General features: G+C 70.2%; 116 protein-coding genes (2 of these 116 only partly in view). 82 read left to right on the top strand and 34 right to left on the bottom strand.

Annotated features, from left to right (window positions below; all coding sequences use genetic code 11):
- The 7 genes from ACQPZP_RS39365 to ACQPZP_RS39335 all read left to right on the top strand — a co-directional run.
- Positions 1-431, top strand: partial view of an MCE family protein gene (locus ACQPZP_RS39365; protein WP_433474711.1) — the 3' end only. 877 nt of this gene lie to the left of the window's left edge; the window shows 431 of its 1,308 coding nt (coding positions 878-1,308); its start codon lies beyond the left edge, outside the window; its stop codon occupies positions 429-431.
- Positions 428-1,741 (top strand): MCE family protein, encoded by a 1,314-nt coding sequence (locus ACQPZP_RS39360; protein ID WP_433474710.1) that lies wholly within the window; start codon positions 428-430, stop codon positions 1,739-1,741. The genes ACQPZP_RS39365 and ACQPZP_RS39360 overlap by 4 nt, the downstream gene beginning before the upstream one ends.
- Positions 1,738-3,210 carry an MCE family protein gene (locus tag ACQPZP_RS39355; protein WP_433474709.1) on the top strand — a complete coding sequence of 491 codons (1,473 nt, stop codon included), beginning with the start codon at positions 1,738-1,740 and terminating at the stop codon, positions 3,208-3,210. The genes ACQPZP_RS39360 and ACQPZP_RS39355 overlap by 4 nt, the downstream gene beginning before the upstream one ends.
- Positions 3,211-3,220: 10 nt before the next feature.
- Entirely contained in the window at positions 3,221-3,709 is a 489-nt protein-coding gene (locus ACQPZP_RS39350; protein WP_433464747.1) for a hypothetical protein, read from the top strand.
- The gene (locus ACQPZP_RS39345) at positions 3,706-4,788 is read left to right on the top strand and encodes a hypothetical protein (protein WP_433474708.1); all 1,083 of its coding nucleotides are present in this window, start codon (positions 3,706-3,708) and stop codon (positions 4,786-4,788) included. The genes ACQPZP_RS39350 and ACQPZP_RS39345 overlap by 4 nt, the downstream gene beginning before the upstream one ends.
- Positions 4,789-5,185: 397 nt before the next feature.
- The gene (rpoB, locus tag ACQPZP_RS39340; protein ID WP_433474707.1) at positions 5,186-8,662 is read left to right on the top strand and encodes a DNA-directed RNA polymerase subunit beta; all 3,477 of its coding nucleotides are present in this window, start codon (positions 5,186-5,188) and stop codon (positions 8,660-8,662) included.
- A gap of 19 nt (positions 8,663-8,681) precedes the next feature.
- Positions 8,682-12,554: a DNA-directed RNA polymerase subunit beta' gene (locus tag ACQPZP_RS39335; RefSeq protein ID WP_433474706.1), complete on the top strand. Its 3,873-nt coding sequence runs from the start codon at positions 8,682-8,684 to the stop codon at positions 12,552-12,554.
- A 101-nt stretch (positions 12,555-12,655) separates the two neighbouring features.
- Here the strand turns inward: ACQPZP_RS39335 and ACQPZP_RS39330 are convergent, their stop codons facing one another.
- Together ACQPZP_RS39330 and ACQPZP_RS39325 are read right to left on the bottom strand one after the other, a co-directional pair.
- Positions 12,656-16,699, bottom strand: a complete 4,044-nt coding sequence (locus ACQPZP_RS39330; RefSeq protein ID WP_433474705.1) for a DUF4132 domain-containing protein — start codon at positions 16,697-16,699, stop codon at positions 12,656-12,658.
- A 301-nt stretch (positions 16,700-17,000) separates the two neighbouring features.
- A complete protein-coding gene (locus ACQPZP_RS39325; RefSeq protein WP_433474704.1) occupies positions 17,001-17,390 on the bottom strand; it encodes an ATP-binding protein in 390 nt (129 codons plus the stop codon).
- Positions 17,391-17,551: 161 nt separating this feature from the next.
- Between ACQPZP_RS39325 and ACQPZP_RS39320 the strand changes: the two genes are divergently transcribed.
- Positions 17,552-18,367: a helix-turn-helix domain-containing protein gene (locus ACQPZP_RS39320; RefSeq protein WP_433474703.1), complete on the top strand. Its 816-nt coding sequence runs from the start codon at positions 17,552-17,554 to the stop codon at positions 18,365-18,367.
- Positions 18,358-18,540, top strand: a complete 183-nt coding sequence (locus ACQPZP_RS39315) for a DUF397 domain-containing protein (RefSeq protein ID WP_433474702.1) — start codon at positions 18,358-18,360, stop codon at positions 18,538-18,540. Before ACQPZP_RS39320 ends, ACQPZP_RS39315 begins: the two co-directional genes overlap by 10 nt.
- Positions 18,541-18,585: 45 nt before the next feature.
- Here the strand turns inward: ACQPZP_RS39315 and ACQPZP_RS39310 are convergent, their stop codons facing one another.
- The 3 genes from ACQPZP_RS39310 to ACQPZP_RS39300 all read right to left on the bottom strand — a co-directional run bounded on the left by ACQPZP_RS39310 (position 18,586) and on the right by ACQPZP_RS39300 (position 20,927).
- Positions 18,586-20,163 (bottom strand): hypothetical protein, encoded by a 1,578-nt coding sequence (locus ACQPZP_RS39310; RefSeq protein ID WP_433474701.1) that lies wholly within the window; start codon positions 20,161-20,163, stop codon positions 18,586-18,588.
- A gap of 63 nt (positions 20,164-20,226) precedes the next feature.
- Positions 20,227-20,487, bottom strand: a complete 261-nt coding sequence (locus ACQPZP_RS39305; RefSeq protein WP_433474700.1) for a DivIVA domain-containing protein — start codon at positions 20,485-20,487, stop codon at positions 20,227-20,229.
- Positions 20,488-20,513: 26 nt separating this feature from the next.
- Entirely contained in the window at positions 20,514-20,927 is a 414-nt protein-coding gene (locus tag ACQPZP_RS39300; protein WP_433474699.1) for a VOC family protein, read from the bottom strand.
- Positions 20,928-21,117: 190 nt separating this feature from the next.
- Here ACQPZP_RS39300 and ACQPZP_RS39295 point away from each other — a divergent pair, with 190 nt between their 5' ends.
- Positions 21,118-22,227 (top strand): epoxide hydrolase family protein, encoded by a 1,110-nt coding sequence (locus ACQPZP_RS39295; RefSeq protein WP_433474698.1) that lies wholly within the window; start codon positions 21,118-21,120, stop codon positions 22,225-22,227.
- 69 nt (positions 22,228-22,296) lie between these two features.
- Here the strand turns inward: ACQPZP_RS39295 and ACQPZP_RS39290 are convergent, their stop codons facing one another.
- Positions 22,297-23,112 (bottom strand): carboxymuconolactone decarboxylase family protein, encoded by an 816-nt coding sequence (locus ACQPZP_RS39290; RefSeq protein WP_433474697.1) that lies wholly within the window; start codon positions 23,110-23,112, stop codon positions 22,297-22,299.
- A gap of 118 nt (positions 23,113-23,230) precedes the next feature.
- Here ACQPZP_RS39290 and ACQPZP_RS39285 point away from each other — a divergent pair, with 118 nt between their 5' ends.
- A complete protein-coding gene (locus ACQPZP_RS39285) occupies positions 23,231-23,842 on the top strand; it encodes a TetR/AcrR family transcriptional regulator (RefSeq protein WP_433474696.1) in 612 nt (203 codons plus the stop codon).
- On the opposite strand, the gene ACQPZP_RS39280 is transcribed toward ACQPZP_RS39285, so the two are convergent.
- The 4 genes from ACQPZP_RS39280 to ACQPZP_RS39265 all read right to left on the bottom strand — a co-directional run bounded on the left by ACQPZP_RS39280 (position 23,831) and on the right by ACQPZP_RS39265 (position 27,658).
- Entirely contained in the window at positions 23,831-24,196 is a 366-nt protein-coding gene (locus ACQPZP_RS39280) for a helix-turn-helix transcriptional regulator (RefSeq protein ID WP_433479749.1), read from the bottom strand. The genes ACQPZP_RS39285 and ACQPZP_RS39280 overlap by 12 nt on opposite strands.
- Before the next feature lie 157 nt (positions 24,197-24,353).
- Entirely contained in the window at positions 24,354-26,738 is a 2,385-nt protein-coding gene (locus tag ACQPZP_RS39275) for an ATP-binding cassette domain-containing protein (protein ID WP_433474695.1), read from the bottom strand.
- 66 nt (positions 26,739-26,804) lie between these two features.
- On the bottom strand, positions 26,805-27,305 hold the full coding sequence (locus tag ACQPZP_RS39270; RefSeq protein WP_433474694.1) for a pyridoxamine 5'-phosphate oxidase family protein: 501 nt from the start codon (positions 27,303-27,305) through the stop codon (positions 26,805-26,807).
- A complete protein-coding gene (locus tag ACQPZP_RS39265; RefSeq protein ID WP_433474693.1) occupies positions 27,302-27,658 on the bottom strand; it encodes a VOC family protein in 357 nt (118 codons plus the stop codon). Before ACQPZP_RS39265 ends, ACQPZP_RS39270 begins: the two co-directional genes overlap by 4 nt.
- 142 nt (positions 27,659-27,800) lie before the next feature.
- On the opposite strand from ACQPZP_RS39265, the gene ACQPZP_RS39260 reads away from it, so the two are divergent.
- Positions 27,801-28,823 (top strand): DNA polymerase IV, encoded by a 1,023-nt coding sequence (locus ACQPZP_RS39260; RefSeq protein ID WP_433474692.1) that lies wholly within the window; start codon positions 27,801-27,803, stop codon positions 28,821-28,823.
- A 111-nt stretch (positions 28,824-28,934) separates the two neighbouring features.
- Positions 28,935-29,177 (top strand): hypothetical protein, encoded by a 243-nt coding sequence (locus tag ACQPZP_RS39255; protein ID WP_433474691.1) that lies wholly within the window; start codon positions 28,935-28,937, stop codon positions 29,175-29,177.
- Between the two features lie 68 nt (positions 29,178-29,245).
- On the opposite strand, the gene ACQPZP_RS39250 is transcribed toward ACQPZP_RS39255, so the two are convergent.
- The 3 genes from ACQPZP_RS39250 to ACQPZP_RS39240 all read right to left on the bottom strand — a co-directional run bounded on the left by ACQPZP_RS39250 (position 29,246) and on the right by ACQPZP_RS39240 (position 31,593).
- On the bottom strand, positions 29,246-30,448 hold the full coding sequence (locus ACQPZP_RS39250) for a CU044_5270 family protein (protein ID WP_433474690.1): 1,203 nt from the start codon (positions 30,446-30,448) through the stop codon (positions 29,246-29,248).
- Positions 30,441-31,016 (bottom strand): RNA polymerase sigma factor, encoded by a 576-nt coding sequence (locus ACQPZP_RS39245; protein WP_433474689.1) that lies wholly within the window; start codon positions 31,014-31,016, stop codon positions 30,441-30,443. The genes ACQPZP_RS39250 and ACQPZP_RS39245 overlap by 8 nt, the downstream gene beginning before the upstream one ends.
- Positions 31,017-31,110: 94 nt before the next feature.
- The gene (locus ACQPZP_RS39240) at positions 31,111-31,593 is read right to left on the bottom strand and encodes an Lrp/AsnC family transcriptional regulator (protein WP_433464723.1); all 483 of its coding nucleotides are present in this window, start codon (positions 31,591-31,593) and stop codon (positions 31,111-31,113) included.
- Positions 31,594-31,627: 34 nt separating this feature from the next.
- Between ACQPZP_RS39240 and ACQPZP_RS39235 the strand changes: the two genes are divergently transcribed.
- From ACQPZP_RS39235 to ACQPZP_RS39070, 34 genes are all read left to right on the top strand, one after another.
- Entirely contained in the window at positions 31,628-32,449 is an 822-nt protein-coding gene (locus ACQPZP_RS39235; RefSeq protein ID WP_433474688.1) for an EamA family transporter, read from the top strand.
- Between the two features lie 177 nt (positions 32,450-32,626).
- Positions 32,627-33,106: a hypothetical protein gene (locus ACQPZP_RS39230; protein ID WP_433474687.1), complete on the top strand. Its 480-nt coding sequence runs from the start codon at positions 32,627-32,629 to the stop codon at positions 33,104-33,106.
- Between the two features lie 189 nt (positions 33,107-33,295).
- Positions 33,296-33,868: a DUF1877 family protein gene (locus ACQPZP_RS39225; RefSeq protein WP_433474686.1), complete on the top strand. Its 573-nt coding sequence runs from the start codon at positions 33,296-33,298 to the stop codon at positions 33,866-33,868.
- A gap of 69 nt (positions 33,869-33,937) precedes the next feature.
- Positions 33,938-34,918: an aldo/keto reductase gene (locus tag ACQPZP_RS39220; protein WP_433474685.1), complete on the top strand. Its 981-nt coding sequence runs from the start codon at positions 33,938-33,940 to the stop codon at positions 34,916-34,918.
- Between the two features lie 242 nt (positions 34,919-35,160).
- Entirely contained in the window at positions 35,161-36,753 is a 1,593-nt protein-coding gene (locus ACQPZP_RS39215; protein WP_433474684.1) for a hypothetical protein, read from the top strand.
- A 526-nt stretch (positions 36,754-37,279) separates the two neighbouring features.
- Positions 37,280-37,654, top strand: a complete 375-nt coding sequence (rpsL, locus tag ACQPZP_RS39210; RefSeq protein ID WP_021597495.1) for a 30S ribosomal protein S12 — start codon at positions 37,280-37,282, stop codon at positions 37,652-37,654.
- Positions 37,654-38,124, top strand: coding sequence for a 30S ribosomal protein S7 (rpsG, locus tag ACQPZP_RS39205; protein ID WP_433464710.1), 471 nt, complete (start codon positions 37,654-37,656; stop codon positions 38,122-38,124). The genes rpsL and rpsG overlap by 1 nt, the downstream gene beginning before the upstream one ends.
- A 40-nt stretch (positions 38,125-38,164) precedes the next feature.
- Positions 38,165-40,276 (top strand): elongation factor G, encoded by a 2,112-nt coding sequence (fusA, locus tag ACQPZP_RS39200; protein WP_433474683.1) that lies wholly within the window; start codon positions 38,165-38,167, stop codon positions 40,274-40,276.
- An 82-nt stretch (positions 40,277-40,358) separates the two neighbouring features.
- Positions 40,359-41,552, top strand: coding sequence for an elongation factor Tu (tuf, locus tag ACQPZP_RS39195; protein ID WP_433464708.1), 1,194 nt, complete (start codon positions 40,359-40,361; stop codon positions 41,550-41,552).
- Positions 41,553-41,661: 109 nt separating this feature from the next.
- A complete protein-coding gene (gene rpsJ, locus ACQPZP_RS39190; RefSeq protein WP_018657599.1) occupies positions 41,662-41,970 on the top strand; it encodes a 30S ribosomal protein S10 in 309 nt (102 codons plus the stop codon).
- A 15-nt stretch (positions 41,971-41,985) separates the two neighbouring features.
- Complete coding sequence (gene rplC / locus ACQPZP_RS39185) at positions 41,986-42,636, top strand: 50S ribosomal protein L3 (RefSeq protein WP_433474682.1); 651 nt, start codon at positions 41,986-41,988, stop codon at positions 42,634-42,636.
- Entirely contained in the window at positions 42,633-43,235 is a 603-nt protein-coding gene (gene rplD / locus ACQPZP_RS39180) for a 50S ribosomal protein L4 (RefSeq protein WP_433464706.1), read from the top strand. Before rplC ends, rplD begins: the two co-directional genes overlap by 4 nt.
- A 12-nt stretch (positions 43,236-43,247) precedes the next feature.
- Entirely contained in the window at positions 43,248-43,547 is a 300-nt protein-coding gene (gene rplW, locus ACQPZP_RS39175; RefSeq protein WP_358448890.1) for a 50S ribosomal protein L23, read from the top strand.
- 37 nt (positions 43,548-43,584) lie between these two features.
- Positions 43,585-44,418, top strand: coding sequence for a 50S ribosomal protein L2 (gene rplB / locus ACQPZP_RS39170; RefSeq protein ID WP_433464705.1), 834 nt, complete (start codon positions 43,585-43,587; stop codon positions 44,416-44,418).
- A gap of 12 nt (positions 44,419-44,430) precedes the next feature.
- Entirely contained in the window at positions 44,431-44,712 is a 282-nt protein-coding gene (gene rpsS, locus ACQPZP_RS39165) for a 30S ribosomal protein S19 (protein WP_067807019.1), read from the top strand.
- Between the two features lie 39 nt (positions 44,713-44,751).
- Positions 44,752-45,138, top strand: coding sequence for a 50S ribosomal protein L22 (rplV, locus tag ACQPZP_RS39160; protein ID WP_433464704.1), 387 nt, complete (start codon positions 44,752-44,754; stop codon positions 45,136-45,138).
- A complete protein-coding gene (rpsC, locus tag ACQPZP_RS39155) occupies positions 45,138-45,995 on the top strand; it encodes a 30S ribosomal protein S3 (RefSeq protein ID WP_433474681.1) in 858 nt (285 codons plus the stop codon). Before rplV ends, rpsC begins: the two co-directional genes overlap by 1 nt.
- Before the next feature lie 7 nt (positions 45,996-46,002).
- On the top strand, positions 46,003-46,422 hold the full coding sequence (rplP, locus tag ACQPZP_RS39150; RefSeq protein ID WP_021596731.1) for a 50S ribosomal protein L16: 420 nt from the start codon (positions 46,003-46,005) through the stop codon (positions 46,420-46,422).
- Positions 46,423-46,498: 76 nt separating this feature from the next.
- Positions 46,499-46,738 carry a 50S ribosomal protein L29 gene (gene rpmC, locus ACQPZP_RS39145; protein ID WP_089314942.1) on the top strand — a complete coding sequence of 80 codons (240 nt, stop codon included), beginning with the start codon at positions 46,499-46,501 and terminating at the stop codon, positions 46,736-46,738.
- A complete protein-coding gene (gene rpsQ / locus ACQPZP_RS39140; protein ID WP_089314941.1) occupies positions 46,735-47,007 on the top strand; it encodes a 30S ribosomal protein S17 in 273 nt (90 codons plus the stop codon). Before rpmC ends, rpsQ begins: the two co-directional genes overlap by 4 nt.
- 101 nt (positions 47,008-47,108) lie before the next feature.
- Positions 47,109-47,477 carry a 50S ribosomal protein L14 gene (rplN, locus tag ACQPZP_RS39135; protein ID WP_067629407.1) on the top strand — a complete coding sequence of 123 codons (369 nt, stop codon included), beginning with the start codon at positions 47,109-47,111 and terminating at the stop codon, positions 47,475-47,477.
- A complete protein-coding gene (rplX, locus tag ACQPZP_RS39130; protein WP_433474680.1) occupies positions 47,477-47,785 on the top strand; it encodes a 50S ribosomal protein L24 in 309 nt (102 codons plus the stop codon). Before rplN ends, rplX begins: the two co-directional genes overlap by 1 nt.
- Before the next feature lie 5 nt (positions 47,786-47,790).
- Entirely contained in the window at positions 47,791-48,366 is a 576-nt protein-coding gene (gene rplE / locus ACQPZP_RS39125) for a 50S ribosomal protein L5 (RefSeq protein WP_433464701.1), read from the top strand.
- 2 nt (positions 48,367-48,368) lie between these two features.
- Positions 48,369-48,554 carry a type Z 30S ribosomal protein S14 gene (locus ACQPZP_RS39120; protein ID WP_067454638.1) on the top strand — a complete coding sequence of 62 codons (186 nt, stop codon included), beginning with the start codon at positions 48,369-48,371 and terminating at the stop codon, positions 48,552-48,554.
- Positions 48,555-48,698: 144 nt separating this feature from the next.
- Positions 48,699-49,097: a 30S ribosomal protein S8 gene (rpsH, locus tag ACQPZP_RS39115; RefSeq protein ID WP_067454634.1), complete on the top strand. Its 399-nt coding sequence runs from the start codon at positions 48,699-48,701 to the stop codon at positions 49,095-49,097.
- Between the two features lie 16 nt (positions 49,098-49,113).
- Entirely contained in the window at positions 49,114-49,650 is a 537-nt protein-coding gene (gene rplF, locus ACQPZP_RS39110; RefSeq protein WP_433474679.1) for a 50S ribosomal protein L6, read from the top strand.
- A 2-nt stretch (positions 49,651-49,652) separates the two neighbouring features.
- Complete coding sequence (rplR, locus tag ACQPZP_RS39105; RefSeq protein WP_433464699.1) at positions 49,653-50,039, top strand: 50S ribosomal protein L18; 387 nt, start codon at positions 49,653-49,655, stop codon at positions 50,037-50,039.
- A gap of 34 nt (positions 50,040-50,073) precedes the next feature.
- The gene (gene rpsE / locus ACQPZP_RS39100; protein WP_433474678.1) at positions 50,074-50,694 is read left to right on the top strand and encodes a 30S ribosomal protein S5; all 621 of its coding nucleotides are present in this window, start codon (positions 50,074-50,076) and stop codon (positions 50,692-50,694) included.
- Positions 50,691-50,873 (top strand): 50S ribosomal protein L30, encoded by a 183-nt coding sequence (gene rpmD, locus ACQPZP_RS39095; RefSeq protein ID WP_176200290.1) that lies wholly within the window; start codon positions 50,691-50,693, stop codon positions 50,871-50,873. Before rpsE ends, rpmD begins: the two co-directional genes overlap by 4 nt.
- Before the next feature lies 1 nt (position 50,874).
- Complete coding sequence (gene rplO / locus ACQPZP_RS39090) at positions 50,875-51,348, top strand: 50S ribosomal protein L15 (protein WP_433474677.1); 474 nt, start codon at positions 50,875-50,877, stop codon at positions 51,346-51,348.
- Positions 51,349-51,580: 232 nt separating this feature from the next.
- A complete protein-coding gene (gene secY / locus ACQPZP_RS39085; RefSeq protein WP_433470148.1) occupies positions 51,581-52,888 on the top strand; it encodes a preprotein translocase subunit SecY in 1,308 nt (435 codons plus the stop codon).
- Entirely contained in the window at positions 52,888-53,538 is a 651-nt protein-coding gene (locus tag ACQPZP_RS39080; protein WP_433474676.1) for an adenylate kinase, read from the top strand. The genes secY and ACQPZP_RS39080 overlap by 1 nt, the downstream gene beginning before the upstream one ends.
- A gap of 9 nt (positions 53,539-53,547) precedes the next feature.
- The gene (gene map / locus ACQPZP_RS39075; protein WP_433474675.1) at positions 53,548-54,387 is read left to right on the top strand and encodes a type I methionyl aminopeptidase; all 840 of its coding nucleotides are present in this window, start codon (positions 53,548-53,550) and stop codon (positions 54,385-54,387) included.
- Positions 54,388-54,401: 14 nt separating this feature from the next.
- On the top strand, positions 54,402-54,848 hold the full coding sequence (locus ACQPZP_RS39070) for a DUF1707 SHOCT-like domain-containing protein (RefSeq protein ID WP_433474674.1): 447 nt from the start codon (positions 54,402-54,404) through the stop codon (positions 54,846-54,848).
- A 33-nt stretch (positions 54,849-54,881) separates the two neighbouring features.
- Here ACQPZP_RS39070 and ACQPZP_RS39065 read toward each other — a convergent pair whose 3' ends face one another.
- Together ACQPZP_RS39065 and ACQPZP_RS39060 are read right to left on the bottom strand one after the other, a co-directional pair.
- On the bottom strand, positions 54,882-55,697 hold the full coding sequence (locus ACQPZP_RS39065) for a phosphodiesterase (protein ID WP_433474673.1): 816 nt from the start codon (positions 55,695-55,697) through the stop codon (positions 54,882-54,884).
- Positions 55,698-55,876: 179 nt separating this feature from the next.
- Positions 55,877-56,431 (bottom strand): hypothetical protein, encoded by a 555-nt coding sequence (locus ACQPZP_RS39060; protein ID WP_433474672.1) that lies wholly within the window; start codon positions 56,429-56,431, stop codon positions 55,877-55,879.
- A gap of 259 nt (positions 56,432-56,690) precedes the next feature.
- Here ACQPZP_RS39060 and infA point away from each other — a divergent pair, with 259 nt between their 5' ends.
- From infA to truA, 8 genes are all read left to right on the top strand, one after another.
- Positions 56,691-56,912, top strand: a complete 222-nt coding sequence (gene infA, locus ACQPZP_RS39055) for a translation initiation factor IF-1 (RefSeq protein ID WP_018657567.1) — start codon at positions 56,691-56,693, stop codon at positions 56,910-56,912.
- A gap of 71 nt (positions 56,913-56,983) precedes the next feature.
- Positions 56,984-57,097, top strand: a complete 114-nt coding sequence (rpmJ, locus tag ACQPZP_RS39050; RefSeq protein WP_021596712.1) for a 50S ribosomal protein L36 — start codon at positions 56,984-56,986, stop codon at positions 57,095-57,097.
- A gap of 196 nt (positions 57,098-57,293) precedes the next feature.
- On the top strand, positions 57,294-57,674 hold the full coding sequence (rpsM, locus tag ACQPZP_RS39045; RefSeq protein WP_433464692.1) for a 30S ribosomal protein S13: 381 nt from the start codon (positions 57,294-57,296) through the stop codon (positions 57,672-57,674).
- A 48-nt stretch (positions 57,675-57,722) separates the two neighbouring features.
- On the top strand, positions 57,723-58,124 hold the full coding sequence (gene rpsK, locus ACQPZP_RS39040) for a 30S ribosomal protein S11 (protein WP_021596710.1): 402 nt from the start codon (positions 57,723-57,725) through the stop codon (positions 58,122-58,124).
- 20 nt (positions 58,125-58,144) lie between these two features.
- The gene (gene rpsD, locus ACQPZP_RS39035; RefSeq protein ID WP_433474671.1) at positions 58,145-58,771 is read left to right on the top strand and encodes a 30S ribosomal protein S4; all 627 of its coding nucleotides are present in this window, start codon (positions 58,145-58,147) and stop codon (positions 58,769-58,771) included.
- 107 nt (positions 58,772-58,878) lie between these two features.
- Positions 58,879-59,892, top strand: coding sequence for a DNA-directed RNA polymerase subunit alpha (locus tag ACQPZP_RS39030; RefSeq protein WP_067454600.1), 1,014 nt, complete (start codon positions 58,879-58,881; stop codon positions 59,890-59,892).
- A gap of 95 nt (positions 59,893-59,987) precedes the next feature.
- Positions 59,988-60,509, top strand: a complete 522-nt coding sequence (rplQ, locus tag ACQPZP_RS39025; RefSeq protein WP_433474670.1) for a 50S ribosomal protein L17 — start codon at positions 59,988-59,990, stop codon at positions 60,507-60,509.
- Positions 60,510-60,718: 209 nt separating this feature from the next.
- Positions 60,719-61,612 (top strand): tRNA pseudouridine(38-40) synthase TruA, encoded by an 894-nt coding sequence (gene truA, locus ACQPZP_RS39020; RefSeq protein ID WP_433474669.1) that lies wholly within the window; start codon positions 60,719-60,721, stop codon positions 61,610-61,612.
- A gap of 4 nt (positions 61,613-61,616) precedes the next feature.
- On the opposite strand, the gene ACQPZP_RS39015 is transcribed toward truA, so the two are convergent.
- The 3 genes from ACQPZP_RS39015 to ACQPZP_RS39005 all read right to left on the bottom strand — a co-directional run bounded on the left by ACQPZP_RS39015 (position 61,617) and on the right by ACQPZP_RS39005 (position 65,167).
- Positions 61,617-63,146 carry a hypothetical protein gene (locus ACQPZP_RS39015; RefSeq protein ID WP_433474668.1) on the bottom strand — a complete coding sequence of 510 codons (1,530 nt, stop codon included), beginning with the start codon at positions 63,144-63,146 and terminating at the stop codon, positions 61,617-61,619.
- Between the two features lie 24 nt (positions 63,147-63,170).
- A complete protein-coding gene (locus tag ACQPZP_RS39010; protein WP_433474667.1) occupies positions 63,171-64,148 on the bottom strand; it encodes a hypothetical protein in 978 nt (325 codons plus the stop codon).
- Positions 64,149-64,417: 269 nt separating this feature from the next.
- Positions 64,418-65,167: a CAP domain-containing protein gene (locus ACQPZP_RS39005; protein ID WP_433474666.1), complete on the bottom strand. Its 750-nt coding sequence runs from the start codon at positions 65,165-65,167 to the stop codon at positions 64,418-64,420.
- A gap of 776 nt (positions 65,168-65,943) precedes the next feature.
- On the opposite strand from ACQPZP_RS39005, the gene rplM reads away from it, so the two are divergent.
- From rplM to glmM, 3 genes are all read left to right on the top strand, one after another.
- A complete protein-coding gene (gene rplM, locus ACQPZP_RS39000) occupies positions 65,944-66,396 on the top strand; it encodes a 50S ribosomal protein L13 (protein ID WP_433474665.1) in 453 nt (150 codons plus the stop codon).
- A gap of 98 nt (positions 66,397-66,494) precedes the next feature.
- Entirely contained in the window at positions 66,495-67,004 is a 510-nt protein-coding gene (gene rpsI / locus ACQPZP_RS38995; RefSeq protein WP_433474664.1) for a 30S ribosomal protein S9, read from the top strand.
- Positions 67,005-67,126: 122 nt separating this feature from the next.
- A complete protein-coding gene (gene glmM, locus ACQPZP_RS38990) occupies positions 67,127-68,470 on the top strand; it encodes a phosphoglucosamine mutase (RefSeq protein WP_433474663.1) in 1,344 nt (447 codons plus the stop codon).
- Here glmM and ACQPZP_RS38985 read toward each other — a convergent pair.
- Complete coding sequence (locus tag ACQPZP_RS38985) at positions 68,467-68,790, bottom strand: hypothetical protein (RefSeq protein ID WP_433474662.1); 324 nt, start codon at positions 68,788-68,790, stop codon at positions 68,467-68,469. The genes glmM and ACQPZP_RS38985 overlap by 4 nt on opposite strands.
- A gap of 19 nt (positions 68,791-68,809) precedes the next feature.
- Entirely contained in the window at positions 68,810-69,499 is a 690-nt protein-coding gene (locus ACQPZP_RS38980; RefSeq protein WP_433474661.1) for an HNH endonuclease family protein, read from the bottom strand.
- Positions 69,500-69,617: 118 nt separating this feature from the next.
- Here ACQPZP_RS38980 and ACQPZP_RS38975 point away from each other — a divergent pair, with 118 nt between their 5' ends.
- The 5 genes from ACQPZP_RS38975 (at position 69,618) to ACQPZP_RS38955 (ending at position 74,207) form a co-directional block, all read left to right on the top strand.
- Positions 69,618-70,574: a DUF389 domain-containing protein gene (locus ACQPZP_RS38975; RefSeq protein ID WP_433474660.1), complete on the top strand. Its 957-nt coding sequence runs from the start codon at positions 69,618-69,620 to the stop codon at positions 70,572-70,574.
- Between the two features lie 84 nt (positions 70,575-70,658).
- The gene (locus tag ACQPZP_RS38970) at positions 70,659-71,603 is read left to right on the top strand and encodes an ABC transporter ATP-binding protein (protein ID WP_433474659.1); all 945 of its coding nucleotides are present in this window, start codon (positions 70,659-70,661) and stop codon (positions 71,601-71,603) included.
- A complete protein-coding gene (locus ACQPZP_RS38965; RefSeq protein WP_433474658.1) occupies positions 71,600-72,478 on the top strand; it encodes an ABC transporter permease in 879 nt (292 codons plus the stop codon). The genes ACQPZP_RS38970 and ACQPZP_RS38965 overlap by 4 nt, the downstream gene beginning before the upstream one ends.
- 104 nt (positions 72,479-72,582) lie before the next feature.
- The gene (locus ACQPZP_RS38960) at positions 72,583-73,494 is read left to right on the top strand and encodes an ABC transporter ATP-binding protein (protein WP_433474657.1); all 912 of its coding nucleotides are present in this window, start codon (positions 72,583-72,585) and stop codon (positions 73,492-73,494) included.
- Positions 73,491-74,207 (top strand): ABC transporter permease, encoded by a 717-nt coding sequence (locus ACQPZP_RS38955; RefSeq protein ID WP_433474656.1) that lies wholly within the window; start codon positions 73,491-73,493, stop codon positions 74,205-74,207. The genes ACQPZP_RS38960 and ACQPZP_RS38955 overlap by 4 nt, the downstream gene beginning before the upstream one ends.
- Here ACQPZP_RS38955 and ACQPZP_RS38950 read toward each other — a convergent pair.
- From ACQPZP_RS38950 to ACQPZP_RS38930, 5 genes are all read right to left on the bottom strand, one after another.
- Complete coding sequence (locus tag ACQPZP_RS38950) at positions 74,204-74,830, bottom strand: response regulator (RefSeq protein ID WP_433474655.1); 627 nt, start codon at positions 74,828-74,830, stop codon at positions 74,204-74,206. The two genes, ACQPZP_RS38955 and ACQPZP_RS38950, sit on opposite strands and share 4 nt — an antisense overlap.
- A 1-nt stretch (position 74,831) precedes the next feature.
- Positions 74,832-76,001, bottom strand: coding sequence for a sensor histidine kinase (locus ACQPZP_RS38945; RefSeq protein WP_433474654.1), 1,170 nt, complete (start codon positions 75,999-76,001; stop codon positions 74,832-74,834).
- Between the two features lie 5 nt (positions 76,002-76,006).
- Entirely contained in the window at positions 76,007-78,163 is a 2,157-nt protein-coding gene (locus ACQPZP_RS38940) for an MMPL family transporter (protein ID WP_433474653.1), read from the bottom strand.
- An 89-nt stretch (positions 78,164-78,252) separates the two neighbouring features.
- Positions 78,253-80,472 carry a DUF4132 domain-containing protein gene (locus ACQPZP_RS38935; protein WP_433474652.1) on the bottom strand — a complete coding sequence of 740 codons (2,220 nt, stop codon included), beginning with the start codon at positions 80,470-80,472 and terminating at the stop codon, positions 78,253-78,255.
- Between the two features lie 3 nt (positions 80,473-80,475).
- Entirely contained in the window at positions 80,476-81,201 is a 726-nt protein-coding gene (locus ACQPZP_RS38930; protein ID WP_433474651.1) for a nucleotidyltransferase family protein, read from the bottom strand.
- Positions 81,202-81,388: 187 nt separating this feature from the next.
- Between ACQPZP_RS38930 and ACQPZP_RS38925 the strand changes: the two genes are divergently transcribed.
- Positions 81,389-82,714, top strand: a complete 1,326-nt coding sequence (locus ACQPZP_RS38925; protein ID WP_433474650.1) for an alkaline phosphatase PhoX — start codon at positions 81,389-81,391, stop codon at positions 82,712-82,714.
- Between the two features lie 3 nt (positions 82,715-82,717).
- Here ACQPZP_RS38925 and coaA read toward each other — a convergent pair whose 3' ends face one another.
- Positions 82,718-83,659: a type I pantothenate kinase gene (gene coaA, locus ACQPZP_RS38920; protein ID WP_433474649.1), complete on the bottom strand. Its 942-nt coding sequence runs from the start codon at positions 83,657-83,659 to the stop codon at positions 82,718-82,720.
- Between the two features lie 122 nt (positions 83,660-83,781).
- On the opposite strand from coaA, the gene glmS reads away from it, so the two are divergent.
- From glmS to ACQPZP_RS38905, 3 genes are all read left to right on the top strand, one after another.
- Positions 83,782-85,626, top strand: a complete 1,845-nt coding sequence (gene glmS, locus ACQPZP_RS38915; RefSeq protein ID WP_433474648.1) for a glutamine--fructose-6-phosphate transaminase (isomerizing) — start codon at positions 83,782-83,784, stop codon at positions 85,624-85,626.
- Positions 85,627-85,714: 88 nt separating this feature from the next.
- Complete coding sequence (locus ACQPZP_RS38910; protein WP_433474647.1) at positions 85,715-86,659, top strand: ABC transporter ATP-binding protein; 945 nt, start codon at positions 85,715-85,717, stop codon at positions 86,657-86,659.
- 71 nt (positions 86,660-86,730) lie between these two features.
- Positions 86,731-87,702 (top strand): ABC transporter permease, encoded by a 972-nt coding sequence (locus ACQPZP_RS38905; RefSeq protein WP_433474646.1) that lies wholly within the window; start codon positions 86,731-86,733, stop codon positions 87,700-87,702.
- 163 nt (positions 87,703-87,865) lie between these two features.
- On the opposite strand, the gene ACQPZP_RS38900 is transcribed toward ACQPZP_RS38905, so the two are convergent.
- The 3 genes from ACQPZP_RS38900 to ACQPZP_RS38890 form a co-directional block, all read right to left on the bottom strand.
- Entirely contained in the window at positions 87,866-88,069 is a 204-nt protein-coding gene (locus ACQPZP_RS38900) for a DUF397 domain-containing protein (protein WP_433474645.1), read from the bottom strand.
- A 263-nt stretch (positions 88,070-88,332) separates the two neighbouring features.
- Positions 88,333-88,554 (bottom strand): DUF397 domain-containing protein, encoded by a 222-nt coding sequence (locus tag ACQPZP_RS38895; RefSeq protein WP_433474644.1) that lies wholly within the window; start codon positions 88,552-88,554, stop codon positions 88,333-88,335.
- Positions 88,555-88,593: 39 nt separating this feature from the next.
- Positions 88,594-89,454 carry a helix-turn-helix domain-containing protein gene (locus tag ACQPZP_RS38890; RefSeq protein WP_433474643.1) on the bottom strand — a complete coding sequence of 287 codons (861 nt, stop codon included), beginning with the start codon at positions 89,452-89,454 and terminating at the stop codon, positions 88,594-88,596.
- Positions 89,455-89,690: 236 nt separating this feature from the next.
- Between ACQPZP_RS38890 and ACQPZP_RS38885 the strand changes: the two genes are divergently transcribed.
- The 8 genes from ACQPZP_RS38885 to tsaD all read left to right on the top strand — a co-directional run bounded on the left by ACQPZP_RS38885 (position 89,691) and on the right by tsaD (position 97,454).
- On the top strand, positions 89,691-91,184 hold the full coding sequence (locus ACQPZP_RS38885) for an NAD(P)H-hydrate dehydratase (RefSeq protein WP_433474642.1): 1,494 nt from the start codon (positions 89,691-89,693) through the stop codon (positions 91,182-91,184).
- 244 nt (positions 91,185-91,428) lie between these two features.
- On the top strand, positions 91,429-92,553 hold the full coding sequence (gene alr / locus ACQPZP_RS38880; protein WP_433474641.1) for an alanine racemase: 1,125 nt from the start codon (positions 91,429-91,431) through the stop codon (positions 92,551-92,553).
- Between the two features lie 11 nt (positions 92,554-92,564).
- On the top strand, positions 92,565-93,641 hold the full coding sequence (locus ACQPZP_RS38875) for an alpha/beta fold hydrolase (RefSeq protein ID WP_433474640.1): 1,077 nt from the start codon (positions 92,565-92,567) through the stop codon (positions 93,639-93,641).
- On the top strand, positions 93,638-94,102 hold the full coding sequence (tsaE, locus tag ACQPZP_RS38870) for a tRNA (adenosine(37)-N6)-threonylcarbamoyltransferase complex ATPase subunit type 1 TsaE (RefSeq protein WP_433474639.1): 465 nt from the start codon (positions 93,638-93,640) through the stop codon (positions 94,100-94,102). Before ACQPZP_RS38875 ends, tsaE begins: the two co-directional genes overlap by 4 nt.
- A 102-nt stretch (positions 94,103-94,204) precedes the next feature.
- A complete protein-coding gene (locus tag ACQPZP_RS38865) occupies positions 94,205-95,188 on the top strand; it encodes a hypothetical protein (RefSeq protein WP_433474638.1) in 984 nt (327 codons plus the stop codon).
- A gap of 36 nt (positions 95,189-95,224) precedes the next feature.
- Positions 95,225-95,905 (top strand): tRNA (adenosine(37)-N6)-threonylcarbamoyltransferase complex dimerization subunit type 1 TsaB, encoded by a 681-nt coding sequence (gene tsaB, locus ACQPZP_RS38860; protein ID WP_433474637.1) that lies wholly within the window; start codon positions 95,225-95,227, stop codon positions 95,903-95,905.
- Between the two features lie 20 nt (positions 95,906-95,925).
- Positions 95,926-96,423, top strand: coding sequence for a ribosomal protein S18-alanine N-acetyltransferase (gene rimI, locus ACQPZP_RS38855; RefSeq protein WP_433479748.1), 498 nt, complete (start codon positions 95,926-95,928; stop codon positions 96,421-96,423).
- Entirely contained in the window at positions 96,420-97,454 is a 1,035-nt protein-coding gene (tsaD, locus tag ACQPZP_RS38850; protein ID WP_433474636.1) for a tRNA (adenosine(37)-N6)-threonylcarbamoyltransferase complex transferase subunit TsaD, read from the top strand. Before rimI ends, tsaD begins: the two co-directional genes overlap by 4 nt.
- A 193-nt stretch (positions 97,455-97,647) precedes the next feature.
- Here tsaD and ACQPZP_RS38845 read toward each other — a convergent pair whose 3' ends face one another.
- From ACQPZP_RS38845 to ACQPZP_RS38835, 3 genes are all read right to left on the bottom strand, one after another.
- Positions 97,648-98,589 (bottom strand): aminoglycoside phosphotransferase family protein, encoded by a 942-nt coding sequence (locus ACQPZP_RS38845; protein ID WP_433474635.1) that lies wholly within the window; start codon positions 98,587-98,589, stop codon positions 97,648-97,650.
- Between the two features lie 187 nt (positions 98,590-98,776).
- Entirely contained in the window at positions 98,777-100,426 is a 1,650-nt protein-coding gene (locus tag ACQPZP_RS38840; RefSeq protein WP_433474634.1) for an apolipoprotein A1/A4/E domain-containing protein, read from the bottom strand.
- A gap of 627 nt (positions 100,427-101,053) precedes the next feature.
- The gene (locus tag ACQPZP_RS38835; protein ID WP_433474633.1) at positions 101,054-102,268 is read right to left on the bottom strand and encodes a class I SAM-dependent methyltransferase; all 1,215 of its coding nucleotides are present in this window, start codon (positions 102,266-102,268) and stop codon (positions 101,054-101,056) included.
- A gap of 271 nt (positions 102,269-102,539) precedes the next feature.
- On the opposite strand from ACQPZP_RS38835, the gene groES reads away from it, so the two are divergent.
- The 4 genes from groES (at position 102,540) to ACQPZP_RS38815 (ending at position 106,260) form a co-directional block, all read left to right on the top strand.
- On the top strand, positions 102,540-102,848 hold the full coding sequence (gene groES / locus ACQPZP_RS38830; protein WP_021594484.1) for a co-chaperone GroES: 309 nt from the start codon (positions 102,540-102,542) through the stop codon (positions 102,846-102,848).
- Positions 102,849-102,935: 87 nt separating this feature from the next.
- Positions 102,936-104,564, top strand: coding sequence for a chaperonin GroEL (groL, locus tag ACQPZP_RS38825; protein WP_433474632.1), 1,629 nt, complete (start codon positions 102,936-102,938; stop codon positions 104,562-104,564).
- Positions 104,565-104,839: 275 nt separating this feature from the next.
- Complete coding sequence (locus tag ACQPZP_RS38820; protein WP_433470146.1) at positions 104,840-105,475, top strand: sigma-70 family RNA polymerase sigma factor; 636 nt, start codon at positions 104,840-104,842, stop codon at positions 105,473-105,475.
- The gene (locus ACQPZP_RS38815; RefSeq protein ID WP_433474631.1) at positions 105,472-106,260 is read left to right on the top strand and encodes a hypothetical protein; all 789 of its coding nucleotides are present in this window, start codon (positions 105,472-105,474) and stop codon (positions 106,258-106,260) included. Before ACQPZP_RS38820 ends, ACQPZP_RS38815 begins: the two co-directional genes overlap by 4 nt.
- Here the strand turns inward: ACQPZP_RS38815 and ACQPZP_RS38810 are convergent.
- The gene (locus tag ACQPZP_RS38810; RefSeq protein ID WP_433464650.1) at positions 106,257-106,643 is read right to left on the bottom strand and encodes a DUF5319 domain-containing protein; all 387 of its coding nucleotides are present in this window, start codon (positions 106,641-106,643) and stop codon (positions 106,257-106,259) included. The two genes, ACQPZP_RS38815 and ACQPZP_RS38810, sit on opposite strands and share 4 nt — an antisense overlap.
- Positions 106,644-106,897: 254 nt before the next feature.
- Here ACQPZP_RS38810 and guaB point away from each other — a divergent pair, with 254 nt between their 5' ends.
- From guaB to glpD, 3 genes are all read left to right on the top strand, one after another.
- Entirely contained in the window at positions 106,898-108,394 is a 1,497-nt protein-coding gene (gene guaB / locus ACQPZP_RS38805; protein WP_433479747.1) for an IMP dehydrogenase, read from the top strand.
- 138 nt (positions 108,395-108,532) lie between these two features.
- A complete protein-coding gene (locus ACQPZP_RS38800) occupies positions 108,533-109,648 on the top strand; it encodes a GuaB3 family IMP dehydrogenase-related protein (RefSeq protein ID WP_433479746.1) in 1,116 nt (371 codons plus the stop codon).
- A gap of 98 nt (positions 109,649-109,746) precedes the next feature.
- Positions 109,747-111,486, top strand: a complete 1,740-nt coding sequence (gene glpD, locus ACQPZP_RS38795; protein ID WP_433474630.1) for a glycerol-3-phosphate dehydrogenase — start codon at positions 109,747-109,749, stop codon at positions 111,484-111,486.
- A gap of 27 nt (positions 111,487-111,513) precedes the next feature.
- On the opposite strand, the gene ACQPZP_RS38790 is transcribed toward glpD, so the two are convergent.
- Positions 111,514-111,694, bottom strand: the final stretch of a protein-coding gene (locus ACQPZP_RS38790; RefSeq protein WP_433474629.1) for a TetR/AcrR family transcriptional regulator. Its footprint extends 512 nt past the window's final position; only the last 181 of its 693 coding nucleotides appear in the window; its start codon lies beyond the right edge, outside the window; it ends in the stop codon at positions 111,514-111,516.

Here is a 111,694-nt window from a genome sequence, read left to right as displayed (position 1 = left end):
AGAAGGGCGCGCTCTCCGAGATCCTCACCGCCGGCCCGCTCGCCGTCAACAACCTGGCCCGCGCCTACGACCCGATCAGCGGCACCATCCACACCCGTGACAACTTCCGCCAGTTCAACAACCTGGCCGACTGGATCTGCTCGCTGGCGTACTCGGTCGGGACGCCCGCCAAGGAGTGCCTCGACTTCATCACGCCGTACAACGGCATCGGCAAGGCGCTGACCGGCTTCAGCCTGGACCTGTCCTGGATCACGGCGCTGACCACGCACTACGACCCGGTGCCGATCCCCCCGGACGCCTACGGCCCGCAGGGCCCGCCCGGCAAGTCCGGCAAGACGAGCACCACGAACAAGACGAACAAGACCGCGACGGCCGGAACGCAGAGCAGGCCGCGGGATCTCACCGCGCTGCTGCCTGGAGGTGGCCGATGAGCAGGACATGGCGCACGCGCCGGCGCGTCCGCCGCGCCCGGCTGTTCGGCGCCGCCGCCCTCGCGGGCGTGACGGCCCTGTCCGGCTGCTCGTTCAACGGCGTGGAGTCGCTGCCGCTGCCCGGCGGCCCCGACCTCGGCTCTGACCCGAAGACCGTGAAGATCGAGTTCGAGAACGTGCTGGACCTCGTCCCGCAGTCCGCGGTCAAGGTCAACGACGTGTCGGTGGGCAAGGTCGAGAAGATCGACCTGGCCGGGGAGCCGGGCACGCGGGGCGGCTGGCACGCCCTGGTCACCGTCAAGTTCCGCGGGGACGTCAAGCTGCCCGACAACGCCGTCGCGACGATCGGCCAGACCAGCCTGCTCGGCGAGAAGTTCGTGCAGCTGGAGCCGCCGCAGAACGAGACCCCGACCGGGCAGCTCGGAAACGACGACCTGATCCCGCTGAACCGCACCTCCCGCGGCACCGAGATCGAAGAGGTGCTGTCGGCGATGTCGCTGCTGCTGAACGGCGGCGGCCTGGAGCAGGTCTCCACGATCAGCCACGAGCTGCAGGCCGCGATGGGCGGCCGCGAGCCGACGATCAGGTCGGTGCTGCAGCGGGTCAACACGTTCGCCGGGACGCTGGACCAGAACCGCGCCGCGATCACCCGGGCGCTGGACAGCATCGACCGGCTGACCGGCAAGCTCTCCGACGAGCGCAAGACGATCCAGGACACGATCGACAAGACGGGCCCCGCGATCGCGGTCCTCAACCGCAACCGCGCCGACCTCACCAAGATGCTGGTCGCGCTGAACAGGCTCAGCCGCACCACCACGTACGTGATCGACCACTCCAAGGCCGACATGCTGGCCAACCTGCGGGACCTCGACGTGATCCTGCGGAACCTCAACAAGGCCGGCTCCGACCTGCCGAAGTCGCTGGAGACGCTGATCACCTTCCCGTTCCCGGCGACGTTCGAGAACGTCATCGCGGGCGACTACGGCAACGTCCGGCTGACCCTGGACCTGGACTTCGAGTCCATCGCGCACAACCTGCTCGGCGGCACCGACCTGGAGGGGCTGCTCGGCAGCGGCAAGCAGATGCGCAGCATGCTGCAGGTGCCGAACGTGACGCTGCCGGACTCGCCGCTCGGCGTGCTGCCGCAGACACCGGGCGGCGGCACCGGGCAGGGCGGGCTGCCGGGCCTGCCCGGCGGCTCCACGCCGACGCCCGGCAAGACACAGGGCACGCAGGGGCGTCCGGGCGCGTTCGCCCCCGGCTACGGTGACGGCGGTCTGCGGACCCTGATGGCGGGGGGCCTCTCGTGATCCTGAAGCGCGGCGTCATCATCCAGCTGATCGCCTTCGCGGTCATCACCGTCGTCGGCGTGGCGATCGTCTCGGTGAACTACATCGGGCTCGGCCGCGGCCTGCTCGGCAAGCAGTACACCACCTACGTCGACCTCACCGACTCCGGCGGCGTGTTCACCAACGCCGAGGTCACCTACCGGGGCATCCCGGTCGGACGGGTCGGGCCCATCGAGCTGACCAAGGACGGCATCCGCGTCAAGCTGCTGATGGAGCGCGGCAAGCGGATCCCGCGCGAGGGCACGAAGGCCGTGGTGGCGAACCGGTCGGCGGTCGGCGAGCAGTACATCGACCTGGAGCCCACCCGGAAGAGCGGGCCCTACCTGGACGAGGGCGACCCGTACACGATCCCCCGGGAACGCACCACGCTGCCCGTGTCCACCGCCGAGCTGCTGCGCAACGTCGACTCGCTCGTCGGCTCGGTGAACACCAAGGACCTGGGCGTCATCGTGGACGAGCTGGACAAGGCGTTCTCCGGCTCCGCCTCGGACCTGCAGTCGATCCTGGACGACACCGACCGGCTGCTGAAGACGGCCAACGAGGCGTACCCCGACACCGAGCGGCTGCTGAACAACAGCGTGACCGTCCTGGACACCCAGCGCGGGCAGGCCGCCAACATCCGGGGCTTCGCCCGGAACCTGAACGAGCTGACGACCTCCCTCCGCAACGACGACCCCGCGCTGCGGAAGACCATCGAGAGCGCGCCCGGCGCGGTGGACGAGACGCACAAGGCCATCAACCAGCTCGCGCCGACGCTGCCCGTCCTCCTGGCGAACCTCACCACCACCGGTCAGGTCATCGCGTCGCGCAAGGCGGGCCTGCGGTCGCTGTTCATCCTCTACCCGGTGACGGTCGCCGGCGCCTTCACCGTCACCCCCGGCGACGGAACCCAGCATCTGGGGCTCGCGCTGAACATCGACGCGCCGCCCGCCTGCACCAAGGGCTACGAGAAGACCAAGCACCGCTGGCCGCAGGACACGTCCCCCAAGAAGCCCCGCCTGGACGCCGGCTGCACGGCTCCCCACAACGCGCCCACGGACGTGCGCGGTGCCCGGAACTTCCCGCGGGATGCCATCGCGCCCTACCCGCAGGTTCCGCCGGGCGCGACGACGGGCGCCGGCTTCCCCGAGGGCGGCGCGTACGGCACCGACGGTGACGGCGGCGCCAAGACGGAGGCCAAGGGCAAGAGCTCCGGCAAGACCTCCGGGAAGGCCGCGGCCGCAGGGGCTCCGACCGGGCAGCTGTCGAACGGCAACCTGTACCTGTCCTATCCGGCGGATTCAGTCGAATTCGCTGGATACGATCCAACGACGGGTGCGGTCTACGGGCCCGATGGCAAGCGTTATGTCATGCCGCGCAGCGCCGGTACTCGCCAGTTGGGAGAGGAATCCTCGTGGAAGTGGCTCCTGCTCGGACCGCTGAGCCAGTGAGGGGGACACGATGAGGCGCAGGCTCCCCATGGTCACCGCGATCGCCCTGAGCGTCGTCGTGGTCGGTCTCGCCATCGCGTCCGGCTGGCTCGGCGTCGTCTCGCTGCGGAACAAGGACGAGGCCGACCAGAAGGCGAAGGCGACCCAGTCGGCGCGGCAGATGGGCGTGAACCTGATGTCGCTCAACTCCGACACCGCCCAGCGCGACCTGGACCGCATCGTGAACGGCACCACCGGTGACTTCAAGAACAAGCTGGCGGGCCAGTCGAAGGCGTTCATGGACCAGGTGACCAAGGCCAAGGCCAAGTCGACCGTCACCGACGTCGACGCCGCGCTGGTCTCCATCGACGGCGACTCCGCCGAGGTGATGGTCTCCCTCACCGGCACCGTCACGAACGACAAGGTGCAGAACGGCACGCCGCAGGGCTACCGGTACCAGATGGACCTCACACGGGTCGACGGCCGCTGGCTCGTTTCCGGACTGGAGGTTGTCCCGTGACGATCAAGTCGGAGGAGCGGGCGGCCCGGGCCGCCGAGCGCGCCGCGCGGGCCGAGGAGCAGGCGGCCAAGGCGGAGGAGGCCGCCGAGGCGGCCCGGCTCGCGGAGGAGGCCGCCGCGAAGGCCAGGGAGGCCGCGCGGCTCGCCCAGATCGCGGCGGACCAGGCCGCGGCCGTGGAGGCCGATTCCGAGGCCGACGAGGCGGATGAGACGGACGGGGCTCCGGACGACGACGCCCCCGAGGCGACCACATCCCTGGAGAAGCCCCGGCGGGGCTCGAAGGCTTCCGAAGACGCGTCCGGCGGCGACGACGCGGCAGAGGACGACTCAGAGGCTCCGGAGGCCGCCTCCGTGGAGACGGAGGCTCCGGAGGACGCCGAAACCGAGTCCGGCGAGTCCGGCAAGGGCGATGCCGACGACGAGGCGAAGGCCGACGACAAGGCGGAGGCCGAGGACCAGGACGACAAGGCCAAGACCGACGAGGACGACGAGGACGACGAGGACGTCAAGCCCGCGAAGGTCAAACGTCTGAGCCTCGGGAAGTCCGCCAAGTCCACCGCCGATGACGACGACAAGCCGCGAGGCCGGTTCCGGTCCGGCGGCATCTCCACGGTCATCACGGTCCTGGTCGTCCTGACGATCGCGCTGGGCGCCGGTACCACCGCGCTGGTGTTCAAGGTCCGCGAGCAGAATGCGACCGAGCAGGCGTCCAAGGAGGCTTCGTACGCAGCGTCCCGCGCGGCCCAGAAGCTGTCGTCGTACGACTACCAGACGCTCGACGCCGACCTGAAGTCCGCGTCCGCGACGACGACGGGCAAGCTGCACACCCAGTACGACAAGCTCGCCCAGGAGCTCAGGACCGTCGCCGTCCAGCAGCAGGCCGTCTCCAACACGACGGTGATGAAGGTCGGCGTGGTGAGCGCGACGCCCGACAAGGTCGTGGCCCTCGTCTACGCCAACCGGTCGTCCGCCACCAAGAACGACAAGCAGCAGCGGCTCCCCGAGCCGCTCCGCATCAAGATGACGATGGTCGAGAAGGACGGCAGGTGGCTCGCCTCGGAGCTCACCGTCCTCTCCTGACCCGCTGATCTCGCCGGATCCGGCGAGAACGATCGAGCGGCCGCCCTCCCGAGGGCGGCCGCTCGACGGCGTTTCACGGCCCTACCCGGCGGTAGGGCGTGGGATCTTAAACTATGGCCTTCCTCACTGCAGGTCAGGGCCCGAAAAGTCCAAGTCCGCTCTTGACTGACAGGCCCTGAGGGGCGATGCTCCATGGCAACGTGATGCATACTGCGGCGCTAGAGTTGCGAGCGGTGTACCAGTCGGCTACACTGCCCCTTTGCGCTGCCCTCTGACTATCCGCGTGTGAGAGCACCCCTGTGACGGTCCGTTTTGGACCACTTTGTGCAGGTCTCGGACGTGGATCGTCTGGCGTGCGTGTCGTCAGTTACGCCGCGAGCCCTCGGAAGGACCACTCTTGGCAGCCTCGCGCAACGCCTCGAATACCGCAACCGGTCCGAACCGCGTCTCCTTCGCGCGCATCAAGGAGCCGCTCGAAGTCCCGGACCTCCTTGCTCTGCAGACCAACTCCGTTGACTGGCTGCTGGGCAACGAGAGGTGGAAGGCCCGGGTCGAGGCGGCCCAGAAGGCCGGAAGTAAGAGCGTCCCGACCCAGTCGGGGCTGGAGGAGATCTTCGAAGAGATCAGTCCCATCGAGGACTTCTCCGGAACCATGTCCCTCTCGTTCCGCGACCACCGGTTCGAGCCGCCCAAGTACTCCGTCGAGGAGTGCAAGGACAAGGACATGACCTACTCCGCCCCGCTGTTCGTCACGGCGGAGTTCATCAACAACACCACCGGAGAGATCAAGAGCCAGACGGTGTTCATGGGCGACTTCCCGCTCATGACCCCGAAGGGCACCTTCATCATCAACGGCACCGAGCGCGTCGTCGTCTCACAGCTGACCCGATCGCCCGGCGTCTACTTCGACCGCGCCCTCGACAAGGCGTCCGACAAGGACATCTACGGCTGCCGGGTCATCCCGAGCCGTGGCGCCTGGCTCGAGTTCGAGATCGACAAGCGCGACAACGTCGGCGTGCGCATCGACCGCAAGCGCAAGCAGCCCGTCACCGTGCTGCTCAAGGCGCTCGGCTGGGACGAGGCGCGCATCCGCGAGCGCTTCGGCTCGTACGAGTCGATCAACGTCACCCTGGAGAAGGACCACACCTCCGGGCAGGACGACGCGCTGCTCGACATCTACCGCAAGCTGCGTCCGGGCGAGCCGCCGACGCGCGAGTCCGCGCAGACGCTTCTGGAGAACCTGTACTTCAACCCGAAGCGCTACGACGTCGCCAAGGTCGGCCGCTACAAGATCAACAAGAAGCTCGGCCTCGACCTGGACATGAAGCAGGGCACCCTGACCGAGGACGACATCGTCTCCACGGTCGAGTACCTCGTCCGGCTGCACGCCGGCGAGGAGGAGGCCACCCTCGGCTCGGTCGCCGTGCCGATCGAGGTCGATGACATCGACCACTTCGGCAACCGGCGCCTGCGCACCGTGGGCGAGCTGATCCAGAACCAGGTCCGGCTGGGCCTGGCCCGGATGGAGCGCGTCGTCCGCGAGCGGATGACCACCCAGGACGTCGAGGCGATCACGCCGCAGACGCTGATCAACATCCGGCCGGTCGTCGCCTCCATCAAGGAGTTCTTCGGCACCAGCCAGCTCTCGCAGTTCATGGACCAGACCAACCCGCTGGCCGGCCTGACGCACAAGCGCCGGCTGAACGCGCTGGGCCCGGGCGGCCTGTCGCGTGAGCGGGCGGGCATGGAGGTCCGCGACGTCCACCCGTCGCACTACGGCCGCATGTGCCCGATCGAGACGCCGGAAGGCCCGAACATCGGCCTGATCGGCTCGCTCGCCGCGTTCGGCCGGGTCAACCCGTTCGGGTTCGTCGAGACGCCGTACCGCAAGGTCACCGACGGTGTGGTCACCGAGCAGATCGACTACCTCACCGCCGACGAGGAGGACCGCTACGTCATCGCGCAGGCCAACTCCCTGCTGAACGACGACGGCACCTTCGTCGACGACCGCATCCTGGTCCGCCGTAAGGGCGGCGAGGTCGAACTGGTCCCCGCTCGCGAGGTCCAGTACATGGACGTCTCGGCGCGGCAGATGACCTCGGTCGCCACCGCGATGATCCCGTTCCTGGAGCACGACGACGCCAACCGCGCGCTGATGGGCTCCAACATGCAGCGCCAGTCCGTCCCGCTGCTGCGCAGCGAGGCGCCGCTGGTCGGCACCGGCATGGAGTACCGTGCCGCGACCGACGCCGGCGACGTCATCACGGCCGAGAAGGCCGGCGTCGTCGAGGAGGTCTCCGCCGACTACGTGACCGTCATGAACGACGACGGCACGCGGACCACCTACCGGGTGTCCAAGTTCAAGCGGTCCAACCAGGGCACCTGCTTCAACCAGAAGCCGATCGTCGACGAGGGCCGCCGGGTCGAGGTCGGCCAGGTCATCGCCGACGGGCCGTGCACCGACGACGGTGAGATGGCGCTCGGCAAGAACCTTCTCGTGGCGTTCATGCCGTGGGAGGGCCACAACTACGAGGACGCCATCATCCTCAGCCAGCGCCTGGTGCAGGACGACGTCCTCTCCTCGATCCACATCGAGGAGCACGAGGTCGACGCCCGCGACACCAAGCTCGGCCCCGAGGAGATCACCCGGGACATCCCGAACGTCTCCGAGGAGGTCCTGGCCGACCTCGACGAGCGCGGCATCATCCGCATCGGCGCGGACGTCGTCCCCGGCGACATCCTGGTCGGCAAGGTCACCCCGAAGGGCGAGACGGAGCTGACCCCCGAGGAGCGGCTGCTGCGCGCGATCTTCGGCGAGAAGGCGCGCGAGGTCCGCGACACCTCGCTGAAGGTGCCGCACGGCGAGCAGGGCAAGGTCATCGGCGTCCGGGTCTTCTCCCGCGACGACGGCGACGAGCTCCCGCCCGGCGTGAACGAGCTGGTCCGGGTGTACGTCGCCCAGAAGCGCAAGATCACCGACGGTGACAAGCTGGCCGGCCGGCACGGCAACAAGGGCGTCATCTCCAAGGTGCTCCCGGTCGAGGACATGCCGTTCCTGGAGGACGGCACCCCGGTCGACATCGTCCTGAACCCGCTGGGCGTCCCCGGGCGCATGAACGTGGGCCAGGTCCTGGAGACCCACCTCGGCTGGGTCGCCTCCCGCGGCTGGAAGGTCGAGGGCGACGACGCCGAGTGGAAGCGGGCCCTGAAGGCGATCGGCGCCGACGAGGCCGACCCCTGGACGAACACCGCGACGCCGGTGTTCGACGGCGCCCGCGAGGACGACGTCACCGGCCTGATCGAGAGCACCCTGCCGAACCGCGACGGCCAGCGCATGGTCGGCCCGGGCGGCAAGGCGCGGATGTTCGACGGCCGCACCGGCGAGCCGTACAAGGACCCGATCTCGGTCGGCTACATCTACATCCTCAAGCTGCTCCACCTGGTCGACGACAAGATCCACGCCCGCTCGACCGGCCCGTACTCCATGATCACCCAGCAGCCGCTCGGCGGTAAGGCCCAGTTCGGCGGCCAGCGCTTCGGTGAGATGGAGGTGTGGGCGCTGGAGGCGTACGGCGCCGCCTACGCCCTCCAGGAGCTGCTGACCATCAAGTCCGACGACGTCCTCGGCCGCGTGAAGGTGTACGAGGCCATCGTCAAGGGCGAGAACATCCCCGAGCCCGGCATTCCCGAGTCCTTCAAGGTGCTCATCAAGGAGATGCAGTCGCTGTGCCTCAACGTCGAGGTGCTCTCCAGCGACGGCATGTCCATCGAGATGCGCGACACCGACGAGGACGTCTTCCGCGCCGCGGAGGAGCTCGGCATCGACCTCTCCCGCCGTCCGAACGAGGGCGCGATGAGCGTCGACGAGGTCTGAGAACTCAAGGGGAAAACAGTTGCTTGACGTCAACTTCTTCGACGAGCTTCGCATCGGTCTGGCGACCGCCGACGACATCCGCCAGTGGTCGCACGGTGAGGTGAAGAAGCCGGAGACGATCAACTACCGGACCCTCAAGCCGGAGAAGGACGGGCTCTTCTGCGAGAAGATCTTCGGCCCGACCCGGGACTGGGAGTGCTACTGCGGCAAGTACAAGCGCGTCCGCTTCAAGGGCATCATCTGTGAGCGCTGCGGCGTCGAGGTGACCCGCGCCAAGGTGCGCCGTGAGCGGATGGGCCACATCGAGCTGGCCGCGCCGGTCACGCACATCTGGTACTTCAAGGGCGTGCCGTCACGCCTCGGCTACCTGCTGGACCTGGCCCCGAAGGATCTGGAAAAGATCATCTACTTCGCGGCCTACATGATCACCAGCGTGGACGCGGAGCGGCGCGACCGCGACCTGCCCACGCTGGAGGCGCACATCTCGGTGGAGCGCCAGCAGATCGAGCAGGCCCGCGACGCGCAGGTCGAGGCCCGCCAGCAGAAGCTGGAGGGCGACCTCGCGGAGCTGGAGGAGGCCGGCGCGAAGGCCGACCAGAAGCGCAAGGTGCGCGACGGCGCCGAGCGGGAGATGAAGCAGCTGCGCGACCGCGCGCAGCGCGAGCTCGACCGTCTCGACGAGGTGTGGAGCCGCTTCAAGAACCTCAAGGTCCAGGACCTGGAGGGCGACGAGCTGCTCTACCGCGAGATGCGCGACCGGTTCGGCAAGTACTTCGAGGGCGGCATGGGCGCCGCGGCCATCCAGGCGCGGCTGCAGAACTTCGACCTCGACGCCGAGGCCGAGAAGCTGCGCGACATCATCCGCACCGGCAAGGGCCAGAAGAAGGCCCGCGCCCTGAAGCGGCTGAAGGTCGTCTCGGCGTTCCTCAACACCCGCAACAGCCCGCTCGGCATGGTGCTGGACTGCATCCCGGTGATCCCGCCGGACCTGCGTCCGATGGTGCAGCTGGACGGCGGCCGCTTCGCGACCTCCGACCTGAACGACCTGTACCGCCGGGTCATCAACCGCAACAACCGGCTCAAGCGCCTGCTCGACCTCGGCGCTCCCGAGATCATCGTCAACAACGAGAAGCGGATGCTGCAGGAGGCCGTCGACGCGCTGTTCGACAACGGCCGCCGCGGCCGCCCGGTCACCGGGCCCGGCAACCGTCCGCTGAAGTCGCTGTCCGACATGCTCAAGGGCAAGCAGGGCCGGTTCCGGCAGAACCTGCTGGGCAAGCGCGTCGACTACTCCGGCCGTTCGGTCATCGTCGTCGGCCCGCAGCTGAAGCTGCACCAGTGCGGCCTGCCCAAGCAGATGGCGCTGGAGCTGTTCAAGCCGTTCGTCATGAAGCGGCTGGTCGACCTCAACCACGCGCAGAACATCAAGTCCGCCAAGCGGATGGTCGAGCGGGCCCGCCCGGTCGTGTGGGACGTGCTGGAAGAGGTCATCACCGAGCACCCGGTGCTGCTGAACCGGGCGCCGACCCTGCACCGCCTGGGCATCCAGGCGTTCGAGCCGCAGCTGGTCGAGGGCAAGGCCATCCAGATCCACCCGCTCGTCTGCACCGCGTTCAACGCGGACTTCGACGGCGACCAGATGGCGGTGCACCTGCCGCTGTCCGCCGAGGCGCAGGCCGAGGCGCGGATCCTGATGCTGTCGACCAACAACATCCTGAAGCCGTCGGACGGCAAGCCCGTCACCATGCCCACCCAGGACATGGTCATCGGCCTGTACTGGCTGACGACGCAGAAGGACGGCGCCGAGGGCGAGGGCCGCGCGTTCGGGTCGGTCGCCGAGGCGATCATGGCCTACGACCGGCACGAGCTGGACCTGCAGGCAAGGATCCAGATCCGGCTGAAGGACATCCCGCCGCCGCGCGGCTGGAAGGCGCCCGAGGGCTACGAGCCCGGCCGGCCGTACCGGCTGGAGACCACGCTCGGCCGCGCGATCTTCAACGAGACGCTGCCGGACGACTTCCCGTTCGTGGACGACGAGATCGGCAAGAAGCAGCTCTCGGCGATCGTCAACGAGCTGGCGGAGACCTACCCGAAGGTCGCCGTCGCCAATGCTCTGGACGCGCTCAAGAGCACCGGGTTCCACTGGGCGACCAGGTCCGGTGTCACGATCGCGATCGACGACGTCATCACGCCGCCCAACAAGCAGGAGATCCTGAGCGGCTACGAGCAGCGCGCCGAGAAGGTGCAGCGGGAGTTCAACCGCGGCCTGATCACCGACGACGAGCGCAAGCAGGAGCTCATCGAGATCTGGAACAAGGCCACCGCGGACGTCGCGGTGGACATGGAGAAGGCGTTCCCGAAGGCCAACCCGATCTGGATGATGATCCAGTCGGGCGCCCGCGGCAACCCGCTGCAGCTCCGCCAGATCGCCGGCATGCGCGGCCTGGTCTCCAACCCGAAGGGCGAGACCATCCCGCGTCCGATCAAGTCGTCGTTCCGCGAGGGCCTGTCGGTCGTCGAGTACTTCATCTCGACGCACGGCGCCCGGAAGGGTCTCGCCGACACCGCGCTGCGCACCGCCGACTCGGGTTACCTGACCCGGCGCCTGGTGGACGTCGCGCAGGACGTCATCGTCCGCGAGGAGGACTGCGGCACCGACCGCACGATCCCGTTCGAGGTGGCCGACAGGCTGGCCGACGGCACGCTGGTCAAGCTGGCCACGTCCGAGACGAGCCTGGTCGGGCGCACCATCGCCGAGGACGTCGTCGTCGACGGGACGCTCATCTTCCCGGCCGACACCGACCTGTCCGACACGGTCGTGACGCGCCTGGTCGAGGCGGGTGTGGAGAAGGTCCGCACCCGCAGCGCCCTGGTCTGCGAGGCCAAGATCGGTGTCTGCGCCGCCTGCTACGGCCGCTCGCTGGCCACCGGCAAGCGGGTGGACGTCGGCGAGGCCGTCGGCATCATCGCCGCGCAGTCCATCGGTGAGCCCGGCACGCAGCTGACGATGCGCACCTTCCACACCGGTGGTGTGGCCGGCGGCGACATCACGCACGGTCTGCCGCGTGTCCAGGAGCTGTTCGAGGCCCGCATCCCGAAGGGTGTGGCCCCGATCAGCGAGGTCGCCGGCCGCGTCAAGATCGACGAGACGGAGAAGGCCCGCAAGGTCGTCGTCGTCCCGGACGACGGTTCCGACGAGATCGCCTACCCGGTGCCGATGCGGTCCCGCCTCCTGGTCAAGGAGGGCGAGGCCGTGGGCGTCGGCCAGCAGCTCATCGCGGGTGCGATCAACCCGCACGAGGTGCTGCGCATCCTCGGTCCCCGCGCCGTGCAGCTCCACCTGGTCCAGGAGGTCCAGGAGGTCTACCGGTCGCAGGGTGTGTCGATCCACGACAAGCACATCGAGATCATCGTCCGCCAGATGCTGAAGCGGGTGAACATCCTCGAGTCGGGCGACACCGAGCTGCTGCCGGGCGACCTGGTCGAGCGTCCGATCTTCGAGGAGACGAACCGGAACGTCGTGGCCGAGGGCGGGGTCCCCGCCGCCGGCCGCCCCGTCCTGATGGGCATCACCAAGGCCTCGCTCGCGACCGAGTCGTGGCTGTCGGCGGCGTCCTTCCAGGAGACGACCCGGGTGCTCACCGAGGCCGCGATGCACGCCAAGAGCGACCCGCTGCTCGGCCTCAAGGAGAACGTCATCATCGGTAAGCTCATCCCGGCCGGTACCGGCATGCCGCAGTACCGCAACGTCCGGGTCGAGCCGACCGAGGAGGCGAAGGCGGCGGTGTACTCCGTCGGCTCCTACGACGACGGCGCCGAGTACGCCTTCGGCCAGGGCTCCGGCGAAGCCGTCCCGCTGGAGGAGTACGACTTCGGTCAGTACAACCGCTGACGTCCCGTCCCGGGACGCCGTGCTCGCGGCGTCCCGGCTCGCGGACACCTGACCGACGACACGCGAGAGGCCCCTTCCACCCGGGAGGGGCCTCTTCGCGTTCAGGGGGTCGTGACCGACTCCAGGTCGGCGAGGATCTCGGACGCGGTCACCTCGTCCAGTTCGGCGAACCGGTGCTGGGAGCCGGTGTCCCAGCGGAGGAAGTCGCCCGGCTCGTCGGCGAGCCAGATCGTCCTGAGGACCTGGTCGTCGTTGGAGTCGCCCCAGCCGACCTGGATGCCGGGGTCGAGCTCGATCACGACGTGGAGGCCGCCGGGGACGGGACGGGAGATCCAGCGTTCGGTGCCGTTGTCCATGGGGGTGCCGCGCCGCCAGCCGCGCCGCTCCAGCCCGACGACCTTGCCCCATCCGGCGGTGCGGTCCTCGAACCGGGCCAGCCTGGCGGTCGCGGTTTCCTCGTCGGTGAGGCGGTGCACTTCGCGTCCGAGCTGCGGGAACGGCTGGATGATCTCGTAGTCGGCGAAGACCTCTGACCAGGCAGAGAGCGCGGTGCCGAGGGTCAGCGGGTGGGCGACTCCGATCTGTGCCGTGTCGGACGGGGTGAGTTCTTCGTCGTCCACGTCGGCGAGGGTGCGGTCCTCGGCGAGCCGGAACGCGGTGGCGGCGGTGCCGGATTCGGCGAGCCACACCAGGCGGCGGACGATGTGCCACATCAGCGGGTGGTCGACCAGCAGGTCGCGGAACTCACGCGGCGTCCACCGGCGGCCAGTCGTCATCGCCAGTTCCAGGCGCCGGACCTGGTTCGGCATGGTCGCCCGAACATCCTTCTTGAACTGCGTGAACGCGGCGTAGGCGGCGGGCGCGAGGTCCGGGTCGTCCTTGGCGCCGGGCTTGGGGAGCGCGGCGCGGCGGCGGCCGGTCTCGTCCGTCACGAACGGCTTGAGCTGCTCGTCGAAGCCCACGACGAAGCGGCGCGGGCCGTAGTCGAGCGTCATGCTTCCGTCTGCGTCCAGGCCGATGCCGGGGACGAGCCGGTCGGCGAGCTGCTCGCCGGTCAGCCCGAGCCGGGCCGCGACCTCCTGGATCTTCTCCCCGGCGCGCTTCTTGATCGCCTTGAACGGGGCCTTGTGGGAGATGCCGTCGAGCAGCATCAGCGAGGTCTCCGTGCCGATCACCGCCAGCACGTCCAGGCCCTTGACCGCCTTGTGGTGCCCGTTCTCGCCGGGCCAGGCGCGGATGACCGGGGCGAGGCGGCGGGCGGCGGTGTCGTCGCCGAGCCAGCCGACCGCCGTCAGCGCCCACGCGTCCTCGGAGCGTTCGCCGAACTGCCGCCACCGCTCGAACAATGCCCAGGCGAACGCGGCCAGCGACTCGGCGTCGCATGCCTTCTTGACGGCGTCCAGGCCGGGGTCGGGGTCGTCCGGCGGAGACATCGCCAGGATCGTCAGGAGGTGCGGGACGACCGTGACCGGCAGGGCGCGCCCGCTGCTCGCCAACCGTATCCGGGGCAGGACGGCGGGGTCGGCGAACGGCCCGACCTCGGGGATCTTTCGCGGGACGAGTTCCTCGGGGTCGCGCTCCAGGAGTACTTCCATGGCGTGGCCGGCCTCGTCCCGCTGCTCGCGGGCCAGCTTGATGACGGTGTCGCGCCCCAGGTCGCGGGCGAGGGAGTGCAGGGCGTACTCGGCCGCGTCGCGTCGCTTGCCGGGCCTGTCGAACGCAGCCGGGAGGAGAAGGCGAACCGCCTGGGGGCCGTGCCTGTTCAGCCATGCCTCCGCGTGCGGGCGTCCCGCCCTGACGCGCAGGAGCCAGTCGGCGACCAGTTCGGCGACGGGTTCGGCCGCGAACGGGACGACGACGTGCCCGCAGGCTCCGGGCCTGCTCCGGGCGCCCTTCACGACGGCGGTGAGCGCGTCCAGCCCGAACCGCTGGGCGAGCCTGGGCACCCACCTTTCAGGCTCCCGATCCGCTCCGTAGTTCTCCTTGGGCGGATACCAGCCCGCGACCAGACGCCGAACCTCCTCGAAGGGGGCGTAGCCGAGCAGCGCCACCTGCTCGTAACTGCGCAGCCTGCCCGCCCCGAAGTCCGCGATCCGCTTGTCCCATGGTCCGGGCACCTTGCCTTCGTGACTCCAGCCGGCCGGAACGGGGAGCCCGTAGGGAGTCCGGGTCTCCCGTTCGTGCTCGCCCTCGTCGTCGGCCCAGACGAGTGTGGGATCCGGGGCTTTCAGGTCCTTGATGACGATCGGTTCCGGCTTCTCCCGCTTTCGCGCCCAGGGCGGGTCGGTCAGGACGCCGGGCAGGTCCGCCGGGTCGGCCTCGGCGGTCTCGCCCAGGCCCGCGATGATCCGTTCGACCGTCCCACGGACGTCCTCGTCGAGCGTGGGCAGCGCGCTCCTGATCACGTCGAGGTTGCCGCGCACATGCGTTTCGAGCAGGTCGTCTTCGGTGGCCAGTTCCCGCGCCGCCCGCAGGGGGAATCGCTTCATCGCGTTCATCAGCTCGCCGCTGACGTGCATGTTGGAGCGTCGCCGGAGCAGCGCGCGGAACGCCTCGTCGGACGGCAGACGGCCGAGCACCTCCAGGAGAGCGTCCCGTCTCCGCGGGGAGTCGAGATGCTCGTCCAGCGCGGGGGCCAGGAGCGGGACGGCGGCCGGGCCGAGACCGTCCGCCAGCGCGTGCAGGTTCTCCGGCGCGTAGCAGTCAGCCGCGGTCAGCGTGGCCCGGTGGCCGAGGAGTTCGAGGTGCGCGGACGACCCCAGGCACCTGAAGAGCACCTCGCGCGGCACTCCGTCCGGATGCTCGCAGAGATCGCTCACCCAGTCGTCCTGCGTAGGGACCAGGTAGGCGGTCAGGAGCCGCTGCCGGGCCGAGCCCCGCCGCTCGGAGAGCCGTTCGACGGCCTCGGCGTACTCCTCCTCGGTCGCGGCGGCCAGCATCGAGCGGACGCGCAGAGCGCCGTCCGGAAGAGCCCGGACGCCGCGCTCACCCGGCTCGACAGGCTTGATGACCTTGCTCCGCCGTCCGTCCCGCATCGGCCCGCTGGCCCGGGCTTCCAGGCCCCACCTGTCGGTGAGCGCGCAGGCGGCGAACACGACGCCGTGCTCGTAAGCCCACGCGTCCACGTAGTCCTGGTTTTCGCGCGACCAGACCGACTCGCCCGCCGTGATCAGCGACAGGACGGCCGCACCGAGCGGATCCGGCTCACCACCGAGATGCGCACGCGCCGCGGAGGCCAGCACCGCCTCGGTGCCCAGGTCGCTCAGGGCTCGTTCGATCTGATCCGCGGCCTCCTCGATGGACCGCGCGACGATCTTGCTCGCCCCCGCGTCCAGCGTGATCTCCGGACCGGGCGCGCCATCGCGCCGCGGGTGGAGCCCACCGCGCCACCGCTCCGGCACGACCAGCACGTCTTCGTCGGGAAGCCGAACAAGATGATCATCCATGCCCGCCGACGCTAACAGCGCCCACCGACACACCGCCGCAATTCCGACCACACCGTCGCGCCCGCTGCAAACCCACCGCTCGCGACGTCGGCGGCCCTGTTCTTCATCACGAATCCGGGCTTCTCGGTGGGTGGCGAGAGATCCGGAAGGGCCCGGCCGCGCGAAACCGCCAGGCGAGGGCATCGTCGGGCGGGCGTATCGCATTTCCTCAGCCCGGACGCAGACGTGCCACAACTGTTCGGCGGACAGGCGTCGGACGTCCCAGAGCAGGGCCGCTGCGTCGGCGGCCGGGGGGTCAGGGGGAGACCCGTCCGGCAGCGGGATGCCGGTGATCGCGGCGAGATCGCCGGCGGGCATGTCGATCAGGGTGGACAGGTCGGCCAGCCTGTCCGGGGTCAGTTCCACCCTGCCCTCTCCGATCACCACGACCGTGACCGCGGACACGTACATGCGGCCGTTGGAGCAGTAGGCAAGAGCCTTGGTCGCGTTGCCCCAATCCAGATTCCGATTCGCGTACAGCATGTTCGCGACCAGGGCCCCGAACCCCGCCTTGTGCGGGTCGAACCATTTCCTCGGCACGTACGGGTCCCGGCGCGGCATCTGCGGCAGTTCTCGCACGGCCTGCGACAGCCGACTGATATCCGACTTTCGGTGGCCGAGCAGCCGTTCCAGAAGCACGCCGAAAGGGGGGAACTTCACCACCTCAGGCTCCGCGTCCGTGGCGGCGAGGGTTCGAAAGAGCCGCACCATCCCGGCGCCGTCCAGCACGAGCGCTGTTGGGATGCGGCTTGACCCTCACGTTACGTGCAAAGCCACCGCTCGCGCCCTCTGCGGCGATGGTGACGCGGAAGCTGAAGGCGAGCACGCCGGGGCCGCGTTGATCCGGCGGGCGGTGTCGACCAACTCACGCCATCTCGGCGACGGGGTACGGGAGTTGCGCTTCTACTTTGGACGCGATTCTTGAGGTGACCTTCGTTCCGCACGCGGCCTGATCCGCGGGTCAGCACTTCGCCCACGTGATCTTCCCGCCCTCCAGCAGCGGCCGCGTCCCCCACTCGACGGCGAGCTGCGACACCATGAACAGCCCTCGCCCGCACGTCGCCGCGTGGTCCTCCGGCTGGACTTCGGGTCGCCCCTCTCCGCTGTCCCACACCTCGATGACGGGACGGCCGTCGCGCTCGTCCCGCACCACCCGGACGACGATCGGCCCTTCCCCGTGCACGAGCGAGTTGGTGACGAGTTCGGAGACGACCACCCGCACATCCGAGTCGTCCGCGATACCCCACTCCCGGAACCACTCGGCGACGAACCGCCGAGCCAACGCCGGCGCCCGATCGGACGGTTCGAGGACGAGCGTCGGCACCCCAGGCGCAACGGCTGTCGGAGGCATCAGGCACCACCTTTGGCTGAGTCGTGGATTCTCGAACACAGTCAGCCACAATGAAAGTACTCTGCGTTACAAAGCCCAGACCATAGGTGGCAAGTCAGGCTCCGTGCGCTCACACCACTTGGGTGTTGGTTGGGCGTCCTTTGCAAGGGAGGATGAACAACATGGCTCCACAGCGGAAGCGCGGGACGGTCTCGCCGACGCTGCTCGCGTTCGGCCGCCGGTTCCGGCGGCTCCGGGAGGCCAAGGGCTGGACGCAGGAGTCCGTGGCACGACGCGCGAACGGCGGCCAAGGCGTAAAACCGCAGTACATCGGCGCCATCGAGAATGGCCGCACCCGCTGTACCCGGGATTTCGCCGAGACGATGGACCACGCGCTGGACGCCAACGGCGAACTGCTCTATCTCTACGACGACCTGGTCAAGGACGCCACATTCCCCACCTGGTTCGACTGGCACACCGTCGAGCCCGAAGCGATCATGCTGGAGTCATACCAGCCTCTCCTGGTGCACGGGCTACTCCAGACTCCGGCCTACGCCTCGGCGATTCTCAAGGGAGACAAGGACGCGGTAGAGGCGCGGATCAACCGTCAGAGCATCCTGACCAGGGAGAACCCGCCGCCTCCGGACTTCTCGCTTCTCCAGGACGAGGTTTCCCTCAACAGGCTGACCGGCAGCCCCGAGATCATGAAGGAACAACTGGAGCATCTGCTTTACATGGCGGAGCGGGGCATAGTGGCCTTGCAGATCGTGCCGAGCCGAGGGGAGCACGTCGGCAACAGCGGTGCGTTCAACGTCGCCACCTTGGCCGACCGGACCGAGATCGCATACGCGGACATGGCGGCGCGTGGGCTCACCATGAGTGACCCAGAGGACATCGCGACCCTCAGCAGAACACTGATGGTCGTCCGATCACTGGCCCTGCCCATGGACCAGTCCCTAGAAATGATTCGTAAGGTGGTAAGGGAAAAATGGACCTGACCAAGGCCGTATGGCGTAAGTCCAGCTACACCACTGCCAATGGCGGTGACTGCGTCGAGTTGACCGCCGTCCCCGGAACAGTTGCCGTCCGCGACAGCAAGGACCCGGAGGGACCGAAGCTGCTGGTGACGCGGCGGGCTTTTGCAGCGCTGCTGTCCGACCTCAAGCGGTAGTCCCGGTTGCAGTCACGCCGCGGCAGAGGCTGCTTGAGACACGGTTCAGTACAGGGCGTCCACGATGCGTCCATCCGCGGTGCCGATGAGGACGCGGCCGTCTTCCGGTATCGCGAGCGATGTCCCGGAGGTGGGCATGCCATGGACGGTCAGCGACCGCCTCCAGCGGGGCCTGCCGTCCGTGGCGCCCAAGGCGACGATCTCGCCCGAGTCCAGCGCCACCAGGACGGTGTCCCCGGCGGCGTCCATCGCCGTGACGACGGCTTCGCATTCGAAGACCCATTCGGGCTCGCCGTCCGCCCGCCGCCGCACCACGAACGCCTCGATCCGCCGGTGCGGACCGGAGCGGGTGACGGCGCCGGCATGGACCAGGGCGCCCGGCAACCGGACGCCGGGCCCGCCGAAGAACCGGGTCCCGCGTCCGGCGTCCCAGTCCAGGGGGAACAGCGGCCGGACCGCGCCGGAAGGCTCCAGGGCCGCGATCCACACGCCGTGCGGTCTGGGCTGGAGAAACAGCAGCTCCGGGCTCCGGCGGACGACGAAGGTCGTGTTGGCGAACTCGTACCCGCCCAGGTCGAGGGGCGCCGACTCCTGCTGATCAGGGGACACCAGGGTGGTGCCGGCCTCGGTGGGGGCGTGCCGGGTGTCCAGCAGCATCACCCAGCTGTCCTGCCTCCCGGTCACCGCGACAGGGGTCTCCGAACCGGCGGGACGCAGGACCTCGCCGTTCTGGAGCGACAGGAGTTCTGCGCCGTTCGGCCGGTACCGCACGCGGTGTCCATCCCAGCCGGGCGCCCACTGGATCTCCACCCATGCCGCCCGCTGGTCCGGCGTGACCACGATCCTCCTGCCACCACCACCGGGCACCGGCGCCACCCACTCCCGTAGACCGGACGGCAGCCACGACTCCAGCCGCACCCCGTCCAGCGCGGCCAGGACCCGGCCGTCGCGCAGCGGCTCCACCGCCCGGACCTGGCGGCGCGGCGTGAAAGCCACGTTCCGGCACGCGGCGCTGAGCGATTCCAGGGTGCGCAATGCCGCCTCCGAAGCGCCTGGAGGCACCGACGGCACGCGTTCTCCGGCCAGCTCGGCCGGGCCGATCGCCTTGGTGGGCAGGGTCCTCCAGTCGTCACGGGCGATGGACGCGGCGAAACCCCAGGTGTCACCCTTGCCGCTCTCATCGTCGGTCGCGGCCAGGACCAGGTCGAGACGGCGTTCGTTCAGCCATCGCGCGGACCGGACCTCCCGCTCCGAGGCGAAGGCGGAGACGGCCTCACCCGAGAGGAGGTCGAGCAGGAGCAACTCGCCTTCGTAGAAGAAGCCGCCGTCGTAGCCTCCGGTGCCGATGGCCGCCAGCGGCAGCACCGGATGGAACGCGATCGTGTTGACCGGCCACCGCGACGGCAGCAGGTACCGGCAGCGCAGGCCGTCCATGCTGTAGACCCCGATGCGGTGGGTGCTCCGCCCGCTGGTGAGGGTGCCGGGCTGCCACCCAGGAGGGCCGACCGCGCCACCGGCGACGACGAGCCCCCGCAACTCGCTGACGGCCGCAACCGACGGAAAACCGATCTCGGCGAAGGGACGGTCGCCGAGAACACGATCGAGGATCAGCGAATCCGGCACGGGCGGCCCTCCGGGATCGGCGAGTCGGACCATCCTCGCGGTTGTTTCAAAACGGCGGCCGGTTCAGGCCTCCGGTGCTTGGAAGAGCGGGGCGATGAAGGCGTCCACTTGGCGGCGGTCGTAGCCGCGCATCACCACGTCGAAGGCGGGACGTTCGATCTCCGCCGGACTCCCGGCGTCCACCAGCTCGGCGATCTTGCGGAGATACGCATCGACCTGGATTCGGTGATAGCCCTTCAACTTCAGGCGGAAAGGCATTGGAGAACCGGATTGGAACGCCTTCAACTGCGCCACCCGCTCGGACCCGAGCTCTTGCCACGTCATGAAGGGAACGTAGCCGGGAGAGGACCCTAGGCGAAATCGGCGGCGGTGATTCCCTTGGGATGTCCGGGTGGCCACTGCACCAGTTCGATCCTGTAGCCGTCGGGGTCTGCGAGCCATGAGACCTGGGGACCGTCCGGGCCGCCGGGACGTTCCACCGGGCCGGGACGCAGCCCCGCCTGCGACAGCGCCTCGACGGTGGCGGCGAGGTCATCGACCTGGACGGGGAGGTGGCTGAACCCGGTGCCGAGATCCACCGGGCCGTCGGCCGGACGGTGGACCAGCTCCAGCGTGACCATCTCCTCCGTCGGAAACTTGAGCATGGCCAGGGTCGTTCCCCCGCCGACGTCCACGCGCCCGACGAGCTCGTACCCGAGCGCGGTGTAGAAGCCGAGGGAGACCGACAGGTCCGTGACCCGATATGCCGGGTGGAGCGTCTTCACCCGACGACCGTAGCTCGGATGCGCATGGGCGACGGTCCGCTCCCACGTGGCGGGTGGCTCCTCTGATGGGTTCTCCGTGTGACAAGCCCGACAAACCGTTGGCACGGCCAATGATTATGCTATCGTTGGCAGCGCCAACGTTGGTCACTCCAATGTTCGGCGGTCGAATCGATCCCATGGAGGTATGGCCATGATCAAGCCGTTCCGCATCGATGTCCCCCAGGCCGACCTCGACGACCTGATCGACCGGCTCTCCCGCACCCGCTGGCCCAACGAGGTCGCCGACGCCGGGTGGGACTACGGCTTCCCGCTGGCGCGGCTCAAGGAGCTGGCCGAACACTGGCGCACCGGCTACGACTGGCGCGAGCACGAGGCCGAGCTCAACGAGCTTCCGCACTTCACGACCGAGATCGAGGGGCAGAACATTCACTTCGTCCATGTCCGGTCTTCTAATCCGGACGCGCTCGCGCTGATCCTCACCCACGGCTGGCCGGGTTCGTTCCTGGAGTTCCTCGACGTGATCGAGCCGCTGTCGCGCGACTTCCACCTGGTGATTCCGTCCATCCCGGGTTACGGCTTCTCCGGACCGACCCACGAGCGCGGCTGGGACGCCGTCCGGATCGCGCGGGCCTGGGCCGAGCTGATGAGCCGTCTCGGGTACGAGCGCTACGGCGCGCAGGGCGGCGACTTCGGCGCGGGCATATCACTGGCGCTCGGCGCGGTGGCGCCCGAGCGGGTCGTCGGGGCGCACGTCAACTACCTGCCGACCCGGCCCGACCCCGACGCCGGCATCCAGCTGTCGGCGACCGATGAAGCCCGGCTGGCCAAGGTCCGGCAGCTGATGGCGAATCGTCCGCCGTACCAGGCGTTGCAGGCCCTCACCCCCCAGACCATCGGCTACGCGCTGACCGACTCGCCGGTCGGCCAGCTGGTCTGGATCGCCGAGCGCTTCGCGCAGTGGACGGACCCCCGCTCGCAGATCAGCGACGATCGGATGCTCACCGACATCTCGCTGTACTGGCTGACCGCCACCGCGGCCTCCTCGGCGCGGCTGCACCACGATGCCGCGCGGGGACGGACCGTGCAGTGCCCGGTTCCGGTCGGCGTTGCGGTGTTCGCGCACGACATCACGCAGTCCGTGCGACCGCTCGCCGAGCGGTTGTACGACATCAGGCACTGGTCGGAGTTCGACCGCGGCGGCCACTTCGCCGCGATGGAGGTGCCAGAGCTGCTCGCCGAGGACGTCCGGGACTTCTTCCTCACCCTCCTCAAGGACGACGACCAGGCCGCCACCCACTAGGCGGGTGTGGGGCGGATCGACAGGGCCGTGGCGTGCGTGCCACGGCCCTTGGGCTCTTTGAGGGTTTGATCAGCCGGTGGTGTCGCGTTCGGTGAAGACCTCGCGGGCGGCGGTCACGCCATTGAGGGCGGCGGGGAATCCGGCATAGACGGCCATCTGGGTGATGGTCTCGATGACTTCCTGGCGCGTGCCGCCGGTGTTCAGCATGCCGTGGATGTGGACGCGCAACTGGGGTGCGACGGTGCCGAGCGCGGTGCAGGCGGCCACGGTGGCCAGTTCCCTGGTCTTCAGGTCCAGGCCGGTGCGCGAGTAGATGTCGCCGAAACTGAACTCGATGATGTAGCGGCCCAGGTCGGGAGCGATGTCCTGCAGGGAGGCGACGACCTGCTCCCCGGCGTGGCCGTCGATGTGCCGCAGTGCTTCCAGGCCGCGGGCGTAGCGGTCCCGGCTCGTCTCGTTCGGCTGGCCCTCGCCGGTGTCGTCCTCGCCGGCGCCGTCGCCGGCTTCGGGATCGGCGGCGAACGCCTGCCGGGCGACGGTCAGGCCGTTGAGGGCGGCGGGGATGCCGGCGTAGACCGATATGTGCATGATCGTCTCGACGATCTCGCGGCGGGTGACGCCGGCCTTGAGCGCGCCGCCGATGTGGAAGCGAAGCTGCGGGGCGGCGGTGCCGAGCGCGCTGAGTGCGGCCACGTTGGCGAGCTGCCGCTGCCGCAGGGTGAGGCCGGGCCGGTTGTAGATGTCGCCGTAGCCGAACTCGACGGTCAGGCGCCCCAGGTCAGGTGCGATGTCGTCCAAGCCGTCGATGACGGCGGTATCGCCGATCTGGGCGAGCAGGGCCAGACCGCGCTCGTAGCGGCTCTCGGCGGTGGAGGTGGAAGACAAGAGGGCCCCCTAGAAGAAGACGTCACGGAACGTTCCGTAACGTTGAAGAAGAGTAGGGCGACCTGCTGCGCCCTGTCAAAACGAAACGTAACGTCACGTTGTGGGGTAGGCTCCGGGCATGTCCGCCGCCACCCGCGTCCCCGATCCCGCCCGCCGCAGCCGGCGCTCGCACCGCGCCATCCTGGACGCGACCTTCGAACTCGTCGCCCGCAAGGGCTACGCCAAGGTGACCATCGAGGGCATCGCGGCCGCGGCCAAGGTCGGCAAGCCCACCATCTACCGCTGGTGGCCCTCCAAGGGGGCACTGGCGCTGGACGCCGTCATCGACCGGATAGGCCACGCCCTGGACTTCCCCGACACCGGCGACATCACCGCCGACCTCGTCCAGCAGATCACCGAGGTCGTCACGCTGTTCTCCAGCGACGTCGGCGTCCTGCTGCGCGGCGTGATCGCCGAAGGGCAGAGCGACCCGGACGTCGCCGCCGCCGTGCGCGACCGCTTCATCGAACCGCGCATCCGCGCCTGCCGGCAGCGCCTGGACACCGCCGTCACCGCCGGGCAGTTGCGCGCCGGCGTCTCCACCCGCTCCATGGTCGAGTCGCTTTACGGCGCGGTCTACTACCGGCTCCTGCTCGGCACGGACGCCCTCACCGCCGCGGACGTCCCCGCGATGGTCGACAACGTGATCATCGGCCTGGGAACGGGCGGCGGGCGGCCGTCACCCCGTTGACGGAGCCCGGTTCCTGAGCGGTCTGGTCGCCTGTTTGGCCAGGCACGACGGGATTCCCGCCGTCGTGTTCGCCGCCTCGGTCCGGTAGGCGCTCGGCGGCATCCCGACCAGTTCGGTGAAGCGGGTGCTGAAGGTGCCGAGGGACGAGCAGCCGACCGCGAAGCAGACGTCGGTGACGCTGAGGTCGCCCCGGCGCAGCAGCGCCATCGCGCGTTCGATGCGCCGGGTCATCAGGTACGAATACGGCGATTCGCCGTAGGCGCGGCGGAACTCGCGGCTGAGGTGCCCCGCCGACATGTGCACGCCGCGGGCGAGCGCCTCGACGTCCAGGGGCTGCGTGTACTCCCGGTCCATCCGGTCGCGGACGCGGCGCAGCAGCGCGAGGAGGCGGAGGCGCTCCGGGGGCACGGGCTCCCCGGGCGCGTGGTGGTCGGCTTGCACGTCTGTATTGTCCCGAGTCGACTCCCGGCTCGTCCACTCCGGGCCCCGCGGAGTGGACGAGCCGAGCCGGTCAGGCGCCGACGTAGGCCGCGAGGTGCTCGCCGGTGAGGGTGGAGCGGGCGGCGACGAGATCGGCGGGGGTGCCCTCGAAGACGACCCGGCCGCCGTCGTGGCCGGCGCCGGGGCCGAGGTCGATGATCCAGTCGGCGTGCGCCATGACGGCCTGGTGGTGCTCGATGACGATGACCGACTTGCCGGAGTCGACGAGCCGGTCGAGCAGGCCGAGCAGCTGTTCGACGTCCGCGAGGTGGAGCCCGGTGGTCGGCTCGTCGAGGATGTAGACGCCGCCCTTCTCCGCCATGCGGGTGGCGAGCTTGAGCCGCTGCCGCTCTCCTCCGGACAGCGTGGTGAGCGGCTGGCCGAGGTGCAGGTAGGCGAGCCCGACATCGGAGAGCCGGTCGAGGATCTTGTGGGCGGCCGGCGTGCGCGCCTCGCCGTCCTGGAAGAACTCCTCGGCCTCGGCGACCGACATCGCGAGCACCTCGGCGATGTTCCGGCCGCCCAGCGTGTACTCCAGCACCGACGCCTGGAACCGCTTGCCCTCGCACTCCTCGCAGGTGGACTCGACGGTGGCCATGACGCCGAGCTCGGTGAAGATGACTCCGGCGCCGTTGCAGGCGGGGCAGGCGCCCTCGGAGTTGGCGCTGAACAACGCCGGCTTCACGCCGTTGGCCTTCGCGAACGCCTTGCGGATCGGGTCGAGGAGGCCGGTGTAGGTCGCCGGGTTGCTGCGCCGCGAACCGCGGATCGCGCCCTGGTCGACCACCACCACGCCGTCGCGGCCGGCGACCGAACCGTGGATCAGCGAGCTCTTGCCGGAACCGGCCACGCCGGTGACCACGCAGAGCACCCCGAGCGGGATGTCGACGTCCACGTCCTGGAGGTTGTGCGTCGACGCGCCCCGGATCTCCAGTGCACCCGAGGACGAACGCACCGAATCCTTGAGGGCCGCCTTGTCGTCGAGATGGCGGCCGGTGGTGGTGTCACTTTCGCGCAGCCCTTCCACGGTGCCCTCGAAGCAGACGGTGCCGCCCCCGGAGCCTGCGCCGGGGCCGAGGTCGACGACGTGGTCGGCGATGGCGATCGCCTCGGGCTTGTGCTCCACCACCAGCACGGTGTTGCCCTTGTCCCGCAGCCGCAGCAGCAGGTCGTTCATCCGCTCGATGTCGTGCGGGTGCAGGCCGATCGTGGGCTCGTCGAAGACGTAGGTGACGTCGGTCAGCGACGACCCGAGGTGGCGGATCATCTTGGTGCGCTGCGCCTCGCCGCCGGACAGGGTGCCCGCGGGACGGTCGAGCGAGAGGTAGCCCAGCCCGATCTCCGCGAACGAGTCGAGCAGGTGCTGCAGCCCGGTGAGCAGCGGGGCCACCGACGGCTCGTCCAGGCCCCGGACCCAGCCGGCCAGGTCGCTGATCTGCATCGCGCAGACGTCGGCGATGCTCTTCCCCTTGATCTTCGACGACCGGGCCTCGGGGCCGAGCCGGGTGCCGTCGCACTCGGGACAGGTCGTGAACGTCACCGCGCGCTCGACGAACGCCCGGATGTGCGGCTGCAGCGCGTCGACGTCCTTGGCCAGGAACGACTTCTGGATCTTCGGGATCAGCCCCTCGTAGGTCAGGTTGATGCCCTCAACCTTGATCTTGGTCGGCTCCTTGTAGAGGAGGTCGTGCAGTTCCTTCTTGGTGTACTTGCTGATCGGCTTGTCGGGGTCGAAGAAGCCGGAGCCGCGGTAGATGCGGCCGTACCAGCCGTCCATGCTGTAGCCGGGGATCGTCAGGGCGCCCTCGTTGAGCGACCTGGCGTCGTCGTACAGCGCGGACAGGTCGAAGTCGGTGACCGAGCCCATGCCCTCGCAGCGCGGGCACATGCCGCCCAGCCGGTTGAAGGTCGCCTTCTCGGCCTTGGTCTTGCCGCCCCGCTCGACCGTGATCGCACCGCTGGCCTTCACCGACGGGACGTTGAACGAGTACGCGTTGGGCGAGCCGATGTGCGGCTGCCCGAGCCGGCTGAAAAGGATGCGCAGCATCGCGTTGGCGTCGGTGGCGGTGCCGACGGTGGAGCGGGGGTTGGCGCCCATCCGCTCCTGGTCGACGATGATCGCGGTCGTCAACCCGTCGAGGAAGTCGACCTCGGGCCGCGCCAGCGTCGGCATGAACCCCTGCACGAAGGCGCTGTAGGTCTCGTTGATCAGCCGCTGCGACTCCGCCGCGATCGTGGCGAACACCAGCGAGCTCTTGCCCGAGCCGGAGACGCCGGTGAACGCCGTCAGCCGCCGCTTGGGGATCTCGACGCTGACGTCCTTGAGGTTGTTCACCCGCGCCCCGTGCACGCGGATCAGATCGTGGGTGTCTGCTGCGTGCGGCGCAGGCGGCTGCGCCTCCGTGCTCGTGGCCATGCTCTTCATGTCTCCATCCGTTAAGCGGTGCCGCCTGCGCGGTCTCCGCGGCGCGCCCGGCCGACGTCAGACTAGCCAGCGGCCGTCGCGCATCAGGTCCCGGCCGGTCAGCTCGTTCTCCTCGCGCCACGCCTGGACGCGCCGCGGGGTGATCCGGAACCAGCGGTACGGCGTGGCCAGGGTGCGCGGGTCGAAGCCGGTGCGCTCGGCGAACCGGTCGCCCCGCTCCCGCGGCAGCGCGTCGATCTCCAGCACCTCGACTTCGCCCTCGATCACGGACACGTCGCGGGTGGGGCCGAGTGCCAGGCGAACCGTCCGTTTTTCCGGGGGGTGTGGGGGGTCGTCCCCCCACAGGAGACCGGCCTGGGGTGCGGTGAGGTTCCTGCCGGTCGGGCTGTCCGCCGGCGTGGCCAGCAGCAGCGCCTCGCCGTCCCACAGGAAGGACAGCGGCACCAGATACGGCGCACCGTCCGCCGAGGCACTGGCCACCCACACATCGACGTCGTGGGCGAGCCGGTGCTCGGTGTCGCGCCGCCGCTCGGCACGGGAGCGGGGTGCGGCGCTCATCGGTCCTGGAGCAGTCCGAGGACGTTGCCGTCGGGGTCGGTGACGGTGGCCACCAGGCGGCCGCCGCCGACGTCGTGCGCGGGCTCCTTCACCTTGGCGCCCGCGGCGGTCACCTCGGCCAGCTTCGCCTCGATGTCCGGCACGTGCCAGTAGGCGACCGGCGAGGCCATGCCCTGCGGCCCTCCGTTCGGCACCAGCCCGATGTGCTGGCCTTCGGCCTCGAAGCCGACGTAGTAGGACTCGTCCGTCTGCGGCGGGACGCCGAGCAGGGCGGCGTACACCGGCTTGGCGGCCGCCAGGTCGGACACGGGGTGCAGCACGGTCTTGATTCCCTGGGTGGAAGAACCGGTCATGATCACTCCTGAGGTCGTGGGTCTCATCGAACCCGCCGTTTCTTCCGATCACGCTAATTGCGGCCCGGTGACCTGCGCTTCTCGATTCCTGACCGGTTCGGTCATCGGGGTTGGCCCGAGTCGGCCGAGGGGACAATGGGGTGTGGCTCGGTGGGTCCTGCACGTCGATCTGGACCAGTTCATCGCCGCCGTCGAGGTGCTGCGCCGCCCGGAACTGCGCGGGCGGCCGGTCGTCGTCGGCGGTGACGGCGATCCGGCCAAGCGCGGCGTGGTCAGCACCGCCTCGTACGAGGCCCGCGCCTACGGCGTGCACTCCGGGCTGCCGCTTCGCACGGCGGTGCGGCGATGCCCGGACGCGGTGTTCCTGCCCGTGGACAGGGACCGCTACGAGGCCGTCTCGCACCAGGTCATGCAGACGCTGAAGGGTTTCGGCCTCGTGGTCGAGGTGCTCGGCTGGGACGAGGCGTTCCTGGCCGTCGACGGCGACGACCCCGAGGCGGTGGCCGAGGAGATCCGTGACCGGGTGCGGGCGGCGACGGGACTCGAATGCTCGGTGGGCATCGGGCGGAACAAACTCCAGGCGAAGCTGGCGACCGGCTTCGGCAAACCGGCCGGGGTCTTCCGGATCACGGGAGAGACGTGGTTCGAGGTGCTCGGCGACCGGCCGGCCGACGCGCTCTGGGGCGTCGGGGCCAAGACGGCCAAGCGGCTGAGAAGGCTGGGCATCGCCACGGTCGGCGAACTCGCGGCGGCCGATCCGGGCGCCCTCGCCGAGGAGATGGGGCCGACGATCGGCCCGTGGCTGGTGCTGCTCGCCCAGGGCCGGGACGACTCGCCGGTGAGCGACGCGCCGTACGTCCCCCGGTCGTGCGGGCGCGAGACCACGTACCAGCATGATCTGGACGACTGGGAGGACGTCCGCCGCGAAGTCTCCCGGCTGGCGCGATGGGTCGCCGGCGACGTCGCCGACGACGGCAGGGACGTAGCCCGCGTCATCGTCAAGGTCCGGTACGCGCCGTTCATCACCCAGACCCACGGCCGGACGCTCACCGCGCCGACGATCGAGCCCGACCGGATCGAGGAGGCCGCCCTCGCCGCTCTCGACGGTTTCACCGGCCGCCGCCCGGTGCGCCTCGTCGGGGTCCGCGCCGAGTTCGCGCGGTGAACGCTTGACCTGCCTCTATAGCTGCTTTTTACCTATTTGTCGGGTTTTGGGGTGTTGGGGGCCGGGGAGGTACGCCGTCGTTGCCAGATGTAGCGACGGGGGAGAGAGCACATGAAGAGGGTCATGACCGGGGCACTGATCGCCGCAGTCGTCGGGATCGGGGGAGCGGGCGCCGCGGCGGCCGCCGAGCCGTCCCACGACCAGAACACGCGCCAGGACTGCCGCACCTACTCCAGCGTCACCAAGTGCGGCCAGGTCCAGCTCGACGAGAAGCAGCGCGCGTGCGTGACCTCGGCGGTCCAGCAGGGCATGACCGAGCGCCGCGCCACCGTGGAGTGCTCCGCCTTCGGGTAGAGCCCGCCGCGATCACGAAGGGGCCCGATCCCATTCGGATCGGGCCCCTTCGCGTGCTGACCGGCGGCTCAGCGCGGGGGCTGGGCGTTGGTCCATTCGGTGATCTGGAACGCCTGGTAGGAGGCCAGCTCGCCGGGCTTGTGGAACCGGTCGGGCATGTTCTTCGCCTCCAGCCGGCGGGGCTTGCCGTCGTCCCCCGTGGGGAGCGGCCGGCTGCCGTGCGGCGGTGTCGCCACGAGATCCCGGATGGCCAGCAGGGTCCCGGTGGCGGGGTCGACGACGAACTGACGACGGTAGGTGCCGAGCTGCTTGGGCGCGGTGAACAGGCCGAGGGGCGTGGTGGTCTTCAGCGGCAGCGAGATCACCGTCCCGGTGCGGCCGAGCGGGTCGGTCGTCGGGCCTTCGGCCCTGATGCCGGGCTGGGCCGCGAGCATCCGGTACACGGCCGCGCGCACCGCGGGCGGCGCGGGCGCGGTGGACAGCAGCGTCCCGGCCACGTCGGTCAGAGCCCTCATGCGCTCCTGCCCCCGCAGGGCACGGATCGGTTCCGCCTTCTCACCGTCCCGGGAGACGGCGTGCCAATGGCCCTTGAGACCCAGCAGGACCTTCTCCAGCTCCTCCGGCCGCGTGGGAAGCTCGGCGATCTGTGCCGGTGTCATGCCGTAGTACCGGTCGTCGGACGGCATCCAGTTCCGGCCTCCCTCCCCATAGGCCGACATGTCCAGGAACACCGTCCCCACGGCGCCCTCAGGGTCGGGAACCGGGACCATCTTGGGGGAACCGGCCGCCTCCCACTTCCGCTTGTCCTGGGCGGTGACCGGGACGTCGGCCAGTTCGACGTGGGAGCTGCGGCCCTTGCCGTCCGGGCCGATCCACGTCTCGTTCCCCTGCCTGGAGTCGACCATGTAGTGGTCCGCGGCGCTCTTGCCGACCGCGTAGATGTCGCCCATCACGGTCTTGGTATGCCAGTAGCGTCCGCTCGGTGCCTTCTGCGCGTTGGTCGCGGCGACCAGCAGCGCGTTGCCGGGCGCGATGGTCTTCTCTCCGCCCGGCGCGGGGGACGAGCCGTCACCCGGCCGCAGCGCGATGACGCCGACCGTCCCGGCGGCGACGGCCGCGGCCGTCGCCGCCGCCAGCAGCGGAACCTTGAAACCGCGCCGAGGGCGTGCCGGGACGCCGGTCCGCCAGTTGGTGCGCAGTGCCAGCCGGTCCGGGTTCTCCTGCTCGGCCAGCCCGGTCCTCATCTGCCGCAGCGCGTCGAGTTCATCCATGGGTCTTCTCCTGAGGGAGGGCCTTGCGGAGCTTGTTCCGGGCCCGGTGGATCTTGGCCTTCACGGTGCCGAGCGGCAGATCGAGCGTCGCCGCGATCTCGGCGTAGGACATTTCGGCCCAGGCGAGCAGCAGGACGGCGTCGCGTTCCTGCGCGCTCAGCGAGGCGAGCGCCTTCGCCAGCGCCGGCCCGAGCGCGGCGGCCGCCGCGCGGTCGCCGGCCACGTCGGCGACACTGTCCTCGGCCGGGTCCACTCCGGTCCGGGCGAACGCCTGGTACATGCGCGTCTCCTGCCGGTGGTGCCTGGCGATCAGTTTCGCGGCGATGCCCCACAGCCAGGCGCCGAACTCCCGGCGTCCGTCGAACCTCGCCCGCTGCCGGAACGCGGTGGCGAACGCCTCCGACACGAGGTCGTCGGCGAGGGGCGGCCCGAGCCGCCGTTTGACATAGGCGTGCAGCCGCGGCGCGTGGCGGCGGAACAGCTCACCGAAGGCTTCGGGGTCGTCCAGCGACGCGGCGACGATCTTCGAATCGTCCAGTTCGTCGCCGGCATGGCTCACCGCGCCCATGGGCGTCTTTTCATGGAGCCGATCTCCGTGGGTAGAGGATGCGGACACTCCCTCTATCCCGAAGCCCGCTCCCCGGTTGCGCGGACGTCCGGGGTCAGTCCAGCGGGAGAGGACGGCGGGGGACGGGTGCCGACTGGAGGATCGAGGTCGTCGTGCGGGCGTAGGGGGTGAAGCGGTCCAGGATCGGTTCCAGCTCCTCGACCGCGCGCAGGTGGGCGAGGAAGAAGAAGCAGTCGTCGCCCGTGATGCGGTGGCACTCGGTGATCTGCGGGATCTCGTCGGCGATCTTGGGGATGCGGCTCAGCTCGCGGGGGCTCGGGCTGACCCGGACGAGGATCGTGATCGGGAAGCCCAGCGCGACCGGGTCGACGGTGGCGTGGTAGCCGGTGATGACGCCGGTGTCCTCCAGCCGCTGGACGCGCTCGGCGACGGCCGGCGCGGAGAGCGCGACACGGCGGCCCAGCTCGGCGAGCGACGCGCGGCCGTCCCGCTGCAGCTCGGTGAGGATCCTGAGGTCGATCGCGTCGAGCGGCTTGGGTTCGTAGGCGCGGCCCGGTCGGCCCCTTCGGTTCGCCATTCCTCCAACCTACGAAGCGGCCGACGATACGGCCATGTCGTTTCCGCCTTGGACGTACTTCGTCGGCAGCGCCGTCTTCCACTACCTCGGCCCTTCCTTCGCAGTGCTCCTGTTCTCCCGTGTCGGCCCCCTGGGAGTGGCGGGAATCCGGATATGGAGCGCCGTCCTGGTGTTCGCGCTCTGGCGCCGGCCATGGAGGACGTTCGACCGCGACGGATGGCGGACGATCGTGGTCTGGGGCGCCGTGCTCGCCGCCATGAACTCGTGCTTCTATATGGCGATCGCGAGGTTGCCCTTGGCGACGGTGGCGGCGATCGAGTTCCTGCCCGTCGTCGGCCTGGCCGCCCTGGGAGCGCGAACCGGACGCAACCTCGTGGCATTGGCGGCGGCCGTCGCAGGCGTCTATGTACTGACGGACGTACGGCTTGAAGGCGAGCCGCTGGGGTTCGTCTTCGCGTTCGCCAACGCGGCACTGTTCGCGCTGTACGTGGTGGTCGCCCACAGGGCCGCACAGTCGGACGCCGGGGGAATCGACGGGCTCGCCATGGCGATGGTCGCCGCGACCGTGTTCGTCCTTCCTATCGGTGGCATCCAGGCCGTCCCCGTGCTGGACGATCCAGCCGTGCTCGCCGCGGGCATCGGCGTGGGCATCACGTCGTCCGTCATCCCCTACGTGTGCGACCAATTGGCCATGGCGCGGCTCAGCCGGGCGACGTACGCGCTGATGGTGTCCCTGCTGCCGGCGACGGCGACCGTGACCGGGCTGGTGGTCCTGCGACAGGTTCCGACGGCGGCGGAACTCGCCGGGGTCGGGCTGGTGATCGTCGGCGTCGCGACGCACCGCGCAGAACGCTGAGAGGAACAGGAACAGGAACGGCTCGGTACGACGAGAGGGCTCAGCCGGCGTCCGCCGTCGGGCATGCGTTGGTGATGCTTTGGTGGACGGTAGGCCTTGAAGATGACAACCAAAACTGGACGACGCCGGCCAGGCCACTGGTCCGCGGCGTCGCTCCCTGCAGTCAGGAGAGTCCTGATGGCTGATGGCAATCAGAGCGAGCCGTCCATTCGCCTCACCCGTGCCCGTGTCGCCCTCTTGGAGGTCTTTCTCGCGGACCCCCGGGCGGAGCGTTACGGCACGGAGTTGACCGAGCTCACCGGAGTCGTCACCGGAACGCTGTACCCGATCCTGAACGGGTGGGCGGACATCGGGTGGCTCCGGTTCCGGACCGAAGACGGTGCGCATCCCGGACGGCCGCCCCGCCGTTACTTCCAGATGACCCGGGACGGAGAACAGCAGGCGCGGAGGCTGCTCGCCGCCCGGCGACCAAGGCGCCGGCAGGGGAGTCGCGACCTCACCCGCGATGATCTGATGAAGATCGTCGATGATGCGCTGCAGCGAACGCTGCAGCACCTCGGCGTCACCGTTCAGGTCACGCACCAGCCCCTGGAACCGGGCAGCGAACCGGCCGCGCCCGGTGCACACCGGTTCCTGGTGACAACCACCATCGAGTGATCCGCGGCGACCCCCATGGCGGTCGCCGCCCATGCCCCTCCCGCATCGGAGGGGCACCCTGCAACGAAGGCCCCCGGCGCGCCGGGGGCCTTCACCACGTTGCTGGAGCCGTGATCTCGGATGCTCTCCGCGTGTGAGACTGGCCGACGCGGATGACGGCGGCAGAGTCGGAGGGGCATGGGTTACTGGATGAGTTTGAGCCGGTATGACGGCGGCGAGGTCGCGGCCGTGCTCGACCATCCGCACGGTTTGCGCGCCGGCCTCAGGCGGCTGTGGGACGTCTGGGACGACCTGCCCATCGGCCTCGGATACGACCCGTCCGGTTCCCTGCGCAAACTGGAGGAGGTGGACACGCACCGGGCCTGGGACGCCCTGCACGTCCTCGTGACGGGCCACCCGAACGAGGACTACGAGAACGTCTCCGGAGATCCGCCCGCCTGCGATGTGGTGATGGGCGGCCTCGTCATGAACGAAACCGGGGAAGGGTCCCTGATGCACGTCCCGCGCCTCCTGCGGCCCGACCGGGTGCGCGCTGTGGACGGTTTCCTACGCGGCATGGACCGCGACGCCCTGATCCGTGAGCGTCACGCGTATCTGAAGGAGATCCAGCCCTACTCGTTCGAGGGCTGGGGACGGCTGCTGAGCGGCGAGGCATGGGACATGGTGGAACACGGCGTCCTCGCGAAGGTCTTCGACACCGTCCGGGAGTTCTACGCCCGCGCCACCGCCGGAGGCAACGCCGTCATCAAAGAGATCGGCTAGGCCGGACGTCCTCCTCTTGGTGACCGCCGGGGCCGGGGTGCACCGTGGAGGACGTTGAGAGGAGAGGTCATGGAACAGGTACGGCTCGGCACGACGGGAACGCGGGTCTCGCAGATCTGCCTCGGGATGATGAGCTACGGCGACCCCGGCATGCGGCCGTGGGCCTTGGACGAGGACGCGGCGGAGCCGATCGTCCGGCGGGCCGTGGAAGGCGGCGTGACGTTCTTCGACACCGCCGACATGTACTCCCGGGGCGTCAGCGAGCAGATCACCGGGAGCCTCCTGGCGAAGCTCTTCCAACGGCGGGACGACTACGTCCTGGCGACCAAGGTGTGCCTCCCCATGGGGGACGGCCCTAACGACAAGGGCCTGTCGCGCAAGCACGTGATGGCCGGCATCGACGCCTCGCTTCGACGGCTCGGCACCGACTATGTGGACCTCTACCAGATCCACAGGTGGGACTACGGGACACCCATCGAAGAGACCATGGAGGCTCTGCACGACGTCGTGAAGGCGGGCAAGGTCAGATACATCGGCGCTTCCAGCATGTACGCGTGGCAGTTCGCCAAGGCCCAGCACGTCGCCGAGACACACGGCTGGACGAAGTTCGTCACGATGCAGAACCACTACAACCTCATCTATAGGGAAGAGGAGCGGGAGATGATCCCGCTGTGCGCCGATCAGGGAGTGGGCCTCATCCCGTGGAGCCCGCTCGCCCGGGGGATGCTCGCCGGCAACCGGGAGAGGGGCGGGGAGCGCAGGACCTCCCGGTCCCAGAACGACGCCTACGGCGACAGCCTGTACGTGGAGTCCGACTTCGACGTCGTCGACGCCGTCCGCGAGGTCGCGTCGGAGCGGGGCGTCCCGGCGGCTCAGGTCGCGCTCGCGTGGCTGCTCGCCAATCCGGCCGTGACCGCGCCGATCGTGGGAGCGACGAAGCTCACCCACATCGACGACGCGATCGCCGCGGCGAGCCTCCGGCTGGACGAGAAGGAGATCGAGCGGATGCAGGCCCCGTACCGGCCGCACCCGGTCATCGGGCACTCCTGATCCCACCTGCGGAAGTCGCCCCCGGGCCGGAACGGTCCGGGGGCATTCCACGTCTATCAGGGGTGGTGATTTGCGATACCACGGGCGATCGGGGCAGGCTGGGTGCGAGAACGCCCACGCATGGCAAGACCGCCACGTGGGGACATGGGTGACAAGGTTCGGAGGCCGCGTTATGCGCCGCGCGCCTCCGGGCTTCCGGGAGCTGAGGAGCCCCGGGACGACGGCGCTGAAGGAGCCCGACGATGACCGAGAACGACGGCACGCAGGGACCGCAGCGGCCGTTGCCGGAGGACGAGGGGCAGCCCAGGCCGCCGGAGGGGCAGGAGCCCCCCGCCCGGCCGCTGGGAGACCGCACCGTGGTGTTCGGGGCTCCGCAGCTGGGTGGCCAGACCGGAGCGCCGCCCGAGCGGCCTCGTGAGGAAGAGCGGCCGGCACCGCCTCCGCCCACGATGGTCGAGCAGCCGATGCAGCAGTTCGGCGAGCAGCCTCCCGCTCCGCCCCAGCAGCCGTATGGCGGTCCGCCGGAACAGCAGCCCCAGTACGGGCAGCCGCCCGCCGGCCAGATGCCCTACGGCACGCCTCCCGGACCGGGCGGGTTCCCGCCCCCGCAGGAGCCGCAGCAGTACGCCCCGCCGGGCGAGCAGCAGCCCTACGAGCAGCCCCAGTATGAGCAGCCCCAGTATGAGCAGCCCCAGTACGGGCAGCCGCAGTACGGGCAGCAGCCCGAGCCGCAGCAGTACGGCCAGCAGCCTCCGCAGCAGCAGAGCGGGTACCCGCAGCAGCCGGCGCACGGCGCGCCCCAGGAACCGCAGCAGTTCGGCCAGCCCCCGTTCGGGGGGCCGCCCGGTGAGCAGGCGCCGCCCGGGCAGCCGCAGGAGTCCGGGACCGACCGCACGATGATCGTCCCTGGTCCTACCGCCGAGACCGAGCAGCCGCAGCGGCCCGTGGTGGACGACCAGGCGACGCTGCACTGGTCGCCCGGCACCGACATCCCGGTCGCCACCGGACCCGAGCGCAGGCAGGAGCCGCCGGCCGAGCCCTGGCAGGCGCCGACCCCGCCGTCCACGCCCGAGCCGTGGTCGCCGGAGTCGTCCCAGCCCGGCGGTGCCCAGCCCGGGCAGGGCCAGGCCGACCACGAGCGGACGATGATGGTGCCGCCGCCCGACTCGGGCTTCGGCGCCGGCTCGCAGCCGCCCGGCTCGTCGGTGGACGACCTGTACCGTCCGCCCGGCGAGAGCGGTGCCGAGGAGCCCCGTCCGACCGAGGCGTTCGATCCGTCCGCCGGGTCGCAGGGCCGGCACGCCGCCGAGTCCCCGGGAATGGCCGAGCACACCCGGCTCGACATCGGCCAGCAGCAGTGGGGCCAGCAGCCGCAGCAGCAGTTCGGCCAGCAGCAGGGCTTCGGCCAGCCGGAACAGCAGCAGGGCTTCGGCCAGCAGTACGGCGGCCAGCAGGGCGAGCAGCAGCAGTTCGGCGGCCAGCCGGAACAGCAGTTCGGTCAGCCCGGCGAACAGCAGCAGCAGTTCGGTCAGCAGCCGTACGGTCAGCAGCAGGACTTCGGGCAGCAGGGCCAGCAGGGCCAGCAGGGCTACGGCCAGCAGGGGCAGCAGGGCCAGCAGTTCGGCCAGCCCGGAGAGCAGCAGCAGTTCGGCCAGCAGGGGCAGTACGGCCAGGCCGGCCAGCCGGCGCAGTACGGCCAGCAGGGGCAGTACGGTCAGCAGCCCGCCTACGGCGGTGACGAGGGCAAGGGCAACAAGAACACCCTCTGGCTCGTCATCGGCGCGGTCGCGATCGTGGTGATCCTGGTCGTCGTGGTGGTCGCGTTCGTCCTCTAGCAGGCGAGGCCGCGAACGCCGGTCACCGGCGTAAAAGCTGGGCCACGTCTTCCCCAACGGCGGGGATGTGGGTCACAATGCCGACGGGTGTACCGCTCGGAGCCGAGTCTCCGGGCCGGGAACATCCGTCGGCATTTCGCCGTTTTTGACCATGGGAAGTCGGCTTCCCGCCGCCCGCGGGCTTGCGCCGGAGGGGGCGCGCACGGTAGTGCGCGCGCCACTTTGCACTTTGGCCCGGCGGTCGGTAACCTCTTCACTTGTGCCCGCTGTAGGCGGGCCGCTATGCGTGCGCGTCGGCGTGGCCTGGTGGTCGGCCCCAGCGCCGCATCTACTCCCCGGCTTGATTCGGCCCTGGTATGGGCCGGGCGGTCTGTGTCGGTTTCGAGCGGTTGTATTTCCGTGAGGCGGCGACACGCCCGACCGCGGGGGTCGGAGAGGTCGGGAAACCGGCAGGTCACAGCCTCGCCTGAGGTGGTGATTGCAGCAAAAAGACTTACCGGCTCGGTACGAGGAAGACGGAGACGCGGTGCCCACGATCCAGCAGCTGGTCCGAAAGGGCCGCCAGGACAAGGTGACCAAGAACAAGACGCCCGCGCTCAAGGGCAGCCCCCAGCGCCGGGGAGTCTGCACGCGCGTCTACACGACGACGCCCAAGAAGCCGAACTCCGCGCTTCGCAAGGTCGCACGTGTCCGGCTGACCAGCGGGATCGAGGTCACTGCCTACATCCCCGGCGTCGGCCACAACCTGCAGGAGCACTCGATCGTGCTCGTGCGCGGCGGTCGTGTTAAGGACCTCCCCGGCGTTCGGTACAAGATCATTCGCGGCTCCCTCGACACCCAGGGCGTCCGGAACCGCAAGCAAGGGCGCAGCCACTACGGCGCGAAGAAGGAGAAGAGCTGATGCCGCGCAAGGGCCCCGCTGGCAAGCGCCAGCTGATCGCTGACCCGGTGTACAACTCGCCGCTGGTCACCGCGCTCATCAACAAGATTCTCCTGGACGGCAAGCGCTCGATCGCGCAGAGCATCGTGTACGACGCCCTCGAGGGCGCCCGCGACAAGACCGGCAACGACCCGGTCGTCACGCTGAAGCGCGCGCTCGACAACGTCAAGCCCACCCTGGAGGTCCGCAGCCGCCGCGTCGGTGGCGCGACCTACCAGGTCCCGGTCGAGGTGCGGCCGGCCCGCAGCACCACGCTCGCCCTGCGGTGGCTGGTGGTGTACGCCCGGCAGCGCCGCGAGAAGACCATGACCGAGCGGCTGATGAACGAGCTGCTCGACGCCAGCAACGGCCTCGGCGCGTCTGTGAAGAAGCGCGAGGACACGCACAAGATGGCGGAGTCCAACAAGGCCTTCGCCCACTACCGCTGGTAACCCCGGCGAACTGCAACGACGAGACGCAGCGAGGACGACAGTGGCTACCAAAACCGGTGTAGACCTGGCCAAGGTCCGCAACATCGGGATCATGGCCCATATCGACGCGGGCAAGACCACGACGACCGAGCGGATCCTGTACTACACGGGCATCAGCTACAAGATCGGCGAGGTTCACGACGGCGCCGCCACCATGGACTGGATGGAGCAGGAGCAGGAGCGGGGGATCACCATCACCTCCGCCGCCACCACCTGCGAATGGCCCGTCGACGACGTCAAGCACACCATCAACATCATCGACACCCCCGGGCACGTCGACTTCACCATCGAGGTGGAGCGCAACCTGCGGGTGCTCGACGGTGCGGTCGCGGTGTTCGACGGCGTCGCCGGCGTTGAACCCCAGTCCGAGACCGTGTGGCGCCAGGCCGACCGCTACGGCGTTCCCCGCATGTGCTTCGTCAACAAGCTCGACCGGGTCGGCGCGGAGTTCCACCGCTGCGTCGACATGATCGAGAACCGCCTCAACGCGACCCCTCTCGTCCTGCAGCTGCCGATCGGCGCCGAGTCCGACTTCAAGGGCGTCATCGACCTGGTGAACATGAAGGCCCTCCTCTGGAACGAGGAGGCCAAGCTCGGCGAGATGTACGACACGCTCGACATCCCCGAGTCGCACCTGGAGACGGCGCGGGAGTGGCACGACAAGCTGGTCGAGACGCTCGCCGAGAACGACGACGAGATCATGGAGCTGTACCTGGAGGGCAACGAGCCCACCGTGGAGCAGCTGCACGACGGCATCCGGCGCGCGACGATCGCCGCGAAGCTCACCCCGGTGACGTGCGGCACGGCCTTCAAGAACAAGGGCGTGCAGCCGCTGCTGGACGCGATCGTCCGCTACCTGCCCTCGCCGCTGGACGTGGAGGCCATCGAGGGCCACGCCGTCCGCGACGAGGAGAAGGTCCTCATCCGCAAGCCGAGCGAGGACGAGCCGTTCTCCGCGCTCGCCTTCAAGATCGCCAGCGACCCGCACCTGGGCAAGCTCACCTTCGTGCGCGTCTACTCCGGCGTCCTGGAGTCCGGCGCGAACGTGATGAACTCCGTCAAGGAGCGCAAGGAGCGCATCGGCAAGATCTACCGGATGCACGCCAACAAGCGCACCGAGATCGAGCGCGCGGGCGCCGGTGACATCGTCGCGGTGATGGGTCTCAAGCAGACCACCACCGGCGAGACGCTGTGCGACGACAAGAACCCGATCGTGCTGGAGTCGATGAACTTCCCGGCGCCGGTCATCCACGTCGCGATCGAGCCGAAGACGAAGGCCGACCAGCAGAAGCTGGGCACCGCGATCCAGCGGCTCGCCGAGGAGGACCCGTCCTTCCAGGTCCGCACGGACGAGGACACCGGCCAGACCGTCATCTCCGGCATGGGCGAGCTCCACCTGGAGATCCTCGTCGACCGGATGAAGCGCGAGTTCAAGGTCGACGCCAACGTCGGCAAGCCCCAGGTCGCCTACCGCGAGACGATCAGCCGCAAGGTCCAGAAGGTCGAGTACACCCACAAGAAGCAGACGGGTGGCTCCGGCCAGTTCGGCCGCGTGATCATCGACCTGGAGCCGCTCGGCGGCGGGTCCGACGGCTACGAGTTCGAGAACAAGGTCACCGGCGGCCGCATCCCGCGGGAGTACATCCCGTCGGTGGACGCGGGCTGCCAGGAGGCCGCCGAGTTCGGTGTCCTCGCCGGCTACCCGATGGTGGGCGTCAAGGTCACCCTCCAGGACGGCGCCTACCACGAGGTCGACTCCTCGGAGATGGCGTTCAAGGTCGCCGGTTCCATGGCGTTCAAGGAGGCCGCCCGCAAGGCGTCCCCGACGCTGCTGGAGCCGATGATGTCCGTCGAGGTCACCACGCCCGAGGACAACATGGGCGATGTGATCGGCGACCTCAACAGCCGCCGCGGTCAGGTCCAGTCCATGGACGAGCGGCACGGCATGCGCGTCATCAAGGCGCTCGTGCCCCTGTCCGAGATGTTCGGCTACGTGGGTGATCTGCGCAGCAAGACCCAGGGCCGGGCTGTCTTCACCATGCAGTTCGACTCCTACGCCGAGGTTCCGGGGAACGTCGCGCAGGAGATCATCGCCAAGGCGCGGGGCGAGTAAGCACCGGGCCTGCCCACAGATCACCAGGACGTACATCGAAGCGGTCGTCTAGACGGCCGAGGATCGCAACAAGGAGCAACCAGTGGCGAAGGCCAAGTTCGAGCGGACGAAGCCGCACGTGAACATCGGCACCATTGGACACATCGACCACGGTAAGACCACCCTTACCGCGGCGATCACCAAGGTGCTCCACGACAAGTACCCGGACCTCAACCCCTTCACGCCGTTCGAGGACATCGACAAGGCGCCGGAGGAGCGCGAGCGCGGCATCACCATCTCCATCGCGCACGTCGAGTACCAGACCGAGGCCCGGCACTACGCGCACGTGGACTGCCCCGGTCACGCGGACTACATCAAGAACATGATCACCGGTGCCGCGCAGATGGACGGCGCCATCCTGGTGGTCGCCGCCACCGACGGCCCGATGCCGCAGACCAAGGAGCACGTGCTCCTGGCCCGCCAGGTCGGCGTCCCCTACATCGTCGTCGCGCTGAACAAGTGCGACATGGTGGACGACGAGGAGATCCTGGAGCTCGTCGAGCTCGAGGTCCGCGAGCTGCTGTCCGAGTACGAGTTCCCGGGCGACGACGTCCCGGTCGTGCGCGTGTCCGCGTTCCAGGCCCTGCAGGGCGACGAGAAGTGGTCCGAGTCGATCGTCGAGCTCATGGCCGCCGTCGACGAGAACGTGCCGGAGCCGGTGCGCGACACCGAGAAGCCGTTCCTGATGCCGATCGAGGACGTCTTCTCGATCACCGGCCGCGGCACCGTCGTGACCGGCCGCATCGAGCGCGGTGTCGTGAACGTCAACGAGACCGTCGACATCATCGGCATCAAGCCGGAGTCCACCTCGACCACCGTCACCGGCGTCGAGATGTTCCGCAAGCTCCTCGACCAGGGCCAGGCGGGCGACAACGTCGGCCTGCTCCTGCGCGGCATCAAGCGCGAGGAGGTCGAGCGCGGCCAGTGTGTCATCAAGCCGGGCACGAACACCCCGCACACCGAGTTCGAGGCGCAGGTCTACATCCTGTCCAAGGACGAGGGCGGCCGGCACACGCCGTTCTTCAACAACTACCGTCCGCAGTTCTACTTCCGGACCACGGACGTCACCGGCGTGGTGAACCTCCCCGAGGGCACCGAGATGGTCATGCCGGGCGACAACACCGAGATGCGCGTCGACCTGATCCAGCCCGTCGCCATGGAGGAGGGCCTCAAGTTCGCCATCCGTGAGGGTGGCCGGACGGTCGGCGCCGGTCGCGTCACCAAGGTCATCAAGTAACACCCTCTCGTGCGCGGCGGCCCGGCCGCCGGAGCCCCGGCAACCGGGCCGCCGCGTCACGACCACTGAAGTAAACAGCGGCACTACAGCAAAGGACACCGAGGCCACCATGGCGGGACAGAAGATCCGCATCCGGCTCAAGGCCTACGACCACGAGGTCATCGACACCTCCGCGAAGAAGATCGTTGAGACGGTGACGCGGACGGGCGCCAAGGTCGCGGGCCCGGTGCCGCTGCCGACCGAGAAGAACGTGTACTGCGTCATCCGCTCGCCGCACAAGTACAAGGACAGCCGCGAGCACTTCGAGATGCGCACGCACAAGCGGTTGATCGACATCATCGACCCGACGCCCAAGACGGTCGACTCGCTGATGCGGCTCGACCTTCCGGCCGGCGTTGACATCGAGATCAAGCTCTAAGGGACGCACCGAGAGATGAGTACGCAGAGGAAGGGCGTCCTGGGCGAGAAGCTCGGCATGACCCAGGTCTTCGACGATGAGGGCCGGATCGTTCCGGTGACCGTCGTCCAGGCCGGGCCGTGTGTCGTGACCCAGCTCCGCACCCAGGAGACGGACGGCTACACCGCCGTCCAGATCGGGTACGGGCAGATCGACCCGCGCAAGGTGAACAAGCCGCGCACGGGTCACTTCGAGAAGGCCGGCGTGACGCCGCGCCGTTATCTCGTCGAACTGCGGGCCGACGACACCACCGAGTACGAACTCGGCCAGGAGATCACCGCCAGCGTCTTCGAAGCCGGCCAGAAGATCGACGTGACCGGCACGAGTAAGGGCAAGGGCACCGCCGGTGTCATGAAGCGCCACGGGTTCAAGGGCCTCGGCGCCTCGCACGGCACCCAGCGCAAGCACCGCTCGCCGGGTTCCATCGGCGGCTGCGCGACCCCCGGTCGCGTCTTCAAGGGCCTCCGCATGGCGGGACGGCACGGCAACGCCCGGACCACCGTGCAGAACCTGACCGTCCACGCCATCGACGCGGAGAAGAACCTGCTGCTCATCAAGGGCGCGGTTCCCGGTCCCAACGGCGGCGTGGTGCTGGTCCGCGACGCAGTGAAGGGGACGGGCAAGTGACCGCCAAGCTCGACATCGACCTGCCCGCCGAGGTCTTCGACGCGAAGACCAGCGTGCCGCTGATCCACCAGGTCGTGGTGGCGCAGCTGGCCGCGGCGCGCCAGGGCACGCACGCCACCAAGACCCGGGGCGACGTCTCCGGCGGCGGCAAGAAGCCGTACCGGCAGAAGGGCACCGGCCGCGCCCGCCAGGGCTCGACCCGCGCGCCCCAGTTCGCCGGCGGTGGCACCGTGCACGGCCCGCAGCCGCGGGACTACTCGCAGAAGACGCCCAAGAAGATGAAGGCCGCCGCGCTGCGCGGCGCCCTGTCCGACCGGGCCCGGTTCGGCCGGGTGCACGTGGTCGACGGTCTCATCGAGGGCGACACCCCGAAGACGAAGACGGCGCTCAAGGCGCTGCGCGAGGTCACCGAGGCCAAGCGCGTCCTGCTGGTCCTGGACCGCGAGGACGAGCTGACCTGGAAGAGCCTGCGCAACGAGCCGAGCGTGCACGTTCTCGTCTCTGACCAGCTCAACACCTACGACGTGCTGGTGAACGACGACGTCGTCTTCACGAAGACGGCGTACGACGAGTTCATCTCGCGCGCGGCGAAGAAGTAAGGAGGGTCGCACATGAACAAGATCGCCGACCCCCGCGACATCATCATCGCGCCGGTCGTCTCGGAGAAGAGCTACGGGCTGCTGGACGAGAACAAGTACACGTTCGTCGTCCGCCCGGACGCCAACAAGACGCAGATCAAGCAGGCCGTCGAGTCGGTGTTCGGCGTCAAGGTGACGAACGTGAACACGCTCAACCGGCAGGGCAAGCGCAAGCGCACCCGGTTCGGCTACGGCAAGCGCAAGGACACCAAGCGCGCCATCGTCAGCCTGGCCGAGGGCGAGCGGATCGACATCTTCGGCGGCCCGGCCTAGGCCGGCGCCGGAGCAGATTAAGGGATGAACGAAAAAGATGGGCATCCGTAACTACAAGCCGACGACTCCGGGTCGTCGCGGCTCCAGCGTGGCCGACTTCGTCGAGGTCACCCGCCGCGAGCCGGAGAAGTCGCTGCTGCGTCCGCTCCCCAAGAAGGGCGGCCGCAACAACCACGGCCGCATCACGACCCGGCACCAGGGCGGCGGGCACAAGCGCGCCTACCGCGTGATCGACTTCCGCCGCCACGACAAGGACGGCGTGCCGGCCAAGGTCGCGCACATCGAGTACGACCCGAACCGCACCGCGCGGATCGCACTGCTGCACTACGTGGACGGCGAGAAGCGCTACATCCTCGCCCCGCGCGGCCTCAAGCAGGGCGACCGGGTGGAGAACGGCGCGGGCGCGGACATCAAGCCGGGCAACTGCCTGCCGCTGCGCAACATCCCGACCGGTACGGTCATCCACGCCATCGAGCTCCGCCCCGGCGGCGGCGCCAAGATCGCCCGCAGCGCGGGCGCGGGCGTCCAGCTGCTGGCCAAGGAGGGCAAGTACGCCACGCTGCGCATGCCCTCCGGCGAGATGCGGATGGTGGACGTGCGCTGCCGCGCGACGGTCGGCGAGGTCGGCAACGCCGAGCAGTCGAACATCAACTGGGGCAAGGCCGGCCGGATGCGGTGGAAGGGCAAGCGCCCGACCGTCCGCGGTGTGGCCATGAACCCGATCGACCACCCGCACGGTGGTGGTGAGGGCAAGACCTCCGGTGGCCGGCACCCGGTGAACCCGGCCGGTAAGAAGGAAGGCCGCACTCGCCAGGCGAACAAGTCGAGCGACCGGCTGATCGTCCGTCGTCGCAGCAAGAAGAAGCGGTAGGAGTCGCTCGTCATGCCACGTAGCCTTAAGAAGGGCCCGTTCGTGGACGACCACCTGATGAAGAAGGTGGACGTGCAGAACGAGAAGGGCACCAAGAACGTCATCAAGACGTGGTCGCGGCGCTCCATGATCGTGCCGGACATGATCGGTCACACGATCGCCGTGCACGACGGCCGCAAGCACGTCCCGGTGTTCATCACCGACGCCATGGTGGGGCACAAGCTCGGCGAGTTCGCGCCGACGCGCACGTTCCGCAGCCACGTCAAGGAAGACCGCCGCAGCCGTCGCGGCTAGCAGGCAGAGCAGTACGCACGTAGGAGAGAGGGAACAGCGATGGAAGCCAGGGCCCAGGCGCGGTTCATCCGCGTCACGCCCAGGAAGGCCCGCCGCGTGGTGGACCTCATCCGCGGCCTGCCTGCCGCGGAGGCTCAGGCGGTGCTGCGGTTCGCCCCCCAGGCTGCGAGTGAGCCGGTGGGCAAGGTGCTGGCGAGTGCCATCGCCAACGCCGAGCACAACTTCAAGCTCGACTCGGACACGCTCGTCGTGAGCCGTGCGTGGGTGGACGAGGGGCCGACGCTGAAGCGTTTCCGCCCCCGCGCCCAGGGCCGGGCCTACCGCATCAACAAGCGCACGAGCCACATCACGGTGGTCGTGGAGTCGCGGGACGAGGCGTCCAGCGGGGCGTCCGGCGGCGGTAAGAAGACGAGGAGGGCCCGGTAGTGGGTCAGAAGATCAACCCGCACGGGTTCCGGCTCGGCATCACCACCGACCACAAGTCCGTGTGGTTCGCCGACAAGCTCTACAAGGACTACGTCAAGGAAGACGTCCAGATCCGGCGCATGCTGCAGAAGGGCATGGACCGGGCGGGCATCTCCAAGGTGGAGATCGAGCGGACCCGTGACCGTGTCGAGGTCAACATCCACACGGCCCGGCCGGGCATCGTCATCGGCCGCCGCGGCGCGGAGGCCGAGCGTCTCCGCGGCGACCTGGAGAAGCTGACCGGCAAGCAGGTCCGGCTGAACATCCTCGAGGTGAAGAACCCCGAGATCGACGCGCAGCTCGTCGCGCAGGGCGTGGCCGAGCAGCTGTCCAGCCGGGTCGCGTTCCGCCGCGCCATGCGCAAGGCGATCCAGTCGGCGATGAAGTCGGGCGCCAAGGGCATCAAGGTGCAGTGCGGCGGCCGCCTCGGCGGCGCCGAGATGTCGCGGTCGGAGTTCTACCGCGAGGGCCAGGTCCCGCTGCACACGCTGCGCGCCGACATCGACTACGGGTTCTACGAGGCCCGGACGACGTTCGGCCGCATCGGCGTCAAGGTGTGGATCTACAAGGGCGAGGCCGCGGCGACGCGCGCCGAGCGCGAGCAGAAGGCCGCGCAGCAGCGCGCCACCGGTGGCGGCGGCGGTGGCCGTGAGCGCCGCGGTGGCGACCGCCGTGGCGGCGGCCGCGGCGGCCGTGGCGGCCGCGGCGGCGCCGGTGCCGGCGAGCGCGGCGGCCGTGGCGGCGAGCAGAAGCAGCAGCAGGGTTCCGAGCAGCCGGCGCAGGCCGCCGAGTCTGCTCCGCAGGGTGAGGGGAGCTGAGTAACCGATGCTGATCCCTCGCAAGGTCAAGCACCGCAAGCAGCACCACCCGAAGCGCCGCGGCATGGCCAAGGGCGGCACGAGGGTGACGTTCGGCGAGTACGGCATCCAGGCCGTCGAGGCCGCGTACGTGACGAACCGGCAGATCGAGGCCGCTCGTATCGCGATGACCCGCCACATCAAGCGCGGCGGCAAGGTCTGGATCAACATCTTCCCGGACCGTCCGCTGACCAAGAAGCCCGCCGAGACCCGCATGGGTTCCGGTAAGGGCTCGGTCGAGTGGTGGGTGGCCAACGTCAAGCCGGGCCGCGTGCTGTTCGAGATCTCCTACCCGAACGAGCAGATCGCCCGTGAGGCCCTGACGCGCGCGATCCACAAGCTCCCGATGAAGTGCAAGATCGTGAAGCGCGAAGTTGGTGAGAGCTGATGTTCAAGCTCCACAAGCTCCCGATGCTGTGCACATTGACCTGCAAGACCGTCAAGCGAGAGGTGGGTGAGTCCTGATGGCCAAGGGTCTTACCGCCGACGACCTGCGGACCGAGCCCGAGGACGTCCTGGTCACCAAGCTCAAGGAGGCCAAGGAGGAGCTGTTCAACCTCCGCTTCCAGGCCGCGACCGGCCAGCTTGAAAGCCACGGGCGGCTGCGCACCGTGAAGCGCGAGATCGCCCGCATCTACACCGTGATGCGGGAGCGCGAGCTCGGCATCGTCACGGTCGAGGACGCCGCGGAGGGCAACGAATGACCGAGCAGCAGACCGAGCAGCGGAGCAGCCGCAAGATCCTTGAGGGTCTCGTGGTCAGCGACAAGATGGACAAGACCGTGGTCGTGTCCGTCGAGGACCGCGTCAAGCACCCGAAGTACCACAAGGTGATCCGCCGCACGAAGAACTACAAGGCGCACGACGAGGCCAACGAGTGTGGCGTCGGCGACCGCGTCCGTCTCATGGAGACCCGCCCGCTGTCGGCCACCAAGCGGTGGCGCGTGGTGGAGATCCTCGAGAAGGCCAAGTAGGGCCGCGGGACGGAGTCCCGCAAATGTAAACAGTCTGGTTCCACCAGGCTCGGCGCCGACGAAGGAGGCGTCGAGAACCGGTGTGACGAACAGGAGTTGACGTGATCCAGCAGGAGTCGCGACTCAAGGTCGCCGACAACACGGGTGCGAAGGAGATCCTTTGCATCCGGGTTCTCGGCGGCTCGGGTCGGCGCTACGCGGGAGTCGGCGACATCATCGTCGCGACGGTGAAGGACGCCCTTCCCGGCGCGGGCGTGAAGAAGGGTGACGTCGTCAAGGCGGTCGTCGTGCGCACCCGCAAGGAGCGCCGGCGCCCGGACGGCTCCTACATCCGCTTCGACGAGAACGCCGCCGTCCTGATCCGGGACGGCGGCGACCCCCGCGGCACCCGTATCTTCGGCCCCGTGGGCCGTGAACTGCGCGAGAAGAAGTTCATGCGCATCATCTCGCTCGCGCCGGAGGTGCTCTGATGAAGATCCGCAAGGGCGACGAGGTCGTCGTCATCGCCGGCAAGGACAAGGGCGCGACGGGCAAGGTCCTGCGCACCGACCCGCGCGCCGAGCGCGTCGTCGTCGAGGGCGTCAACCTCATCACCAAGAACATCAAGGCCGACCAGCAGCGTGCCGGCAAGGAGAGCGGTCGCGTCACGGTCGAGGCGCCGCTGCACGTCAGCAACGTCGCGATCGTCGAGGACGGCAAGCCGGTACGGGTCGGTTACCGCATCAACGAGGACGGCACGAAGGTTCGGATCTCGCGCCGTAGCGGTAAGGAGATCTGAGACCGATGACCGAGACCGCCACCGAGCGTCCCGTGCCGCAGCCGCGGCTCAAGCTGCGCTACCGCGAGGAGATCGCGGGGCAGATGCGCGAGCAGTTCGGCTACGCCAACGTCATGCAGATCCCCACGCTGACCAAGATCGTGGTCAACATGGGAGTCGGCGACGCGGCCAAGGACGCCAAGCTGATCGAGGGCGCGATCCGCGACCTGTCGGTCATCACCGGCCAGAAGCCGGCGGTGAACCGGGCCCGCAAGTCCATCGCGCAGTTCAAGCTGCGCGAGGGCATGCCGATCGGCGCGCACGCCACGCTGCGCGGCGACCGCATGTGGGAGTTCCTGGACCGGCTGCTGTCGACGGCGCTGCCCCGCATCCGTGACTTCCGCGGCCTGTCGCCGAAGCAGTTCGACGGCAACGGCAACTACACCTTCGGGCTGACCGAGCAGGTCATGTTCCACGAGGTCGACCCGGACAAGATCGACCGGACCCGTGGCATGGACATCACGGTCGTGACGACCGCGAAGACCGACGACGAGGGCCGGGCGCTGCTCAAGCTCCTGGGCTTCCCCTTCAAGGAGAACTGAGCATGGCGAAGAAGTCGCTGATCGCCAAGGCCGGGCGGAAGCCCAAGTTCGGCGTGCGCGCGTACACTCGGTGCTCGCGCTGCGGCCGTCCGCGCTCCGTCTACCGGAAGTTCGGCCTGTGCCGCGTGTGCTTCCGGGAGATGGCCCACCGCGGCGAGCTGCCCGGCATCACGAAGTCCAGCTGGTGACCGCCTCCCCGGAGTCCGCTCCGGGGAGCGGGGCACCCGCCTGTAATGACCAACCGGGCGCCTGAGAGGGCGTCCACGACCGCGCCAAAGGTCCACGGGCCGCATCAACCCGAGGAAACCGTGGCGAGGGAGGGCCAGTAGGCCATGACGATGACCGACCCGATCGCAGACATGCTGACGCGTCTGCGTAACGCGAATTCGGCGTACCACGACCAGGTGGCGATGCCGTACTCGAAGATCAAGGCGCACATCGCCGAGATCCTCCAGCAGGAGGGCTACATCTCGGGCTGGAGTGTGGAGGACGCCGAGGTCGGCAAGAAGCTCAACATCGAGCTGAAGTTCGGCCCGACCCGCGAGCGTTCGATCGCCGGCATCAAGCGCGTCTCGAAGCCGGGTCTGCGTGTGTACGCGAAGAAGGACAACCTGCCGAAGGTCCTGGGCGGGCTGGGCGTCGCGATCATCTCGACGTCCTCCGGCCTGATGACGGACCGCCAGGCGGGCAAGCGCGGAGTGGGCGGGGAAGTCCTCGCCTACGTCTGGTGAGGGGAGGGCACTAACAATGTCTCGTATCGGACGTCTCCCCATCACCGTGCCCAGCGGTGTCGAGGTGAGGCTCGACGGCCGCGAGGTCACCGTCAAGGGGCCGAAGGGCACGCTGTCGCACACCGTCGTCGAGCCCATCGAGGTCAGCCAGGAGGACGGCAGGATCGTCGTCACCCGGCCGAACGACATCAACAAGGTGCGCGGGCTGCACGGGCTCACCCGGACGCTGATCAACAACATGGTCGTCGGCGTCACGGACGGCTACAAGAAGACCCTGGTCATCCAGGGCGTCGGCTACCGTGTGGTGGCGAAGGGCAAGAACGTGGAGTTCTCGCTCGGCTACAGCCACCCGATCCCGTTCGAAGCCCCTGAGGGCATCACCTTCACGGTGGAGAGGCCGACGCAGCTCACCGTCGAGGGCATCGACAAGCAGCTCGTCGGTGAGATCGCCGCCCGCATCCGCAAGCTGCGCAAGCCCGACCCGTACAAGGGCAAGGGCGTGCGCTACGAGGGCGAGCAGATCCGCCGCAAGGTCGGAAAGGCTGGTAAGTAGTCATGGCAGGCACCAAGACCCTGGCCGGCAAGGCCACGTCGGCGCGGGCCAAGTCCCGCAAGCGCCGGCACCTGCGGGTCCGGAAGAAGGTCGTGGGCAGCGCCGCGCGGCCTCGCCTGGTCGTGACCCGCTCCACCCGGCACGTGTTCGTCCAGGTCATCGACGACGACAAGGGCCACACGGTGGCCAGCGCGTCGACGATGGAGGCGGACCTGCGCGCCGACTCCGGCGACAAGACGGCCAAGTCCCGCAAGGTCGGCGAGCTCGTCGCCGAGCGGGCCAAGCAGGCCGGTGTCCACGCGGTCGTGTTCGACCGCGGCGGCAACAAGTACCACGGCCGCATCGCCGCGGTCGCGGACGGTGCGCGCGAGGGGGGCCTGGAGCTGTAATGGCCCTTTACAAGGTGAACGAGAGGAACCACTGATGGCAGCGCAGAGGCGTGGTGGCGGTCAGGGTGGCGACCGTCGCGACCGCCGTGACGACCGCCGCGGTGGCGCCGACAAGGGCCAGTCGTACATCGAGAAGGTCGTGGCGATCAACCGTGTCGCCAAGGTCGTCAAGGGCGGGCGTCGTTTCAGCTTCACCGCCCTGGTGATCGTCGGTGACGGCAACGGGACGGTCGGCGTCGGCTACGGCAAGGCCAAGGAGGTGCCCGCGGCGATCGCCAAGGGCGTCGAGGAGGCCAAGAAGCACTTCTTCAAGGTGCCGCGGATCCAGGGCACCATCCCGCACCTGGTGCAGGCGCGGGACGCGGCGGGCGAGGTCCTGCTGCGTCCGGCCAGCCCCGGTACCGGCGTGATCGCCGGTGGCCCGGTGCGCGCGGTGCTGGAGTGCGCCGGCATCCACGACGTGCTGAGCAAGTCGCTCGGCAGCGACAACGCGATCAACATCGTGCACGCGACGATCGCGGGCCTGAAGGCGCTGAAGCGTCCCGAGGAGATCGCGGCCAAGCGCGGCCTGCCGATCGAGGACGTCGCGCCGGCGGCCATGCTGCGGGCCCGTGCCGCGGGCAGCGAGCCCAGGGCGGAGGCTCAGACGTCATGACCAACCTGAAGATCACGCAGACCAAGTCCGTGATCAGTGAGAAGCAGAACCAGCGTGACACGCTGCGCACCCTCGGCCTGAAGAAGATCGGGCAGAGCGTGGTCCGCGAGGACCGCCCCGAGGTGCTCGGCATGATCCGGACGGTGGCGCACCTGGTCGCCGTCGAGGAGGTCGACTGACATGGCGGCTGATCTCGGCAAGGACACCGAGGGCACCCCGCTGAAGGTGCACGACCTGCGTCCGGCCCCCGGCGCCCGCAAGGCCAAGACCCGCAAGGGCCGCGGCGAGGCGTCCAAGGGCAAGACCGCGGGCCGCGGCACCAAGGGCACCAAGGCCCGCAGCACCGTGCCCGTGGGTTTCGAGGGCGGCCAGATGCCGCTGATCCGCCGGGTGCCGAAGCTCAAGGGCTTCAAGAACCCGAACCGGGTCGAGTTCCAGGTCGTGAACCTGGACAAGCTCGCCGCGCTCTACCCCGAGGGCGGCGAGGTCACGGCGGAGGACCTGGCGGCCAAGGGCGCGGTGCGCCGCGGCCGTCCGGTCAAGGTCCTCGGCACGGGCGACATCTCCGTCGCGGTTCAGGTGAAGGTGCACGCCTTCTCCGGTGCCGCGAAGGAGAAGATCGCCGCGGCCGGCGGAACCACCGACGAGCTGTAAGAAGGAACTCTTCCGATGCCGGGGCCGTTCTCGCCTAGTGCCCGGGGCCGCGAGGCCGCCGGGACGGGCGGGACGGCCCCGACGTCGTCTGCTGTTAGAGTCACACGGGCGAAGGTGAACGCGTGAGATTCCACACTCCGGCCTCTCAGCGGATATCCTCCGCCCGACCTCATGGACCTGTAGTAACCGGCCCCTCGGTGGCCATGAACCCGCCAGTCGCGCAGGAGGAATGGTGCTGACCGCGTTCGCTCGGGCTTTCCGTACGCCTGACCTGCGTAAAAAGATCTTCTTCACGTTGTTCATGATCGTGGTGTTCCGGATCGGCTCGATCCTGCCCACGCCCAACGTGAACGTGAAGGTGCTGAAGGAAACCGCCGACGCGGCCAAGAACAGCGGCGGCGCCAGCGGCCAGCTCTACGGGCTCGTCGACCTGTTCAGCGGCGGTGCGCTGCTGAAGCTGTCGGTGTTCGCGCTGGGCATCATGCCGTACATCACGGCGAGCATCATCTTGCAGCTGCTGACGGTGGTGATCCCGCGGCTGGAGGCCCTCAAGAAGGAGGGCCAGGCCGGCACCACCAAGATCACCCAGTACACCCGTTACCTGACGGTGGGGCTGGCGATCCTGCAGGCGACCGGCATCGTGGCGATGGCGAGCACCGGTCAGCTGTTCCAGGGCGTGTCCGGCGGTGAAGACATCCTGTACAAGACGGGCATCTTCCCGATCATCGTGATGGTGATCTGCATGGTGGCGGGCACGACCGTCATCATGTGGCTGGGCGAGCTGGTCACCGACCGCGGCATCGGCAACGGCATGTCGATCCTGATCTTCACCCAGGTGGTGGCGGTCTTCCCGGCCCAGTTCTGGAGCATCTACAAGGCCAAGAACGGCTTCGTCTTCGCGGTCGTGATCCTCGTCGGCCTGGCGATCATGGCCGGCGTCGTGTTCGTCGAGCAGGCGCAGCGGCGCATCCCCGTCCAGTACGCGAAGCGGATGGTGGGCCGGCGCATGTACGGCGGGACGTCGACGTACATCCCGCTGAAGGTGAACCAGGCCGGCATCATCCCGATCATCTTCGCGTCGTCGCTGCTCTACCTGCCGGTGCTGGCGACCCAGCTGTGGCCCAACACCAAGTGGCTGCAGAAGGTCCAGCCGTACCTCCAGCAGGACAATGCCTGGCACATGGGCGTCTTCTTCGTCTTCATCATCTTCTTCACGTACTTCTATGTGGCGATCACGTTCAACCCCACTGAAGTCGCCGACAACATGAAGAAGTATGGTGGATTCATCCCAGGTATCCGTCCTGGCCGGCCGACCGCCGAATACCTCGACTTCGTGCTGACCCGGATCACCACACCCGGTGCGCTCTACCTGGGGCTCGTGTCCCTCGTCCCGATGGTCGCCTTCGCACTCATGCAGGCGAGCCAGGACTTCCCGTTCGGCGGCACGAGCATTCTCATCGTCGTCGGCGTCGGACTGGATACCGTGAAGCAGATCGAGAGTCAGCTCCAGCAGCGCAACTACGAGGGCTTCCTCCAGTAGTGCGTATCGTCCTGGTGGGCCCCCCGGGAGCGGGCAAGGGGACGCAGGCCCAGTTCATCGCATCTCATCTGTCGGTCCCGAAGATATCGACAGGTGACATCTTCCGCGCGAACGTGAGCGGCGGCACCGAGCTCGGCCGGAAGGCCAAGCAGTACATGGACCGCGGCGACCTCGTCCCCGACGAGGTCACGATCGCGATGGTCCGCGACCGGATCGGCGAGGACGACGCCCGCGACGGGTTCCTGCTGGACGGGTTCCCGCGCAACGTCCCGCAGGCGGAGACGCTGAAGAAGATCCTCGCCGAGTGGGACAACCGCCTCGACATCGTGCTGGAGCTGGTCGTCGACGAGGACGAGGTCGTCCGGCGGCTGTCGGGCCGGCGCACCTGCGACAGGTGCGGGCGGATCTGGCACGTCGACTTCGACGACAAGCAGGACGACATCTGCGACGACTGCGGCGGTCACCTCTTCCAGCGCGACGACGACAAGGAAGAGGTCGTCATGCACCGCCTGGAGGTGTACAAGCACGACACGGCCCCGCTGGTGCAGTTCTATGCCGACGAGAACATCCTCGTCGGCATCGACGCGACGGGCCCGGTCGAAGAGGTCACCAAGCGCGCCCTGACCGCGCTGCGCCCGCTGGAGAAGTGAGCAGGCCCGATGTTCAAACGGCGTAGGCTCGCGATCCAGGTGAAGACCGCGGAGCAGATCGAGCTGATGCGCGCGGCGGGGCTGCTCGTCGGCCGGACGCTGGAGCTGCTGCGCGAGGCCGTCAAACCGGGGATCACCACCCTGGACCTGGACACGCTCGCCGAGCGGCACATCCGCGACAACGGCGGCGTCCCGTCGTTCAAGGGCTACCACGGCTTCACCGGGACGATCTGCGCGTCCGTCAACGAGGAGATCGTGCACGGCATCCCGCGGGCCGGGAAGGTGCTGCGGGACGGCGACGTCATCTCCATCGACTGCGGCGCGATCGTGGCGGGCTGGCACGGCGACGCGGCCGTCACCGTCCCCGTCGGGGAGATCACCGACGAGGAGCGCCGGCTGCTGGAGGTCACCGAGGCGTCCCTGTGGCACGGTCTGGCGGCCGGGACGGCCGGCGCCCGCCTCACGGACATGTCGCACGCGATCGAGGCTCACATCCGCTCTCAGGGCCCCTACGGCATCGTCGAGGGCTACGGCGGGCACGGCATCGGGACCGAGATGCACATGGACCCGCTGATCCCGAACCACGGGGCGCCCGGGCACGGGCCCGTCCTGGAGCCGGGGATGTGCTTCGCGGTGGAGCCCATGGTGAACCTCGGCACGAAGGACACCCTCGAACTGGACGACGGCTGGACGGTCGTGACGACCGACGGGCGGACCTCGGCGCATTTCGAGCACACGTTCGCGGTCACCGCGGACGGCCCCCGCGTCCTGACGGCGATCGACGAGGGCCGGGAATGGTTCGCGAAGCTCGCGCCGCCACCGCAGAATGGGAGTGACAGCTCGTCCTGAGGAGCGGAGGAACGATGGCGCCGAACCCTGACATCCGGGCGTCGGACGCCGACCGCGACCGGGTGGCCGCGAGCCTGCGGGAGCACTGCGCCGAGGGCCGGATCACGATGGACGAGCTGGACGAGCGGCTCGAATCGGTGTACGGGGCGAAGACGCTCGGGCAGCTCCAGGAGATCACCTCGGACCTGCCGGAGGAGGACCTCTACCAGCTGCCCGTCCCGGCGTCGCAGGCCAAGAGCACCGCTTCCCCCGCCAAGCCCATGCCGGGCGACCTCGAACCGCAGCGGATGCGGGCGATGTGGGGCGCCTGGGCGACGGTCAGCATGATCAACTTCACCGTCTGGCTGATCATCCTTGTCACGTCGGGCGCGGTGTACCCGTGGTGGATCTGGGTGGCGGGCCCGTGGGGCGCGATCCTGCTGATGCGCACGGTCTTCGGCGGCCGGCCGGGCCGCGGCTGACCGCTCACCGGCGGGGGGCGGCCCGCGGGCGGCTCACTCCACGTCCATCAGCGGGCGGTAGTTCCCGGTCGGCGCGAAGTGGGTGGTGGCGGTGCCGTCCTCGCCGACGAGGTGGAGGGCGAACCCGGCAGGCTCCCCGGTGACGGCGGCGCGTCCCCGCTTGGTGAGGTCGAGGAACAGCTGCCGGTAGGTGCTCGGGCAGGTGGTGCTGACCGTCCCCGCCAGCGACCCGACCGACGCCCGGTGGACGTGCCCGGAGATGATCCGCACGACCTGCGGATGCCGTGAGATCACCGACGCGAACCCGGCGGGGTCGACGAACCGCAGGTCGTCGATGAACCGCATGCCGATGGGGTAGGGCGGGTGATGCGTCGCGATGATCGTGGGGGTGCCGGGCGCCGCGCCGAGCGTCGCGTCCAGCCAGGCGAGCCGCTCCTCGCTCATGTGCCCGTGCGAGTGCCCGTCCACGGTGGTGTCGCAGCAGACGAGCCGGACGCCCGCCACGTCGACGGCGTACTGCAGGGGCGCCCCCGGGCCGGTCCCGGTGGCCGCGACCGCCGGATGGTCGGCGAACGCCTTCCGCATCTCGTCGCGGTCGTCGTGGTTGCCGCACATGGGGTGGACGGCCATCGGCAGCGGCGACAGCAGCGCGTGCAGCCGGGCGTACTCGGAGGGGCGCCCGCCGTCGGCGAGGTCGCCGGTGAGGACGACGGCGTCGGGTCGCGCGGGCAGCGACAGCAGGCTCGACACGGCGGCGCGCAGGGCGCGGACCGGCCCGGAGCCGTCGTCCACCTCGCCGTCGCGTCCGGCCGCCAGGTGGATGTCGCTCAGCTGCGCGATGATCGCCATCGATCCCCTCCCCCTTGCCCAAGCACATCACGGACCCACGCTCAGGGCACCCCCAGGCCCGGCATCTGGACGATCTTCGCCTCCTCCGCCCGCACTGTCGACTTCACCCCATCAAAGACGACATTACGGGCGCATTACCCACGCTTTCGGGTCGCGCCGTCCGGTCGGCGAGGCGTTCCTCAGGCGACCTGGATGACCAGCGACAGGGCCGAGGTGACCTCTTCCGGCGCGGGGGCCACGTCCGGGACGACGTCGCGAAGGGCGAGCCAGCCGTTGATGGCCTGGACGGTCGGCTTGGCCTCGACCAGCTGCGGGTCGTGGAGGTCGTACCAGGCGGCGACCTTGGACCAGCGCCACAGCCGGTGTCCGGCGGTGGACATCTCCGAGGACGGGAAGCCGGTCGCGCCGCGGGCCCCGGTGATCGCGTGCCGGACGGAGTCGAGGGAGCGCCCGACGCGTTCGGCGATGTCGCGGATCGTCAGCAGCGGGTCGGCCTCCACCTGCAGGACGTGCAGGCCGGGCGCGCTCTCCTCGACATGGCGGACCACCTCCATGATCGCCGCGGCGAGGGTGGGACCCGGCCAGGAGCAGGAGGCGTTGCCGGGGCGCTCCGCGTGCTCAGGCTCGCTGATGATCGACACCGTGACCGCGCCGTGCGTGCGGTCGAACAGCGGATCCAGCTCGTCCTCGTAGAGGGGACGGCTGAGGATCAGCGCGAAGTCATAGCTCGGCATGCTGATCCTCCTCGGACGTCTCTCTCCTGGAAAGGTACAACGCGCACGCGATGTATGCTTAGCTCGGGAGGAGTCTCCGGACCCGTATCATGCGTTGATTTCGCATTGGAAGGCCGGTTGACGTAGACTCCCTTGTCGGTCCGTCGACGGCCGCCCGATTCCCCTTCATGACGCTTCCGCGTCGCGTGCGGGTTGCGGCCGATTCTCCTCTGGAGAGCCGGGCCGCGTCCAATGAGCCGACCAGCGAAGCGCGGAGGACATGCCCAAGAAAGAAGGGGCCATCGAGATCGAGGGCACCGTGATCGAGTCGCTGCCCAACGCCATGTTCCGGGTGGAGCTCGACAACGGGCACAAGGTGCTCGCCCACATCAGCGGCAAGATGCGGATGCACTACATCCGGATCCTGCCGGACGACCGCGTCGTTGTGGAGCTGAGCCCCTACGACCTCACGCGCGGTCGGATCGTCTACCGCTACAAGTAAACCCAATCCCACTGGGGTTGCCTTCCCCGTGCGTGGCGGCGCGGGGGTGACCCTGATCCCTAGGAGACCCAGTGAAGGTCAAGCCGAGCGTCAAGAAGATCTGCAACAAGTGCCGCGTCATCCGCCGGCACGGCCGGGTCATGGTGATCTGCTCCGACCCGCGCCACAAGCAGCGTCAGGGCTGACGCTCACAACCGAGCAAACGCATCGCAGCCTTCACACAGGTCGCCGTACGGGTTTCGGTCCACTGGATCGGGCCGTACGGCACCGTCGTGTGGAGGAGCACCCCCGGACCTTCGGAGGCCGGGGCCGCCACCCGGGCAGGGTGTGTGCGGAGGCGGTGCGTCCATACCTCCGGACGAATGAAGGGAACTGCCCACGATGGCACGCCTCCTCGGCGTCGACCTCCCGCGCGACAAGCGCCTCGAGGTCGCTCTCACCTACATCTTCGGCATCGGCCGGACGCGCGCGCTGGAGACCCTCGCGGGCACCGGCGTCAGCGGCGACCTGCGGGTGCACCAGCTCGGCGACGACGAGCTGGTGCAGCTCCGCGACTGGATCGAGGCGAACTACAAGATCGAGGGTGATCTTCGCCGCGAGGTCCAGGCGGACATCCGCCGCAAGATCGAGATCGGGTGCTACCAGGGCATCCGGCACCGCCGCGGGCTTCCGGTGCACGGTCAGCGCACGCAGACCAACGCGCGCACCCGCAAGGGCAAGAAGAAGACCGTGGCCGGCAAGAAGAAGGCCGGCAAGAAGTAGTCCGGAGTCGGTCCTCCGGATCGATGACCTCAAGAGTAGAGAGAGCAGATGCCTCCTAAGAGCCGTGTCGGCGCCAAGAAGGTGCGCCGCAAGGAAAAGAAGAACGTCGCTCACGGGCACGCCCACATCAAGAGCACGTTCAACAACACGATCGTTTCGATCACCGACCCCAACGGCAACGTGATCTCCTGGGCCTCCTCGGGCCACGTCGGCTTCAAGGGCTCGCGCAAGTCCACCCCGTTCGCCGCGCAGCAGGCCGCCGAGGCGGCCGCCCGCCGCGCGATGGAGCACGGCATGCGCAAGGTCGACGTCTTCGTGAAGGGCCCGGGCTCGGGCCGCGAGACCGCCATCCGGTCGCTGCAGGCGACCGGCCTCGAGGTGGGCTCGATCCAGGACGTCACGCCCGTTCCGCACAACGGCTGCCGCCCGCCGAAGCGTCGCCGGGTCTGAGGCAGGGGAGATCTAGAACAATGGCTCGTTACACCGGTGCGGACTGCAAGCTCTGCCGCCGCGAGAAGATGAAGCTGTTCCTCAAGGGCAGCAAGTGCGAGGGCCCGAAGTGCCCGATCGAGATCCGGCCCTACCCGCCGGGTGAGCACGGTCGCGGCCGGCCCAAGGAGACCGAGTACCTGCTGCAGCTTCGTGAGAAGCAGAAGGCGCGGCGCATCTACGGCGTGCTGGAGCGGCAGTTCCACAACTACTACGTCGAGGCGAACCGCCAGCAGGGCAAGACGGGCGACAACCTGCTCACGCTGCTGGAGCGCCGGCTCGACAACGTCGTCTACCGGGGCGGCTTCGCCAAGTCCCGCGACATGGCCCGCCAGCTCATCCGGCACGGCCACATCCGGGTCAACGGCAGGAAGGTCAACATCCCGTCGGCCCTCGTGACCGAGGCCGACATCATCGACGTCAAGCCCAAGTCGATGGAGATGACGCCGTTCCAGGTCGCCAAGGCCGAGGTCGGCGACCGTCAGGTCCCGGCGTGGCTCGGGGTGGACGGCGAGAAGATGCGGATCCTCGTGCACTCGCTGCCCGTCCGGCAGCAGATCGACGCTCCCGTTCAGGAGCAGCTGATCGTCGAGCTCTACTCCAAGTAGGGGCTCACGTCGTTTCGCCGGGGTCCCCGGGTGGGATCCCGGCGGAACGGGGAACATTCACGAACGCGGTCGTCAAATAGCGGGCACCGCGGAAAGAAGGCACCACCATGCTCATCGCTCAGCGTCCGACTCTCACCGAAGAGCAGGTCGACGAGTACCGGTCCCGGTTCACCATCGAGCCGCTGGAGCCGGGCTTCGGCTACACGATCGGCAACTCGCTGCGTCGTACCCTGCTCTCCTCGATCCCCGGTGCGGCCGTCACCAGCATCCGCATCGAGGGCGTCCTGCACGAGTTCTCCACCGTGCCCGGGGTCAAGGAAGACGTCACCGACATCATCCTGAACCTCAAGGAGCTCGTCGTCTCGTCCGAGCACGACGAGCCCGTGGTCATGTACCTGCGCAAGCAGGGCCCGGGCGAGGTGACCGCGGCCGACATCGCGCCGCCGGCGGGCGTCGAGGTCCACAACCCCGACCTGCACATCGCCACCCTGAACAACAAGGCCAAGCTGGAGATGGAGCTGACGGTCGAGCGCGGCCGCGGCTACGTCTCCGCCGCGCAGAACAAGCAGCCGGGCCAGGAGATCGGCCGGATCCCGATCGACTCCATCTACTCGCCCGTGCTCAAGGTCACCTACAAGGTCGAGGCCACCCGAGTCGAGCAGCGCACCGACTTCGACCGCCTCATCCTGGACGTGGAGACCAAGCAGGCGATGCTGCCGCGCGACGCGGTCGCCTCCGCGGGCAAGACCCTCGTCGAGCTGTTCGGGCTGGCCCGGGAGCTCAACGTCGAGGCCGAGGGCATCGACATGGGCCCGTCCCCGACGGACGCCGCGCTCGCCGCGGACCTGGCCCTGCCGATCGAGGAGCTGAACCTCACCGTCCGCTCCTACAACTGCCTGAAGCGCGAGGGCATCCACTCCGTGGGCGAGCTCGTCGCCCGCAGCGAGCAGGACCTGCTCGACATCCGCAACTTCGGCGCCAAGTCGATCGAAGAGGTCAAGCAGAAGCTCAACGACATGGGCCTGTCGCTGAAGGACTCCCCGCCCGGGTTCGACCCGAGCGCGGCGGCCGACAACTACGGCGACGACGACCAGGGCTACGCCGAGACCGAGCAGTACTAGAAACCCGATTCCGGCGGCCGGGGGCACCGTTCCCCGGCCGTCCGGAACCAGCTGACACCGGTACCTGATACGGCCGGTGCAGGAAGGAAAGAGTCATGCCCCAGCCCACCAAGGGCGCCCGCCTCGGCGGCAGCGCTGCGCACCAGAAGCTGATCCTGGCGAACCTGGCCACGTCGCTGTTCGAGCACGGCCGCATCACCACCACCGAGGCCAAGGCCCGGCGGGTGCGTCCGCTGGCGGAGAAGCTGATCACCAAGGCGAAGAAGGGCGACCTGCACAACCGCCGCCTGGTGGCCAGGACGATCCGCGACAAGAGCGTCCTGCACGAGCTCTTCACCGAGATCGCGCCGCGCTTCGAGAACCGTCCCGGCGGCTACACCCGCATCACCAAGATCGGGCCGCGTAAGGGCGACAACGCCCCGATGGCCGTGATCGAGCTGGTGCAGGAGCAGCTGGCCGCCTCCACCGCCAAGGCCGCCCCGGAGCCCAAGGTCGCCGAGGAGGACCTGCCCGCCGAGGGCGATGTCACCCTCAGCAAGGCCGACGCCGACGAGCCCGAGGCCGCCGAGGCGAAGGACGAGGCCGCGGACGCCGAGGACGAGGGCGGCAAGAAGTAGTTCACCGCGTGACCTAGGCGAGCGTTTGCTCGACATTCGTGAGGGCCCGCCGTTTCGATCGAGACGGCGGGCCCGAACTTTGCCAGACTTGATTCCATGGTCAGGTCAGGCGGGCGACGATTCAGCGGGGAGCGTGTCAGGGGAGTGCCCGATGAGCGCGGGACATCGGGGGGAACGGACGCACGGTGCAGAGGGACGATACGGCTGACATGACCGCTCTGGTACGACTCCGGCTCGACATCGGATACGACGGGTCGGACTTCGCGGGCTGGGCGAGACAGCCGAACCAGCGGACCGTCCAGGGCGTCATCGAGGACGCGCTGGCACGCATGCTGCGCCTGGACCCGCCCCCCATGCTCACCGTCGCCGGCCGCACCGACGCCGGCGTGCACGCCCGCGGGCAGGTCGCCCACCTGGTGGTGCCCGTCGCCGCCTACTCGGCGATCAACGGGACGATGCCGCGCCGCCTCGCAGGGCTGCTGCCGCCGGACGTCCGGGTGTGGCGCGTCTCGGTCGCGCCGGAGGGGTTCGACGCGCGGTTCTCCGCGCTGTCCCGCCGCTACGTGTACCGGGTGTGCGACAACCCGGTCGGGGTGGAGCCGCTGCGCCGCCATGACGTGCTGTGGCATCCTCGCCCGCTGAACCTGGACCGGATGAACGACGCCGCGCGGAGGCTGGTGGGGGAGAACGACTTCGCCGCGTACTGCCGGAAGCGGGAGGGCGCGACGACGATCCGGGAACTGCTGCGCTACGAGTGGGCTCGCGACGACCGCGACCCGCACCTGGCCTGCGCGACCGTGGAGGCCGACGCCTTCTGCCATTCGATGGTCAGGGCGCTCGTCGGCGCCCTGCTGATGGTCGGGGACGGGCGGCGCGAGGTGGAGTGGCCCGCCGAGGTGCTCGCCGCCCGCGTCCGCGACTCGGGCGTGAACGTCGCGCCCGCGCACGGCCTGTCGCTGGAGGAGATCCGCTACCCCGGCGACGACAGCCTGGCCAGGCGCGCGCAGGAGACCCGCCGCGTCCGCACGCTGAACGCCACCGCCGCGGCCGCCGCGGAGCAGCCGGCATCGTCCGGCGGCGCGGCGCCTCAGCAGGGCACGTGAGGGTTCAGCCCCGGGCGCGCGCCACGATCGGGCGCAGGTCGTAGTCGAGGAACAGCTGGGCCGCCTTCTTGATGACCGGATCCCCGGGCTTGGCCTTCCTGCCGTTCGCCCACTGCACGTAGGCGTAGGCCACGTACCGGCCGCGGACGGTCGCCGCCGCGTAGCCGCCGGCCCGGTCGATGTCCGGTGAGCGCTTGCCCGCCATGCCGCGGAACCACTCGTACTCGGCGGGGTCGCCCGCCTTGCTCACGGCGATCGCCGCCCTCTTGGTCGGCATCACGGCGATCCCGGACGTGACGGCGAGCTTGCTCTCCGGGTCGATGTAGGTGGCGCGGACGATCTTGCGGCACTTCTCGCGCTGGAGGGCGGTGAGCATGGAGCCGCGGGCCGCGTACGCGACGTCGCGGTTGAGGGACCAGCGGTCCCGGGTGTAGGTGCGCCCGCCGAGCTGGAGGGTCGCGGCGGGGAAGACGTCGTGGAACCCCAGGTCGGCGGTGTCGGACTTCTCGTTGCTGATGTCCACGGGCCTGGACGTCGCGGACGGTGTGGCGGCCGGCGTCGACTGCGACACCGCCGGAGGCTCGGCCGCCTTGCGGTCGCCGGCATCGTTGCCCGAACCCGTCTCGCCGATGAGGAACAGGGCGGCGGCCGCGGCGAGGATGAGCGCGGCGCCGCCGCCGATCAGCACGACCCGCTGCTTGTTCGCGCCGTGGCCCGGGCCGTCCTGCCGGGGACGTCCGGGCGGCGGCGGGGTGTCGACCGGGACGCCGCCCTCGGCGTGGTAGATCGGTGTGATGACCGGCGGCTGCCCGTCGACCACCGTGTCGTCGGCGGCCGGCTCGGTCTGCGGGAACGGGCCGCTGCCGGTGGGCGGGACGACGCCGGGCGGCAGGATCGCGTCCGGGACGAGCACCGGTGCGAGCGTGGACGACTCGTCCTCCGCCTGCCTGGCCTTCTCGAACGCCGAAAGCGGCGTGGGGGCGTCCTCCACGGCCTCGGTCGCCGCGGCCTCGGCCACCACGGGGTCGTCCACGACGGTCTTGTCCGGGGCGTCGCCGGCCGGGTCGTCCTCCTGTGCCGCCTCGTCCGCCGCCGGGATGGGCTGGAAGCCGTCCGGATCGGTGTCGTCGGTCGAGAGCGGGCGCTGGACGATCGGCTCGGCGGGAACGGCCCGGCGGGAGTCGACGCTGGGGACGCCCTTCCCTGCGACCAGGGTCCCGGGCGGAGGGAGGGTGACCACGGGGACGACCTCGCCGGCCTCGGCCTCGGGCTCGGCTTCGAGTTCGGCCTCGGCCTCGGCCAGAAGGTCGGAGACGGGTGCGATGGCGTCCGCCTCGTCCTCCATCACGGGCGCGGACAGGAACTCCGGCTCGCGCGGGGGCTCGTCGGCCGGGCGGGCGGTGCCCGCGGATTCCGCGGCCCACCAGGGGGCCTCCAGGCCGAAGGCGGGGAGCTTGAGGGAGGCGGACTCGGCCGCCGGCGATTCGCCGGTGGCCTGGTCGGTGGTCTCCCGGGCGTCTTCAGGTCCAGACATAAGCAGTGAGGGTATTCATACAGGTCACTTTTGGAGGGGCTTGCCTTCGGTTTCCCTGTAGTGCAAGGCCAGCGCCAGGTTGCTGCCCTTGACCATCTGCGTTCCGAAGACCCGGACGGCCGCATGGTACTTGCTGGAAATCTTCTTTCCGTCCGGCCGCTGTACCCACGTCATGATGACGTAGTGGCCGCGCACCTGCGAGGTGCCGAGCGCCTCGCCCTTGCCGTTGGTCTTGGAGACGCCCTTGCCGGGCAGCGCCTGGAGGAACGCGTCCTTGGCGCCCGCGGCCTTGACGGCCTTCTTGGCCGCCGCCTCGTTCTGCAGGTTGAACACGCCGACCGTGCCGATGAGGGAGCCGGTGCTGAGCGCGTAGGTGGCCCGCAGGGCCTGGGTGCAGCGGCCCTTCTTGAGCGCCTTCTCCAGGCTCGTGCCGCCGACGACGTCGGCGCAGCTCTTCTTCGCGTTGACGGCGGTCCGCACGTACTTCTGGCGGCCCGACTTGAACTTCCCCTTGCCGAAGACCTCCTTGAGCGTCAGCGGCGTGGGGTCGGTGGTGCGGCTCTGCAGCTTCACCGGCGCCAGCACGGGCTTCGTCGGGCTCGGTGTCGGCTTGGGCTGGGTGGACGCCGCCTGGTCCGGTGTCTTCTTCGGCTTGGAGTCGCCCTTCAGCATCGACGACAGCCCGACGCCGCCGCCGATGAGGAGGATCCCGGCGACCGCCGCGCCCCCGATGATCAGCGGGAGGTTGCGGCGCCGTCCGTGCGGTGTCGGCCCGCCGGAGGGCCCGCCGGACGGGCCGGGCGGCATGCCCTCGTAGGAGCCGTAGGCGTCCTCGCCGGGCGCGTCGCCCGGGGCGGGCTCGGCGCCCCACGCCGGTGGCTGCTCGGACCAGGTGGCGGTCTGCTCGCCCGGTCCTCCGGGCCCCCCACCGGCGAACGCGTCCCTGCCGAACGGCTCCCCGCCCAGTGGTTCCTGACCGAACGCCTCCTGGCCGGACGGCATCGCACCGGGCCCCTCGTCGCGTGGTGCGAAGGGGGCTTCGTCGTTGTCGTGGCCGTACGGTGGCGCTTCGGCTCCGGGTCCGTACGGCGCGTGCGGCGACTGCCGGGGAGGCCAGTCGCCGGGTCTGCCTTGATCGCCCGGGTAACCCATGCGTTGGACCTTACCGTTCCTCGTTCAGGGCTCTGGACCTTCGAGACACCCACCATGACATGGGGGCGAACCGGACGCCGGTGATTTGCGGAAGGTCATGTCCCCTGAGTGAGACGGGGTCATTTCCAGCCGAAGTCCTGCGTCCACAACGGGCCGCCGGGCCCCGAGGCCATCCCGACGCCGATGGCGCGCAGGCCGCAGTTCAGGATGTTGGCCCGGTGGCCCGGGCTGTTCATCCAGCCCTTCACGACGGCCGAGGCGGTCGGGTAGCCCTTGGCGATGTTCTCCGCGCCGGGGCTGCTGTACCCGGCGTCCTCCATCCGCTTCCACGGGCTGTCGCCGTTGCGGGACGTGTGGTCGAAGTAGTCGTTGGCCGCCATGTCCGCGGAGTGCTTGCGGGCCGCGACGACGAGCCGCTGGTCGATGCGCAGCGCCTTGCACCCGTTCTTGGCGCGCTCGGCGTTGGTCAGCGACACGACGGCCGCCTCGGTACTGGTCGATCCGCCGGTGTCGCCCGTGGTGCCGCCCCCGCTCGACGGAGGCTCGTCCGATCCGGACGGACTGCCGGACTTCGACGGCTCGGCCGAGGTGCTCTTCGGCGGGTGGATCGCCTTCAGCGGCGGCGTCGGCTCCTCCGACGGCGGCGCGGGGGAGGCCGTGGGGCTGCTCTTGCCGCCGCCCGTGCCCGTCGGGGAATCCGTGCCGGTCCCCTCCACCGGGTCGCTCTGCGGCCCGGGCGGGATCTCGGCGGACGGGCTCCGCTCCGGTGCGGACGCGGAGGTCTTCTCCGACCGGAGTCCGGGCAGGATGAGGCGGTCGATCGCGACGCCGAACCCGATGGCGAGGCCGGACGCGGTGACGACGGCCACGATCCCGGTGGCGCTCCTGCCCCGGGACCGCTTGCGTCCCGGCGGGCCGCCGTTCCCGGACGAGCCGCCGGACGTGCGGCGCCGCCGCGGCGGCGGAGCGGAGCGGGCACGCGACGGACCGCTGGCGACGAGCTCGTCACGGTACGGAGGCGTCCCGTCGCGTGCGGGGACGTCGCGGGGCGCGGGGCCGCTCTGCCCGGCATGGCCGGGCCGGCGGCGTCCGGCTGGATCACCTGGTCTGCGGGGAGTGGACAGCGGGGGCTCCCGGGTGCGGGCCGGCGTGAGCCGGCGTGGACCGGTCGCCCGGCACCATATCCCGATATGACCCCGGGTTACTAAGATCCCCCAAGAAAGATCAATATCGCTACATTCTGTGATCGACGGGCCGCCGACCGTCTCCTTTTCTGGTGCGGATACCGGAATGCCGCATGGCCGGGGATGCGGCCGAGGGTGTCATCGCGGCTTGTTTTGACCCGTACACGCACGGCCGAGTATCCTGCGTGTTTGTTGTGTGCGTTGACGCCTGCCCGCGCGGGCGGCAGTGACGCGACGACGTGCCGGTGTGTCCCGAGCAAGCGCCTTTCGCGGTGTCGTACGGGCCCCGGCCTCCCGGAGCGCCAGGTCGGACTTAGGTCTCTGATCGGCGCGAGCAGGATCGAAACCGCTGAGAGGTGGCGCTCGCCCACGATGGGGGAGCGAGGATCGACACCGCTGACAGGTAGCGTTCGCCCGCCAGGGGGACCGCTGAGAGTCGACAGAAACGAAGGCTTACGACCGTGCGCACGTACACCCCTAAGCCCGCTGACGTCCAGCGTCAGTGGTACGTCATCGACGCGACCGATGTCGTGCTGGGCCGTCTCGCCAGTCAGGTCGCGCAGTTGCTTCGGGGTAAGCACAAGCCGATCTACGCGCCGCATCTGGACACCGGTGACTTCGTCGTCATCGTGAACGCCGACAAGGTGTCGCTGTCCGGCAACAAGGCGGAGCGGAAGAAGGCGTACCGGCACTCCGGTTACCCCGGTGGCCTGCGCTCGGTGACCTACACCGACCTGCTGGCCAAGCACCCCGAGCGGGCCGTCGAGAAGGCGATCAAGGGCATGCTGCCCAAGAACTCCCTCGGCCGGAAGATGTTCGGCAAGGTGAAGGTCTACGCCGGGCCCGACCACCCGCACCAGGCGCAGAAGCCGGTCCCGTTCGAGATCACCCAGATCAGCCAGATCAAGAAGTGACACCCCGCGCACGAGCCGATCGTGCGCACCACCATGAGGCCGCCGGGGCACCCGCAGGACGGGCCCGCCGCCCTGGCTAGAACACCCCAAGGAGAACCGTGGACGACACCACCGGCGCCGAGCAGGCCGCCGAAGCCGAGTCGTACGAGGACGCGCCGTCCGAGTACAGCACCGAGACCCCCGAGGCCGCGGGCGAGGGCTACCTCGGCCAGCCGGTCGCGACCGGCCCCGCCGCCGGAACCGGCCGCCGCAAGCAGGCCATCGCGCGGGTCCGCATCGTCCCCGGCACCGGCCAGTGGAAGATCAACGGCCGCACGCTGGACCAGTACTTCCCGAACAAGGTGCACCAGCAGATCGTGAACGAGCCGTTCGTGCTGCTGGGCCTGGAGGGCCAGTTCGACGTGCTCGCGCGCGTGAACGGCGGCGGCACCACCGGCCAGGCCGGTGCGCTGCGCCTCGGCATCTCCCGCGCGCTGCAGTTCGCGAACATCGAGCACCGCCCGGCACTGAAGAAGGCCGGCTTCCTCACCCGCGACGCGCGGGTGCCGGAGCGCAAGAAGGCCGGTCTCAAGAAGGCCCGCAAGGCTCCGCAGTACAGCAAGCGTTGATCGACGGTACGAGCCGTCGCACCCCGTGGCTTCTCCGCGCCCGGCCAGCATGGCCGGCGCACCCGGGTGCGGCGGCTCGTCCGCTTTTCCGGGGTGACCCCTCTTCGACCGGGAGTTGAACTGTGGCTCGTCTGTTCGGGACCGACGGCGTGCGCGGGCTCGCCAACCGCGACCTCACCGCCGCGCTCGCCATGGACCTGTCCGTCGCGGCGGCGCGGGTGCTGGGCGAGCGGGGCGCGTTCAAGGGGCACCGGCCGGTGGCGGTGGTCGGCCGCGATCCCCGGGCGTCCGGCGAGTTCCTGGAGGCGGCCGTCGTGGCCGGCCTCGCGAGCTCCGGGGTGGACGTGCTGCGCCTCGGCGTCCTGCCGACCCCCGCGGTCGCGCACCTGACCCACGAGCTGGACGCCGACCTCGGCGTGATGCTGTCGGCGTCGCACAACCCGGCCCCCGACAACGGCATCAAGTTCTTCGACCGCAGCGGCCACAAGCTCGCCGACGAGATCGAGGACCGGATCGAGGCCCGGCTCGGCGAAGTGTGGGACCCGCCGACCGGCGCCGGCGTCGGCCGCGTCCGGGAGGCGCACGGCGCGGTCGAGCAGTACGTGGCGCACCTGCTGTCGACCGTCCCGGTGTCGCTGGACGGGCTGCGCGTCGTGGTCGACTGCGCGAACGGCGCGTCCAGCGACGTGGCGCCGGAGGCGCTGCGCCGCGCCGGCGCCGAGGTCTTCACGATCGGGACGGCCCCGGACGGCCTGAACATCAACTCCGGCTGCGGTTCCACGCACCTGGAGGCGCTGCAGAAGGCCGTCAGGGAGCACGGCGCGGACGTGGGCATCGCGAACGACGGCGACGCCGACCGCTGCCTGGCCGTGACCGCGACCGGCGAGGTCGTGGACGGCGACCAGATCATGGCGATCCTGGCCCTGGACCTGCGCGAGTCGGGCGCGCTCGCCGCCGACACCGTCGTGGCGACCGTGATGTCGAACCTCGGGTTCAAGCTGGCCATGCGGGAGGCCGGGATCACCGTGGTGGAGACCGCGGTCGGCGACCGGTACGTCCTGGAGGCGATGAAGGAGGGCGGCTTCGGCTTCGGCGGCGAGCAGTCCGGGCACGTGATCATGCTGGACCACGCCACCACCGGCGACGGCGTCCTCACCGGCCTGCACCTGCTCGCCGCGATGGTCCGCCGCGGCCGCCCGCTGGACGAGCTGACGAAGGTGATGACCCGGCTGCCGCAGGTGCTCATCAACGTCAAGGACGTCGACAAGGACCGCGCGAAGACCTCGCCGGAACTGGCCGAGGCCGTCGCCGCCGCCGAGGAGGGGCTCGGCGACACCGGGCGCGTCCTGATCCGGCCCAGCGGCACCGAGCCGATGGTCCGCGTGATGGTGGAGGCCGCCTCCGAGGACCAGGCCCGGTCGGTGGCCGAGCACCTCGCCGGCGTGGTGCGCTCGGCGCTCGGCTAACGCTCGTCGATCTCCAGGCGGCCGACCTTCAGGTGCTTGATCTCGACGGTCCCCGCCTCCAGATGGGCGATGACCGCCCGCTTCACGACGAGCTTGCCGATCGCGACCGCGCCGACGGCGAGCGCGCCGACCGCCATCGACCCGAGCGCCAGCGAGCCGAGCCCGTTGCCGAGCCGCAGCGTGAGACCGGTCGCGGACGCGCCGGTCACCTCGGCGCCGGTGGCCCGCGCCCCGACGCCCCGCTCCGTCCGCACCCGCACCCGCTCGTCCGTGGCGTCGTCCGCGCCCTCGATGCCCTTACCGCCTGATTCGCTGCTCATCCGACGAGCATACGAGGCGTCAGCACCGCCCGAGGAAGTTCTGGAGGGCGTCGTGGTCGGGGCGGGTGACCGGGAGCGAGTACTTCTCGGCCACCGCGATGTACTTGATCGCGTAGACGCACTGGAAGCCCTTCTGCGGTTTCCATTCGCCGGGGCCGGAGTCGCTCTTCTGCTGGTTCGGCACGCCCCAGACGGCGAGCAGGTTGTCGCGGTCGTTGGCGAACTGCTCGCGCCTGTCCTCGCTCCACCTGGACGCCCCCATCCGCCAGGCGAGCGCGAGGGGGTAGACGTGGTCGATCTGCACTTTGGCGGCGTCCTTCTTCGCGAAGGTGATCTCCTTGCCGCTGTAGGGGTCGTCCAGGTGGCCGGCCAGGACGATGCAGCGGCCCTTCTTCTCGACCTTCGTCAGGTCCCGGGCGAGGACGTCGTTGCGCTGGTCGCAGCCGTTGTGATCGGTGTCCTTCCAGCGGGTGCCGAACTTGTCGCGCTTGTAGCCGTCGCCGTCGCCCTCCGAGGCGAGGCGCAGGCTCGTTAGGTCCTTGCGGGCCCGGGCCTCCGCTCCGGGCGCGGGCTTGGTGCCCGACGACGGAGATCCCGTCTCCGAGAGCCCCGCGCTTCCCTCGCAGCCCGCCGTGACCAGCGGGACGGCGACCGCGAGCGCCGCCGCGGCCGTCCGTACCGCGGTCACCGGCACCGGCGTCCGTGCCATGCCCTCACCGCCCTGGGGTTATCTGTCGATTTTTGCCACCATGCAGGCAAATAACCGATCAAAGCGTAGGACTGGCTTCCGCGCTACGGCGCCCCGCCGTTTAGGGCACGATTGGCCCGTGCTGCATCTCAGAGCGATCGTCCCGGCGGACCACACGGACGAGGTGTGCGCCGTTCTCGCCGACTGCGCCGGGGCCACCAACGTGGTCGTCCTCGAAGGCGCCGCGCGTGCCCCGAGCGGCGACCTCGTGACCGCCGACATCGCCCGCGAGGCCGCGAACGAGGTACTGGACGCGCTCCGCGCGCTCGGCGTCGACCGGGACGGCTCCATCGCGCTCGACAAGGTCGACCTGACGCTGTCGCAGCGCGCCGATCTCGCCAAGGAGCTGGCGCCCGGCCACGGCGACGACGCCGTCGTCTGGGAGGAGCTGGACCGGCAGGTCGCCGAGGGGACGGCACTGACCTGGTCGTTCGTCGCGTTCCTCGCGCTCGCCACGCAGCTGGCCGGGATCGCCGCGCTGATCGACTCGCCGGTGCTGGTGGTCGGCGCGATGGTCCTCGGGCCGGAGTTCGGCGCCGTGGCGGCGATCTGCTACGGCCTCGTGCGGCTGCAGCCGGGCCGGATCGCCGAGGCGGTGCGGGCGCTGCTGGTCGGGTTCGCCGTGGCGATCGTGATCACCTATGTGTGCGCGCTGGTCAGCCGGTGGATCGGCGTGATCGAGCTGGACCGGCTGCCGGCCGAGCGGCCTCTCACCGCGTTCATCTACAGCCCGGACCGCTGGTCGTTCATCGTCGCGCTGCTCGCCGGCGCGGCCGGGGTCCTGTCGCTCACCGCGGGCAAGTCGTCGGCGCTGGTCGGGGTCTTCATCTCCGTCACCACCGTGCCCGCCGCCGGCAACCTCGCGGTCGCGATGGCGCTCCGGCACGGCAGCGAGATCACCGGCTCGCTGCTCCAGCTCGCCGTCAACTTCGCCGGGATGATCATCGCGGGGTCGCTGACGCTGCTCGTCCAGCGGGCGCTGTGGTCGGCCGTGCTGCGGCGGCGGAGCGGAAGGTCGGCCGTTCGGCGAACTTAGGTCGATCCGGCATCGGACCAAAGGCTGCCCCTCATCGCCCTTCAGGGTGACGTGCGGCACGTCGCCGGGGACTAGGTTCGAAGTATGCCGATCATCGCCACCCAGGGCCTGACGATGAGGTTCCCCCGGGTGACCGCCCTGGACGACCTCTCCGTGGCCGTCGAACCCGGAGTCGTCGGGCTGGTCGGCGCCAACGGCGCCGGCAAGTCGACGCTCATCAAGATCCTGCTCGGGCTGCTGCCGCCGACGTCCGGCACCGCGACCGTGCTGGGCCTCGACATCGCGCGCGAGGGCCTGCGGATCCGGGAGAGCGTCGGGTTCATGCCCGAGTACGAGTGCCTGCCCCCGGACGTGTCCGCGACCGAGTTCGTCGTGCACATGGCCCGGATGTGCGGGCTGCCGCCGACCGCGGCCCGAGAACGCGCGGCCGACACGCTCCGGCACGTCGGCCTGTACGAGGAGCGGTACCGCCCCATCGGCGGCTACTCCACCGGCATGCGGCAGCGGGTGAAGCTGGCGCAGGCCCTCGTCCACGACCCGAAGCTCGTCTTCCTGGACGAACCCACCAACGGCCTGGACCCGGCCGGGCGCGACGAGATGCTCGACCTGATCCGCCGGATCGGCGCCGAGTTCGGGATCAGCGTCCTCGTCACGTCCCACCTGCTGGGCGAGCTGGAGCGGGTCTGCGACCACGTCGTCATCATCGACGGCGGCAAGCTGCTGCGCTCGCAGGCGGTCGAGGCGTACACGGCCGAGAGCGGCGTCCTCACCGTCGAGGTGGACGAGGGGCGCGACAACCTCGGGCAGCACCTCTACGACCAGGGCGTGTCCGTCCATCCGGAGGGCCGGTTCCTCGTCGTCGACATCGCGGGCGAGCAGACCTACGACCTGATCCGCGACGGCGTCGCCGATCTCGGGCTGCGGCTCATCCGGCTGGAGCAGCGCCGCCACCACATCGAAGAGGTCTTCCAGACGCCGGCCGCGCCGCAGCCGCCCACCGGAACAGTCCAGCAGGGGGCGCCCCGATGAGCACGAGCACGATCCACGACATCGGCTACCGCCACTACGACGGCCGCCGCAACGGCCGCGCGTACGTGCTGCGGTCGCTGTACGTCCACAACCTGCGCGCCGCCTACGGCCTCGGCCGTCCGGCGCGCGCCAAGGTGATGCCGTTCCTGCTGGCGGCGATCATGCTGCTGCCGGCCGCCGGGTCGGTCGCGGCGTTCGCGTTCAGCAAGCAGGAGGACGCGCTGTTCCGCTACTCCTCCTACGTCGTCATCATGCAGGTCATCGTGGCGATCTTCCTGGCGACGCAGGCGCCGGTGCTGGCCTCGCGGGAGGTGCGCTTCCACGTCATCCCGCTGTACTTCTCGCGACCGGTCGGCCATCTCGACTTCGTGCTGGCCAAGGGCGCCGCGATGGCGACCGCGCTGTTCGCGCTGATGGCGGTGCCCGTCACCGTCCTGTACGTCGGCGGTCTGATCGCCAAGATGCCGGACCCGGGCGAGCAGGTGCTCAAGTACCTGGGCGCCCTGGTCGGCTGCGTGCTGTTCGCGCTCGTGCTGGCCGCGATCGGGATGGTGGTCGCGGCGTTCACCCCGCGGCGCGGCTTCGGGGTCGCGGCCGTCATCGCCGTTTACATGATCAGCGCCGCGTTCGTCGGGGCCGTCCAGGGGATCGCCGAGGCGCAGACGAACTTCACCCTCCAGGGCTGGGCGGGGCTGTTCACGCCGTTCAACCTGGTGGACATCGTCCAGGTCAGGCTGCTGGGCGCGCAGACGTCCTCGCCCGGGGTGCCGTCCGGGATCGCCGGCGGCGCCGTCGCGCTGGCGTTGTGCGCCGTCATCGTCCTCGGCTCGATCGCGGTGCTGTACCGCAGGTTCCGGAAGGCGGGCCTCTCATGAGTGAGCGGAGCGAGACGGGGGGTGTGGGGGGTCGTCCCCCCTCGGGGGGCAAGAGTGAGCGGAGCGAGACGGGGGGTGTGGGGGGTCGTCCCCCCACAGGGAGCATGAGCGAGTTGGTGTTGGACAACGTGTCCCGCTGGTACGGGAACGTCGTCGCGGTCAACGGCGTGTCGATGAAGGTGGGGCCGGGCGTCACCGGGCTTCTCGGCCCGAACGGCGCCGGCAAGTCGACGCTGATCCACATGATGGGCGGGTTCCTGGCGCCGTCGTCGGGCTCGGTCACCCTGGACGGGACGCCGATCTGGCGGAATCCGGGCATCTACCGCAGCCTGGGTCTCGTCCCGGAGCGCGAGTCGGCGTACGACTTCCTCACCGGCGAGCAGTTCATCCTCGCGATGGCCAAGCTGCACAAGCTGCCCGACCCGGGCGCCGCCGCCCGCCGCGCCATCGGCCTGGTGGAGATGGACTACGCGGCCGGACGCTCGATCGGCAACTACTCCAAGGGCATGAAGCAGCGCATCAAGATGGCGTCGGCCCTGGTGCACGACCCGCCGGTGCTGCTGCTGGACGAGCCGTTCAACGGCATGGACCCGAGGCAGCGCCTCCAGCTGATGGACCTCATCCAGCGGATGGCCGCCGAGGGCCGCACGATCCTGTTCTCCTCGCACATCCTGGAGGAGGTCGAGCGGCTCGCCAGCCACATCGAGGTGATCGTGGCGGGCCGGCACGCCGCGTCCGGCGACTTCCGCAAGATCCGGCGGCTGATGACCGACCGGCCGCACATCTTCCTGGTCCGCTCGTCCGACGACCGCCGGCTCGCCGCCGCGATCATCGCGGACGGCTCGGCCCGCAGCGTCCAGCTCACCGACAAGGGCCTGCAGATCGAGGCGGTCGACTTCCAGCGCTTCACCTGGCTGCTTCCGCAGGTCTCGCGGGACGCCGGGGTGCGGCTCTGGGAGGTCTCCCCGGCGGACGAGTCCCTCGAAAGCGTCTTCTCCTATCTGGTGGCCCGATGAACGGCACAATCGCGATGATCACGTTCCGGGCGATGCTCGGCCGCAAGCGCGCGCTGCTCCTGCTGGTGCTGCCGCTGCTCCTGCTGGTCCTGGCGGTCGCCCTGCGCGTGACCGGCAACGACGACCTGGACATCTCGGCGAACGTCCTGCAGAAGTTCGGCCTGGCGACGCTGCTGCCGCTGCTCGCGCTGATCGCCGGCACCGGCGTGATCGGGCCGGAGATCGACGACGGCCAGATCATGTACGTGCTGACCAAGCCGATCCCGCGCGAGGTGATCGTGCTGACGAAGCTGGCCGTGGCGATCGTGCTGGTGACGGTCTTCGCGGTGGTCCCGACGCTGCTGGCGGGCCTCGTCCTGACCGGGACGACCGCGCAGATGACGCCGGCGTTCACGGTCGGGGTCCTGGCCGGCGGCGTCGCCTACAGCGCGGTGTTCGTCGCCCTCGCGGTCGCCAGCCGCAACGCCGTCACCATCGGCCTGCTGTACGCGCTGGTGTGGGAGACGCTGCTGGGCAGCTTCGCGCCGGGCGCGAAGTCGGCGTCCATCCAGCAGTGGTCCCTGTCGGTCATCGACGCGCTCACCGGAGCCTCGCCGGTCAAGTCGACGGTCGACCTCCCGCTGGCCATCGGCCTGCTGGTCACGGTCACGCTCATCGGGGCGTTCCTGGCCACCTTCCGGCTCCGCTCGCTCCCGGTCGCCAGCGCCGACTAGCGGGGCAGGAGGCCGCGGTCCATGGCGACGACGACGGCGTGGGTGCGGTCGCTGACGTCCAGCTTGGCGAAGACGCGGAGGAGGTGCGTCTTGACGGTCGCCTCGGCGATGACGAGCCGCCGGCCGATCTCGGCGTTGGACAGGCCGTCGGCGACCGCCCGCAGCACGTCGATCTCCCGGGCGGTCAGCGCGGCCTGCTCGGGGCGGCGCATCCGGGCGACGAGCTTCTCCGCGACGCGCGGGGCGAGGACGGTCTCGCCCCGCGCCGCCGCGTGGATGGCGTCCACGAGCTGGTCGCGCGTGGTGTCCTTGAGCAGGTAGCCGATGGCGCCGGCCTCGATCGCGCGCTCGATCTCGGTGTCGGTGTCGTAGGTGGTGAGGATGAGGACGCGGGTCCCGGTCGGGCCGATCCGGGCGGTGGCGGCGACGCCGTCCAGCACGGGCATCCGCAGGTCGAGCAGCGCGACGTCGGGCCGGAGCCGCTCGGCGAGGGCCACCGCCTCGCGGCCGTCGCCCGCCTCGCCGACGATCTCGATGGTGGGTTCGGCGGCAAGCAGCGCGACGACGCCGGCGCGCATGACCGTGTGGTCGTCCACCACGATGATCCTGAGTTTCCCGTTCATGTCATGCCTTCGCGGGGATCATGGCGAGGATCCGGGTCCCGTCGCCGGGGGAGCTGGTCACGGTGAGCTCGCCGCCCAGCTCGGCGAGGCGGCGGCGCATGCCGTCCAGGCCGAAGCCGCGGGACTCCACCACGACGAAGCCGCGCCCGTCGTCGGTGATCTCCAGTTCCACGCCGTGCGGATGCCGTTCGAGGACGACCCCGACCGTGGACGCGGCGGCGTGCTTGCGGACGTTCGCGAGCGACTCCTGCGTGCAGCGCAGCAGTGCGATCCGGGTCGTCTGGTCGCAGTCGACGTCCGGCAGGTCGGCGGTGACGGTGAGCCCGGTGTCCTCGGCGAACCGGTCGAGGGTGCGGCGCAGCGTCCGGGCCACGGACCCGGGGGCGACCTCGCCCTGCGACGCCGCCCCGACGAGGACGCGCGCCTCGGCGAGGTTCTCCCGCGCGGTCTGCTCGATCGAGACGAGCTGCTGGGCGCTTCTGCCCGGATCGGCGCCGAGGCCGTTCCGGGCCGCCTCCGCCAGGACGACGATGGACGCGAACCCCTGCGCGAGCGTGTCGTGGATCTCCCGGGCTAGCCGTTCGCGCTCGTCGGTGGCGCCCTGCCGGCGCTGCGCCTCGGCGAGCCGCCGCTCGGCGTCGGCGAGGTCCGCGGCGAGGAGGCGGGCGCGTTCGTCGTGCCGCCCGACGACCCGGTGCATCCACAGCCCGAACAGGATCCCGGCCGCGGCCCCGACGACCGCGGCGATGGAGTTGCCGCTGAGGTGCTCCCCGCCCGGGGCCGTCCGGGCCGCGTCGGCGGCGACCGTGGCCGCGGTGGCGGCGCCGCTGAGGACGACCGCGCGCCGCGGGCTTCCGGCGAGGATCCAGAAGTGCGGCAGCGAGACGATGAGCAGGGACGCGGCGCCGTCCATCAGGTAGGAGACGGCGCCGATCCCCGCGATGAGCGCGCCCAGGAACGTGTTGCGGCGGAGCGCCGGGTTCCCGGGGAACGTTCCCGTGATCGGGTAGCAGAGCCCGAGCATGGACAGCAGCGCCATCGTGGCCGACCTGGTGGACTCCGGCTGGTCCCACACCGCGATCGCGGGCGGGACCAGCCCGAACAGCACCCAGGCGCCGGCGTACCACCTGCGGAGCGCCCGTTCCTGGGGCCGTTCGCCGGGCTGCGTCACGCTGATCAGCCTACGTTCTGCAGCACCGGCCCCGCCGCGTCGTCCGTGGTCCGCCGGATGCTCCGCGACGGCCACCAGCACCGGTCGCCGAGCAGCAGCATCAGCGCGGGCAGGATCATGATGCGGATGACGGCGGCGTCCAGCAGCACGGCCACCGCCAGCGCGAAGCCCATCTGCTTCAGCTCGATGACGTGGACGAAGACGAAGCTGGTGAACACCGTCACCATCACGAACGCGGCGCTGGTCACCACGCTCGCCGAGCCGCCGACCCCGTCCAGCACGGCCTGCCGCGTGGGGACGCCGCCCAGCGCCGCCTCCCGGATCCGGCTGATGACGAACACCTGGTAGTCCATCGACAGCCCGAACAGGATCACGAACAGGAACAGCGGGACGCGGGAGCCGATCGACCCGGTGGAGGTGAAGTCGAGCAGGCCCTCCGCCCACGTCCCCTGGAACACCAGGGTGAGGACGCCGAGCGCGGCGCCCGCCGACAGCATGTTCAGCACCACGCCGATCAGCCCGAGGACCACCGACCGGAACGCCCAGACGGTCATCCCGAACGTCACCAGCAGCAGCGCGCCGATGATGAACGGCAGCTTGCTCTTCTGATGGTCGGGGTAGTCGGCGTAGCGGGCCACGTCGCCGGTCACCGCGGTCTCGACGCCGAGCTTGCCGACCGTCGCGGGCACGTACTCGCCGCGGACATGGTCCAGGGAGCGCTGTGCCTCGTCGGTGCTGACGTGGTGCGGCACCGCGAGTTCGAGCAGGCTGATCCGCCGGTCAGCCGAGGTGCGCAGTTCCGAGGTCCCGGCGAGCAGCGGGTCGCCCTGGGCCCGCTGCGCCAGGTCGCGCAAGGCGGCCTGCACCTCGTCCGCGCGGTCGGCGTCCGCCTTGACGACGACCTGGTGCATCGACTTCAGCTCGGGGAACGCCGCGTTCAGCCGGTCATAGACCTGCATCGCGGGGATCTGCCGGGGGTGGCTGTCGCGGCCCATGTCGGTCAGGTTGAAGTTCAGCAGCGGCGCGGCCAGCGCCAGCATCGCCACCACCGAGACGGCCAACGTCGCCGCCGGGTGCTTGCCGGTGGGGCGCAGCATCGCCTTCGTGATCCGTCCGCCGCCGGTCCGCGGCGCCTTCGGGGTCCGGCCGCGGCGGGCCGCCCGCCGCTCTGCCCAGCCGCCGAGCTTCGCCAGCACGGCGGGCAGGACGGTCAGCGAGCTGACGACCGCGACCAGCGTGACGACGATCGCGGCGGTGGCGATCGAGGAGAAGATCACGTCGTCGGCCAGGTACAGCGTCGCGCTCGACACGGCGACCGCGAGCCCGGACATCACGACCGAACGCCCGGACGTCGCCGCGGCGATCTCCACCGTCGCCCGCGCGTTCAGCCGGCCGCCCGAACGGGCCCGTTCCTCCCGTTCCCGCTTGAGGTAGAAGAGCGTGTAGTCGACGCCGACCGCCATGCCGATCAGCAGGATCACGCTGGCGCCGATGCCGGCGTCCGGGAACACGTGCGAGGCGAGCATCGACAGGCCGATCGCCGCCGCGATCGAGGTGAGCGCGAGCACCACCGGCACGACCGCCACCGCGAACGACCCGAACACCACCAGCAGCGTGAGCAGCGTGATCGGCAGGGCGATGACCTCGGTGCGGGCGAGGTCGTCGTCGCGGAGCTCGTCGACGCCCTTGCTGATGGACGGGCTGCCCGTCTCCTCCACCTTCACGTCCGGATGGGCCGCCTGCACGGCGGCCGTCTGCGCCATCAACGGCTCGACGTGGTCCGTGCCCTGGAGTTCGGAGCCCTTCAGGGTCACGTCCACGCGCAGCGCCGTGCCGTCCTTCGACCGCACCGGCGCGGACACCGACTCGACCTCAGGGAGCCGTTTCATCCGCGCGGCGGCGTCCTGCGCCGCCGCGCCGGCCGCGGCCCCGCCGCCGGTGATCAGGACATGCTCGACGGGCTTCTGCTGCAGCCCGCCCTCGGCGGCCATCGCCTCGGCCCGGCCGGCCTCGCCGATCCGGAAGTCCTCGGTCGTGGCGGCGTGCCCGCCGACCGCGATCCCGGCGCCGAGGCACAGGACGACGAACAGGAACCAGGCGGCGATCCCGCGCCAGGGGTGCCCGGCGCTCCACCGGGCCATGCGTACGGTGAGATTCGTCATGCGAGAAATGCTCGCCGCGAGCCCCTGTCCGGCATGAGCCTCGACCGGTTGAACCTGCCGTCCACCGATCGGTGGACCCCGGCCGCCCGTCAGCCGGTGACGCGGGTCAGCTCGGCGATGACCTCGGACGCGGTGACCTGGTCGAGCGCGCCGAAGGGGAGAGCCTTCCCGGAGTACCGGCCCGTCATGAGCATGACGTACTGGATCGTCTGCTCCGCGTACTCTTCGGGGTCCATGACGCGGATGCCCGGCTCGAAGGCGACCATCACGTGCCGGTCGTCCGGCGTCATGAGGTTCACCTGGCGGCGGAACCCGCCGGTCTCCTTCTCGCCGAGATCCCAGCCCCGGGACGTCATGCCGAGGAACCTGCCGAAGTGGGCGGTGCACCCCTCGAAGCGCGTCAGCCGCTCCGCGTCGCGTTCGCCGTCCGCGAGCGCGTGCGCGGGCCGTCCGAGCTGCGGGAACGGCTGGAGGATCTCGTAGTCGGAGAGGACGGGCGCCCAGGCCGCCACGGCGTCCGCGCCGAGCAGGACCGGGTGCGGCAGGGTCACGCGGGCGTCCGGCGGCAGGGTGAACTCGTCGTCGTGGACGTCGGCGAGGGACCGGTCCTCGGCGACCCGGAACGTTGCCTCGCCGGCGGACCACACCAGGCGGCGCGCGATGTGGCACATCAGCGGGTGGCCGACGAAGATGGCGCGGAACTCCTCCGGCGTCCAGGAACGCCCCGTGACCATCGCCCTTTCCAGGCGTTTGATCTGGTCGGCGGCGACCGTCCGGGCCTCCTTCTTGAGGTCGGCGAACCGCTTGTAGGCGACGGGCGCGAGGGTGTCGTCGTCCTTGACGCCCGGCTTGGGCAGCGTCTTGCGGGGCTTGCCGTCCTCGTCGGTCACGAACGGCTTGAGCTGCTCGTCGAAGCCGACCACGAACCGGCGCGGGCCGTAGTCGAGCGCCATCGAGCCCTCGGCGTCCAGCCCGAGGTCGGGCACGAGCCGGTCGGCGAGCTGCTCGGAGGTGAGCCCGCGTTCCTTGGCGATGCGGTCGAGACCCGCCTGCGCGTTCCGCCGGATCCTCGCCGGGTCCTGCGCCTTGCGCGCGAGCTGGTGCAGATGGCGCAGCGCGGAGTCGGTGCCGAGGCGGGTGAACAGGTTCAGCGCGCTCGCCCCTCCCGTCTCCCACACGCGCGCCTTCGACCACCGGGCGACGATCGGGGCGAGGCGGTCGGCGTTGCGATCGTCGCTCATATGGAGCAGGGCGTGCTGGACGCCGGGCGAGGCCCACAGTTTCGGGTGCCGGTCGGCCTGGTACAGCGCCCAGACGAACTCGGCCAGCGAGGCGGGGTCCAGGTGCTCGGCGACCTGGGGGACGGCCGGATACGGCTTCCACACGTCCGAGATGGACAGCATCGTGATGAAGTGCCGGGTCGCGGAGGCGGGCAGCGCCCGCTCCCGTCCTCGCATCAGGATCCGCGGCAGCCGATTGGGATCCCATCCCTCCGGGACGTCCGGCAGCGGGTCGGGATACTGGTCGAGCGGGTCGGTGCGCAGCGCGGAGATCGCCTCCACGGCCTCGTCACCGTAGCACCGGGCCGCCTCCACGAGGATCTCGTCGCCGTGCCGCTCGGCGACGTGCCGCAGTACCGCCTCCGCGAGCTCCCGTTTCGGACCGGGCTTGCGCAGCGCGTCCGGGATCGTCAGCCGGACCGCGTCCACCCCGTGCAGGGCGTACCAGGACTCCTGGTCGTCGTTGCCCAGGTACGAGGAGGAAGGGGCGAAGTCCTTGATCATGGCTTGGGTGACGGCGTGGTCCAGGAACGGGACGAGCGGGTAGACGGTCCACTTCTTTTTCTTCGCCTGGTGCATGACCAGCGGATACGCGGCCATTCCGTGGCGTGCCACCGCGCCGCGGTCGGCGCCCAGGTTCCAGAATTTGACGAAGGGATCCCAGTAGCGCTCGTCGGCGAGCAGCTTCTCACCCAGCTCCAGGGGGGCCTGCATGACCAGCCCGACGAACAGGGTCTCGAACCGCTTCTTGTCCCGTTTCAGCAGTTCCAGGGCGCCGTCTCCGGCGAAGAGTTCGGCGATCTCGGCCCAGTCGGTGTCCTGGGGCATGCGTTCGCCGTACTTGTACGGGCGGTCAAGCCAATCCTCCCGCTGGCCGGGAGCCCAGCGGATGACGGTCGGATCCTTGATCGCCTTCAGCTTGAGGACGGCGGGTTCGGCGGTCTTCCCGGCCCCGGCCCACGGCGGCTCGACCAGCAGGCGGGGGAGGGCGCTCTCGGGGGCGTCTTCGATGTGGGGGGTCTCGGTCATCACTCAGGCCTGGCTCAGTTCCTTCGCGGCTTCCTTGAGGTCCTTGGCGGTGTCGATGGCACGCCAGTAGGCGCCCTGAGGGATCGGATATCCCGCCAAGCGGCGCTCCCTGGCCAGTTGCGGGAACGTCGTGCGCTCGTGGTCCCCCTCGTCCGGGAGGAGCTCGGCGAAGTCCGGGGCGAAGACGTAAAGGCCCGCGTTGATCTGGTACGGCGACGGAGGGGCCTCGATGAAGTCCAGTATGTGGCCGAATTCATTGGTCTCCACCGCGCCCCACGGCATGTTGGGCCGGGCCAGGGCCAGCGTGGCCGTCGCGCCTCGTTCCATGTGGAACGCCGCCATCTCCCGCAGGGAGAACCGCGTCCAGATGTCGCCGTTGGCGGCGTACCACGGCTGGTCAGGATGCGGCAGCGCCTTCGCCGCGTACTTGAGGCCGCCACCGCGCCCCAGCGGCTCGTGCTCGACGACCGTGCTGGTCTTCATGGGCAGGTCGGCGCCGGCGAGCCACTCCTGGAGGACCTCGGCCAGGTGCCCGCAGGACACCACCACGTCCGTGACCCCCTCCGACGCCAGCCACTCCAGCTGGTGACCGATGATCGGCGTCCCGGTTCCGGGAATCTCCACCATCGGTTTGGGGCGGTCGTCGGTGTAGGGGCGCAGACGTGAGCCCTGGCCCCCGGCCAGGATGACCGCCTGGGTCACCTGACCGGCACGGTGGGAAGTCGTCATGGCGGTAAGGATAGGGGCCGGACCCCGTGGCCGCCGGTGGCGAACGTGTTCGGTGGTGCTGTGGAGGTGTGCCGTATCCCCTGGGGGCCGGCCGTGTTAGAACGGCCTGGGAGGGCTTTGATCGTTCCAACCAGGGAGTGTGCCAATGTCAGTCTCGCGCCGTCAGCTCCTGGCAAGGTCCGGTGCGGTGGGAGCGGGGATCGCGTTCACCGGTTCCGTCGAGCAGCTGTTCGCGGGGGCCGCGGCCGCCGCGCCGACCGGCGGCCGGGACGGGTACGGGCCGCTCGTGCCCGATCCGGAGGGGCTGCTGGACCTGCCCCGCGGGTTCCGCTACACCGTGCTTTCGCGTGAGGGCGAGCCGCTGCGGTCGGGGGAGGGGGCGGTGCCGAGCCACTTTGACGGCATGGCGGCGTTCCCCGGACGGGGACGGACGTGGCTCGTCCGCAACCACGAGAACCGGCCGGACGCGGAGCACCGGGTGCCGCCGGTCGAGGGCGTCACGTACGACCCGGGCGGCCTCGGCGGCTGCACCGCACTGGAGGTCGGCCAAGGGGGGCGCGTCCACACCGAGCGGGTCGCGATCGCCGGGACGGCCGTCAACTGCGCGGGCGGCCCGACCCCATGGCACACCTGGCTGACCTGCGAGGAGACCGAGGACAAGGCCGGCACCGGGAACTACACCGAGGACCACGGGTTCATCTTCGAGGTCGACCCGTACCGGCGGGGGCGGACGGTCCCCGAGCCGCTCACCGCGATGGGACGGTTCGCGCACGAGGCGATCGCCGTCGACCCGCGCGACGGGACCGTGTACGAGACCGAGGACGCGTTCGAGAAGCCGTTCGGGCTGTTCTACCGGTTCCTGCCGAAGAAGCCGGAGGGCGGGTTCGGCAGCCTGCGGGCCGGCGGACGGCTTGAGGCGCTGTGCGTCCCGGACGTCCCGGACCTCTCGGTCGTGCAGGAGCCCGGCACCGTGTTCGACCGCGTCGAGTGGAAGCGCGTGCCCGACCCGCTGGCGAAGGAGACGCCGATCCGGTTCCAGGACTTCGGGTCCGGCGGCATCACGCACGCGCAGAAGCTGGAGGGCTGCTACTGGGGCGGCGACCGCGTCTACTTCGTGTCGAGCTTCGCGAAGACGGCGGACGGGTCGCGGGCCGGCCACTTCGGGCAGGTGTGGTCGTACGAGCCGCGCCACCGCCGGCTCACCCTGGTGATCGTGTTCGGCCCGGACACCGACGTCCAGAAGCCGGGCGAGTCGCCCGACAACATCTGCCTGGCGCCGCAGGGCGGGCTGATGGTGTGCGAGGACGGGAACGGCGCCCAGCACGTGTTCGGCGTGTCCCGCCGCCGCACGGTGTACCCGATGGCCCGGAACCGGCAGAACATCGGCACCGACAGCGAGCCCGCATGGGGCGAGTTCGCCGGCGTCACGTTCGCCCCGGACAAGCGGACGATGTTCGTCAACGTCTACGAACCGGGCACCACCTTCGCCGTCACCGGCCCCTGGGGCCACTGACGATCAAATTCTACGCAGCCGCACGCGCTGGACGGCGTGTTCGCGGTCCTTGTGGAGGACGAGGGTGGCGCGGGCGCGGGTCGGCAGGATGTTGGAGACGAGGTTGATCTCGTTGACGTCCCGCCACACGCGCTGCGCGAACGCGGCGGTCTCGTCCTCGTCCAGTTCGTGCGCGTACTTGTGGAAGTAGGAGCGCGGGTCGGTGAACGCGGTGCGGCGCAGCGCGAAGAGCCGGTCGACGTACCACTGCCGGATGTCCTCGACCCGCGCATCCACATAGATGGAGAAGTCGAAGAAGTCGGACACGCCGAGGGTGCCGGGCGGCGGCGCCTGAAGCACGTTCAGACCCTCGACGATCAGGATGTCGGGGCGCCGGACGGTCTGCGCCGCGTCCGGGACGATGTCGTACTCCAGGTGCGAGTAGACGGGGATCGACGCCTCCTCCGCGCCCGCCTTGATCGCGGAGACGAACCGGACGAGGGCGCGCCGGTCGTAGGACTCCGGGAACCCCTTCCGGTCCATGATCCCGCGCTCGGACAGCACGGCGTTCGGGTGGAGGAAGCTGTCGGTCGTGACCAGTTCCACACTCGGATGCTCGGGCCAGCGGGCGAGCAGGGTCCGCAGCAGCCGGGACGTCGTGGACTTGCCGACCGCGACGCTGCCCGCCACGCCGATGATGAACGGGGTGGGCCGCACCGCGCCGCCGAGGAAGCCGCTGACGGTGTCGCGGAGCCGGCCGTCCGACTGGAAGAACAGGGTGAGCAGCCGGGACAGCGGCAGGTACACCTCCTCGACCTCGGTGATGTCGATCGGGTCCCGCAGGCCGCGCAGGGCGTCCAGCTCACCCGGCGTCAGCGGCAGCGGGGTGTTCTCGCGCAGGCCGCGCCAGGCGTCACGGGAGAGTTCCACGTAAGGGCTCGGCACGCTGTCCCATCCGCTCGTCATGGCTGAACATTAACCGGGCTGATCAGCCGGTCACCGGGTTTTCACCGCTCGTACACGCTAGCGCCGCCCGCTACGCCGCCTGCAGGTAGGCCGCGCGCAGGACACCGAATAGAGTTGCCGCCATGTGCGGAATCGTGGGGTACGTAGGCGGGCGGCCGGCGCTCGACGTCGTCGTCGATGGGCTGGCACGGCTGGAGTACCGCGGCTACGACTCGGCCGGGGTGGCCGTGGTGGCCGACGGGAAGCTGGCGACGGCCAAGCGCGCGGGCAAGCTCGTGAACCTGCGCGGCGCCCTGGCGGAGGAGCCCCCGCCCGCCGGGACGGTCGGCATGGGGCACACCCGGTGGGCGACGCACGGCGCGCCGAACGACCGGAACGCGCACCCGCACGTCGACTGCAGCGGCTCCGTCGCGGTGATCCACAACGGGATCATCGAGAACTTCGCCGAGCTGCGGGCCGAGCTGGAGGAGGCCGGGCACGGGCTCGCCTCCGACACCGACACCGAGGCCGTCGCGCACCTGCTGGAGGACGAGCTCAAGGGCGGCGGCGACCTCGCGGACGCGATGCGCCGCGTCTGCCGCCGGCTGGAGGGCGCGTTCACGCTGGTCGCCGTGCACACCGGCACCCCGGACCTCGTCGTCGGGGCGCGCCGCAACTCGCCGCTGGTCGTCGGCGTCGGGGACGGCGAGAACTTCCTCGCCAGCGATGTCGCCGCGTTCATCGCGCACACCCGGGACGCGATCGAGCTGGGCCAGGACCAGATCGTCGAGCTGCGCGCCGGCGGGGTCGCGGTCACCGACTTCGACGGCCGTCCCGCCGAGGTGAAGGAGTACCACGTCGACTGGGACGTGTCGGCCGCGGAGAAGGGCGGCTACGACTACTTCATGCTCAAGGAGATCGCCGAGCAGCCGCGCGCCGTCGCCGACACCCTGCTCGGCCGGATCGGCACCGACGGGCGGCTGCACCTGGACGAGATGCGCATCCCCGACCAGGAGCTCCGCGAGGTCGACAAGATCATCATCGTGGCGTGCGGCACCTCCTACCACGCCGGCCTGATCGCCAAATACGCGATCGAGCACTGGGCCGGGCTGCCCTGCGAGGTCGAGCTGGCCAGCGAGTTCCGCTACCGCGACCCGATCCTGTCCCCGGCGACGCTGGTCATCGCGATCTCCCAGTCGGGCGAGACGATGGACGCGCTGATGGCCGTCCGGCACGCCCGGGAGCAGAAGGCCAAGCTGCTCGGCATCTGCAACGTCAACGGCTCCACGCTGCCGCGCGAGTGCGACGGCGTCCTCTACACGCACGCCGGGCCGGAGATCGCGGTCGCGTCCACGAAGGCGTTCCTCACCCAGCTCGTCGCCGTCTACCTCATCGCCCTCTACATCGCGCAGGTGCGCGGCACCAAGTGGGGGGACGAGGTGTTCGCCATGGTGCAGCTCCTTGAGCGGATGCCGGAGAAGGTGGAGAAGGTCCTGGAGACCATGGAGCCGGTCCGCGAGCTGGCCCGGTCGCTCGCCGGTGAGCGGTGCGTGCTCTTCCTCGGCCGCCACGTGGGCTTCCCTGTCGCGCTGGAGGGCGCGCTGAAGCTCAAGGAGCTCGCGTACATGCACGCCGAAGGCTTCGCCGCCGGCGAGCTGAAGCACGGCCCGATCGCGCTGATCGAGAAGGACCTGCCGGTCGTGGTCGTCGTGCCGCCGCGGGCGCGGGACGTCCTGCACGACAAGATCGTGTCGAACATCCAGGAGATCCGGGCCCGGGGCGCCCGGACGATCGTGATCGCCGAGGAGGGCGACGCGTCGGTCGAGCCGTACGCGGACACGCTGATCAGCGTCCCGGCCGTCCCGACGCTGCTGCAGCCGCTGGTCACGACGGTCCCGCTGCAGGTGTTCGCCTGCGAGCTGGCCACCGCGAAGGGCCACGACGTCGACCAGCCGCGCAACCTCGCCAAGTCCGTCACCGTCGAATAGCCGTCGTTCAGCCGTCGTTTCCGGAACCGCAGGGCGGCGGCCCGCGTCACACCGAGATCGAGATCGAACCGGTCTCCGGAGGTGACGGGTGGCAGGAGACGGCGGCCTGGGCATCGAGGCGCGCGGGGTGACGCGGTGCTTCGGCCCGGTGCAGGCGCTGCGCGGCCTCGACATCACCGTCCCGTACGGGCAGGTCACAGCGCTCGTCGGGGCCAACGGCGCGGGCAAGACGACGCTGCTGCTGATCCTCGCCACGCTGCTCGCCCCCGACTCCGGCACGGTGCGGATCGCGGGGCATGACGCACTGACCCGTCCCGCCGAGGCCCGCGACGCGCTCGGCTGGATGCCGGACACGTTCGGCGTCTACGACCAGCTCACCGTGGACGAGTACCTGGCGTTCTTCGCCGACGCCTACGGGCTGCCGAAGCAGGAGCGCCCGCGCCGGCTCAGGGCGCTGCTCAGCCTCGTCCACCTGGAGGACCATCTCGGGCAGCCCGTCCACGCCCTGTCCCGCGGGCAGAAGCAGCGGCTCGGGCTGGCGCGTGCCCTCGTGCACCGGCCGCGCGTCCTCCTGCTGGACGAGCCCGCGTCCGGACTCGACCCGCGCTCCCGCATCGAGCTGCGCGACCTGCTGCGCTCCCTGGCCGCGGACGGGGTGGCCGTCCTCGTGTCCAGCCACATCCTCAGCGAGCTGGAGGAGATCGCCGACAGGGTCGTCCTGGTCGACCACGGCCGGACGGCCGGCGACCACGCGATGTCGGAGATCGCGGGCGCCACGGCACGCGTCCCGTGGCGGATCCGCTCCCTCGACCCGGAACTGCTGGCCGCGGCGCTCGCCCGGCTGACCGAGGACCTGCCGTGGGTGCGGGTGGCCGACCTGCCGGGAGGCACCGAGGTCGGTCCGCTCACCGAGGCGGAGGCCGCCGGGCTGCTGGCCGGACTCGTCGCCGCCGACGTGCCCGTCACCGGCCTCGCCCCCGCCGGCAGCGCCCTGGAGGCGGCCTACCTGGCGATGACCGAGAACCGGAGATGACCGAGAACCGGAGATGACCGAGACCGGAGACGACCGAGACCGGAGACGACCGAGACCGGAGGTGACCGGCCATGACCGCGCGCGGGATCGGCCTGGTGGCAAGGCAGGAGATCAGGACCCGGCTGCGGACCGGCCGCTGGAAGGTGCTGCTCGGCGCCTGGTTCCTGATCGTCAACGGGCTCGGACTGCTGTTCCGGCTCGCGCTGGAGGCCGGCGAGACCTCGTCCTACGGCGAACCCGGGATCCCGATGTTCGGCGGTGTGCTCCTCGGGGTACTGGTGCTGATCCTGCTCGTCACGCCCGCGCTCAGCGGGCAGTCGATCAACGGTGACCGGGAGCGGGGGACGCTCGCCACGCTGCAGGTCACCCGGCTCACCCCGGGCGAGATCGCGCTCGGCAAGCTCGCCGCCGCGTGGGGGACGGGCCTGGTCGCGCTGCTCCTCACGTTGCCGAGCCTGCTCCTGCCGGTCGTCGAGGGCGCCATCGGCGTGGGGCGGGCGCTGGTCGTCCTCGTCGTGACCGCCCTGCTCATGGGCGTGGTCTGCGCCGTCTCGCAGGCCTGGTCGGCGCTGCTGGCCCGCAGCGTCACCTCGATCCTCATGTCGTACCTGACGGTGTTCGCCCTGCTCGCCGGGACGCCGCTGCTGTTCGCCCTGGCGACGCCTATGACGGCCGAGCGCCACAACGACGGGGACGCGTACTACAACGAGGAGCACACCGAGCGCATCTGGTGGCTGCTGGCCCCGAACCCGGTCGTCGTGCTCGCCGACGCGGCACCGCGCCTGCACGGGAAAAGGATCATCGTCGGCGACCAGGTGATCACGCGTACTCCCTCGGACGACCCGCTCGGCGAGCTCAGCCGCAGCGTGCGCGACGTCCGTGAGGGCGACGACGGCTTCGAGGACGGCTCGTCGGAAGGGGGCGCCGTCTGGCCTTGGGGCCTGGCCTTCGATCTGGCCCTCGCGGCGGGCGCCGTCGCCATCACGGCCACCCGCCTCCGCACACCCCTTTACAAGGTCCCCAAGGGCGTCCGGGTGGCCTGAAAAAGCGCGTCGTCCTGATCACCTGGTCAAAATACGCGCGGAGTGGACGCCGCCGACACGAAAATATCCAGCGGGCAATGGAATAACGGACGTCCTCTGCCGTCGAATGTAATTCTCCGTCGCGTTTGAAATTCTCAATCAGGTGTAACTTGCAGGGACACTTTCAAGGACGGTCGAAACGACCGTCCTTGACTCCGTCGGTGAACGTGCGCCATTCGCCGGGCTGGAACGACAGGATCGTCACCGGGTCCTCGGTGGCCCGCACGGATATGGCGTCGCGGCCGAGCCGTGCCACCTCTACGCAGCCGTTGCTCGCGCATCGGGTGCTCTTTCTCCATCGGGCGGGCGGTGTCCCACGGAAACTCATTACGGCTCCCTGCATCGAAAGTTGCATCGGGCCCGCGGCGGCGCTGCCGGTGCTCAATGCACACGGTAACAAGATCACGAAAAACGCCTGATCACGTCCGGGCAGGGCGGTACCCGTGTGACAGGCGTGTCGAGGTAGGTCCAGAGTTTCACGTGAGGGGGCTACGAGCCGGGTCAGCGGTGGACCCGGCCCGCGCTGCGTGGCCCCCGCGCCGCCCTCGCCGAGGCCGGCGGACGGGGGCTCAGCGGTGCGTCACCGCCGTCTCATCGGCCCAGATCGAATTCGCCCTTCTTGGCTCGTCCGAGGAAGTCCAGCCATTCTCCCCGAGAGAACGACAGGACCGGGCTCTGCGTACCGTGCTTGGCGTCCCGCGCCCCGATGAAAGGGGACGAACCGGCCAGTGCGGCGATTTCGACGCACGTGTTGCTCGCCCCGCAGTGGGCGCTTCTCCTCCATTGCGGAGCAGGAGTGGCGAAAGGGGACACTCGGTGCCTTTCACAAGGATTGAGCCCCTTAGCGGACCGTCACCATGTGTCCTTGGCCTCGGCGATGCGACGCCGCGATTCCGTGGCGTCCAGCGCCTGGCCGGCCAGGCTTGAATAGGCGAGCCTGTACATATAGGTAACAGCCTCATCCGCGAAGTGGCTGATTGTCAGGGATTCGGTGTGCACGATATCAGGAAATACGATGTCATGCACCGGTGAGAATTCCAGGAGGATAAACGATTCGGCCAACACCGAGTGTGCGATGTCCAAGGGCAGGATCTGCACGGTCACGTTCGGCCGCTCGGTCATCTGACACAGATGTTCGAGCTGCTCGCGCATGACCTTCCGGTCGCCGATCCGGCGCTGCAGAACCGCCTCGTCGATAACCGCCGACAGTTCCAGCGGATCGGCCCCGTCCAGCAGTTCGCGGCGCCGCATTCGCACGTCCAGCCGACGTTCCAGTTCCTGTGGAGGCAGGGTCGCCAGGTCGCTCCAGCCACCGATCACATTCCGTGCGTAGTTCTCCGTCTGCAGCAGCCCCGGAAAGACGGTGCTGCCCCATTCCCTGGCCGCGGTGGCCTCGGACTCCAGTGCGATGAAGTCCGCGAGCGGGCTCGGCAGGTCGCGGTAGTCCTCCCACCATCCCCGTTGGGCGGCGTCGTGCGCCAGGGAGATCAGGTCCTCGTGCCGCGTGCCGTCGATCTCGTACAGGTCGAGCAGCCGCCGCACGTCGCCGATCTTCGCGCCGGTCCGCGCGTTCTCGATCCGGCTGACCTTGGCGGTGGACCAGGTGAGCCGTTCGGCGACCTCGTCTCCGGTGAGACCCCTGCGTTCGCGCAGTCTCCGGAGCTCGGCGGCCAGCCGCCGCTGCCGGACGGAGGGACCACGGGAAGTGCTCATTGCTCGGGCCTCTCCAGTCCCGGCGGACTGATCTGGGCGCATTCTGCCGCACCGGGGGGCCGGGGCGCGAATACATCGGACCGGATGAGGAAGATTCTACGGCTGAAGATTCTTTTGCGCACATGACACCGAAAGTTGCAGCGCAAGGTACGAATGGCACGGGGTGGCCGGGACGCGAGGTTGCGGAGCGCTTCCTCGTGGCACCCTAAGTGTGTGATCGACACGGGGAGCCGCGGATGAGGTACGCGCACGAGGTCGGCAAGGTCCGGGCCGCGGAGCGGGCCCTCATGGACCGGCTCCCGGACGGCGCCCTGATGCAGCGCGCCGCCGCCGGGCTGGCGTCGGTCTGCGCACGCGTCCTGCCCGCCGTGTACGGGTCCCGCGTCGTCCTGCTCGTCGGCGGCGGGGACAACGGCGGCGACGCGCTCTACGCCGGGGCCCGGCTCGCCCGGCGCGGCGCCCGCGTCCAGGTCGTCCAGGCCGGTTCCAAGATCCACTCGGCCGGGCTGGCGGACCTGCGCGCCGCCGGCGGCCGGCTCCTCGGCGGCGGCGAGGAGGCCGCGATCGCCGGCGCCGACCTGATCATCGACGGGCTGACCGGCATCGGCGGGACGGGCGGCCTCCGCGAACCCCACGCCCGGTACGCCGCGCTCGCCTCCGAGTCCCCCGGACTGGTCGTGGCCTGCGACGTCCCGAGCGGCGTGGACGCGAGCACCGGACGCGTCGAGGGTGCCGCCGTGCACGCCGACGTCACCGTCACGTTCGGCACGCACAAGCCCGGCCTCCTCATCGACCCGGGCGCCTCCTGCTGCGGCGTGGTCGAACTGGTCGACATCGGGCTCGGGCCCCACCTGCCCGACCCGGACATCGTCGCGGCCCGCCCGGCGGACGTCCAGCCGCCCGACCCCGGCCCCGAGTCCGACAAGTACCGCCGCGGCGTCGTCGGCATCCTCGCCGGCGGAGACGAGTTCACCGGCGCGGCCGTCCTCAGCACCGGCGGCGCCGTACACGGCGGCGCCGGAATGGTCCGGTTCGCCTCGGTCGCCCGTCCGGTCGAGCTGGTCCGGCAGCGCTGGCCCGAGGTCGTCACCACGGTCATCGAGCCCGGCCGCCACGACGGCAAGGTCCTGGAGCGCGTCGGACGCGTCCAGTCCTGGGTCGCCGGCCCCGGCCTCGGCACCGGCGACGCCGCCGAATCGCTACTGGAGGCCGTCCTCACCACCGACCTGCCGGTCCTGGTGGACGCCGACGGTCTCACGGTCCTGTCCCGCCGCCGCGACCTGCTGCGCCGCGCCGCGCCGACCGTCCTCACCCCGCACGCGGGCGAACTGTCCCGCCTCATCGCCGCCACCCGCGAGGACATCGAGGCCGCGCGCCTCGACCACGTCCGCCGAGCCGCCGCCGAACTCTCCGCGACCGTCCTCCTCAAGGGCTCCACGACACTCGTCGCCGAAGAGGACCGCCCCGTCCGCGTCAACCCGACCGGCACCCCCCGACTGGCCACCGCAGGCACAGGCGACGTCCTGTCCGGCCTGATCGGCGCCTTCCTCGCCGGAGGCATGCCCGCCATGGACGCGGCCGCCGCCGGCGCCTACCTGCACGGCCTCGCCGCCCGCCTCGCCTCCGCCCCCACCCCCGGCCCAGAGTCCCCCATCAGCGCCACCGACGTGATCCAAGCCCTCCCCGCCGCCTTCAGAACCCTTTCTCAGCCCACACCCCCAGCGGGGTGAACCGCAGCGCCACGTCACAGACCCGCACGGTCACGGTGACCTCAGCCGTGGCGTGAGGATCGACCGGCTCGTGACGGGGGTTCCAGGGGGTCGCCTCCCTGGGGCAACACTGAACCTGGGGGCGGGCGATTGCGTCTTATCGGGCGAGGAGCGCTCAGGGAGCGCTCATTGGGTGGGGCATCCTGGCCGTGAGCTGGGCGAGGGTGCTCCGGGCATGGCCGTGGGGGCGGCACACTTGTTGGTCATGAGGGTTCCTGCGGAGGCACGGGTCGAGCTCGGCGCCATCGGCCACAACATCGGAGTGCTGCGCGAGCACGCGCGGGGTGCCGAGGTGATGGCCATGGTGAAGGCCGAGGCGTACGGGCACGGGCTGGTGGAGGCGGCACGGGCCGCGCTCGACGGCGGCGCGTCCTGGCTGGGCGTCGCGAAGCTCGCGGAGGCGCTGCGGCTGCGGGACGCGGGCCTCACCGTCCGGACACTGGTCTGCGTGGGCGTTCCCGGCGAGCCGTACCACGAGGCCGTCGCGCGGGACGTCGACCTGACCGTGGGGGCGGTCTGGCTGCTGGACGAGGTGGTCCGGGCGGCGGAGCAGGCGGGACGTCCGGCGCGGGTTCATCTCAAGGCCGACACGGGCATGTCGCGCGGCGGTGCGCGGGGCGACGACTGGGACGCGCTCGTCGCCGCGGCGCTGAAGGCAGAGGCGGCGGGGCACGTGCGGGTGGCCGGGGTCATGTCGCACTTCGCCTGCGCGGACGAGCCGGGGCATCCGTCGATCGCGGCGCAGGTCGGCGCGTTCACCGAGATGATGGCGCACGCGGAGAAGGCGGGGGCGCGGTTCGAGGTGCGGCACCTGGCGAACTCGGCGGCCGCCCTGACGCTGCCCGAGGCGCGGTTCGATCTCGTCCGGCCCGGGATCGCCACCTACGGGCTGACGCCGGTGCCGTCGCTCGGGACGTTCGGGCTGCGTCCCGCGATGACTCTCGTGGCGGACGCGGCGCTGGTCAAGCGGGTTCCGGCGGGCAGCGGAGTGTCGTACGGTCACACCTACCACACCGAGCGGGAGACGACCCTGGCCGTGGTGCCCGCGGGATACGGCGACGGGATCCCCAGGCACGGGTCCAACGTCCTGGAGGTCCTCGCGGCCGGACGTCGCAGGACGATCGCCGGGCGGGTCTGCATGGACCAGTTCGTCATCGACCTCGGCGACGACCCGCTCTCGGCGGGAGACGAGATCATTCTCTTCGGCCCGGGCGACCGGGGCGAGCCGACCGCGCAGGAGTGGGCGGACGCACTGGGAACGATCTCCTATGAGATCGTCACCCGCATCGGGTCCCGGGTACCGAGGGCGTACCCGGGAGGGGCGCTGTAGGGGGCGCGTGCATGGACAGCAAGAGCAAGCGCAGGATCGGCATCGCCGGCGCCGTCGCGGGCGTGGGCGCGGCGGGCGTCGGCGCGGCCGTCGGGCTGCGGCACTTCGCCGTCGGCCGGGTGCGGCTGCGGCCCGACCCGGACGCCGGAGAGCCGTTCGGCGAGTTGCGCGGCCGGGAGACGACCGTCCTGGCGGACGACGGCGTCCCGCTCCACGTCGAGGTGGACGGCCCCGAGGACGCCGACCTCACCGTGGTCTTCTGCCACGGCTACACCCTCAACCAGGACGCGTGGCACTACCAGCGCCGTGACCTGCAGGGTTCGCTGCGGATGGTGTTCTGGGACCAGCGCAGCCACGGCCGCTCGGGACGCAGCGAGCCCGCGCACGCGACGATCGAGCAGACCGGCGACGACCTGCGCGCGGTGCTGGAGGCGACCGTCCGCCCGGAGAGCCCGGTCGTCCTCGTGGGGCACTCCATGGGCGGGATGTCGATCATGGCGCTGGCGGACCGGCATCGCGAGCTGTTCGGCGCGCGGGTCATCGGCGTCGCGCTGGTGAACACGTCCTGCGGCGACATGGCGGAGATGACGCTGGGGCTTCCGCTGGTGCTGGCGAAGGCCGTCCGGCCGCTCGCCCCCCGGACGCTGCGCGGCCTCGGCCGCCGGGCCGAGCTGGTCGAGAAGGCCCGCGGGCTGGGCGCCGACCTGGCGTTCGTCGTCACGCGGAAGATGGCGTTCGCCGACAAGTACGTGAGCCCGTCCGTGGTGGACTTCCTGGAGCAGATGATCAGGGCGACGCCGATCGACGTGATCGCGGAGTTCTATCCGGCGCTGATCGGCCACGACAAGACCGGCTGCCTGGACGTCCTCGGCGAGGTGCCGACGCTGGTGCTGGCCGGCGGGCGGGACCGGCTGACCCCGGCCGCGCACGCCCGGCGCATCGCGGAGGCGCTGCCGGACGCTGAGCTGGTAGAGGTGGAGGAGGCCGGGCATGTGCTGCCGCTGGAGTACCCGGGCGTGGTGACCGGCGGCCTGCGCAGGCTGATCGACCGGGTCCGTCCGGAGTACGAAGAGGAGCGCACCGCGTGAACGCCGTCACCGTCCCGACCGCGGAGGACATGCGAGAGCTGGGCGTGCGCCTGGCCGGCCTGCTCGGCGCGGGCGACCTGCTCGTGCTGACGGGGCATCTCGGCGCGGGCAAGACGACGCTCACGCAGGGCATCGGCGAGGGCCTGAAGGTGCGAGGCCCGATCACCTCGCCGACGTTCGTCATCGCGCGGGTGCATCCGTCCCTTGCGGGCGGGCCCTCCCTGGTGCATGTCGACGCATATCGGCTGGGCGGATTCGCGGAGCTGGACGACCTTGATCTCGACGCGTCCGTCGCGGAATCGGTAACGATCGTGGAATGGGGAGAAGGGCTCGCGGAGGGCCTTGCCGAGGACCGGCTGGAAATGATCATTTCGCGCGGGGACGGCCCGGGCGAGGAACGCGAAGTAAGGATCGTCGGGGTCGGTCGTCGCTGGTCCGACCTGGAACTCGGCCCCGGATGACAGGGCTTCGGTAAACCTTCTTCTTTACGGCTTCATGTCGTACTCTTTGCCGGAACGAACCACACCTTCGCGACATATCGATTTCCTCGGGAGTGGGAACCGGTGAGTGGTAGCCATCGCAGCGGTAGTCACCGCGACGGTTACGGCGGTTCGGGCGGTGGCCAGGGATCAAGCGGCGGTTACCGGCCGGACGGCGGTGGATACGGGCCGGCCGGCGACGAGCACGAGCGGTACTCGTCCGGCCGATCGGGTAGTGGCCCCTACCAGAGGGAGACCGGCCCTTACGAGACCGGCAGTGGCGGCTACCGTACGGAGAGTGGCGGCTACCGTACCGAGAGCGGCGGATACCGGAGCGGCAGCGGCGGTTACCGCACCGGCAGCCACCGGATCGTGCAGGAACGCCGCGCCGGCCGGCGCTGGGCCGTCCTCCTGGGCGGCGCGGTCGCGGGCATCGGCGTCTGCGTGCTCGCCGCGTTCGTCATCCTGAGCGGCGTCGGCGCGAGCGGGGACAAGGGCACCGGCCAGGTCGTCGGCAGCGGTGCCACCGAGGACTCGCCGACGTCCAAGGGCGAGCGCACCGCCGTCCCCGACTCGTGCACGATCGTCGGCGCGGACCTGATCGGCAGCCTGGCGCCGGACTCCGAGCGCAACGAGGCCGACAACTACCAGGGCGACGACCAGCAGAACCAGTGCGTCTGGGGTGCCTACGCGGGCGACCGCAAGCGGCAGCTCACCCTTGAGCTCCGCGCGATCGCGGGCGGCGCCGACCAGTCGCCCACGGCCGCCGCCCGCAAGACGCTCGCGTCGGAGCAGGCCGCGGACGAGTCCGGCAAGGCGCTGCTGGCCGGCCAGGAGCTCAAGGACAAGATCCGCCTCACCGGCGTCGGGGACGAGGGCTACATCGTCTACAGCGTCGACGACAAGCAGGGCTCCGGTGAGGCCGTCGGCAACGTCCGGCTCGGCAACGTCCTCGTCACCGTCCACTACTCGGGCTCCGACAAGGGCGACCCGCTGAAGTCCAAGGACGCCACGGGCGGCGCCACCGAGGTCGCCAAGGCCGTGGTGGCTGCGCTGAACCAGGGCTGAGCCATCCCGGGCCCATGACCGGTAGGCTTACAACCCGTGCTGGTCTTGGCTTTCGACACCGCGACCGCCGCGATCACCGTGGCGCTGTACGAGTGGACTCCGGGGGAGAGCGCCGTGCCCCGCGGCTTGGCCGAGGCGGTCGACAGGCGACGGCACACGGAGCTGCTCACCCCGTCCATCGCGGGGGTGATGGCGGAGGCCGGAGCCGCCCCCGACGACCTCAGCGCGATCGCGGTCGGCGTCGGACCGGGTCCCTACACGGGTCTCCGCGTCGGCCTGGTCACGGCACGCGCGATGGGGGAGGCGCTCAGCGTCCCGGTGCACGGTGTCTGCACCCTGGACATCATCGCGTGGGCCACCGGTAGGGACGAGCCGTTCGCCGTCGCCACGGACGCCCGTCGCAAGGAGGTCTACTGGGCGCGGTACGACTCGGCCCGCGCGCGCGCCACCGAGCCCGCCGTGGGACCGGCCTCCGACGTCCTGGCAGGCGCGCCCCATGGCCTGCCCGTCGTCGGTGAAGGCGCCGCCCTCTACCACGACGTCCTCGGCGGTTCCGAGTTCGAGCCGCTGTTGCCCACCGCCGGCGCGCTGGCCGAACTCGTCATCGCGCGGCTGGCGGGCCTGAAGGGGCCGGACCTGCTGCCCCCGGAGCCCCTCTACCTGCGCCGCCCGGACGCGAAGGAGCCGGGCCCGCGCAAGAAGGTGACGCCGGCGTGAGCGACGTGGTCCTGCGGCCCATGACGAACGCCGACCTGCCGGTGATCCACCGGCTGGACCGGCTGCTGTTCCCCGACAACGCCTGGAGCGAGGAGATGCTCGCCGGGGAACTCGCCGACCAGCCCCGCACCCGGCACTACGTCGTCGCGGAGACGTCCGGCGGCGAGATCGTCGGCTACGCGGGGCTCGCCGCGGCGGGCGGGCAGGCCGACGTGCAGACCATCGGGGTGCGCGCGGACCGGCGCAAGGGCGGTATCGGCGCCGCGCTGCTGACCGCCCTGCTGGACGAGGCCGTCCGCCGGAACAGTGAGGCGGTGTTCCTGGAGGTACGCGCCGACAACGACGCCGCGCACCGCCTCTACGAGCGGTTCGGCTTCGACCGGGTCGGCATCCGCAAGCGCTACTACCAGCCTTCGGACGTGGACGCGATCGTCATGTGCCGCAAGCTCCGCGACCGTCCGCCCATGGGCTTCACCAGGCCGGAGGGCGCGGACGGGGAGAAGAGGAGACTCACGTGATTCCGGACGAGCCGCTGGTGCTCGGCATCGAGACGTCCTGCGACGAGACCGGGGTCGGGATCGTGCGGGGGCACACGCTGCTGGCGGACGCGATCGCCTCCAGCGTGGACCAGCACGCCCGGTTCGGCGGCGTCGTGCCGGAGGTCGCGTCCCGCGCGCATCTGGAGGCGATGGCGCCGACCGTGGAGCGCGCGCTGGCGGACGCCGGCGTGAGGTTCACCGACGTGGACGCGTTCGCGGTGACCGCCGGCCCCGGCCTGCCGGGCGCGCTGATGGTCGGCGTCGCCGCCGCGAAGGCGTACGCGCTGTCGCTGGGCAAGCCGCTGTACGGCGTCAACCACCTGGCCGCGCACGTGTGCGTCGACCAGCTCGAACACGGCCCGCTGCCGAAGCCGTGCGTGGCGATGCTGGTGTCGGGCGGCCACTCGTCGCTGCTGCTGGTGCCGGACGTGGCGGACGACGTCCGGTCCCTCGGCAGCACCGTGGACGATGCGGCGGGCGAGGCGTTCGACAAGGTCGCGCGGGTCCTCGACCTCGGTTTCCCGGGCGGCCCGGTCATCGACCGCATGGCCCGCGACGGCGACCCGGCCGCGATCGCGTTCCCGCGCGGTAAGTACAACGACGGCACCTACGACTTCTCGTTCTCCGGTCTGAAGACGGCCGTGGCCCGCTGGGTGGAGGCGAAGGAGCGCGCGGGCGAGCCGGTCCCGGTCGCGGACGTGGCGGCGTCGTTCCAGGAGGCCGTCGTGGACGTCCTCACCCAGAAGGCGCTGAAGGTCTGCAAGGACAACGGCGTCCACGACCTGCTGATCGGCGGCGGCGTCGCGGCCAACTCGCGGCTGCGCGCCCTGGCCGCGGAACGCTGCGAGGCGGCGGGCGTGCGGCTGCGCGTCCCGCGCCCGAAGCTGTGCACCGACAACGGCGCCATGGTCGCCGCCCTGGGCTCCGAACTGGTCGCGTCAGGCATCGCCCCATCAGACCTGGAGTTGCCCGCAGACTCCAGCCTCCCTATAGAGGCAATAACCCTCTAACCCGCGAGGGCCAAACCCCCCACAAACACGGGCCGGGCGGCCGGAGGGCGCTCTGGCGCCCGGAGGTCGCACGGCCCGCCGAGCCGGGCGACCGCAGCGCCACGACTCAAACCCGCACGGTCACAGCGACCAGCACCGTGGCATGAGGATCGACCGGCTCGTGACGGGGGTTCCAGGGGGTCGCCCCCCTGGGCTAGCACTCAGCTAGGAGGTTGCTCAGGTAGTCCTCGTAGAGGGGGACCTGGGCTTCGTCCATGGGGCGGTCGTCTTCTTCGGGGAGCAGGTCGAGGAGGCTTCGGACGTCCCAGTAGGGGTCGTGGAGGTGGCCGCCGGAGACCTGGTCGAAGGTGGACAGGAAGCGGTCGGCGACGGGCCGGCCGTAGCGGAGGGCCAGGCCGCGGCGCATGCGGGCGATGTCGACGGCGATGGGGCCGGACGAGGCGTCCGACCAGTCGACGACGCCGGTGAGCTTGCCGTAGGACCACAGCGTGTTGTCGGCGTGGTAGTCGCGGTGGATGAAGCGGGCGGGCGCCTCGGGGGCGGGGCGGGCGGCGACCTCGAAGGCGCGTTCCCAGAGGCCGGGGCGGAGCGCGTGCTTCGGCGGGAGCCGCACGTCGAGCCGGTTGTGCGGGACGTACGGGGGCATCGTGGACGCGCCGTTCAGCGCGTGCACCGACAGCAGCGCGGCGGCCAGCTGGATGAGGTATTCGGGCAGGTCGTCGGGCGAGGGGCGCGGCGGGTGGCCCTTCAGCCGGGAGATGAGCAGGGCGGGGACGTCGCAGTAGGCGCCCGCGGGGTCGGCGGCGACCAGGGAGGGTGTGGGGATCTCGCAGCCGGCGAGCAGCGCCAGCGCGGCGATCTCGCGCTCGGGGGAGAACTCGGTGTCGCCGTAGGAGCGGCGCGCGGGGACGGTGTGGTGGGACGTCCAGCGGCGCAGCACGAGGCGGTGCGCCTCGCCGGAGCGGCTTTCGACGAGGAGGGCGTGGTTGGCGTGTGCGGCGCCGCCGGCGAGAGGCCGCACCATGCGGACCTCCGCGCCCTTGCCGAGGCACTCCTCCACCCAGCGCAGGGTGGTGTGCCCGGGCGGGGCGCCGGTCGGCAGGCAGGGAGCCGGTGTGTGGGTCACCTGATCCATGAAAACGGATTCCGAAGGGTATTGGGAGTGATTTTGCGAAGACGGAACGTAACAAAATGCACGTCATCGGGGTGGCGTGCAAAAGCACCTTCGGTCGTCCCGGTGTATTGCCGGACAAACGCCTCAGATTCTGTGGGGTATTCAAATGCGGCCGGGTGGGGCCCGCGCCAGGCCCCACCCGGTCGGGTCAGTCCTTCGCCTCGCGGCGGGGACGCAGTAGCGCCTCGGCCAGGGCGAGCATTGTCTCCTCAAGAGTGGACAACCGCTTCAGCACGTCCTCGTGCACCGCGTTGACCTGCTTGGAGACATCGTCATGGACGCCGTCCATCTTGCGGCCGACCTCGTCCTCGACGTGGGAGAAACGCTTGGCGAACTCGGCCTGCGCGGCGTCGGCGCGCCGTCCGGCCTCGTCCTGCATGTTCTCCACGCGTCGCGCGAATTCGGCGTGGACACCGCCGACCTGGCGGGCGACGTCCTCCTGCATGTTGCCGACCTGCTTGGCGACGTCCTCGTGAATGGTGCCGACCTGCCGCGTGACGTCCTCGTGGATGTCGCCGATCCGCTTGCCGAAGTCGTCGTGGACGCCGCTGACCTGGCGTGCCACCTCGTTGTGCACGGACTCGACCTGCTTGGTGACGTCGGAGTGCACCGACTCGACGCGGCGCGACACGATGTCGACCTGCGTGGTGAATTCCTCCAGTGCGACGTCGACCCGCTTGGTGACCTCCTCGTGGATGTTCTCGATGCGCTTGCGGACGTCGTCGTGCACGTCCTCGAACCGGCGGGAGAACTCGTCCATGCGCTTGGCGACGTCGCTGTAGGCCGTCTCGGCGATCTGCGACATGGTCGCCTTGACCTCGTCGCGGTCCGGCCTGGCGCGCAGCTCCTCGATCAGCGGGTCGACCGCCTCGGCGAGGTGCTTCTCCAGCGCGTCGAACCGGTCGCCGTACTCGGCCGCCGGACGCTGCGCGAGCTCGTTCAGCAGCCGGTGCAGCTCGGCGATCTCCAGCGTGGCGGGCAGCCGGCTGATCCGCTCGCCGACCCCGTCGATGCGGCCGTCGATGCCCTCGAACCGGCCGTCCAGGCCGTCCAGCTTGCCGGACAGCCCTTCGAGGCGGCCGTCCACGCCGTCCAGCCGCCCGTCCAGGCCGTCGAGCCGGCCGCCGACGCCCTCGACCCGGCCGTTGACCGCCTCAAGACCCTGCTCCATCCGCTCGGCCATCTCGCCGAGCGCCTGGTCGACCCGTGCCGTGACCCCGTTGATCGAATGCTCCAGCCGCTCCGACCGGTGACCGAGCTCCGCCAGCGACTTGTCGAGCCGGTTGAAGCGGACGGACGCGGCCTCCATGCTGCCCTGGAGCTTGTCCAGCCGCTTGGTCATCTCGTCCATGCGCTGCGACGCCTGGTGCGTGGCGTCGGTGATCTGCTGCGCGGAGTCGAGGACGGCCTGGATGCGGGTCAGTCCCTCGTCGACGTTCTCGGCGACGACGCCGACGTCGGCCCACAGCGCGGGCAGTTCGGCGACGGGCTTGACCCGCTCGCCGAACGCCTCGATGTGCTCGGCCAGTCCTTCGGCCCATTCCGGGGGCTTGCCGGACAGTTCGTCGACCTGCCCGCGGACGCTCTCGATCTGCCCGGTCAGCCCGGTGAGCTCCCGCTCACGGACCTCGCGGAGCAGCCACTCCATGCCTTCCAGCCGCTGGCGAATCTCGTCCAGGACCTGACCCTGTGAGCGCTGTTCATAGACGTGGTCCTGCGCCGCACGGGCGAGCAACTCCCGCATCCGATCCGAGACCGGTTGACCCCCCGTCTGCAGGAAGTTGTGATTCGTTTCCACCCGATGCTCCTTCGTGTGCCGGCGCGACGAAATGACGCACGGCAAATGAATCTCTGAGGTGGCCACTGTAGTGCGTGTTGAGCGCCGCTAAAACGGGTAGCAGAGAAGATTGTGAGTTCTGCGGAATGCGCCTGTTATCCGGCTGGCGTGGATAGCAGGGAATCGCCGGACGCATTGTGATTTCCGCGCTTTGCGGCTATTGCCGCGATCATGGGGTTGGGTGCCGTGGGCGCACGGGATCGGGGGCGGCCGTGCCCGGCGTTCTGTCCGTACATCTCGTCCAACATCGGCAGTTCCCGCACCGGCCGGTGGGTACGGCCCGGCGACGCGTGTGCCGGGGAGGTGATGCCGCGCCGCGGGTTCCGGGCAATTTCGGGAGGCTTTAAGGGGCGCCGGAGTCCCGGCCGCTGAACCCGCCTTGGTGTTTCCGGTCATGTTGATCGCGGCGCGCCGATTCCCGTGCCGCGTCGCGCCCTTGCCGGGCGCCCGCAATCGCTGGTGAACGCAATGCCGGAAAACGCCGATGATTTGCACCGCCGTGGCGCGTCGCCCGGCCCCCCTTTGTGATGCCCCGCCGAGTGGAAGATCTTTGGGCAGGTTGCCGGCCGGCCGCTCCCCCCGGGCGGGTCAGACCGCCGGGACCGGGCGGGTGAGCAGCGCGACCGGATCGCGTCCGACACGCGTCACCACCAGGGTCAGCTCGTTCGCGCCGCGTCCCGGGCGGCGTCCGCCGAAGCCGAGATCGCGGCGGAGCCGGTCGACGTCGACGGCGGAGCCGCGTTTCTTGACCGTCAGCACACCGACCTCGCGGCGGCGCAGCTCCGCGCGCAGCCGCTTGACCGAGAACGGCATCACGTCCTCTATCTCGTAGGCGGCGGCGAACGGTGTCGGGCGCAGCTCATCCGATGTGATGTAGGCGATGTGCGGGTCCGCCAAGCCGCCGTCGACCAGCCCTGCGACCTCGCCGACCAGATGGGCGCGGATCACGGCTCCGTCTGGCTCGTACAGGTAGCGGCCCCATGCACGCACGTCCGGGACGTCCAGCCCTCGCGGAGTCAGCGTCCACACCTGGGGATCGGCGTCGGACGAGAGCAGAGTGGCCCGCCGATCCACGTCGCCGGCGAGGTCGCCGAGCCACAGAGCGGCTTCCTTCACGTCGCCGTTGACCGACACCCATTCGGCCTCCGCGTGGGCCGGGACGGCCTCATGAGGGATGCCAGGTGCGACCTTCACGCATGCGGCGGGCACCCGGTGGGCCATGTCGAGGACGACATCGAGCGGCGGCTCGTACGAACGAGGGTCGAAGACCCGGCCTCGCGCTGTACGGCGTCCGGGATCGGCGAAGACCGCATCGAAGCCTGACGGGTCCGCCTCGGTCGCATCACCCACCCGGACGGCGGCGTTCAATCCGAAAGCGGTCACGTTGGCCCGCGCCACCTCGACCGTCAGTGGGTCGAGGTCCACGCCCTCCCCGGAGAGCCCCGCGCGCGCTCGGGCGATGAGGTCGGCCCCTATGCCGCACCCCAGTTCCAGCACACGCGCGCCAGGCAGGCGGTCCGCGAACCGTCCCGCACGGTAGGCCGCCACACTCGCCCGGGTCGCCTGCTCCAGCCCCGCTGGGGTGAAGTACATACGGTCGGCGTCCGCGCCGAACTTGACCCGCGCCCGCTGCCGCAACCGCACCTGCGTGAGCGCCGCCGAAACCAGCGCGGGATCATGCCTCTTGCGTAGCCGGGACGACGTCGCCAGCAGATTGTCCTCGCTCACGTCCGCGCCGGAGGCCTCGTCGAGAACCGCCTGGCCGGAGGTAGTGAGAAGACTCTGTAGCGACGCGATGTCCATAGGCCGACATCCTCCCCGTCCAGAGGGACGCGGAGTGCAGCCTTGGGTGGGCTGAGGTTCACTGGTGGTGCGTCCGTGTTCGTGTTGACGGGTCAACGGGCACGGAATAGTCTCCATGACTGGCACTCTCCTAGCGAGAGTGCCAACACAGCGACGAAGGTCGGTCTGGCACCCGCGACGGCAGGCCGGTCCAGGGTCGCCTCTTCTGTCACATGTGCTGGCCGGTCACTCCGTGGCCGAGCCGAGGACCAATCGAAGGGGAGGTCAGATCGTGACGACCGCCACCAAGGTTGTTCTCAAGCCGCTTGAGGACCGCATCGTCGTCCAGCCGCTTGAGGCCGAGACCACCACCGCGTCGGGCCTGGTGATCCCGGACACCGCCAAGGAGAAGCCCCAGGAGGGCACCGTCCTTGCCGTTGGCCCGGGTCGCGTCGACGACAAGGGCGAGCGCGTCCCCGTCGACGTCAAGGTCGGCGAGGTCGTGCTCTACAGCAAGTACGGCGGCACCGAGGTCAAGTACAACAACGAGGAGTACCTCGTTCTCTCGGCCCGCGACGTGCTCGCGGTCATCGAGAAGTAAATCACCGAGATCGTGATGCACCCGCCCCGGTCGGCGCCGCCTTCGGCGGGCCAGCCGGGGCGGATCGCGTGAAAGAGGAGTATCCGCATGGCGAAGATCCTGGAGTTCGAGGAGGACGCTCGCCGGGCTCTTGAGCGCGGCGTCAACGCTCTCGCGGACGCCGTCAAGGTGACGATCGGCCCGCGCGGCCGCAACGTCGTCATCGACAAGAAGTTCGGCGCGCCGACGATCACCAACGACGGCGTCACCATCGCCCGCGAGGTGGAGCTGGAGGACCCCTACGAGAACCTCGGGGCCCAGCTCGCCAAGGAAGTGGCGACCAAGACCAACGACATCGCGGGCGACGGCACCACCACGGCGACCGTCCTCGCGCAGGCGCTGGTCCGCGAGGGCACCCGCAACGTGGCGGCCGGCGCGTCGCCGCTCGCCCTCAAGCGCGGCATCGACGCGGCCGCCCAGTACGTCTCCGACCAGCTGCTGAAGTCGGCCCGCGAGGTCGAGGAGAAGGGCGAGATCGCGCACGTCGCGACCATCTCCGCGCAGGACCCGCAGATCGGCGAGCTGATCGCCGAGGCGTTCGAGAAGGTCGGCAAGGACGGCGTCATCACCGTCGAGGAGGCCCACACCATGGGCCTGGAGCTGGAGTTCACCGAGGGCCTCCAGTTCGACAAGGGCTACCTGTCGCCGCACATGGTCACCGACCACGAGCGCATGGAGGCCGTCCTGGAGGACGCCTACGTGCTCATCGTGGACGGCAAGATCTCCAACGTGCAGGAGTTCCTGCCGCTGGCCGAGAAGGTCGCGCAGACCAAGAAGCCGCTGCTCGTGGTGGCCGAGGACGTCGAGGGCGAGGCCCTGGCGCTGCTCGTCGCCAACAAGATCCGCGGCACCTTCCTGTCGGTCGCGGTCAAGGCGCCCGGCTTCGGCGACCGCCGCAAGGCGATGCTCGGCGACATGGCCACCCTCACCGGCGGCCAGGTCGTCAGCGACGCCATCGGCCTCAAGCTCGACTCCATCGGGCTGGAGGACCTCGGCCGCGCCCGCCGGATCACGGTCACCAAGGACGCCACCACCATCGTCGACGGTGAGGGCTCCGCGGACGAGATCAACGCCCGGGTCAACCAGATCAAGGTCGAGATCGAGAACAGCGACTCCGACTGGGACCGGGAGAAGCTGCAGGAGCGCCTGGCCAAGCTGGCCGGCGGTGTCTGCGTGCTGCGCGTCGGCGCCGCCACCGAGGTGGAGCTGAAGGAGAAGAAGCACCGCCTGGAGGACGCCATCTCGGCGACCCGCGCGGCGATCGAGGAGGGCATCGTGTCCGGCGGCGGCAGCGCGCTGGTGCACGTCGCCAAGGAGGGCTTCGACACCCTCGGCCTGTCCGGCGACGAGGCCACCGGCGCCGAGGCGGTCCGCCGCGCGCTGCCGGAGCCGCTCCGCTGGATCTCCGAGAACGCCGGCCAGGAGGGCTACGTCGTCGTCTCCAAGGTGCAGGCCCTGCAGTCCGGCCACGGCTTCAACGCCGCGACGAACGAGTACGGCGACCTGATCGCCCAGGGCGTCATCGACCCGGTGAAGGTCACGCGTTCGGCGGTCACCAACGCCGCCTCCATCGCGGGCATGCTGCTCACCACCGAGGCGCTCGTGGTCGACAAGCCGGAGGAGCCCGAGGAGGCCGCCGGCGGCGGTCACGGGCACGGCCACGGGCACGGCCACTGAGATCGGCCTCCCGGACGGTCCTCCGTCCGGAGCGCGTCGGCGAGACCCCCGTCCATCCGGGCGGGGGTCTCGCCCGTTTCGGAGATCCCGGCTCCCGTGAAGACTCGTGCCCGCCGGGCAGATTTCACGACATCTGGCATCATTGCGATCACGCTGCGTAGTATTCGCAGGGTCATTCCCGCACTGTGACCATTCCGTTGTAGAGGACAGTGGAGACACGCCCGGGGGTGCTGGGCATCATGCTTGACGTGACCGAGGGATGCTACGCCGGGACCATGACCGCGCGCGCTGCCGAACCCTCGGGAGGACCGGCGCCTCCACCGGCCCGCGCGCTGCGCGCGGCGGACGCGGGCGACGGCGACCTCAAGGAGCTGACGAACCGCGCCGTGCAGGGCGATCCGGGCGCCATCGAGGGGCTCATCGCCGAGGTCCGCCCCATGATCGTCCGGTACTGCCGGGCCCGGCTCGGACGGGTCTCGGGGCAGTACCACATCGCCGACGACGTGGCCCAGGAGGTCTGCATCGCCGTCCTGTCGGCCCTGCCCCGCTACCGGGACATGGGCCGTCCGTTCGCGTCGTTCGTCTTCGGCATCGCCGCGCACAAGATCGCGGACGCGCTGCGCAGCGCGGTCCGCGCGGCGGTGCCCACCGAGGACCTGCCGGACGGCCCGGACGACCGTCCGGGGCCCGAGGAGACGGTGGTGCGCTACATCGAGGCGCAGCGCGCCCGCGACCTGCTCACCCGGCTGCCCGAGCACCAGCGCGAACTGGTGCTGCTGCGCGTCGTCGCGGGCCTGTCGGCGGAGGAGACCGGTAACGTGCTGGGCATGTCCGCGGGGGCGGTACGCGTCGCGCAGCACCGGGCGCTCGCCCGGCTCCGCGCGATGGCCAGAGAGGAGTCGATCGCTTGACGGAGCGAGGCCCCCTCACCGGCCTGCAGGGCGCCCCGAATCCGGCCGAGCCTTCGCATCCCGGCGACTCCCCTCCCGGCGACTCCCCGGCGCCGGCCACGGGCCTTCCGGCCGATCTCGGCGCGGTGCGCCGCACGGACGAGCTCATCGAGTCGCTGGCGCGGCGCGCCGCCGGTTCCGCGGCCCGTCCTGAGACCGGCCGCCCCCGCCTCCCCGACCCTGGGCGCGCCGACGACCGCGACCCGGCCGTACGGCTGCTGGGCGCACTGATCACCGACGTGGACGACCAGGACCCCGGTCCCGAGACCGCCCCGCCCCCGCCGTCCGGCCCTCGCCGCCGCGGGCCGCGCACCATCGTCGCCCTGGGAGTGGCCGGTGCCGTCCTCGCCAGCAGCGGCGTCGCGGCGGCGGGCGGCGGCGTCGCCGACCGCACCGCCGCCTCCCCGGCGCCGAGCACGTCCGGCGTGTCGGACGACGCGGACCGGGCCACCGCGGACACGGACGCGGACCTTCGCGGCCGTAAGCGGTCTCCCGTCCGCCCGGCGCCGGAACCCGGGGGCCCCACGGCGCGCAAGCAGTCCGGCTCCCCTGACCCCGGGCGCATCAAGCGTCGTCTGGAACGCGCGATCCCGCGCCGTCCCGAAAGGGACCCCGCTCCGGCGGTGAACTCCGCCCCTTCCACAAGACCCGACACCGCCCGCGAGGACGACGCCCGCAGTCGCCTGGACGACCTGCGCCGGGAAGCGCGGAAACGCGCCCTCGGCGACCAGCCCCCCGGCGGCTAGTTCTCGTCGCGGCCCTCTTCGCTGTCGATCACGCCGTCGACGTAGCCGCGGGCGTACTCCCAGCTCACGTAGTCGACGGGGTCGGGGGAGAGGGCGGGCTCGTGCACGCGGGGGAGGCCCTGGTCCAGCAGGTGGCGCAGGTTGCCGTGCAGCAGGTCCCAGTCGATGTAGTGGAGCTTGCCGCAGTCGCCGCAGTCGACGGTGAGGCCGCGCACTCCGAGCGGCTCCAGCAGTGCACGGAAGACCTCCAGGTCGGCGAGGTCGGCCAGCACGTCCTCCCGCTCCGTCACGCTGAGCGGAGCGGTGTCGTCCGGGTCGCCGAGCGCCGCCGCCGGATCCTCCGGATCCCCGGCGAAGGGGTCGAGCGGTGCGTCGTCGTGCACACCCCCACGCTACTGCGGGACGCCCCGGCAGGTGCACCCCCGGTCTCCTCCTTGCGCGAATCCGTGCGCGAACATTCACGCGGCGTGCGCGGAAGCCGGGAATGTACAGGACCGTTCTGCTTGTTGCGAGGTGTCATCAAGACCACGTCCCCGCCGTGCGCAAGAGCCCGTCCGGCCGTGGGCCCAGCCCCTACCATGGGAACAGGGTCCACGTGACCTGGCCCGATGCCCGCCACCACCACGGGAAGGTTGTCATGATCCCCGCCGCCGAGCCCGACAAGTTCCTTCCGCAGGGCCTGACCTTCGACGACGTGCTCCTGCTGCCGGGCTACTCCGACCTGCAGCCCGGCGAGGCCGACACCACGACCCGGCTCACCCGCGACATCTCGCTGCGGATCCCGCTCGTCTCGGCGGCGATGGACACCGTCACCGAGTCCCGGACGGCGATCGCGATGGCGCGGCAGGGCGGCATCGGCGTCCTGCACCGCAACATGTCGATCGAGGAGCAGGCCGAGGAGGCCGATCGGGTCAAGCGGTCCGAGTCCGGGATGATCACCAACCCGGTCACCTGCCTCCCGGACGCGACCCTCGCCGACGTCGAGGAGCTCTGCGCCCGCTACCGCATCTCGGGCGTGCCGGTCACCGACGTGCGGGGCGTGCTGGTCGGCATCGTGACGAACCGCGACATGCGCTTCGAGTCGGACCTGACCCGTCCGGTGCGCGAGGTCATGACGCCGATGCCCCTGATCACCGCGCCGGTGGGCGTGTCGCGGGACGACGCGTTCCGGCTGCTGGCGGGCAACAAGGTGGAGAAGCTCCCGATCGTGGACGCCGACGGCCGGCTCAACGGCCTGATCACCACCAAGGACTTCACCAAGAGCGAGCAGTACCCCGACTCCACCAAGGACGCGGACGGCCGGCTGCTCGTCGCCGCGGCCGTCGGCGTCGGCGACGACGCCATCCGCCGCGCCCGGGCCCTCATCGAGGCCGGCACCGACGTGATCATCGTGGACACGGCGCACGGGCACTCCAAGGGCGTGGCCGACACGATCGCCGCGGTCAAGGGGAACTCGTCCGTCCAGGTCGTCGGCGGCAACGTCGCCACCTACGCGGGCGCGAAGGTCCTGGTGGACGCCGGCGCCGACGCGATCAAGGTCGGCGTCGGACCGGGCTCGATCTGCACCACCCGCATCGTCGCCGGCGTCGGCGTCCCGCAGATCACCGCGATCTTCGAGTCGGCGCGCGCGGCGAAGGAGGCCGGGGTCCCGGTGATCGGGGACGGCGGCCTGCAGTACTCCGGCGACATCGCCAAGGCCCTGGTCGCGGGTGCCGACACGGTGATGCTCGGCAGCCTCCTCGCCGGCATCGAGGAGTCCCCGGGCGAGCTGATCTTCGTCCACGGCAAGCAGTACAAGTCGTACCGCGGCATGGGCTCGCTCGGCGCGATGCGCAACCGCGAGCGCGGTGCCTCCTTCTCCAAGGACCGCTACGCGCAGGCCGACGTCACCGCCGAGGAGAAGCTGATCCCCGAGGGCGTCGAGGGCCAGGTCCCCTACCGCGGTCCGCTCGCCAACGTCGCGCACCAGCTCGTCGGCGGTCTGCACCAGTCCATGTGGTACGCGGGCACCCGCACCATTCCCGAGCTGCAGGAACGCGGCCAGCTCATGCGCATCAGCGCCGCCGGCCTCCGCGAAAGCCACCCGCACGACATCCAGATGACGGTCGAGGCCCCCAACTACCAGGGCCGCTGACCGCCGCCCTCTCCCGTCGCGCCGGTCGTGCCGCCGCGGGTCACGTCCCCGTGGGGGCTGACGTAAGCTCTTCGGGGCTTGTTACCGCCGCCTGCGGGAACACCGATCACGTGGAAGAAGGGCGCAGTGGCTGCTGAGGTGGAGATCGGCCGTGGCAAGAGCGGCCGCCGGGCGTACGCCTTCGACGACATCGGCATCGTGCCGTCCCGCCGGACGCGCGATCCCGAGGAGGTCAGCGTCGCCTGGCAGATCGACGCCTACCGTTTCGAGATGCCGCTGGTCGTCGCCCCGATGGACAGCGTCGTCAGCCCCGCCACCGCGATCGCCGTCGGACGGCTCGGCGGCCTCGCCGTCCTCGACCTCGAAGGGCTGTGGACGCGGTACGAGAACCCCGAGCCGCTGCTCGCCGAGATCGCCTCGCTGGACGACGTCCGCGCCACCCAGCGGCTCCAGGAGATCTACTCCGAGCCGATCAGGGAGGAGCTGATCGGCCGCCGGATCGAGGAGGTCCGCGAGGCGGGGGTGACGGTCGCGGCGGCGCTGTCGCCGCAGCGCACCGCCCAGTTCCACAAGGCCGTCATCGACGCGGGCGTCGACCTGTTCGTGATCCGCGGGACGACCGTTTCGGCCGAGCACGTGTCGGGACGGGCCGAGCCGCTGAACCTCAAGCAGTTCATCTACGACCTCGACGTCCCCGTCATCGTCGGCGGCTGCTCCACCTACACGGCCGCGCTGCACCTGATGCGCACCGGGGCGGCCGGCGTGCTGGTCGGGTTCGGCGGCGGCTCCGGGCACACGACCCGGACCGTCCTCGGCGTGGCGGTGCCGATGGCCACCGCGGTCGCGGACGTCGCCGCCGCCCGCCGCGACTACATGGACGAGTCCGGCGGCCGCTACGTGCATGTGATCGCCGACGGCGGCATGGTGAACAGCGGCGACATCGCCAAGGCGTTCGCCTGCGGGTCCGACGCCGTGATGGTCGGCTCCCCGTTCGCCCGTTCCACCGAGGCGCCCGGGCGCGGCTACCACTGGGGCAGCGAGGCGCACCACGGCGATGTTCCGCGCGGCACCCGCCTGGAGCTCGGGACGATCGGGACGATGGAGCAGATCCTGCACGGGCCGTCCCATGTCGCGGACGGCTCCATGAACCTCATCGGGGCGCTGCGCCGCGCGATGGCGACCTCCGGCTACACGGAGTTGAAGGAGTTCCAGCGGGTACAGGTCGTGGTGGCCCCCCGCCGGTCCACCGACTGAGAGCGAACCCACTACGAATCGGTCGTTTCCAGGGTGGACCCGTCCCTACTCTTGGGTAGGAACCGTTCGGAAACCGAACCGCTGTGGGGGGATGCGCGATGACGGGATCACCGGTGACCGGCCTTGGAAGCTCCCGGCTGGGTCCGGCGGAGCGAGCGGTGGCGCTCGACCGCATGGCCCGCGAGGAGTTCGACGTGGTCGTCGTCGGCGGCGGCATCGTGGGCGCCGGGGCGGCGCTCGACGCGGCCACCCGGGGACTGTCGGTCGCGGTGGTCGAGGCGCGCGACTTCGCGTCGGGGACGTCGTCCCGCTCGTCCAAGCTGATCCACGGCGGGCTGCGGTACCTGGAGCAGTACAACTTCGACCTGGTCCGGGAGGCGCTGACCGAACGGAGCCTGCTGCTGCAGCAGATCGCGCCGCACCTGGTGCGGCCCGTCCCGTTCCTGCTGCCGACGACGCACCACGTGTGGGAGCGCGCGTACTTCGGCGCCGGCGTGGCGCTCTACGACCTGCTCTCGCTCCAGATGGGGAGCACCCGGGGCGTCCCGCACCACCGGCACCTGACCCGGCGCGGCGCGCTGCGGCTCGCGCCGTCCCTCCGCAAGGACTCCTTCACCGGCGCGATCCAGTACTGGGACGCGCAGGTCGACGACGCCCGGTACGTCATGACGGTGCTGCGGACGGCCGCGGAGTACGGAGCCCAGATCGCGTCCCGCACCCAGTGCCTCGGCTTCCTGCGCGAGGGCGAGCGGGTCACCGGGCTGCGCATCCGCGACCTGGAGGGCAACACGACCAGCGAGGTCCGCGCGAAGCAGGTCGTCAACGCCACCGGCGTGTGGACGGACGACATCCAGGAACTCGTCGGCGGACGCGGGCAGATCCACGTGAAGGCGTCCAAGGGCATCCACCTCGTCGTGCCGAAGGACCGCATCCACTCCTCGACCGGGATCATCCTGCGCACCGAGAAGTCGGTGCTGTTCGTCATCCCGTGGGGACGCCATTGGATCATCGGGACGACCGACACCGCCTGGGATCTCGACAGGGCCCACCCGGCGGCGTCCAAGGCCGACATCGACTACATCCTGGATCACGTCAACGCCGTCCTCAACACCCCGCTCACCCACGACGACGTGGAGGGCGTCTACGCGGGCCTGCGCCCGCTGCTCACCGGCGAGACCGAGGAGACCTCCAAGCTCTCCCGTGAGCACGTCGTCGCGCACCCCGTTCCGGGCCTGGTCCTGGTGGCGGGCGGCAAGTACACCACGTACCGCGTGATGGCCAAGGACGCCATCGACGCCGTCGCCCACGGCCTCGACGGCAAGGTCGCGGAATCGTGCACCGACCGCATCCCGCTCGTCGGCGGCGACGGCTTCCAGGCGATGTGGAACGCCCGCCACCGCCTCGCCGCCCGCTCCGGCCTGCACGTCGCCCGCATCGAGCACCTCCTCCGCCGCTACGGGACGCTCCTGGACGACCTGCTCGAACTGGTCTCCGACAAGCCCGACCTCGCCAAGCCGCTGGGCGGCGCCGACGACTACCTCCGCGCCGAGGTCGTCTACGCCGCCACCCACGAGGGTGCCCGTCACCTCAACGACGTCCTCGCCCGCCGCACCCGCATCTCCATCGAGACGTGGGACCGCGGCGTCGGGGTCGCCCAGGAGGCCGCCGACCTTCTCGCCCCCGTCCTCGGCTGGTCCAAGAAGCAGCGCGACCGCGAGATCGAGTACTACCGCAAGCGCGTCGAGGCCGAACGCGCCTCCCAGACCCAGGAAGACGACCAGGAGGCCGACGCCCACCGCCGGGGCGCCCCGGACATCGTCCCCACCGCCACTCCGTAACGCCGCCGGCCCCGCCTCGGGGCGGGGTCAGGGTTCGCGGCGTCGCATCAGGGTCTTGCCGGTTCTGTAGAGGTCGGCGGGGACTCGGGCGGGGTCCAGGAGGTGCTGGAAGGCGACGCCGAAGTCGAGGGCCATGGTGAGGGTGGCCCGGTCGCCGGGTGCCAGCCCGTCGGGTGCCGGGTCGCCGGGTGCCGGGTCGTCGTCGGCG

Source organism: Spirillospora sp. CA-142024, from assembly GCF_050942325.1.
GTDB lineage: Bacteria > Actinomycetota > Actinomycetes > Streptosporangiales > Streptosporangiaceae > Spirillospora.
The sequence above is the reverse complement of the archived record's forward strand: the minus strand, read 5'-3'. Positions and strand labels throughout refer to the sequence as shown.

Bases quoted from the DNA above. Each gene is read 5' to 3' on its own strand.
- ACQPZP_RS39215 (WP_433474684.1), top strand. From the start codon at position 35,161: ATGACCGAGAACGACGGCACGCAGGGACCGCAGCGGCCGTTGCCGGAG.
- ACQPZP_RS39350 (WP_433464747.1), top strand. From the start codon at position 3,221: ATGAGGCGCAGGCTCCCCATGGTCACCGCGATCGCCCTGAGCGTCGTC.
- rplP (WP_021596731.1), top strand. From the start codon at position 46,003: ATGCTGATCCCTCGCAAGGTCAAGCACCGCAAGCAGCACCACCCGAAG.
- glmS (WP_433474648.1), top strand. From the start codon at position 83,782: ATGTGCGGAATCGTGGGGTACGTAGGCGGGCGGCCGGCGCTCGACGTC.
- rpsQ (WP_089314941.1), top strand. From the start codon at position 46,735: ATGACCGAGCAGCAGACCGAGCAGCGGAGCAGCCGCAAGATCCTTGAG.
- ACQPZP_RS38905 (WP_433474646.1), top strand. From the start codon at position 86,731: ATGACCGCGCGCGGGATCGGCCTGGTGGCAAGGCAGGAGATCAGGACC.
- ACQPZP_RS39265 (WP_433474693.1), bottom strand. From the start codon at position 27,658: ATGACCGGTTCTTCCACCCAGGGAATCAAGACCGTGCTGCACCCCGTG.
- ACQPZP_RS39275 (WP_433474695.1), bottom strand. From the start codon at position 26,738: ATGGCCACGAGCACGGAGGCGCAGCCGCCTGCGCCGCACGCAGCAGAC.
- rplE (WP_433464701.1), top strand. From the start codon at position 47,791: ATGACCGAGACCGCCACCGAGCGTCCCGTGCCGCAGCCGCGGCTCAAG.
- ACQPZP_RS39320 (WP_433474703.1), top strand. From the start codon at position 17,552: ATGGCTCCACAGCGGAAGCGCGGGACGGTCTCGCCGACGCTGCTCGCG.
- ACQPZP_RS39360 (WP_433474710.1), top strand. From the start codon at position 428: ATGAGCAGGACATGGCGCACGCGCCGGCGCGTCCGCCGCGCCCGGCTG.
- ACQPZP_RS39240 (WP_433464723.1), bottom strand. From the start codon at position 31,593: ATGGCGAACCGAAGGGGCCGACCGGGCCGCGCCTACGAACCCAAGCCG.
- glpD (WP_433474630.1), top strand. From the start codon at position 109,747: ATGACGGGATCACCGGTGACCGGCCTTGGAAGCTCCCGGCTGGGTCCG.
- ACQPZP_RS39060 (WP_433474672.1), bottom strand. From the start codon at position 56,431: ATGCCGAGCTATGACTTCGCGCTGATCCTCAGCCGTCCCCTCTACGAG.
- ACQPZP_RS39280 (WP_433479749.1), bottom strand. From the start codon at position 24,196: ATGGACCGGGAGTACACGCAGCCCCTGGACGTCGAGGCGCTCGCCCGC.
- rplQ (WP_433474670.1), top strand. From the start codon at position 59,988: ATGCCCCAGCCCACCAAGGGCGCCCGCCTCGGCGGCAGCGCTGCGCAC.
- ACQPZP_RS39120 (WP_067454638.1), top strand. From the start codon at position 48,369: ATGGCGAAGAAGTCGCTGATCGCCAAGGCCGGGCGGAAGCCCAAGTTC.
- infA (WP_018657567.1), top strand. From the start codon at position 56,691: ATGCCCAAGAAAGAAGGGGCCATCGAGATCGAGGGCACCGTGATCGAG.
- ACQPZP_RS38970 (WP_433474659.1), top strand. From the start codon at position 70,659: ATGCCGATCATCGCCACCCAGGGCCTGACGATGAGGTTCCCCCGGGTG.
- rplO (WP_433474677.1), top strand. From the start codon at position 50,875: ATGGCGGCTGATCTCGGCAAGGACACCGAGGGCACCCCGCTGAAGGTG.
- truA (WP_433474669.1), top strand. From the start codon at position 60,719: ATGACCGCTCTGGTACGACTCCGGCTCGACATCGGATACGACGGGTCG.
- ACQPZP_RS39270 (WP_433474694.1), bottom strand. From the start codon at position 27,305: ATGAGCGCCGCACCCCGCTCCCGTGCCGAGCGGCGGCGCGACACCGAG.
- rplR (WP_433464699.1), top strand. From the start codon at position 49,653: ATGGCAGGCACCAAGACCCTGGCCGGCAAGGCCACGTCGGCGCGGGCC.
- guaB (WP_433479747.1), top strand. From the start codon at position 106,898: ATGATCCCCGCCGCCGAGCCCGACAAGTTCCTTCCGCAGGGCCTGACC.
- ACQPZP_RS39225 (WP_433474686.1), top strand. From the start codon at position 33,296: ATGAGTTTGAGCCGGTATGACGGCGGCGAGGTCGCGGCCGTGCTCGAC.
- ACQPZP_RS38845 (WP_433474635.1), bottom strand. From the start codon at position 98,589: ATGGATCAGGTGACCCACACACCGGCTCCCTGCCTGCCGACCGGCGCC.
- groL (WP_433474632.1), top strand. From the start codon at position 102,936: ATGGCGAAGATCCTGGAGTTCGAGGAGGACGCTCGCCGGGCTCTTGAG.
- ACQPZP_RS39010 (WP_433474667.1), bottom strand. From the start codon at position 64,148: ATGCCGTCCGGCCAGGAGGCGTTCGGTCAGGAACCACTGGGCGGGGAG.
- rplV (WP_433464704.1), top strand. From the start codon at position 44,752: ATGGAAGCCAGGGCCCAGGCGCGGTTCATCCGCGTCACGCCCAGGAAG.
- rpsK (WP_021596710.1), top strand. From the start codon at position 57,723: ATGCCTCCTAAGAGCCGTGTCGGCGCCAAGAAGGTGCGCCGCAAGGAA.
- rpsE (WP_433474678.1), top strand. From the start codon at position 50,074: ATGGCAGCGCAGAGGCGTGGTGGCGGTCAGGGTGGCGACCGTCGCGAC.
- ACQPZP_RS38950 (WP_433474655.1), bottom strand. From the start codon at position 74,830: ATGAACGGGAAACTCAGGATCATCGTGGTGGACGACCACACGGTCATG.
- ACQPZP_RS39245 (WP_433474689.1), bottom strand. From the start codon at position 31,016: ATGGGCGCGGTGAGCCATGCCGGCGACGAACTGGACGATTCGAAGATC.
- rplC (WP_433474682.1), top strand. From the start codon at position 41,986: ATGAGTACGCAGAGGAAGGGCGTCCTGGGCGAGAAGCTCGGCATGACC.
- rpmC (WP_089314942.1), top strand. From the start codon at position 46,499: ATGGCCAAGGGTCTTACCGCCGACGACCTGCGGACCGAGCCCGAGGAC.
- coaA (WP_433474649.1), bottom strand. From the start codon at position 83,659: ATGACGAGCGGATGGGACAGCGTGCCGAGCCCTTACGTGGAACTCTCC.
- ACQPZP_RS38875 (WP_433474640.1), top strand. From the start codon at position 92,565: ATGGACAGCAAGAGCAAGCGCAGGATCGGCATCGCCGGCGCCGTCGCG.
- alr (WP_433474641.1), top strand. From the start codon at position 91,429: ATGAGGGTTCCTGCGGAGGCACGGGTCGAGCTCGGCGCCATCGGCCAC.
- rpsJ (WP_018657599.1), top strand. From the start codon at position 41,662: ATGGCGGGACAGAAGATCCGCATCCGGCTCAAGGCCTACGACCACGAG.
- ACQPZP_RS38930 (WP_433474651.1), bottom strand. From the start codon at position 81,201: ATGACGACTTCCCACCGTGCCGGTCAGGTGACCCAGGCGGTCATCCTG.
- rpsS (WP_067807019.1), top strand. From the start codon at position 44,431: ATGCCACGTAGCCTTAAGAAGGGCCCGTTCGTGGACGACCACCTGATG.
- rpsM (WP_433464692.1), top strand. From the start codon at position 57,294: ATGGCACGCCTCCTCGGCGTCGACCTCCCGCGCGACAAGCGCCTCGAG.
- ACQPZP_RS38965 (WP_433474658.1), top strand. From the start codon at position 71,600: ATGAGCACGAGCACGATCCACGACATCGGCTACCGCCACTACGACGGC.
- rplF (WP_433474679.1), top strand. From the start codon at position 49,114: ATGTCTCGTATCGGACGTCTCCCCATCACCGTGCCCAGCGGTGTCGAG.
- rpsG (WP_433464710.1), top strand. From the start codon at position 37,654: ATGCCGCGCAAGGGCCCCGCTGGCAAGCGCCAGCTGATCGCTGACCCG.
- rplB (WP_433464705.1), top strand. From the start codon at position 43,585: ATGGGCATCCGTAACTACAAGCCGACGACTCCGGGTCGTCGCGGCTCC.
- ACQPZP_RS39235 (WP_433474688.1), top strand. From the start codon at position 31,628: ATGTCGTTTCCGCCTTGGACGTACTTCGTCGGCAGCGCCGTCTTCCAC.
- ACQPZP_RS38940 (WP_433474653.1), bottom strand. From the start codon at position 78,163: ATGACGAATCTCACCGTACGCATGGCCCGGTGGAGCGCCGGGCACCCC.
- rpsD (WP_433474671.1), top strand. From the start codon at position 58,145: ATGGCTCGTTACACCGGTGCGGACTGCAAGCTCTGCCGCCGCGAGAAG.
- rpmD (WP_176200290.1), top strand. From the start codon at position 50,691: ATGACCAACCTGAAGATCACGCAGACCAAGTCCGTGATCAGTGAGAAG.
- ACQPZP_RS39285 (WP_433474696.1), top strand. From the start codon at position 23,231: ATGTCCGCCGCCACCCGCGTCCCCGATCCCGCCCGCCGCAGCCGGCGC.
- ACQPZP_RS38980 (WP_433474661.1), bottom strand. From the start codon at position 69,499: ATGGCACGGACGCCGGTGCCGGTGACCGCGGTACGGACGGCCGCGGCG.
- ACQPZP_RS38885 (WP_433474642.1), top strand. From the start codon at position 89,691: ATGAGGTACGCGCACGAGGTCGGCAAGGTCCGGGCCGCGGAGCGGGCC.
- ACQPZP_RS39250 (WP_433474690.1), bottom strand. From the start codon at position 30,448: ATGGATGAACTCGACGCGCTGCGGCAGATGAGGACCGGGCTGGCCGAG.
- ACQPZP_RS39220 (WP_433474685.1), top strand. From the start codon at position 33,938: ATGGAACAGGTACGGCTCGGCACGACGGGAACGCGGGTCTCGCAGATC.
- ACQPZP_RS38900 (WP_433474645.1), bottom strand. From the start codon at position 88,069: ATGAGTTTCCGTGGGACACCGCCCGCCCGATGGAGAAAGAGCACCCGA.
- map (WP_433474675.1), top strand. From the start codon at position 53,548: ATGTTCAAACGGCGTAGGCTCGCGATCCAGGTGAAGACCGCGGAGCAG.
- ACQPZP_RS38955 (WP_433474656.1), top strand. From the start codon at position 73,491: ATGAACGGCACAATCGCGATGATCACGTTCCGGGCGATGCTCGGCCGC.
- ACQPZP_RS38820 (WP_433470146.1), top strand. From the start codon at position 104,840: ATGACCGCGCGCGCTGCCGAACCCTCGGGAGGACCGGCGCCTCCACCG.
- ACQPZP_RS39325 (WP_433474704.1), bottom strand. From the start codon at position 17,390: ATGCCTCCGACAGCCGTTGCGCCTGGGGTGCCGACGCTCGTCCTCGAA.
- ACQPZP_RS39030 (WP_067454600.1), top strand. From the start codon at position 58,879: ATGCTCATCGCTCAGCGTCCGACTCTCACCGAAGAGCAGGTCGACGAG.
- ACQPZP_RS39305 (WP_433474700.1), bottom strand. From the start codon at position 20,487: ATGACGTGGCAAGAGCTCGGGTCCGAGCGGGTGGCGCAGTTGAAGGCG.
- ACQPZP_RS39065 (WP_433474673.1), bottom strand. From the start codon at position 55,697: ATGGCGATCATCGCGCAGCTGAGCGACATCCACCTGGCGGCCGGACGC.
- ACQPZP_RS39230 (WP_433474687.1), top strand. From the start codon at position 32,627: ATGGCTGATGGCAATCAGAGCGAGCCGTCCATTCGCCTCACCCGTGCC.
- ACQPZP_RS39255 (WP_433474691.1), top strand. From the start codon at position 28,935: ATGAAGAGGGTCATGACCGGGGCACTGATCGCCGCAGTCGTCGGGATC.
- rimI (WP_433479748.1), top strand. From the start codon at position 95,926: ATGACGAACGCCGACCTGCCGGTGATCCACCGGCTGGACCGGCTGCTG.
- rpsH (WP_067454634.1), top strand. From the start codon at position 48,699: ATGACGATGACCGACCCGATCGCAGACATGCTGACGCGTCTGCGTAAC.
- rplW (WP_358448890.1), top strand. From the start codon at position 43,248: ATGAACAAGATCGCCGACCCCCGCGACATCATCATCGCGCCGGTCGTC.
- ACQPZP_RS39295 (WP_433474698.1), top strand. From the start codon at position 21,118: ATGATCAAGCCGTTCCGCATCGATGTCCCCCAGGCCGACCTCGACGAC.
- ACQPZP_RS39070 (WP_433474674.1), top strand. From the start codon at position 54,402: ATGGCGCCGAACCCTGACATCCGGGCGTCGGACGCCGACCGCGACCGG.
- ACQPZP_RS38985 (WP_433474662.1), bottom strand. From the start codon at position 68,790: ATGAGCAGCGAATCAGGCGGTAAGGGCATCGAGGGCGCGGACGACGCC.
- ACQPZP_RS38935 (WP_433474652.1), bottom strand. From the start codon at position 80,472: ATGACCGAGACCCCCCACATCGAAGACGCCCCCGAGAGCGCCCTCCCC.
- ACQPZP_RS39315 (WP_433474702.1), top strand. From the start codon at position 18,358: ATGGACCTGACCAAGGCCGTATGGCGTAAGTCCAGCTACACCACTGCC.
- ACQPZP_RS38835 (WP_433474633.1), bottom strand. From the start codon at position 102,268: ATGGACATCGCGTCGCTACAGAGTCTTCTCACTACCTCCGGCCAGGCG.
- ACQPZP_RS38890 (WP_433474643.1), bottom strand. From the start codon at position 89,454: ATGAGCACTTCCCGTGGTCCCTCCGTCCGGCAGCGGCGGCTGGCCGCC.
- rplX (WP_433474680.1), top strand. From the start codon at position 47,477: ATGAAGATCCGCAAGGGCGACGAGGTCGTCGTCATCGCCGGCAAGGAC.
- ACQPZP_RS38960 (WP_433474657.1), top strand. From the start codon at position 72,583: ATGAGCGAGTTGGTGTTGGACAACGTGTCCCGCTGGTACGGGAACGTC.
- ACQPZP_RS39015 (WP_433474668.1), bottom strand. From the start codon at position 63,146: ATGTCTGGACCTGAAGACGCCCGGGAGACCACCGACCAGGCCACCGGC.